This is a genomic window from Amycolatopsis acididurans (genome assembly GCF_012328925.1).
GTDB classification, from domain to species: Bacteria; Actinomycetota; Actinomycetes; order Mycobacteriales; family Pseudonocardiaceae; genus Amycolatopsis_E; species Amycolatopsis_E acididurans.
Genome location: NZ_JAAXLS010000007.1, coordinates 167534 through 254873 on the forward strand (window position 1 = coordinate 167534; position 87340 = coordinate 254873).

The 87340-nt window shown below is 70.6% G+C and carries 80 protein-coding genes and 1 riboswitch (1 of these 81 only partly in view); of the genes, 38 read left to right on the forward strand and 42 right to left on the reverse strand.

Features of this window, described 5'->3' with window-relative positions; all coding sequences use genetic code 11:
• The 3 genes in view from HFP15_RS13920 to HFP15_RS13930 are tightly spaced (each overlapping or abutting the next) and all read left to right on the forward strand, a layout consistent with a single transcriptional unit that may run on beyond the window.
• A protein-coding gene (locus HFP15_RS13920; protein WP_168515428.1) for a molybdopterin-dependent oxidoreductase crosses the window boundary here: on the forward strand, positions 1-1139 show its 3' portion. It extends 82 nt beyond the left edge of the window; only the last 1139 of its 1221 coding nucleotides appear in the window; the start codon falls outside the window, past its left edge; the stop codon is at positions 1137-1139.
• Positions 1139-1594 carry a hypothetical protein gene (locus HFP15_RS13925; RefSeq protein WP_168515430.1) on the forward strand — a complete coding sequence of 152 codons (456 nt, stop codon included), beginning with the start codon at positions 1139-1141 and terminating at the stop codon, positions 1592-1594. The genes HFP15_RS13920 and HFP15_RS13925 overlap by 1 nt, the downstream gene beginning before the upstream one ends.
• Positions 1558-2100, forward strand: coding sequence for a molybdenum cofactor biosysynthesis protein (locus tag HFP15_RS13930; RefSeq protein WP_168515432.1), 543 nt, complete (start codon positions 1558-1560; stop codon positions 2098-2100). Before HFP15_RS13925 ends, HFP15_RS13930 begins: the two co-directional genes overlap by 37 nt.
• On the opposite strand, the gene HFP15_RS13935 is transcribed toward HFP15_RS13930, so the two are convergent.
• On the reverse strand, positions 2060-3496 hold the full coding sequence (locus HFP15_RS13935) for an amino acid permease (RefSeq protein ID WP_168515434.1): 1437 nt from the start codon (positions 3494-3496) through the stop codon (positions 2060-2062). The genes HFP15_RS13930 and HFP15_RS13935 overlap by 41 nt on opposite strands.
• A gap of 584 nt (positions 3497-4080) precedes the next feature.
• Here HFP15_RS13935 and HFP15_RS13940 point away from each other — a divergent pair.
• Entirely contained in the window at positions 4081-4635 is a 555-nt protein-coding gene (locus tag HFP15_RS13940) for a hypothetical protein (protein ID WP_168515436.1), read from the forward strand.
• 14 nt (positions 4636-4649) lie between these two features.
• Here the strand turns inward: HFP15_RS13940 and metH are convergent, their stop codons facing one another.
• On the reverse strand, positions 4650-8258 hold the full coding sequence (gene metH, locus HFP15_RS13945; protein ID WP_312871583.1) for a methionine synthase: 3609 nt from the start codon (positions 8256-8258) through the stop codon (positions 4650-4652).
• Between the two features lie 16 nt (positions 8259-8274).
• A riboswitch (S-adenosyl-L-homocysteine riboswitch) is annotated at positions 8275-8346 on the reverse strand.
• Between the two features lie 127 nt (positions 8347-8473).
• On the opposite strand from metH, the gene HFP15_RS13950 reads away from it, so the two are divergent.
• Entirely contained in the window at positions 8474-9358 is an 885-nt protein-coding gene (locus HFP15_RS13950; protein ID WP_168515438.1) for a DUF8832 domain-containing protein, read from the forward strand.
• Positions 9355-11604, forward strand: a complete 2250-nt coding sequence (locus tag HFP15_RS13955) for a heavy metal translocating P-type ATPase (protein ID WP_168515440.1) — start codon at positions 9355-9357, stop codon at positions 11602-11604. Before HFP15_RS13950 ends, HFP15_RS13955 begins: the two co-directional genes overlap by 4 nt.
• 198 nt (positions 11605-11802) lie before the next feature.
• Here the strand turns inward: HFP15_RS13955 and HFP15_RS13960 are convergent, their stop codons facing one another.
• Together HFP15_RS13960 and HFP15_RS13965 are read right to left on the reverse strand one after the other, a co-directional pair.
• Positions 11803-12438: a TetR/AcrR family transcriptional regulator gene (locus tag HFP15_RS13960; RefSeq protein ID WP_210717206.1), complete on the reverse strand. Its 636-nt coding sequence runs from the start codon at positions 12436-12438 to the stop codon at positions 11803-11805.
• Positions 12439-12462: 24 nt separating this feature from the next.
• Entirely contained in the window at positions 12463-13911 is a 1449-nt protein-coding gene (locus HFP15_RS13965) for a class I adenylate-forming enzyme family protein (RefSeq protein ID WP_168515442.1), read from the reverse strand.
• A 155-nt stretch (positions 13912-14066) separates the two neighbouring features.
• On the opposite strand from HFP15_RS13965, the gene HFP15_RS13970 reads away from it, so the two are divergent.
• From HFP15_RS13970 to HFP15_RS14020, 11 genes are read left to right on the forward strand one after another with little or no spacing between them, the layout of a single operon-like run.
• Positions 14067-15275, forward strand: a complete 1209-nt coding sequence (locus tag HFP15_RS13970) for a CaiB/BaiF CoA transferase family protein (protein WP_168515443.1) — start codon at positions 14067-14069, stop codon at positions 15273-15275.
• A complete protein-coding gene (locus HFP15_RS13975) occupies positions 15272-15685 on the forward strand; it encodes a Zn-ribbon domain-containing OB-fold protein (RefSeq protein ID WP_210717207.1) in 414 nt (137 codons plus the stop codon). Before HFP15_RS13970 ends, HFP15_RS13975 begins: the two co-directional genes overlap by 4 nt.
• A complete protein-coding gene (locus tag HFP15_RS13980; protein ID WP_168515445.1) occupies positions 15682-16878 on the forward strand; it encodes a thiolase family protein in 1197 nt (398 codons plus the stop codon). Before HFP15_RS13975 ends, HFP15_RS13980 begins: the two co-directional genes overlap by 4 nt.
• Before the next feature lie 14 nt (positions 16879-16892).
• Positions 16893-18362, forward strand: coding sequence for an aldehyde dehydrogenase family protein (locus HFP15_RS13985; protein ID WP_168515447.1), 1470 nt, complete (start codon positions 16893-16895; stop codon positions 18360-18362).
• A gap of 24 nt (positions 18363-18386) precedes the next feature.
• Positions 18387-19589 carry an amidohydrolase family protein gene (locus HFP15_RS13990; RefSeq protein ID WP_168515463.1) on the forward strand — a complete coding sequence of 401 codons (1203 nt, stop codon included), beginning with the start codon at positions 18387-18389 and terminating at the stop codon, positions 19587-19589.
• Position 19590: 1 nt separating this feature from the next.
• Positions 19591-19797: a ferredoxin gene (locus HFP15_RS13995; RefSeq protein ID WP_168515465.1), complete on the forward strand. Its 207-nt coding sequence runs from the start codon at positions 19591-19593 to the stop codon at positions 19795-19797.
• 3 nt (positions 19798-19800) lie between these two features.
• Entirely contained in the window at positions 19801-20580 is a 780-nt protein-coding gene (locus HFP15_RS14000) for an SDR family NAD(P)-dependent oxidoreductase (protein WP_168515467.1), read from the forward strand.
• 7 nt (positions 20581-20587) lie between these two features.
• Complete coding sequence (locus HFP15_RS14005; protein WP_168515469.1) at positions 20588-21835, forward strand: cytochrome P450; 1248 nt, start codon at positions 20588-20590, stop codon at positions 21833-21835.
• A gap of 10 nt (positions 21836-21845) precedes the next feature.
• The gene (locus tag HFP15_RS14010; RefSeq protein ID WP_168515471.1) at positions 21846-22280 is read left to right on the forward strand and encodes a nitroreductase family deazaflavin-dependent oxidoreductase; all 435 of its coding nucleotides are present in this window, start codon (positions 21846-21848) and stop codon (positions 22278-22280) included.
• Positions 22281-22310: 30 nt separating this feature from the next.
• A complete protein-coding gene (locus HFP15_RS14015; protein WP_168515473.1) occupies positions 22311-23921 on the forward strand; it encodes an MFS transporter in 1611 nt (536 codons plus the stop codon).
• A gap of 28 nt (positions 23922-23949) precedes the next feature.
• On the forward strand, positions 23950-25008 hold the full coding sequence (locus tag HFP15_RS14020; protein ID WP_168515475.1) for a phosphotransferase: 1059 nt from the start codon (positions 23950-23952) through the stop codon (positions 25006-25008).
• 6 nt (positions 25009-25014) lie between these two features.
• Here HFP15_RS14020 and HFP15_RS14025 read toward each other — a convergent pair whose 3' ends face one another.
• Entirely contained in the window at positions 25015-25740 is a 726-nt protein-coding gene (locus HFP15_RS14025) for a TSUP family transporter (protein ID WP_168515477.1), read from the reverse strand.
• Positions 25741-25803: 63 nt separating this feature from the next.
• The gene (locus HFP15_RS14030) at positions 25804-26847 is read right to left on the reverse strand and encodes a YeiH family protein (RefSeq protein ID WP_312871584.1); all 1044 of its coding nucleotides are present in this window, start codon (positions 26845-26847) and stop codon (positions 25804-25806) included.
• A gap of 89 nt (positions 26848-26936) precedes the next feature.
• On the opposite strand from HFP15_RS14030, the gene HFP15_RS14035 reads away from it, so the two are divergent.
• On the forward strand, positions 26937-27752 hold the full coding sequence (locus HFP15_RS14035; RefSeq protein WP_168515481.1) for a GntR family transcriptional regulator: 816 nt from the start codon (positions 26937-26939) through the stop codon (positions 27750-27752).
• Between the two features lie 23 nt (positions 27753-27775).
• Here the strand turns inward: HFP15_RS14035 and HFP15_RS14040 are convergent, their stop codons facing one another.
• The 6 genes from HFP15_RS14040 to HFP15_RS14065 all read right to left on the reverse strand — a co-directional run bounded on the left by HFP15_RS14040 (position 27776) and on the right by HFP15_RS14065 (position 35076).
• Positions 27776-28960 carry a hypothetical protein gene (locus tag HFP15_RS14040; RefSeq protein WP_210717208.1) on the reverse strand — a complete coding sequence of 395 codons (1185 nt, stop codon included), beginning with the start codon at positions 28958-28960 and terminating at the stop codon, positions 27776-27778.
• A 39-nt stretch (positions 28961-28999) separates the two neighbouring features.
• Positions 29000-29743 carry a PIG-L family deacetylase gene (locus tag HFP15_RS14045; RefSeq protein ID WP_168515483.1) on the reverse strand — a complete coding sequence of 248 codons (744 nt, stop codon included), beginning with the start codon at positions 29741-29743 and terminating at the stop codon, positions 29000-29002.
• Positions 29740-30708, reverse strand: a complete 969-nt coding sequence (locus HFP15_RS14050; RefSeq protein WP_168515485.1) for a galactose-1-phosphate uridylyltransferase — start codon at positions 30706-30708, stop codon at positions 29740-29742. Before HFP15_RS14050 ends, HFP15_RS14045 begins: the two co-directional genes overlap by 4 nt.
• Positions 30705-32135, reverse strand: a complete 1431-nt coding sequence (locus HFP15_RS14055; RefSeq protein ID WP_168515487.1) for a glycosyltransferase — start codon at positions 32133-32135, stop codon at positions 30705-30707. The genes HFP15_RS14050 and HFP15_RS14055 overlap by 4 nt, the downstream gene beginning before the upstream one ends.
• A gap of 84 nt (positions 32136-32219) precedes the next feature.
• Positions 32220-33446: an acetyl-CoA hydrolase/transferase family protein gene (locus tag HFP15_RS14060; protein ID WP_246271689.1), complete on the reverse strand. Its 1227-nt coding sequence runs from the start codon at positions 33444-33446 to the stop codon at positions 32220-32222.
• A 31-nt stretch (positions 33447-33477) separates the two neighbouring features.
• The gene (locus HFP15_RS14065; RefSeq protein ID WP_168515491.1) at positions 33478-35076 is read right to left on the reverse strand and encodes a sensor histidine kinase; all 1599 of its coding nucleotides are present in this window, start codon (positions 35074-35076) and stop codon (positions 33478-33480) included.
• A gap of 209 nt (positions 35077-35285) precedes the next feature.
• On the opposite strand from HFP15_RS14065, the gene HFP15_RS14070 reads away from it, so the two are divergent.
• Both HFP15_RS14070 and HFP15_RS14075 read left to right on the forward strand, forming a co-directional pair.
• Positions 35286-36254, forward strand: a complete 969-nt coding sequence (locus tag HFP15_RS14070; RefSeq protein ID WP_168515493.1) for an NADPH:quinone oxidoreductase family protein — start codon at positions 35286-35288, stop codon at positions 36252-36254.
• Between the two features lie 143 nt (positions 36255-36397).
• On the forward strand, positions 36398-37717 hold the full coding sequence (locus HFP15_RS14075; protein ID WP_168515495.1) for an MFS transporter: 1320 nt from the start codon (positions 36398-36400) through the stop codon (positions 37715-37717).
• Positions 37718-37720: 3 nt separating this feature from the next.
• Here the strand turns inward: HFP15_RS14075 and HFP15_RS14080 are convergent, their stop codons facing one another.
• The 4 genes from HFP15_RS14080 to HFP15_RS14095 form a co-directional block, all read right to left on the reverse strand.
• On the reverse strand, positions 37721-38560 hold the full coding sequence (locus tag HFP15_RS14080) for an ABC transporter permease (RefSeq protein WP_210717210.1): 840 nt from the start codon (positions 38558-38560) through the stop codon (positions 37721-37723).
• Between the two features lie 7 nt (positions 38561-38567).
• Positions 38568-40991: an MFS transporter gene (locus HFP15_RS43870; RefSeq protein WP_312871586.1), complete on the reverse strand. Its 2424-nt coding sequence runs from the start codon at positions 40989-40991 to the stop codon at positions 38568-38570.
• 75 nt (positions 40992-41066) lie between these two features.
• A complete protein-coding gene (locus HFP15_RS14090; RefSeq protein WP_168515497.1) occupies positions 41067-41804 on the reverse strand; it encodes a GAF and ANTAR domain-containing protein in 738 nt (245 codons plus the stop codon).
• Entirely contained in the window at positions 41801-42556 is a 756-nt protein-coding gene (locus HFP15_RS14095) for a GAF and ANTAR domain-containing protein (RefSeq protein WP_168515499.1), read from the reverse strand. The genes HFP15_RS14090 and HFP15_RS14095 overlap by 4 nt, the downstream gene beginning before the upstream one ends.
• Before the next feature lie 209 nt (positions 42557-42765).
• Between HFP15_RS14095 and HFP15_RS14100 the strand changes: the two genes are divergently transcribed.
• Together HFP15_RS14100 and HFP15_RS14105 are read left to right on the forward strand one after the other, a co-directional pair.
• Positions 42766-43671, forward strand: a complete 906-nt coding sequence (locus tag HFP15_RS14100; protein WP_168515501.1) for an ABC transporter ATP-binding protein — start codon at positions 42766-42768, stop codon at positions 43669-43671.
• Entirely contained in the window at positions 43668-45302 is a 1635-nt protein-coding gene (locus HFP15_RS14105) for an efflux permease Rv1217c-related protein (protein ID WP_168515503.1), read from the forward strand. The genes HFP15_RS14100 and HFP15_RS14105 overlap by 4 nt, the downstream gene beginning before the upstream one ends.
• A 24-nt stretch (positions 45303-45326) precedes the next feature.
• Here HFP15_RS14105 and HFP15_RS14110 read toward each other — a convergent pair whose 3' ends face one another.
• The 10 genes from HFP15_RS14110 to srlA all read right to left on the reverse strand — a co-directional run bounded on the left by HFP15_RS14110 (position 45327) and on the right by srlA (position 53375).
• Positions 45327-45653, reverse strand: a complete 327-nt coding sequence (locus HFP15_RS14110) for a hypothetical protein (protein WP_168515505.1) — start codon at positions 45651-45653, stop codon at positions 45327-45329.
• A 10-nt stretch (positions 45654-45663) separates the two neighbouring features.
• A complete protein-coding gene (ispD, locus tag HFP15_RS14115) occupies positions 45664-46398 on the reverse strand; it encodes a 2-C-methyl-D-erythritol 4-phosphate cytidylyltransferase (protein ID WP_168515507.1) in 735 nt (244 codons plus the stop codon).
• A complete protein-coding gene (locus HFP15_RS14120) occupies positions 46395-47465 on the reverse strand; it encodes a dihydrolipoamide acetyltransferase family protein (RefSeq protein ID WP_168515509.1) in 1071 nt (356 codons plus the stop codon). The genes ispD and HFP15_RS14120 overlap by 4 nt, the downstream gene beginning before the upstream one ends.
• Complete coding sequence (locus HFP15_RS14125; protein ID WP_168515511.1) at positions 47465-48469, reverse strand: alpha-ketoacid dehydrogenase subunit beta; 1005 nt, start codon at positions 48467-48469, stop codon at positions 47465-47467. The genes HFP15_RS14120 and HFP15_RS14125 overlap by 1 nt, the downstream gene beginning before the upstream one ends.
• The gene (locus HFP15_RS14130; protein WP_168515513.1) at positions 48466-49428 is read right to left on the reverse strand and encodes a thiamine pyrophosphate-dependent dehydrogenase E1 component subunit alpha; all 963 of its coding nucleotides are present in this window, start codon (positions 49426-49428) and stop codon (positions 48466-48468) included. The genes HFP15_RS14125 and HFP15_RS14130 overlap by 4 nt, the downstream gene beginning before the upstream one ends.
• A 14-nt stretch (positions 49429-49442) precedes the next feature.
• Complete coding sequence (locus HFP15_RS14135) at positions 49443-50747, reverse strand: NAD(P)H-dependent oxidoreductase (protein ID WP_168515514.1); 1305 nt, start codon at positions 50745-50747, stop codon at positions 49443-49445.
• Between the two features lie 184 nt (positions 50748-50931).
• Positions 50932-51321 (reverse strand): transcriptional regulator GutM, encoded by a 390-nt coding sequence (locus HFP15_RS14140; RefSeq protein ID WP_168515516.1) that lies wholly within the window; start codon positions 51319-51321, stop codon positions 50932-50934.
• Complete coding sequence (locus HFP15_RS14145) at positions 51318-51695, reverse strand: PTS glucitol/sorbitol transporter subunit IIA (protein WP_168515518.1); 378 nt, start codon at positions 51693-51695, stop codon at positions 51318-51320. Before HFP15_RS14145 ends, HFP15_RS14140 begins: the two co-directional genes overlap by 4 nt.
• Before the next feature lie 13 nt (positions 51696-51708).
• On the reverse strand, positions 51709-52743 hold the full coding sequence (srlE, locus tag HFP15_RS14150; RefSeq protein WP_168515520.1) for a PTS glucitol/sorbitol transporter subunit IIB: 1035 nt from the start codon (positions 52741-52743) through the stop codon (positions 51709-51711).
• Positions 52740-53375, reverse strand: a complete 636-nt coding sequence (gene srlA, locus HFP15_RS14155; protein ID WP_246271664.1) for a PTS glucitol/sorbitol transporter subunit IIC — start codon at positions 53373-53375, stop codon at positions 52740-52742. Before srlA ends, srlE begins: the two co-directional genes overlap by 4 nt.
• A 127-nt stretch (positions 53376-53502) precedes the next feature.
• Here srlA and HFP15_RS14160 point away from each other — a divergent pair, with 127 nt between their 5' ends.
• From HFP15_RS14160 to HFP15_RS14175, 4 genes are all read left to right on the forward strand, one after another.
• Positions 53503-53766, forward strand: coding sequence for an HPr family phosphocarrier protein (locus tag HFP15_RS14160; protein WP_168515522.1), 264 nt, complete (start codon positions 53503-53505; stop codon positions 53764-53766).
• Positions 53766-54719: a sugar-binding transcriptional regulator gene (locus HFP15_RS14165; protein WP_168515524.1), complete on the forward strand. Its 954-nt coding sequence runs from the start codon at positions 53766-53768 to the stop codon at positions 54717-54719. The genes HFP15_RS14160 and HFP15_RS14165 overlap by 1 nt, the downstream gene beginning before the upstream one ends.
• Positions 54720-54739: 20 nt before the next feature.
• On the forward strand, positions 54740-56347 hold the full coding sequence (gene ptsP, locus HFP15_RS14170) for a phosphoenolpyruvate--protein phosphotransferase (RefSeq protein WP_168515526.1): 1608 nt from the start codon (positions 54740-54742) through the stop codon (positions 56345-56347).
• 114 nt (positions 56348-56461) lie between these two features.
• A complete protein-coding gene (locus HFP15_RS14175; RefSeq protein ID WP_168515528.1) occupies positions 56462-57256 on the forward strand; it encodes an IclR family transcriptional regulator in 795 nt (264 codons plus the stop codon).
• Here the strand turns inward: HFP15_RS14175 and HFP15_RS14180 are convergent.
• Entirely contained in the window at positions 57229-58245 is a 1017-nt protein-coding gene (locus HFP15_RS14180) for a dihydroorotate dehydrogenase (RefSeq protein ID WP_168515530.1), read from the reverse strand. The genes HFP15_RS14175 and HFP15_RS14180 overlap by 28 nt on opposite strands.
• Entirely contained in the window at positions 58246-59625 is a 1380-nt protein-coding gene (locus HFP15_RS14185; protein WP_168515532.1) for an MFS transporter, read from the reverse strand. It lies immediately after the preceding gene.
• 177 nt (positions 59626-59802) lie between these two features.
• On the opposite strand from HFP15_RS14185, the gene HFP15_RS14190 reads away from it, so the two are divergent.
• From HFP15_RS14190 to HFP15_RS14215, 6 genes are all read left to right on the forward strand, one after another.
• Positions 59803-60693 (forward strand): DUF6282 family protein, encoded by an 891-nt coding sequence (locus HFP15_RS14190; protein WP_168515534.1) that lies wholly within the window; start codon positions 59803-59805, stop codon positions 60691-60693.
• A 93-nt stretch (positions 60694-60786) separates the two neighbouring features.
• Complete coding sequence (locus HFP15_RS14195) at positions 60787-61659, forward strand: cupin domain-containing protein (protein ID WP_168515536.1); 873 nt, start codon at positions 60787-60789, stop codon at positions 61657-61659.
• Positions 61656-62426: an HpcH/HpaI aldolase family protein gene (locus tag HFP15_RS14200; RefSeq protein WP_168515538.1), complete on the forward strand. Its 771-nt coding sequence runs from the start codon at positions 61656-61658 to the stop codon at positions 62424-62426. Before HFP15_RS14195 ends, HFP15_RS14200 begins: the two co-directional genes overlap by 4 nt.
• Complete coding sequence (locus HFP15_RS14205; RefSeq protein WP_168515540.1) at positions 62423-63280, forward strand: LLM class flavin-dependent oxidoreductase; 858 nt, start codon at positions 62423-62425, stop codon at positions 63278-63280. Before HFP15_RS14200 ends, HFP15_RS14205 begins: the two co-directional genes overlap by 4 nt.
• Positions 63280-64200, forward strand: coding sequence for a 3,5-dioxohexanoate:acetyl-CoA acetone transferase (gene kce / locus HFP15_RS14210; protein WP_168515542.1), 921 nt, complete (start codon positions 63280-63282; stop codon positions 64198-64200). Before HFP15_RS14205 ends, kce begins: the two co-directional genes overlap by 1 nt.
• Positions 64200-64946, forward strand: coding sequence for an SDR family NAD(P)-dependent oxidoreductase (locus HFP15_RS14215; RefSeq protein WP_168515544.1), 747 nt, complete (start codon positions 64200-64202; stop codon positions 64944-64946). Before kce ends, HFP15_RS14215 begins: the two co-directional genes overlap by 1 nt.
• An 18-nt stretch (positions 64947-64964) precedes the next feature.
• On the opposite strand, the gene HFP15_RS14220 is transcribed toward HFP15_RS14215, so the two are convergent.
• The 11 genes from HFP15_RS14220 to HFP15_RS14265 form a co-directional block, all read right to left on the reverse strand.
• The gene (locus HFP15_RS14220; RefSeq protein WP_312871587.1) at positions 64965-66524 is read right to left on the reverse strand and encodes an FAD-dependent monooxygenase; all 1560 of its coding nucleotides are present in this window, start codon (positions 66522-66524) and stop codon (positions 64965-64967) included.
• Positions 66497-67084 (reverse strand): hypothetical protein, encoded by a 588-nt coding sequence (locus HFP15_RS42750; protein ID WP_246271665.1) that lies wholly within the window; start codon positions 67082-67084, stop codon positions 66497-66499. Before HFP15_RS42750 ends, HFP15_RS14220 begins: the two co-directional genes overlap by 28 nt.
• Positions 67085-67195: 111 nt before the next feature.
• The gene (locus HFP15_RS14225) at positions 67196-68650 is read right to left on the reverse strand and encodes an aldehyde dehydrogenase (RefSeq protein ID WP_168515548.1); all 1455 of its coding nucleotides are present in this window, start codon (positions 68648-68650) and stop codon (positions 67196-67198) included.
• Positions 68647-69759, reverse strand: coding sequence for an NAD(P)-dependent alcohol dehydrogenase (locus HFP15_RS14230; RefSeq protein WP_168515550.1), 1113 nt, complete (start codon positions 69757-69759; stop codon positions 68647-68649). The genes HFP15_RS14225 and HFP15_RS14230 overlap by 4 nt, the downstream gene beginning before the upstream one ends.
• Before the next feature lie 11 nt (positions 69760-69770).
• Positions 69771-70088 carry a 2Fe-2S iron-sulfur cluster-binding protein gene (locus HFP15_RS14235; protein ID WP_168515552.1) on the reverse strand — a complete coding sequence of 106 codons (318 nt, stop codon included), beginning with the start codon at positions 70086-70088 and terminating at the stop codon, positions 69771-69773.
• 17 nt (positions 70089-70105) lie between these two features.
• Positions 70106-71314, reverse strand: coding sequence for an NAD(P)/FAD-dependent oxidoreductase (locus tag HFP15_RS14240; protein ID WP_168515554.1), 1209 nt, complete (start codon positions 71312-71314; stop codon positions 70106-70108).
• Positions 71311-72636 carry a cytochrome P450 gene (locus HFP15_RS14245; RefSeq protein WP_168515556.1) on the reverse strand — a complete coding sequence of 442 codons (1326 nt, stop codon included), beginning with the start codon at positions 72634-72636 and terminating at the stop codon, positions 71311-71313. The genes HFP15_RS14240 and HFP15_RS14245 overlap by 4 nt, the downstream gene beginning before the upstream one ends.
• A 170-nt stretch (positions 72637-72806) precedes the next feature.
• Positions 72807-73937, reverse strand: a complete 1131-nt coding sequence (locus HFP15_RS43875) for a helix-turn-helix transcriptional regulator (protein WP_168515558.1) — start codon at positions 73935-73937, stop codon at positions 72807-72809.
• Between the two features lie 165 nt (positions 73938-74102).
• Positions 74103-74882 (reverse strand): enoyl-CoA hydratase-related protein, encoded by a 780-nt coding sequence (locus tag HFP15_RS14255; protein ID WP_168515560.1) that lies wholly within the window; start codon positions 74880-74882, stop codon positions 74103-74105.
• Positions 74879-75724, reverse strand: coding sequence for an SDR family oxidoreductase (locus HFP15_RS14260; protein WP_168515562.1), 846 nt, complete (start codon positions 75722-75724; stop codon positions 74879-74881). The genes HFP15_RS14255 and HFP15_RS14260 overlap by 4 nt, the downstream gene beginning before the upstream one ends.
• A gap of 35 nt (positions 75725-75759) precedes the next feature.
• On the reverse strand, positions 75760-76782 hold the full coding sequence (locus tag HFP15_RS14265; RefSeq protein ID WP_168515564.1) for a phosphotransferase family protein: 1023 nt from the start codon (positions 76780-76782) through the stop codon (positions 75760-75762).
• 109 nt (positions 76783-76891) lie between these two features.
• Here HFP15_RS14265 and HFP15_RS14270 point away from each other — a divergent pair, with 109 nt between their 5' ends.
• From HFP15_RS14270 to HFP15_RS14280, 3 genes are all read left to right on the forward strand, one after another.
• Positions 76892-77731 carry a TetR-type transcription factor C-terminal domain-containing protein gene (locus tag HFP15_RS14270; protein WP_312871588.1) on the forward strand — a complete coding sequence of 280 codons (840 nt, stop codon included), beginning with the start codon at positions 76892-76894 and terminating at the stop codon, positions 77729-77731.
• A 37-nt stretch (positions 77732-77768) separates the two neighbouring features.
• Positions 77769-79022, forward strand: coding sequence for an acyl-CoA dehydrogenase family protein (locus tag HFP15_RS14275; RefSeq protein WP_168515566.1), 1254 nt, complete (start codon positions 77769-77771; stop codon positions 79020-79022).
• A gap of 131 nt (positions 79023-79153) precedes the next feature.
• The gene (locus HFP15_RS14280) at positions 79154-79990 is read left to right on the forward strand and encodes a mycofactocin-coupled SDR family oxidoreductase (protein WP_168515568.1); all 837 of its coding nucleotides are present in this window, start codon (positions 79154-79156) and stop codon (positions 79988-79990) included.
• A gap of 53 nt (positions 79991-80043) precedes the next feature.
• Here HFP15_RS14280 and HFP15_RS14285 read toward each other — a convergent pair whose 3' ends face one another.
• Genes HFP15_RS14285 through HFP15_RS14295 form a run of 3 tightly spaced genes read right to left on the reverse strand, consistent with a single transcriptional unit; the run spans position 80044 to position 81514 of the window.
• Positions 80044-80526 (reverse strand): flavin reductase family protein, encoded by a 483-nt coding sequence (locus tag HFP15_RS14285; RefSeq protein WP_312871590.1) that lies wholly within the window; start codon positions 80524-80526, stop codon positions 80044-80046.
• On the reverse strand, positions 80523-81137 hold the full coding sequence (locus tag HFP15_RS14290; protein WP_168515570.1) for a 3,4-dihydroxy-2-butanone-4-phosphate synthase: 615 nt from the start codon (positions 81135-81137) through the stop codon (positions 80523-80525). Before HFP15_RS14290 ends, HFP15_RS14285 begins: the two co-directional genes overlap by 4 nt.
• Positions 81137-81514 carry a nuclear transport factor 2 family protein gene (locus tag HFP15_RS14295; RefSeq protein ID WP_168515572.1) on the reverse strand — a complete coding sequence of 126 codons (378 nt, stop codon included), beginning with the start codon at positions 81512-81514 and terminating at the stop codon, positions 81137-81139. The genes HFP15_RS14290 and HFP15_RS14295 overlap by 1 nt, the downstream gene beginning before the upstream one ends.
• Positions 81515-81754: 240 nt before the next feature.
• Between HFP15_RS14295 and HFP15_RS14300 the strand changes: the two genes are divergently transcribed.
• The 3 genes from HFP15_RS14300 (at position 81755) to HFP15_RS14310 (ending at position 87216) form a co-directional block, all read left to right on the forward strand.
• Complete coding sequence (locus HFP15_RS14300; protein ID WP_168515574.1) at positions 81755-84334, forward strand: ATP-binding protein; 2580 nt, start codon at positions 81755-81757, stop codon at positions 84332-84334.
• 83 nt (positions 84335-84417) lie between these two features.
• Entirely contained in the window at positions 84418-85596 is a 1179-nt protein-coding gene (locus HFP15_RS14305) for an acyl-CoA dehydrogenase family protein (RefSeq protein WP_168515576.1), read from the forward strand.
• Positions 85597-85665: 69 nt separating this feature from the next.
• The gene (locus tag HFP15_RS14310) at positions 85666-87216 is read left to right on the forward strand and encodes a fatty acyl-CoA synthetase (RefSeq protein WP_168515577.1); all 1551 of its coding nucleotides are present in this window, start codon (positions 85666-85668) and stop codon (positions 87214-87216) included.
• Positions 87217-87340: the final 124 nt, after the last annotated feature.

Below are 87340 nucleotides of genomic sequence, written 5' to 3' on the forward strand. Positions count from 1 at the left end.
TCGCCAGCCTGCCGATCGTGATCATCACCGGCCTGCTCGACTACGTCGCCTACGGCCAGGGGCAAGGCATTCCCGGCGACGTCGGCCTGCTGCGCCTGCCCGGGTTCGACTGGCCCGCCCGCCCGGCCTGGCTGTTCCGGCTCACGCAGGGGCTGCACGTCGGGCTCGGCCTGGTGCTGGTGCCGGTCGTGCTGGCCAAACTGTGGTCGGTCATCCCGAAGCTGTTCGACTGGCCGCCGGTGCGCTCGCTCGCGCACGCGGCCGAACGGCTCTCGCTGCTGTTGCTGGTCGGCGGCGTCCTGTTCGAGATCGCGACCGGGCTGCTCAACATCCAGTACGACTACGCGTTCGGCTTCAGCTTCTACACCGCGCACTACATCGGCGCGTGGGTGTTCATCGCCGCCTTCGTCGCGCACGTCGCGCTGAAGCTGCCCACCATGATCCGGGCGCTGCGGTCACGGTCGCTGCGTGCCGAACTCGCGACACCCCGGGAGCGGACCGAATCCGAGCCGCCCGACGAAACCGGGCTCGTGGCCGAGGATCCCGCGCCGCCGACGATGAGCAGGCGCGGTGCGCTCGGACTGGTCGGCGGCGGGGTGCTGCTGGTCGGGGTGCTCACAGCGGGACAGACGATCGGCGGGCCGTTGCGGGGCGCGGCGTTGCTGTTGCCGCGCGGACGCGAACCCGAGGGCGATTTTCCCGTCAACCGCACAGCCGTCGCCGCGAGGATCTCCGCGGCGGACACCGGCGCGGCGTGGCGGTTGACGCTCGGCGGGTTGAGCCTGAGCCGGCCGGACCTGCTCGCGCTGCCGCAGCACACCGCGCGGCTGCCGATCGCGTGTGTCGAAGGCTGGTCGACCGAGCAGACCTGGACCGGTGTGCGGCTGCGTGACCTGGCCGCGCTGGCCGGCGTGCCCGAGCCCGCTTCGGCGTTCGTCACCTCGCTCGAACAGGGACCGTTCGCGCAGGCCACCCTCAACGCCGCGCAGGTACGGGATCCGGACGCCCTGCTCGCGTTGCGCGTCAACGGCCGCGAACTGAGCCTGGACCATGGCTTCCCGGCCCGCGTCATCGTGCCCGCGCTGCCCGGTGTGCACTGCACGAAATGGGTGCGCTCGATCGAGTTCCGGAGCGTGTGATGCGGCGGCTGTACGGTGCCGGCTGGAGACATCTGGTGGTGACGCCGGCGTGCCTGGCACTCGCCGCGTACGCGGGCTCGTTCCTGCTGGGCGATCCGGCGCTGCCGGCGATGCTGATCTGGTTCATCGGCGCGGCCCTCGTGCACGATCTCGTGCTCTACCCGCTGTACACGCTGGCCGATCGCGGGCTTTCGCGGCTGCCGGTGCCGGTGCTCAACCACGTCCGGATTCCGTTGCTGGGTGCGGGGCTGACGTTGCTGATGTTCCTGCCCGGGATCATCCGGCAGGGCGAGGCGACGCATCTGGCCGCGACCTCGCTGGACCAGCAGCCCTATCTCGGCCGGTGGCTGTGGCTGGTGCTCGCGATGTTCGTCGCGTCCGGCCTGGTCTACGCGATCCGGCTGGGTACGGTGAAGGTATGGCGACGCACGAGGTCGAGATCGTCGCGCTCGTAGTCTCGGCGGTCCACGCCTACGAGGGGCGGCCGGCCGACGGACCGCGCCCGGACCCGGAACCGTTGCTGCGTCAGGAGATCACAGTCCGCGCCGGGCGCGGACTGGTCGGCGACCGCTACTTCAACCGCCCGGCGCACCGGCAGGCCGCGGTCACCGTGTTCGACGCCGCCGCGGTGGACGAATGGGGCGCCGATCCTGTGCTGACGCGGCGGAACATCATCCTCCGCGGGTTCACTGTGGACAGTCTGGCCCGCACCCGTGGCGCCAAGGCGGGCGCGGTGTTCGCGCTCGACTCGGGCAGCGGGCCGGTCCGGTTCCAGGCGAACCGGCCCGCGAATCCGTGCGCGTGGATGGACGTGGTGGTCGCGCCGGGTGCCTTCCGCGGGCTGCGTGGCCGGGGCGGTGTGCGGTGCACGCCGCTGGACGACGGTGTGCTGCGAACCGGTGCCGCGACGCTGACCGTGCTCAGCGCTGTGCGAGCCGGGAGTGATGGCGGCCGTAGGTGAAGTAGATCAGCAGGCCCACCACGAGCCAGGCGGCGAAGCGGAGCCAGGTCATCACGTCCAGGTTCAGCATCAGGTAGAAGCACGCGATCGCGGCGACGACCGGCAGGACGGGGGAGAAGGGCACCATGAACGGGCGCTTGAGATTCGGGCGCCTGCGCCGCAGTACCGGCACCGCGACCGCGACGATCACCATGGCCGACAGCGCGCCGATGCTGACCATGTCGGACAGTTCGCTGATCGGCACGAACGCCGCCAGCGCGGCGATGACCACGGCGCCGCCGATCGTCATCAGGTGCGGGGTGCCCCAGCGCGGGTGCGTGGTGCCGATCGCCTTGGGCAGCAGGCCGTCGCGGCCCATCGCGAACCCGATCCGGCCGATCGTGACCAGTTCGACCATCATCACCGAGGTCAGGCCGGTGACCGCGCCCAGCGAGATCAGCGCGCCGACCCAGTGCATGCCGACCGAATCGAACGCGGCGGCGAGCGGCGCGCTCTCGTCGATACCGGTGAAGGGCACCATACCGGTCAGCACGAGCGAGACGCCGATGTAGAGCAGCGCGCACACGGCGAGCGCGCCGAGGATGCCGACGCGCAGATCCTTACGCGGGTTGTGGGTCTCCTCGCCGAGGTTGGCCAGCGCCTCGAAACCGGTGTAGGCGAAGAACACGATCGCGGCGGCGGAGAGCACGCCGCCGATGCCGTAGACCGACTGGCCGAGCCCGAGCGCGGCCTGCACGACGGGCTGGTGCAGCACGCTGCCGGTGCCCGCGCTGGGCTGGGCCGGCGGGATGAACGGGCTGAGGTTGGCGCCTTTGACGAAGAACACGCCCACCGCGAGGATCAGCACGCACACGGCGACCTTGACCAGCACCAGCAGGTTGGTCACACGCGCCGATTCGCGGATGCCGACCACCGCGATGACGGTGAGCACGGCGATGATCAGGACCGCGCCGATGTTGACGGTCGCGTCCTCGCCGAACCAGGACTGCGGCAGGCCGATCAGGTTCGCGAGGTAGCCGGACCAGCCGCGGGAGACGACGGCCGCGCCGAGGGCGAACTCGAGCAGCAGGTCCCAGCCGATGATCCAGGCGAACACCTCGCCCAGCGTCGCGAAAGCGTAGGTGTAGGCGCTGCCCGCGGTGGGCACGCTGGAGGCCAGTTCGGCATAGCAGAGCGCCGCGAGGCCCGCGACGACCGCCCCGATGACGAAGGACAGCGTGACGGCGGGTCCGGCGTGGGTCTTGGCCTCGACGCCGGCGAGGGTGAAGATGCCGGTGCCGATGATGATCCCGACGCCGAAACCGACCAGGTCACGCGCCCGCAGCCGGCGCTTCAGCTCACCGGAGTCCTGCCGCGCGAGGACTTCGTCGACGTCCAGTTTGCGCATGATGCCCATTGCGCAAACGTTAGAAGATCACGGCGGTGTGCGCTGGATCGGGTGGAAGTAACGGATGCGAGGTGATCACTTTAAGTAACGGGGCCGTCACCTTGGTGGCGGTCGATAGCTCATTCCGGTTTCTCGCATGATCGAGGGAACTGATTTTCTGGGGGGGGACCGGAATGGGGTCGCGGCGAGGTAATCACAACGCGAACTGTGCGACGGCCAAGGGGCGTGACTGCGCGTGTTCCGGATGCGGCGGTTCACAGCATGGCTGGCAGGGCTGGCTTGGGCTTGCGAAAGCCCCGGAAGCCGAGCGACAACACAGACGCGGCAGCCTTGAAACCGAATGGGCCGAGCACTACCGGCCGGAGCGGTTCCGGCCCAATGCTCATCTTCGGCGCGTTGCCGTCGATTCCGCACGCCTCGACGTCGCGTGCCGACTGGCGTCCGGAGCTTCTCGTGAACCTTGTGAAAGCCCTTTCGTCCCATGGGCCCGGAGTTCGGACCAACCCGGGAGCGCAGCCCTCGGCGAAACCGATCCCGGCGGCGCGGGGGTTGCTGAGCAAGCCGCGCATGCCGCCGCGGTCGGTGAGCCTTCGATGACGGTCCCGGTGCCGGCGCCGGTGGACCAAGTCGAGATCCTCGCCGGTGCGATGACGGACAGAGCCCTGTGGGACGACATTTACGCCGCGCTGACCGAGCTGACCGCCGATCCGGCCGAAGCCGCACGTCAGCTCGCGAACCATGGCTGGTGTGACTTGTTCGTCGGGTTGGTCCGGGTGGTCGAGGAATGTCGGTCCGTGATGGACAAGATCCCGGAATGGGGTAAGCGTGTCGTCAAGAAATCCATCGCTGATTCCTCGCTGCAGCCGAAACGGCCGCAGATCACCGGCGCGGTGGTGGATGTCGTCGTGGACAAGGTGTGGGCCGCGTTCAAGAGCGTGCTCGTGGCGAAGGTGCCGTTGCTGAGCCTGATCACCCACGAGGAAACATTGCGCAGTCTCCGATTTCTGGCGCTGTTCAGCTGCCCTGCGCCCGAACGCCACCGAGAAGTGCGTGAGCACGCGGTGAAACCGCTCGGCGATGACGCCGTCGGCATCCTCACCGAGCGGACCAGGAAACGCCTGGCCCAGTTGTTCCAGGAGTGGGAGTAACGGATGCGGGGTGCTCAGCGGTCCGGGTCGTAGTCCAGGTTCGGGCGCAGCCACTTCTCCACCTCGGCCCGGGCCACGCCGCGCCGGGCCGCGTAGTCCTCGATCTGGTCGCGGCCGAGGCGGCCGACGGTGAAGTAGCGGGACTCCGGGTGCGCGAAGATCAGCCCGCTGACACTGGCCGCCGGGGTCATCGCGTACGACTCCGTCAGGTCCAGGCCCAGCGAGCGGGCGCCGAGCAGGTCGAACAGCTCCCGCTTCTGGCTGTGGTCCGGGCTGGCCGGATAGCCCAGCGCCGGCCGGATCCCGCGGAAACGTTCCGCGTGCAGGTCCGCCAGCGACGGCTGCGCGTCCGGCTCGAACCACTCGCGCCGGGCCTGCAGGTGCACGTACTCCGCGAACGACTCCGCCAGCCGGTCGGCCAGTGCCTTCACCATGATCGCCCGGTAGTCGTCGTGCTCGCTCTCGTAGTGCCGCGCCAGCTCGTCCGCGCCGTGCACGGTCACCGCGAAACCGCCGAGGTGATCCCCGGCCGGTGCGATGTAGTCCGCGAGGCACCGGTTCGCCCGTCCGTCCGGTTTGGACGTCTGCTGCCGCAGCATCGGGAACCGCACGCCGTTGCCGAGCACGATGTCGTCGCCCTCGCTGTGCGCCTCCCAGAACCCGTAGGCGCCCCGCGCGTGCAGGCTGCCGTCGGCGATGATCTCGTCCAGCAACGTGTTCGCGTCGTCGAACAGTTCCCGCGCGACCGGCTGGTCGAGGATCGCCGGGTACTTGCCCTTCAGTTCCCAGGCCAGGAACAGGAACTGCCAGTCGATCATCTCGCGCAGCGCGGGCAGCCCGGGCTCGACCTCGCGCACCCCGGTGAACGACGGCACCGGAAGCTCCTTGAAAGACACCCGCTCCGCGTTGGCCCGCGCCCGCTCCAGCGTCAGCATCGGACGGCGCTGCTTGCTCTCGTGCTGTTCGCGCAGCCGTGCCTGCTCGGCCCGGTTCGAGACGTCCAGCGCGCCGGCCCGCACGGGATCGAGCAGATCCGAGACCACGCCGACGACCCTGGAGGCGTCGAGCACGTGCACCGTGGTGTGGTCGTAGGCGGGAGCGACGCGCACCGCGGTGTGCTGCCGTGACGTGGTCGCGCCACCGATCAGCAACGGCAGCTTCAGTCCGCGCCGCTGCATCTCGGCCGCGACCGAGACCATCTCGTCCAGCGACGGCGTGATCAGCCCGGACAGCCCGACCGCGTCGGCGTTCTCGGCGATCGCGGTGTCCAGGATCGTGGCTGCGGGCACCATCACGCCGAGGTCGATCACCTCGTAGTTGTTGCAGCCCAGCACGACCCCGACGATGTTCTTGCCGATGTCGTGCACGTCGCCCTTCACCGTGGCGAGCACGATCTTGCCCTGGCCGCGCTCGTTCTCCAGCTGCCCGGAGGCCCGCAGCTGCTCCTTTTCCGCCTCCATGAACGGCTCGAGGTAGGCCACCGAACGCTTCATCACGCGTGCGCTCTTGACCACCTGCGGCAGGAACATCTTGCCGGAGCCGAACAGATCCCCGACGGTCTTCATTCCGTCCATCAGCGGGCCTTCGATGACCTCCAGCGGCTTCGCCCGGCTGGCGCGCGCCTCTTCGGTGTCGGCCTCGATGTAGTCGACGATCCCGTGCACCAGCGCGTGCCGCAGCCGCTCCTCGACCGGCGCCTCGCGCCAGGACAGGTCGACCTCGCGCTTGCGGCCCTTGCCGCGCACGGTCTCGGCGAACTCGACGAGCCGGTCGGTGGCGTCCTCGCGCCGGTCGAACAGCACGTCCTCGACCAGTTCGAGCAGCTCGGCCGGGATGTCCTCGTACACGGCCAGCTGACCGGCGTTGACGATGCCCATGTCCAGCCCCGCGCGCACGGCGTGGAACAGAAACGCCGAATGCATGGCCTCCCGCACGACCTCGTTGCCGCGGAAGGAGAACGACAGGTTCGAGATGCCGCCGCTGGTGCGTGCGCCGGGACAGCGCTGCTTGATCAGCGGCAGCGCGTCGATGAACGCCTTGGCGTAGCCGTTGTGCTCGCTGATGCCGGTGGCCACGGCGAGCACGTTCGGGTCGAACACGATGTCCTCGGGCGGGAAACCGGCCTCACGGGTGAGCAGGTCGTAGGCCCGGCCGCAGATGTCCACCTTGCGTTCGGTGGTGTCGGCCTGGCCCTTCTCGTCGAAGGCCATGACCACGACCCCGGCGCCGTAGTCGCGGATGCGCCGGGCCTGGCGCAGGAACTGCTCCTCGCCCTCCTTGAGGCTGATCGAGTTGACCACGCCCTTGCCCTGCACGCATTTGAGCCCGGCCTCCAGCACGCTCCAGCGCGAGCTGTCGATCATCACCGGGATGCGGGCGACCTCGGGTTCGGTCGCGATCAGGTTGAGGAACGTGGTCATGGCCTGCTCGCTGTCGAGCAGGTCCGCGTCCATGTTGACGTCGAGCAGGTTGGCCCCGCCACGCACCTGGTCGAGCGCGACGTCCACGGCGGCCTGGAAGTCGCCGGACTCGATCAGCCTGCGGAACTTCGCCGAACCGGTCACGTTGGTGCGCTCGCCGATCATGACGAAGCCGGTGTCCGCGCCGATCTCGAACGGCTCCAGACCGCTGAAGCGGGTGTGCGTGCGCTGCGGCGGGACGGTGCGCGGGGTCGCCGAGCCCACGGCCTCGGCGATCTTGGCGATGTGGCCGGGCCCGGTGCCGCAGCAGCCGCCGACGATGTTGACGATGCCGGTGCCCGCGAACTCGGCGAGCATCTCGGCGGTTTCCTCCGGCGCCTCGTCGTACCCGCCGAACGCGTTGGGCAGCCCGGCGTTGGGGTGGCAGGCGACGTAGGTGCCCGCCAGCCGGGACAGCTGTTCGACGTGCGGGCGCATCTCGGCGGCGCCGAGCGAGCAGTTCACCCCGACGACGAACGGATCGGCGTGCTCGATCGCGTTCCAGAACGCCTCGACGGTCTGCCCGGACAGCGTCCGGCCCGACTTGTCGACAATGGTGACCGAGATCCACAACGGCAGGTCGGGTGCGACGTCGCGGGCGGCGGTGATCGCGGCTTTGGCGTTGAGCGTGTCGAAGATCGTCTCGATGAGCAGCAGGTCGACGCCGCCCTCGGCGAGCGCGGCGATCTGCTCGGCGTAGGCGTCGCGGACCTGTTCGTAGCCGACCGCGCGGTAGGCGGGCTCGTCGACCTTGGGCGAGAGCGAGAGCGTGACGTTGAGCGGCCCGATCGAGCCCGCGACGAACCGGCCACCGGCCTCGTCGGCGGCCTGGCGGGCGATCCGCGCGCCGCGCACGTTCATCTCGCGCACGAGATGGGCCAGTCCGTAGTCGGCCTGGCCGATGCTGGTCGCGGTGAAGGTGTTGGTGGTGGTGATGTCCGCACCCGCCGCGAGGTACTGGCGGTGCACGTCGAGGATGAGGTCCGGCCTGGTGAGGTTGAGCAGGTCCGGGTCGCCGGTGACGTCGTGCGGATGGTCGGCGACCACGTCGCCGCGGTAGTCGGCGGGGGTGAGACCGGCGCCCTGCAGCATCGTGCCCCAGGCGCCGTCGAGGACCGCGACCCGCTGGTCCAGGATCCCGCGCAGCGCGTCGATGGAGTTCACCGGCACCTCCCGTGTTCGTTGGGAGGCGCCCTTGTTGCTGTTCGCCGAGCGTGGCGGACGCGCACGTCCGTTGCAGCGCCTCTCGGCCTCCCCACAAGGTACTCGACTCGTGCCGCGCACACGACGCCGGATTCCACATCGTGAACATCTTACAGTACCCCCCTAGGGTAAAAGGTGCTTCCGATCTATACCGGTGGGGGGTATGGTCAATCGCCATGAACACAGCTGGGAAGCTCTCCGCCTACGGCGTGGCGCTCGCGCTGATCGCCGGTGGCGGCTGGGCCGTGGGCACCGCGGCCGGTCCCGTGGCCGCGGAACCGCCCGCGCACAGTGCCGAGGCGGACACGCACGGGGAAGGTGCCGGTGGCGGGCACGCCGCACCGGCCGACGAACCCGACGGGCTGGCGTCCTCACGCGGTGGCTACACCTTCACGCCCCTGCGCACGACGGTCACCACCGGCGAGTTCGCCTTCTCCATCACCGGTCCCGACGGCCGTCCGGTCACCGCCTTCGACGTCGAGCACGAGAAGCGCATGCACCTCATCGTGGTGCGCCGCGACACGTCGGGCTTCCAGCACGTCCATCCGCGGATGGCGCCGGATGGCACCTGGACCGTCCCGCTCACGCCGGCGCGGGCGGGCAGCTACCGGGCGTTCGCCGATTTCACGCCCACCGGTGGCGAGGCCACCACGCTCGGCGTCGATCTGGCCGTCCCCGGCGATTTCCGGCCGGAGTCCCACGCGCCCTCGCGGGTGGCCGAGGTCGAGGGCTACCAGGTACGCCTCGACGGCGAGCTGGTGCCGGGGCAGGCCTCGAAGGTGACGCTGACCGTGCGCGAGAACGGTGCCGACGTCACCGACCTGCAGCCCTACCTGGGCGCCTACGGGCACCTGGTCGCGCTGCGCGAAGGCGACCTCGCGTACCTGCACGTGCACCCCGACGGAGCGCCGGGGGACGGCAGGACACGGCCCGGACCGGCCGTGACGTTCTATGCCGAAGTGCCCTCGGCCGGTGTCTACCGGCTCTTCCTGGACTTCCAGCACGAGGGCAAGGTCCGGACGGCGGAATTCACCGTGCCCACCGAAGGAGCAGGACGATGACGGCACAGCTGGACGCGCGGCGCGATCTCGAACTCGTCATCGGTGGCATGACCTGCGCCTCGTGCGCGAGCCGGGTCGAACGCAAGCTCAACAAGCTCGACGGCGTCACCGCCACCGTCAACTACGTCACCGAAGCGGCCAAGGTGCGCTTTCCCGCCGGGCTCGACCCGGCCAAGCTGGTCGAGCAGGTCGAAGCCGCGGGCTACACGGCGACACCGAAGACCGCCGAACCGCCGGAAAAGTCCGAAGAGGACGATTCCACCCGGCCGCTGCGGGAGCGGCTGATCGGCTCGGTCGTGCTGTCGGTGCCGGTGATCGTGCTCGCCATGGTCCCGGCGTTCCAGTTCACCTACTGGCAGTGGATCTCCCTGACGCTGGCCGCGCCGGTCGTGGTGTGGGCGGCGTGGCCGTTCCACCGTGCCACGTGGACGAACCTGCGCCACGGGGCGGCCACAATGGACACCCTCATCTCGATGGGCACGCTGGCCGCGTTCGTGTGGTCGGTGTATTCGCTTCTGTTCGGCACGGCGGGCGAACCGGGGATGACGCATCCGTTCGAGCTGACCATCGAGCGGACCGGCGGCGGCGAGATCTACCTGGAGGTCGCCGCCGGGGTCACCACGTTCATCCTGGCGGGCCGCTACTTCGAGGCGCGCTCGAAACGGCGGGCCGGGGCGGCGCTGCGCGCCCTGCTCGAACTGGGCGTCAAGGACGTCGCGGTGCTGCGCGACGGCCGCGAGGAACGTGTGCCGACCGAACGGCTGGCCGTCGGCGACCGGTTCGTGGTGCGGCCGGGGGAGAAGATCGCCACCGACGGTGTGGTCGAGCAGGGCACCTCGGCGGTCGACGCGAGCATGCTCACCGGCGAGCCGGTGCCGGTCGAGGTCGGGCCGGGCGATGCCGTGACCGGTGCGACGGTGAACTCCGGCAGCAGGCTGATCGTGCGCGCCACGCGGGTCGGTGCGGACACCCAGCTCGCGCAGATGGCGCGGCTCGTGGAGGAGGCGCAGACCGGCAAGGCACGCGTGCAGCGGCTGGCCGACCGGATCTCCGGCGTGTTCGTGCCCATCGTGATCGCGCTCGCGATCGGCACCCTCGCGTTCTGGCTCGGCGCCGGTGCCGCCACGTCGGCGGCGTTCACCGCGGCGGTCGCGGTGCTGATCATCGCCTGCCCGTGTGCGCTCGGGCTGGCCACGCCGACCGCGCTGCTCGTCGGCACCGGTCGTGGCGCGCAGCTGGGCATCCTGATCAAGGGACCGGAGGTGCTGGAGTCCACGCGCCGCGTCGACACGATCGTGCTGGACAAGACCGGCACGGTCACCACCGGCGCGATGACGCTGGTCGCGGTCCACGCCGACGGCGCGACCGAGGCCGAGGTGCTGCGCCTGGCGGGGGCGCTGGAGCACGCCTCCGAACATCCCATCGCCCGCGCCATCGCCGACGCCGCGCGGGAACGCACCGGCGACCTGCCCGCGGTCGAGGACTTCGCCGCCGTCGAGGGGCTCGGCGTGCACGGCATGGTCGACGGGCACGCCGTGCTCGCCGGGCGGAGCTCGCTGCTGGCGGACTGGAGCCAGCACCTGACACCCGCGCTCACCGAGGCCAAGGCCGCCGCCGAGGCGGAAGGCAAGACCGCGGTCGCCGTGGGCTGGGACGGCAAGGCGCACGGCGTGCTCGTCGTGGCCGACGTCGTCAAACCCACCTCCGCCGAAGCCGTCGCGCGGCTTCGTGGGCTCGGCCTGACGCCGGTGCTGCTGACCGGTGACAACGAGACCGTGGCCAAGACGGTCGCCGCCGAGGTCGGCATCGAGACGGTGCTCGCCGAGGTGCTGCCACAGGACAAAGTGGACGTGGTGAAACGCTTGCAGGGCGAGGGAAAGGTCGTCGCGATGGTGGGCGACGGCATCAACGACGCCGCGGCGCTCGCCCAGGCCGACCTCGGGCTCGCGATGGGCACCGGCACCGACGTCGCGATCGAGGCCGGGGACCTCACGCTGGTGCGCGGCGACCTGCGCGTGGCGGCGGACGCGATCCGGCTTTCGCGGCGCACCCTGCGCACGATCAAGGGCAACGTGTTCTGGGCGTTCGCCTACAACGTGGCCGCACTGCCCCTGGCCGCGGCGGGCCTGCTGAACCCGATGATCGCCGGCGCGGCGATGGCCGTCAGCTCGGTGTTCGTGGTCAGCAACAGCCTGCGGCTACGCGGGTTCCGCAGCGCCATCGACGTGGGGGCGAAGAGCTCCTGACCGCGTGTAGCCGGGGCGGCAGTCCTGGCTTGGGGAGAGTGGCTGAACTGGCGCTGGTCCCGGGCTCTCGTGGGGAACGGTGGAGACGGTTCCGAGGCCGTGGTCGTACGTGCTCGAGTTCGGCGGCACCGTGTTCCTGGAAGAGCAGAGTGCAACGACGTGGGAGAGGAGTAGCCGCCCGCGCCCTCGACGCGGGGGCTACGCCCGCACACCCAGCGCGCGGCGGCAGAACTCCCACAGCTGATCCCGCGTCGCGGGGGAGCGCACGGGTGCGTAGGCGTAGTGGTGATGCACCGAGCGAACCAGCTCGTTGAGCAGCCACGCGGTGTTCTCCGGGTCGTCGAGCTCGAGCAGGCCCGCCTCGATGCCCGCGTTGATCTCGGTCAGCAGCAGGTCCGCGAACGGGCGCATCGCGGCGGCCATGTCGTTGGGGAACGTGCGTTGCAGGGCCCAGTGCGCGGACACGACGAAACGGGCCGCCGCCTCCTCGTCGCCGCCGGCGTCGATGGAGTCCAAAATGGACGTGATGTAGAAGCGCAGCCGCGCGATCGGGTCGGGCAGATCCTCGGCCTGCCTGGCGAACTCGGCGCAGCCTTCGGCCACCAGATCCCCGAACAGCGTGAGCAGCAGCTCGTCCTTGGTGGCGAAGTACCGGTAGAAGGTCTGCAGCGCGACCCCGGCCTCCTTCACCAGCTCCTGCGTGGTGAACGCGTCGCCCCGGTACCGGATCAGCCGCCGTGCCGCGTCGAGCATCTGGCCCGCCTGCTTCATCCCGCGCTCGCGTGACCGGCTCACCCTGGGCGACCGGTCGGCTGCGCGCTCCGCGGACGACACCGGCAAGATGGTAGTCCGCCCTGCTCAGCCGCCGCGCGCGGCCACGAGCGCGCCCCGGTTGACCTTGGTCGCCGCGCTGCGCGGGATCTCGTCCACGAACTCCACCGTCTTGGGCACCTTGTACGGCGCGAGACGGTCCTTGGCGTAGCGGCGCACCTCCTCGACGGTGAGCGGCCCCGACGCTTCGACGATCGCGTGCACCCGGCGCCCCCACTCCGCATCGCGCAGGCCGACGACCACGACGTCGGCGATCGCGGGATGGTCGATGAGCGCGGCCTCGACCTCGGCGGGGAAGACGTTCGCGCCGCCACTGATGATCATGTCCACCCGCCGGTCCGCCAGGTAGAGATAGCCGTCCGCGTCGAGCCTGCCCATATCGCCCGCGGTGGCGAACCCGTCGGCGGTGGTGCGCAGCCGTGGCGCCTTGCCCAGGTACCGGTAGCCGGTCTGGGCGGGCGTGCGCAGGTAGATCTCGCCGATCTCGCCGACCGGCACGCCGGCTCCGTCGGGGTCGAGGATGCGGACCTCGGTGCCGCGGAAGCCGCGGCCGACGCTGCCCTCGTGCGTCATCCACTCGTCGCCGCGCAACGTGGTGAGCCCGAGTCCCTCGGTCATCCCGTAGGCCATCACGATCCGCTCCGCGCCGACCAGTTTCGCCCACCGGTGCACCAGTGACGGCGGCATCGGGGCTGCGCCCTGCAGCACCCATTCGATGCTGGAGAGGTCCCGGTCGTCGATGCCGGGCAAATCCGCGATGCGCTGGAGCATCGTCGGGGTCGCGGTGAAGGTGGAGATCCGGTAGCGCTCGATCACGTCGACCACCCGCGCCGCGTCGAACTTCTCCATGACGGTCAGGCGGTCGCCGTCGAGCTGGTTGAAGTGCGTGGTGAACCCGTTGGCGTGATACATCGGTGCCAGTACGAGGATTTCCTGCGGTTTCGGGATCGGCATCCACATCTCCGCGAACGCCGCGCCCATGCCGGGGGTGTACAGCGACGGGCGCCGGCTGAGGATGACCTTGGGCGTGCCGGTCGAGCCGCTGCTGCAGATCCCGTTGACCTCGGGGGAGATCGCGTCCGGAAGGTCGGGCACCTCGCGTGCGGCGGTGCCGTCGATCCACGGCAGGTCGGCCGGGCCGAGATAGACCCGTGGTTCGATCACCTCGCGCAGCCTGGCCAGTTCCCACTCCGGCACGTCCCAGCGCACCGGTACCGGCACGGCGCCCAGCTTCCACGCCGCGAACGTGGCGAGCGTGAACTGCGGCAGGTTGCGCAGGCCGAGACCGAGCCGGTCGCCGTGGCCGAGGCCGCGTTCGGCGAGCGCGCCGGCGAGCCGGCTCGAGCGGCGGTGCAGCCAGCTCCAGGTGAACGAAGACTCACTTCCGTCGAGCCCGATGTGGCGCAGCCCGGTCTCGTCCGGGGACTGATCGGCGAGTTGGCGGATCCGGCTGGCCATGCTGATCTCGACACCCACGTCGTTCCCTTTCGCCACAAGGTTTCCCGGCGGAAGCGCGCATCCGATTGGAGTGAACATCTACTTTTCGGAGAAGTCAAGTATTCACAAAACTAGAGTGGTGTTCTACCTTCATAAGGGTTAACGCATCGACCCCAGCTGCAAGGAGGCACTTGGTGGACGAAGGTGCGTTCGACGGCGTACGCGTCGTCGAGTTGGCGCAGTGGGTTTTCGTACCCGTCGCCGGAGCGCTGCTGGCGGACTGGGGCGCGGATGTCGTCCGCATCGAACGCCGCGAGGGCGACCCCTACCGCGGCCTGGCGACACAGGGCATCGGCACCGACGGCGGCGGGATCAACCTCTCGGTGGCGCTGGCCAACCGCGGCAAACGGTGCATCGCACTGGATCTGAGCTGCGAACGCGGCCGCGCGGTGCTGGACGAGTTGCTGGCCACGGCCGATGTCTTCCTCACCAACTTCCGTCCCGGCGCGCTGCACCGGCTCGGGCTCGACGCGGACACGCTGCGCGAGAAGCACCCGCGCCTGGTCTACGCCCGCGGACACGGCTACGGCGTCCGCGGTCCCGACGCCGACCTGCCCGGCTACGACTCCTCGGCGTTCTGGGCGCGCGGCGGGATGGCGCACGTGCTGACCCCGCCCGACCGCGAGGAACCCATCGGCCAGCGGGGCGCGCTGGGCGATCGCAACGGCGCGATGGCACTCGCGTTCGGCATCGCCTCGGCGCTGCTGCACCGCGAGCGCACCGGTCAAGGGTCCACTGTGGACGTTTCGCTGCTGGCGACGGCGATGTGGATGCTGTCCTCGGATCTGCTGGCGGCGCTGCAGGGCGCGCGACCGCGGGCGGCGGCGGGACGGGAGTCCTCGCCCAACCCGCTCGTCGGCAGCTACCGCACCAAGGACGGACGGCACATCCAGCTCGTCTTCCTGCAGGGCGACCGGTACTGGGCCGACTTCTGCGAACTGTTGCAGCGGGCCGACCTCGCCGCCGATCCGCGCTTCACGGACATGGCCGCGCGGCACGAGAACCGGGTGGCCTGCGCCGAAGAACTGTCGGCGGAGTTCGCCAAACGCACGTTCGACGAGTGGAAGGACCTGCTGGCGCGGATCGACGCGCCGTGGGCTCCGGTGCAGGCGGTGGAGGAGCTGCTCGACGATCCGCAGGTGGTGGCCAACGGCTACGTCGGCGAGGTCGACGCCGACGGGCTGTCCTACCGGCTGCCCGCCGTGCCCGTGCAGTTCGACGAGCGGGGGCCGCGGTTGCGCCGCGCGCCCGAACACGGCGAGCACACCGAATCGGTGCTGCTGGAGCTGGGCCATTCCTGGGAACAGATCGCGGAACTGAAGGACGCGGGAGTCGTGCTGTGACGCGCCCGGTGCCGGTGCCCGACGAGCGGTCCCGGCCGTTCTGGGACGCGGCCGCCCGGCACGAGCTCACCGTCGCGCGCTGCTCGGCGTGCCGGCGCTACGCGATCCCGCCGGATCTGAGCTGCCCGCACTGCGGCAGCACCGATCCGGGGTTCGTGTTCGAACCGGTCAGTGGCATCGGCCGGGTGCGCTCCTGGGCGGTGGTGCGCCAGTCGTTCCTGTCCGGTTTCACCGTGCCGTACCTGCTGGTGGACGTCGAACTGCCGGAACAGGCCGAGCTGCGGATGATCGGCAGGTTGCTCGACGGGCCGGACGCGCCCGTGCGGCCGGATTCACCGGTGCGCGTGGCGTTCGAGGACATCGCGCCGGGTATCTCGGTGCCCGCCTTCGCACTGGCGGGTGCGGCATGAGACTGTCCGTCAGCAACAAGGTCGCCATCGCCGGGTACGCGCACAGTCCGGTCCGCAGGCACGCCGACCGGCCGCTGGGCGCGACCACGATCGACACCGCGCGCGCCGCGATCGCCGACGCGGGCCTGGCGCCCGAGCAGGTCGACGGCGTGGTGACGGCGGCGCTGTTCCCGACGGCGGGGGCGCACACCGCCGAGGACGGGGTCAGCACCGTGACCGCGGCCTGGCTGGCCGAGCATCTGGGCACCGAACCGCGTTACGTCGCCGGCTTCCAGGGCATCGGCCAGATTCCCGGCGCGGTCGAGCTGGCGGTCAACGCGATCGCCGCGGGCGCGGCCGATCACGTGCTGCTCTACCGCGCGCTGCACAACCCGCCCGGCCGCTACCACGCCAACCCGATGACCGGGGCCACCGGCGCCCAGCAATGGACCGCGCCTCAGGGGTTCTTCGGCCCGCTGTCGATGATCGCCCTGCCGTACAACGAGTATCTCCAGCGCTACGGTGCCTCGCGCGAGGCGATGGCCGCCGTGCTGGTGGAGGCGCGCAAGAACGGTGCCCGCATCCCGTGGTCGTACTGGTACGGCAAACCCTTGACCGCGCAGCGCTATCTCGCCGAGCCCACGATCGTCGACCCGGTCTGCCGTCTCGACTGCGACATCCCGGTCGAAGGCGTCGCGGCGTTCGTGCTGACCTCGGCGGAACGGGCCAGGGATCTGCCGCACCGCCCGGTGTACGTGTCCGGCTACGCGAAGAGTCTGCCGCACACCAGGCGCCTTCCGCTGCACTGGCCGCTGGAGGACATCATGGGCGCCGGCACCACCATGGCGCAGCGGCTGTGGGCGAGCGCGGGCGTCAAACCGTCCGAAGTGGACCTGCCGCAGCTCTACGACGGTTTCTCGCCGTTCGTGTGGTTCTGGCTGGAAACCCTGGGTTTGTGCCCGGCCGGGGAGGCGCACCGCTTCGTGCAGGACGGCCGGATCGACAGCGACCGGGCCGACGGGCTGCCCGTGCTCTCCGGCGGCGGTGCGCTCGGCAACGGGCGCATGCACGGCATTCCGCAGATGCTCGAATGTTATCTCCAGCTCTCCGGCCGCGCCGGCGAACGGCAGCGGCCGACGGCGGCCATCGGCGTCGCGTGCCAGTCGTCGCCGCACTACGGGGGCGCTGTCGTCTACAGCGCCGAAGCTTTCTGACGAAGGGGTTTCTCGTGACAGCGATCATCTCCCGGCGGTGCTCGTACATCGCGGGCAAATGGGTGGAGGGCGAGCGGACCTTCGCCGTCGAGAACCCGGCCGACGAATCGCACGTGGCCGACGTCTCGGCCGCGCCCGCCGTGGAAATCGAGCGCGCGATCACCGAGGCGCGCCGCACGTTCGACAGCGGCATCTGGTCCGAGCTCACGGCGGGGGAGCGGGCGAGAATCCTGCGTTCCCTGCTCGATCACCTCGAAGCGGGCGGTGACACGCTCGTCGCCACCATGTCCGCCGAGGCGGGCCAGCCCCTGCGGTACGCGCGCGGCACCCAGCTCGTCGGCGGGCTGCGGCTGGCACGCGACACCATCGAGCTGTACCTGTCGATGCCGCACGAGGAACCCAACCCGGTACCCGTCGAGCAACTCGTCGCGAACGGCACCACGCTGAGCGTGCGCCGGTACGAGCCGGTCGGCGTGGTCTCGGCGATCACCCCGTACAACGCGGCGATCATGATGGCGCTGCAGAAGGTGATTCCCGCGCTCATGGCCGGCAACTCGGTGGTACTGCGGCCCAGCCCGCTGACACCACTGTCCTCATTGGCCTTCGGTGAAGCGGCCGAGGCCGCCGGGATCCCGCCGGGTGTGCTCAGCGTCGTGGTCGAGGGCGGCGCCACCGGTGCCGAACTGCTCACCACACACCCGTGCGTGGACATGGTGTCGTTCACCGGATCGACCGCGGTCGGCAGGCGGATCCTCGCGCAGGCGGCGCCGACCGTGAAACACGTGGCACTGGAGCTGGGCGGAAAATCGGCGCAGATCTACCTGCCCGACGCCCTCGACCGGGTCGGCCGGGGCGCGATGGCCGTCGTCGCGATCACGGCCGGGCAGGCGTGCGTGGCCGCCACCCGCGTGCTCGTGCCCGAAGAGCGCAAGGACGAAGCCGTCGCCGCGGTCGCGCAGGCGTATGCCGCGATCAAGGTCGGTGCCCCGGACGACGAATCCGCGCTCATGGGTCCGGTGATCAACGCCGCCGCCCGTGACCGGTGCGAACGCTTTGTGGCACAGGCGAAGGAACACGGCGCGACGGTCGCGTTCGGCGGAAAACGGGCCGAGGGTTTCGACCGCGGCTACTATTTCGAACCGACCGTGCTGGACCTGCCGGACAACGACAACCCGGCGGCCCGGAACGAGATCTTCGGCCCCGTCATCGGGATCCTCGGCTACCGCGACCTCGACGACGCCGTGCGCATCGCCAACGACACCGAGTTCGGCCTGTCCAACCAGGTCTACGGCAACGATGTGGCGGCGGCGACGGCCCTCGCGCGCAGGCTGCGGTCGGGCGCGGTCAACGTCAACACCGGCATGTTCAGCGCCTACGCCCCCGGGGGTGGCTACAAGCAGAGCGGGCTCGGCCGCGAACGCGGCACCGAGGGCATCAGGGCGTTCCAGGAAGTCAAGCATCTGTCCATCGGCGATCCGCGCTGACGCCTGAATCACGAGGAGGAACACATGAATCGCAATCTCGACTGGCTGATCTCGGTGGACGACCACGTCCTGGAACCGCCGAACCTGTGGCTGGACCGCGTTCCGGCCAAGGACCGCGACCGTGCCCCGCACATGGAGGTCGACGACAAGGGCATGGACTTCTGGGTCTATGACGGAAAGCGTTTCCCCAGCTCGGGCCTGTCCGCCGTGGCCGGGAAGTCGAAAGAGGAGTTCAGCCCGGAACCGTTGCCCTACAGTGAAATGCGACCCGGCTGCTACGACGCCCGCGCCCGGGTGGAGGACATGGACCGGGCCGGGATACTGGCGTCACTGTGCTTTCCGACAGTCACCCGTTTCTGCGGCCAGCTGTTCTACGAGGCCAGCGACCGCGAGTTCGGCTTCGTGTGCCTGCAGGCCTACAACGACTGGATGATCGAGGAATGGTGCGGCTCGGCGCCGGGCCGCTACATCCCGCTGATCCTGATTCCGCTGTGGGACCCGCAGCTGGCGGTCAAGGAGATGGAACGCTGCGCGGGCAAGGGCGCGACCACGTTCGCGTTCTCGGAGAACACCGAACCCCTTGGCCTGCCGACGATCCACGACAAGGACCACTACTGGGACCCGGTGCTGGCCGCCGCGAACGACCTGGAGATGGTCGCCTCGATGCACGTCGGCTCGTCCTCGCAGCTGCCGCAGATCGCGAAGGACGCCCCGTTCATGGCGAACCTGACCTGGGGTGCCTCGCGCACGTCCGGCACGATGCTGGCCTGGCTGTTCTCCGGGCTGTTCCAGCGGTTCCCGAAGCTGAAGATCGCGTTGTCGGAGGGCGAGATCGGCTGGATCCCCTACTTCCTGGAGCGCGCCGAGCAGGTGCTGGACAAGCAGCGGCACTGGGTCAAAAAGGGCGCCAGGTTCGCCGACCACGGCGGCAAGGGCGATCTCGACCTGGACACCCTCGACATCCGCGCCACCTTCCGCGAGCACATCTACGGCTGCTTCATCGACGACAAGCACGGCATCGCCAGCATCGGCGAGATCGGTGAGGACAACATCATGTGCGAGACCGACTACCCGCACTCGGACTCGACGTGGCCGAACTGCATCCAGGTCGTCAAGGACCAGATCAGCCGGCTGCCGGAGGAGACCCAGTACAAGATCCTGCGCGGCAACGCCGAGCGGCTCTACCGGTTCACCCCGGCCGAACCTCCCGTGCTCGCCGGGGTCTGACATGGACGGACGGCCCGCCGTGGACAGGGAAGCCTGTCTCGGCACCGGGATGTGCGTGGTCTACGCGCCGAACACCTTCGCACACGATGACGAGAGCAAGGCGGTCGTCGCCGATCCGGCGGGCGATCCGGCCGAGGTGATCAGCACCGCGGTGGAGGCGTGCCCGATGGGCGCGCTCAGCCTTGTGGCGGATGAGACAGGAGCCTGATCGATGCTGCTCGAGAACAAGATCGCCGTGATCACCGGCGCCGGATCGGGCGTGGGCCGGGCGTCCGCGCTGCGCTTCGCCGAGGAGGGCGCGCGTGTGGTGTGCGCCGACATCAGCCTCGACCGGGTGGAGGAAACCGTCGAGCTGATCAAGAAGGCGGCCGGCACCGCCGTCGCGGTCAAGGCGGACGTCTCGGCCGAGGCGGACGTGATCGCGATGCTGGACACGGCGGCCGGCAACTTCGGCAGGCTCGACATCCTCTACAACAACGTGGGCATCCCGACCCCGCGGCTCGGGATGCGGCTGGAGGAGCACACGGTCGAGGACTTCGACCGGCTGACCTCGGTCAACCTGCGCGGCGTGTTCCTCGGCTGCAAGCACGCGGTGCTGCGGTTCAAGCAGCAGGGCGGCGGCGGGGTCATCCTCAACACCGGCTCCGTCGCCGGCCTGGTCGGCTGGGGCGGCACGGTGTACGGCGCCACCAAGGGCGGGGTGCACCAGCTCACCCGCGCGGTCGCGATCGAATGCGCGCCCGAGGGCATCCGCTGCAACGCGATCTGCCCGGCGGGGATGCCCTACACCGGATTCATGGCGGCGGGCGGGATGCCGGCCGCGCCGGAGGTCCTCGAACAGGCGGCCAAGACGACCGGCGAGAACCACCCGCTCGGCCGCCCGATCACGGCCGAGGACTGTGCCGAGGCGGCGGTGTACCTCGTGTCGGACCGCGCCGCGAACGTGACCGGCGTGCTGCTGCCCGTCGACGGCGGATACGTGGCGAGGTGAACCCGCGATGACCGAAGCGCGAGCACTGGACCGCGACCGGATCAAGACGCTGTTCGACCTGCGCAGCAGCTTCAACAGCCGCAGCGGCGGGGACGTCACCGGCGATCCGTATCCGGCGTGGCGGCGGCTGCGGGAGCAGGCGGCCGTGCACGAGGGCACGGTGCACGAGCTGACCGGATATCCCGGCGACTACGTGTTCCAGGGCCTGCCCGAACCGGACCGCCCGCACTTCTCGGCGTTCAGTTACGGGGCGCTGGACACGGTCTACCGCAATCCGCAGGTGTTCTCGTCCTCGTCCGAACCCGTCGATCTGGACGGCGAGCCGGCGGCGACGAACAGCATGCTGTCCATGGGCGGCAGACAGCACCGGCGATATCGCGCGCTGGTGCAGCCGTCGTTCGTGCCCGCCCGCGCCCACTGGTGGATCGACAACTGGATCTCCTCGACGGTGCACGCGCTCATCGACGGCTTCGTCGCGGACGGCCACGCGGAGCTCAACGTGGACTTCTGCGCGGCGATCCCGGTGCTGACCATCACCGGCAGCTTCGGCATCGCCCCGGAACAGGCGCTGGATCTGCGGGCGGCGCTGGACAAACCGCACGAGGTGGTGCGGATGATCCAGCCGATCGTCGCCGCGCGCCGCGAGGAACCGGCCGACGACCTGATCAGCGTGCTGGTGCAGGCGGAACTGACCGACGAGAACGGCGTGACGCACCGGCTGTCCGACGCGGAGGTGAACTCGTTCGCGCTCCTGCTGCTGGCCGCGGGGTCCGGGACCACGTGGAAGCAGATGGGCATCACGCTGACCGCGTTGCTGCAGCGGCCGGAACTGCTGGCGCGGATACGCGAGGACCGCTCGCTGCTCAAACCCGCCACCGAGGAGGCCCTGCGCTGGATGCCGACCGACCCGATGTTCTCCCGCTACGTCACCCGCGACACCGAACTCGAGGGCGTGCCCCTGCCCGAAGGCGCGGTCGTGCACCTGTGTCTGGGCGCGGCGAACCGGGATCCGGCGCGCTGGCAGCGGCCCGACGAGTACGACATCGCGCGCAAGGTGCGGGCGTCGTTCGCGTTCGGCGGCGGGCCGCACATCTGCCTCGGCATGCACGTCGCCCGCGCCGAGATCAGCACCGGCATCGGGGCGCTGCTGGACCGGCTGCCCGGTCTGCGGCTGGATCCCGGCGCCGAACCGCCGCGCTACATCGGCATGTACGAGCGCGGCGTCACGGAGATCCCCGTCCTGTTCGACCGGTGAACGGAGAACCATGAGCGAGCCCGGCTACACCGCGCCCGACCTCGATCTGGTGGGCGAGAAGCACATCCGCCGCTACCGCGAGACCGGTGGCGAGGTGGGCTACGTGTGGAACGGCGTCCCGACGCTGCTGCTGACCACCACCGGCCGCAAGACGGGACAGCGGCGCACGTCCGCCCTGATCTTCGGCACCGACGGGCAGGACCACCTCGTCGTCGCCTCCATGGGCGGTGCGCCGAAACACCCGCAGTGGTACCTCAACCTGACCGCCGATCCCAGCGCCACGATCCAGGTCCGCGACCGTGTCGTCGCCGTCACCGCGCGCACCGCCGAGGGCGCGCAGCGGGAGCGGCTGTGGAAGATCATGACCGCTGTCTGGCCCAACTACGACGTGTACCAGACCCGCACCGACCGGCGGATCCCGCTGGTCGTGCTCTCACCTTCCTGACCCGAGTCCGAGCATCAATGGGGATGCATCATGACCGAGTACACGGCAAAACCCGAACCAAGAACCGTGCCGGAGGAGGACTCCGGCCGGCTCACCGAAGCATCCAGGGGCAGGCTGATCGGCATCCTGGTGACGCTGGTGCTGTTCACCGAAATCGTCCCGCTCCAGATCGCCATGGTCACCATGATCCTGCCGCAGATCGGCCGGTCGTTCCCGGAGTCGGGCAGCAGCACCAGCTGGGCCATCACGATTCTCGGCGTCGCCAGCGGCGCGACCATGGCACTGGTCGGTAAGGCCGCCGACCTCTACGGCAAGAAGCGGCTGCTGCTGGTGTGCAGCGGGCTGTTCGTGCTCGGCTCGCTGACCTGCGCGCTCACCGCGAGCTGGCCGCTGTTCCTGGCCGGCCGCGGCGTCGCGTCGGTCTCGTGGGGGATGGCCGTGGTGAACTACGGCATCATCCGGGATCTGTTCCCGCGCAGGTGGATTCCCATCGCCGTCGGGTTCATCGGAACCGGGCTCGGGGTCGCCTCGATCATCGGCCCGGTGGTGTGCGGCCTGCTGACCGATTCGCTGAGCTGGCGGTCGGTGTTCTGGTTCCTGGTCATCTACATGCTCGTGATGATCCCGGTGCTGGCGTGGGTGGTGCCCGAGTCGGAAGTCCGGGTGCGGCAACGGTTCGACGTGCTCGGCGCGCTGCTGTTCGGCGGCGGCGTCGGCGTCACGCTGATCTACCTCAGCGAGGGCGGCACGTGGGGCTGGACCGCCATGAAATCGCTGGGCTTCCTGCTCGGCGGGCTGTTCCTGCTGGTGCTGTTCGTGCTCTGGGAACGGCGCGTGGACGAGCCGATGATGGAGCTGTCGCTGCTGCGCTCGCCGGTGGTGCTGATCGTGATGGTGGCATCCTTCTTCTTCACCGGCGTGCAGAGCCTGATCGCGGTGCTGACCGCGTATCTGTTCGAGACGCCCAGCGCGAGTGAGCTGCACCACGAGATCGCACAGGGCGTCGCGGCCAAAGCCGGCGCACCGGCGTCCATAATGGAGCGATTCATCACGCTCGACGGCGACGTCGGCTACGCGGCCGGGTATTCGGTGCTCGAACTGGCGCTGCGGATCTCGGTGTGGATCGCCGTGTTCACCATGATCTTCGGCCCGGTCGGCGGATACATCGCCAGGCGGATCGGCGCCCGCATCCCGATGATCGTGGCCGGGGTGTCGGTGTGCGCGGCGTGCGCGCTGTGGATCAACTGGCATTCCACGTGGCAGGAACAGGTTTCGATCGGCCTGCTGCTGGGGCTGGGTTCCGGCTTCTTCTTCGCCGCGTGGCCGAACCTCGTGATGGACGCCGTGCCCGCGAGCAGGCAGGGCGTCAGCACCGGAGTGGTGCAGGTCTTCGGCGGCGTCGGCACGTCGGTGTCCACCGCCCTGCTGGCGTCGGTGCTGGCCTCCTACCCGCTGCGGATGACCATCGCCGCACCGGGCGCGCAGCCGGTGACCACCACGGTGCCGCAGGTCTACACCGACGCCGGGTTCAGCCAGGCCTACCTGCTGCTCGGCGCCCTGCCGTGTGCCGCCGTGATCGTGCTCGCACTGGTCCTGCGCGCGGGCCGGGTGCCGGCGCGCGGCGGCGAACCGCTCGTGTAGCCAACCCGTTTCCCGACAGGAGTCATCGATGCCCGCTGCCAACTGCTTTCCGCCCCGCACGGTCGACGCACTGCTGTCGCCGGAGTGGCTCACCTCGGCGCTCGACCCGGCCTATCCCGGTATCCAGGTCACCGGCGTGACCCCGGGGCCGGTGGTGAGCCGGATGTCCACCAACGCACGGTTCCGCATCGAATGCGCGGGTGGTGTCCCGGAGGGACTGTCGCCGGATCTGTGCGGCAAGGGGTATTTCACCGAACAGGCCTGGCCCGCGCGGCACACCGGACGGTTCGAGGTCTCGTTCTACCGGGATGTCGCCAAACCGACCGGCGTGCGCACTCTGCGCAGCGTCTACGCCGACATCGAACCGGGAACCGGGCACGGTGTGGTGATCACCGAGGACGTCGTCGCGCAGGGTGGCCGGTTTCTCGACGCCACCAGCGAGTACACGCCTTCGCAGGTGGCCGACAGCCTCGGCGAGCTGGCCAAGCTGCACGCCGCGACGTGGGGTGACCCGGGGCTCGCGGCGGCGGACTGGCTCACGCCGAGACTGGAGAAACACGCGGAGTCCCGTGGTTTCAAGGAGATCCACGGCAACTTCACGAGCTGGATCGGTGCGGGCGTGCCCGAGGAGGTCCGCGACGCGGAACGGCTGGTGCGGGCGTACCGGACGTTGTGCGCGCGGATCGCCGAGGATGCCGGGCCGTGGGCGGTGATCCACGGGGACACCCACATCGGGAACCTGTATCTCGACGGCGAGGGGAGGCCGTCGCTGCTGGACTGGCAGCTGGTGCAGCGCGGGCCGTGGTACCTCGACGTCGGGTACCACCTCGCGTCCGCGCTCACCGTCGAGGACCGCCGTGCCTGCGAGAAGGATCTCGTGCGGCACTACCTCGACCGGCTGCGTGCCGCCGGGATCGAGGCACCGCAGGAGAACGAGGCCTGGGAAGGCATCCGCCGCGGTGTCCTGCACGGGTTCTTCCTGTGGGGCATCACCCTGCTGGTCGACCCGAAGATCACCACCGTGCTGCAGACCCGGCTGGGCACCGCCGCCGCCGACCACGACTCCTACGGCGCGGTGGGCGTCTGAGGCGGCTCAGGACACCGCGGTGACCACCCCGGAGGCGATGACGAGCAGCTTCACCGCCAGCGCGAACGCCCGGCGCGGGATGACGGGGGTGAGCCGGACGCCGATCTGGTTGCCCGCGACCGCGGCGACGGCGAGCAGCGGCAGCGCCGGCCACAGCACCGCGCCGGGGACCCGGCCGTTGAGCGCGAGCAGTGCCAGTGAGATGGCGTTGGTGCCGACGAAGTAACCGGCGAAATCGGCGACGAACCGCGCCGGTGTCAGCCCGGCGCGCCCGAGCAGCAACGCCACGGGCGGGCCGTTCAGCGAGATCGACGTCGACAGGTAACCGCCGACGACGCCGACCCCGACGTAGGCCTGCTTGCCGGGGACGGCGGCCCGCTGCTCGCTGCGTAGCAGCAGGTACACGCCGAGTACGGCGATCACGATGCCGGTCACGGTCTTGAGCACGTGCTGGTCCAGATACCCGACGGTGAACGCGCCGGCCGCCGCACCCGGCGCGCTGCCCATCGTCAGCAGCGCGACGGTGCGCCAGTCCACCAGATGCCGGGACAGCAGCAGCACCGCGACCCGGCTGACGAGCGTCGCGACGAGGTTGACGACCACGACCTCGGCGATGCCGAAACCGAGCAGCAGCAAGCACGGCGCAGACAGCAACGAGGTGGCGAAACCGGTGATACCGCCGATGACCGAGGCGAGCAGCACGCCCGCCATCGCGAGAACAAGTGTCGTCATCGGCTGCCGCAGACCTCCGTGGTACCAACGGCCACCGTACCTCCGCGACCGGGCCCGGCCCGGTTACAGGGTGCCGGTGAGCGCCTGCAGGCCGAGGCTGGCCGCCGCCACCGCCACCCACAGCAGCGCGCCGAGCAGCAGCGGCCGGTGCCCGGCCTTGCGCATATCGGAAAAGCGCAGGGACAGACCGATTCCGGCCAGGGCGGTCGTGATCAGGAACGTGCCCGCTGTGGACAGTGGCGCGTGCCAGGAGGCCGGGATCACGCCGAGGGTGTCCAGTGTCGCGGCGGCGAGGAACCCGATCAGGAACAGCGGGACGATCTTGCGCCAGGGCATCGTGCGCAGGTCGAACCGCCCGCCCGCTTCCCGCCGCGCGGCGAGCACGGCGAGCACGATCACGATCGGGATGAGCGTCAGCGTCCGGGTGAGCTTGACGACGATGCCGTAGCTCCCGGCGTCGCCGCCGTAGGCGAAGGACGCCGCCACCACCGACGACGTGTCGTTGATCGCGGTGCCCGACCACAGGCCGAACGAGTGCGGGCTCATCCCCAGCAGATGGCCCAGCGGCGGGAACAGCAGCACCGCGGCGATGTTGAACGTGAAGATCGTGCCGACGGCGTAGGCAATTTCGGCCTGTTTGGGCTTGATGACCGCACTGGTCGCGGCGATCGCGGAGGCGCCGCAGATGCCGGTGCCGACGCCGATCAGCGTCTGCGTGCCACCGCGAACCCCGAGCAGCCGCCCCAGCAGCCACGCCCCGCCGAGTGCGACGGCGAGTGTGCCGAGCATGACCGGCAGCGAACCGCCGCCGACCTCGACGACCTGCCGCAGGGACAGGCCGGTGCCGAGGACCACGATCGACAGCTGCAGCACGGGCTGGGCGGCGATCGCGTAACCGGGACGCCACACCTCGCCGCGCAGGCCCGGGACGAGCGCTCCCGCGACCGCGCCGAGCACGATGCCGAACACCGGCCCGCCGACGACCGGCGCGAACCGGCCCGCGACCGTCGCGACGGCGGCGACCACGACGGCCGCCGCCAGTCCGGGCAGCCGGCGCGCGAGCGCACCGGCGTGGGTGACCTGCGGGCGAATCGCCGTCGCATTCACTACTCGGAACCCCTTCCCCTCAAATGTATGTACCAATAACGTAGGAGATGTACGTACATTTGCCAAGTGATCAACGGGTGAAGGTGGCCATGGGCACATCGGGGCCGGGACCTGGGCTGGGTACTGTCGGTGCCGTGAACGGCCTCGACCGCGAGAGCACGGCGCCACTGTGGCGGCAGCTGCAGGGGCTGCTGCTGCGCCGGATCGAAGGCGGCGAGTTCGCGAACCGGTTTCCCGGTGAGCTCGCGCTGGCCGAGGAGTACGGCGTGAGCAGGCAGACGGTCCGGCAGGCGCTGCGGGAACTGCGGGCCGGGGGCATCCTGGTGGCCGAGCGCGGCAGGCAGCCCCGGGTCGCGCCGCCCGCGGAGATCACCCAGCCGGTCGGCGCGCTCTACAGCCTGTTCGCCGCCGTCGAGGCCGCCGGGCTGAAGCAGTACAGCGTCGTACGTACGCTGGACGTCCGTGCCGACGCCGTGGTCGCCGAGCGGCTGGGGCTGGAGGCGTCCGCGCCGCTGCTGTATCTGGAGCGGCTGCGCCTCGCCGGGGACGAGCCGCTGGCGCTGGACCGCGTCTGGCTGCCGGCCGAACTGGCCGAACCGCTGCTGGACGCGGATTTCCAGCACACCAGCCTTTACGGCGAGCTGTTCCGGCGCGCGGGGCTGCGGCTCGACCACGGCTGCGAGCAGATCCGCGCCGTCATCCCGACCGCGGCCGAACGAGCCCAGCTCCGGTGCGACGAGCAGGCGGCCGCCTTATCCATCAGCAGGCTCGGCACGGCGTCGCGCCGGCCGGTGGAATGGCGCCACACGCTGGTCCGCGGTGACCGGTTCGCGCTCACCGCGGAGTTTTCCGGCCGTGTCGGATACCGCCTGCTCGGTTCGCGCACGGAGTTCGTCACCGCGTAGTCGCGAGAGTCCTCAGTGGACTGTCATTGGCCTTGTGCGCTGCGGAACTGCTGTGCCCACACCGTGTTCTGGCCGGGAAGGCCGTCCGGGCCGGGTTGCACCGTGTGCGGGCAGAACACGCTGTTGAGGATCCACGGTGACGAGTCCGGGCCGAAGTCCTGGCTCATGGCCGCGTCCTGGGTGATCCCGTAGGCGGCCACGGCGCACCGTCCGCTCTGGCGGAAGCGCGTGACCATGTCGGTCAGGAACGTCTGGGTGTCGGCGAACCACGGGCACGAGGTCAAGAAGTCCATCCACTGTGCCTGCGGCACGGGCTTGCGCAGGAAGTCCCGCAGCACCTGCCAGACCGGTGTGGCCGCGGGCAGGTGCCGGCGAGCGGCGTAGGCGGCGGGCACGCGGTCCTTCATGTGCTCGCGGTAGAGCTTGATCAGCGAGAACTCGGTGGCGAGGAACTTCTGGCCGGTGCCGAGCCTCGGCACGACGTAGTCCAGGTAGCGCTGACCGTCCTCCAGCGACGGCACGTGCGGATGGCAGTCGGTGCCCGCCAGCGCCGGCGTGGTCCGGACGAATTCCATCCAGCGCTCGGTCTGCGGCGTACGGCCCTGGGGATCGTTGAGGTCGGTGAGCGCGCCGAGGTAGATCTCCGTGCGGCAGCCGGTACCGCACGTGCGGCCGCGGTAGTCCAGCACGTGCTGCGCGATCTGCTCGTAGAAGGTGTTGATCGCGGCGCTGGTGCGGTCGTCCTTGCCGCATTCGTAGAACGGCTCGTTGCCGACGACCACAATGGACATTGTGCCCATGGTGGCCGCCAGTACGTCGTCCAGCCGCCGCAGCAGCTGGGTCATCGTGTCGCTGCCCGCGCGCGGAAGCCCCTGCGGGTAGTCGAACTTCAGGTTCAGCACGGTGCCGTAACCGGCGTTGGCCGCGGTCAGCAGGCTGGCCAGCTGGGAGGTGTCGTTTCCCTGCCGCAGCGAGTAGAAACCACGCACCCAGCTCGCCCGGACGTACTCCAGTTCGTCGAAACGCAGCGAGTCCAGGTTCTGGTTGAGGTTGGCGGCCAGCACGCCCTCCGGTGGCGGCGCGACGACGTGCGCGGGTGCCGGCGAGGACGAGGACGGGGACGAGGACGAGGAGCCCGTGCCGCACGCCGTGACCGGCGTGGCGGCGAGCATGGCGGACAGCGTGAGCAGGCGTCGGCGCGAGATCATCGGCGCCGACCTTACCCACACGCCTGCCGTCGCCGCACCTCAGCGCACGCGGCCGTAGTCGCGTTGCCCCCACCACGACCATTCCTGCTCGTTCGGGCCGCCGGTCTCCCAGCCGTACGCGGCGAAGAGAAACCGTTTGGCCTCCAGATCGAATCCGCCGAGATTGGCCGGGCGGTGCTGGGTGTCGTAGCTGACCCAGTACCAGGCGTTCATGTTGTCCGTACCAGCGATACTGTCGACGGCCGCCGCGGTGGCGTAGTGGTCGGGATGGTCGCCGGGATTGCTCGTGGAACTCGGGTCGGCGGTGTTGGCCCACGGGACCTCGCCGCTGTCGCGATGGGCGGCCATGATCGCGCGCAGGATGGACACGAACGCCGACCAGCCCCGGTAGGGCGCGCTGCCGTCGAGCGGTGTCAGCGAGCTGATCTGACCGTTGCGCAACTGGGTGAGCGAACCGTGCCCGAAGCCGTTGCCGTCGAGCCCGCCGTCGGGCAGGCGCAACGGGTAGAGGAACCAGTTCGCGGCGCGGTAGCGGGTGAGCTGGCGGCCGCCCATGGCGATTCTCTCCGAGACCACCGGCGGATCGCCCATGCTGGCGTTGAGCGCGGCGACATTGCCTTGCTCGCGTGCCTGCCACCAGCCGTCGGTGCGCCCGGCGTCGCCCGCCGTGGTGGTGATGTGCACGACCTGGGCGCCCTGGGTGTGCTGGTCGATGTAGAGTTGCTGGCCGCGGAACAGTAGTGCGTCGTCGGAGTGACCGGCGATGTAGTAACTGTGGATCATCCAGCGTCCTCTCGTTGCCGTGCCGGGACTTCCTGCGAGCCTGGGTCCTGGACCCGGTCGCGCAGCCGTTTGGCGGCCTCCTCGGGAAGGACGGTGCTGACGGGGATCCCGGTCGCCAGCTCCAGCCCGGCGGGAATGGTCAGCCGCGGCAGGATCCGCAGCCACCACGACAGGTAGGGCACGTGCTCGAGGCCGACGGGCGCGGTGTGCAGCACGAGATTGTAGGCGGGTTCGTGCAGTTCCGTGTGCAGCGCCGCGAGCACGGTGCGCAGGGCGCGTGCGATGCCGTCGAGCTCCCCGTGCGGCACGGCGGCGAAGTCCGCGCGGTTGCGGGTCGGCGAGATCCGGACCTCGAACTCGGCCGCCGGGGAGAACGGGACGAACGCGGCCGTGTCCCCGTCGGCCAGCACGATGCGTTCCCCGCTGGACAGTTCGCCCGCCAGGATCTCCGCGGCGAACGAGCGGCCGTTGCGGTCGTAGTGTTCGCGCATCACGGTCAGCTCGCGCCGCGTCGCCGAGGACAGCACGGGCAACCCGACCGCCTGGGAATGCGGATGCGACAACGAGGTGCCGGCCGCGGCCCCGTGGTTGCGGAACAGCACGACCTGCGCGGCGTGGCTGCGCAGCGCGCGATGCCGCGCCTGCCAGGCGAGCAGCACGTTGCCGACCTCGGCGGTGGTCGCGGTCGCGGGATTCCAGTCGTGGTCCGGGGACTCGACGATGACCTCGTGGTGGTCGGACAGCGCGTACCGGTTCGGTACGGCCCGCACCTGCCAGCTTCCCGGGCGCTCGCCGGGAAGCCGCCACGTCTCCGGCGGGGTGTCCTCCCCGGGACCGGGACAGAAGGGGCAGGGGGCGGCGGCGCCCTGGGGCCGCGCGGCGCGCCCTGGCGCCAGTACCGTCCATTCGCCGTCGAGGTGGTCCCAGCGCAGTTCGCCACCGTGCCAGGCCTTGGTCGCGGTCATGAGGCAGCCTCCCCGTCCGCCGGACCGCGGTCGAACGTGGCCAGGCAGTGCCGCGAGCAGAAATGGTGGACCATACCGTCGCGCTCGAGGGTGAGTTGTGGGTCGAAGGTGGTGAGGACCATGCCGCACACCGGGTCGCGTGGTGTGCCGGTGCCCGGCAGGTCGCCTGCCGGCTCACCGGCGGCGAGCCCGGCCAGCAGGGTGAGTTCGTTGAGCAGCAGCCGCGGCAACAGGAAATGCTTGCGTACCCGCTCGCGGCCGGCCGCGGCGAGGGTCGCGGCGTGGCCCGGGTCGGTGAGCAGGTCGATCAGCGCCTTGGCGCAGGCCTCGACCGAATCGACGAGGACGCCGCCGCACTCGTCGGCGATCTGCAACGGAATGCCGCCCGCGCGGCCCGCGACCACCGGGGTCTGCTTCCACAGCGCCTCGGACACGACGAGCCCGAATCCTTCCCGGATCGACTTCTGCACGATCACCTGGGACAGCTGCTGGAAGGCGTTGACCTCGATGTTGCCGACGCCGGTCAGGTTGGTGAACAGGTGGACGAGCGGATCGCCGTCGGTGGCGTCGCTGATCGTGCGATACACGTCCCAGCCCTCCGGATCGTCGAGTGCCATCGAGCCGACCAAGGCGAGCTGGAGGTCCGGCACGGTCTCGCGCGCGATGCGGTAGGCCTCGATCACACCGAGCGGGTCCTTCCACTTGTCGAACCGGGACACCTGGGTGATCAGCGGGTGGCCGGGCTCGATGCCGATCCAGTTGAGTACCGCGTGCGCGGTCCGGTCGTCCAGCGACATGTTCTTCGGGCTCAGCGGGTCGATGGCGGGCGGGATGACGTCGATCAGATCCAGGGGCAGGTCCGGCGGCACGAATTGGGCCATGGTGAACACCGTGGCCGCGTACCCGTCGAGGAAACCACGCAGGTAGTGCCAGGTGGCCGGGTCCGGTTCGGAGGTGTCGATGTGGCAGCGCCAGATCCAGCTTCCCTTTCCATCGTCCACATAGGACCTCAGGGCCGTGGGCTGTGGATCGTGCACGAACACGAAATCGACGTCGCGGAATTCCGGATCCGAGCACAGTGCCGCCGCGTTGCGTTCCGCGGTCCGCTCGAACAGCGTCCGGTCGGTGTCGGTGAGGACCGCGGGGGCGCCTTGCAGCGCGTTGTGCATCTTCTTGGTCACCGCGAAGAACGGCTCGGGGCCGCTGATGATCTTCCAGGTCGCGTGGATGCCCAGATCTCGGTACAGCGGGACGGCCGAGCGCAGCAGCTCCGCGACGCCGCCGCCGTACGGGGTCGCGCTCAGATGCAGGACACGCGCGCCGCGGAGGCGTTTCGCCGTGTCCAGCAAGGGATCCATGATCTGCTCGGGCACCGCCGTCCGGTAGGAGGCGATCGACAGCTGCCCGATGTCCACGGTCTGGAGCATGTCTCCACCGCAGCACATCCCCGCGCCTCGCACCGAGGTCCATCGGCAACGGACCTCGGGGACCTATGGCCCTTCGAGGAGCGTTCAGCGCAGCGGGAAGCCGAGTTCGCGTCCGGCCGCGCGGAGTTCGTCGCGGACGCCGGGATGGGCGACGTGGTCGACGATCTGCTGTGCCTGCCCGGCGGCGTCGTGGCCCCAGATGTGCGCGGTGCCCTGCTCGCTGACGATGAAGCTGTGCTGGAACGAGGTGACCGGCCCGGTGAGGCGGGGCACCACGGTCGAGGTGTCCGCCTTGGGGTGCCAGGACGGCAGTGCGATGATCGCGCGCCCGCCGGGGGAGTGCAGCGCGCCGACCACGAAGTCGGTCTGCCCGCCGAATCCGGAGTAGATCGCGCCGTGCACCCGGCTGGCGTTGGCCTGGGCGAACAGGTCGACCTGCAGCGCGCTGTTGACCGAGACCAGGCTCGGGCGGCGGGCGATGAGGCCGGGGTCGTTGGTCTTCTCGGTTCGCAGCATCCGCACCCGGGGATTGCCGTCGACCCACGCGTACAGCTCCGGACCGCCGAACAGGAAGGACGCCGTGACGGGCACGTCCGGGTCGAGCGCGCCGGCCTTGTCCAGCGCCAGCACGCCGTCGCTGAACATCTCCGACCAGATCGCCAGGCCGCGGCGCGCGGTCAGCTCGGCCAGGGTGGCATCCGGCACCGCCCCGATGCCCAGCTGCAGCGTCGCCCCGTCCGGCACCAACTCGGCCACCCGCGCCCCGATCGCCCGCGACACCTCGTCGGGCGGGCGGGGGAGCGGGCTGGGCAGCGGCTCGTCGGTCTCCAGGGCGAGGTCGATCTCGTCCTCGGCGATCAGCGCGTCGCCGTAGGTGAACGGCATCCGCGGGTTGACCTGCGCCACGACCAGGCCGCCGCGGGCCCGTGCCGCCTCGATCGCCGCGGGCAGGATGTTGACCTCGGTGCCCAGCGAGACGGCGCCGGCACGCGGCGCCGAGGTGTGCACGACCACGATGTCGGGTGGCAGGACGTCCCGCAGCAGGTTCGGCACCAGCGACAACCGGGACGGGAAGTACCGCAGGCCGTCGCGGCCGCGCATGCCCGCGCCCACGAAGGGCGTCTCCAGGGTGACCCCGGCCCGGTCCGGCACGCCCTGCTGCGCGTTGAGCATGAACAGCCGGTATCGGGCGAGCGCGCCGTCCACCACGGCCAGCGCCCGGTGCGGGGCGGCGAAGTTGCCGCCGGCAACCACCCTGGGCACCCCCGGCACACCGGCGAGCACGGCGGACAACTGCGATTCGGAGATCATGCGCACGGCGCCCATTGTCGCCGGACGGGGCTCAGCCCAGTGGCGCGGTCCAGCGGATCCGGGTGCCGCCGGTGCCGGGGCGGCCCACGTCCAGCCTGCCGCCCGCCTCGGTGGCGCGGTCGGCGAGGTTGTGCAGGCCGCTGGTGGCCACCTTCTCGGGGATGCCGATGCCGTCGTCGGCGACGTCGATGACCAGCTCGTCGGTGACGCCGACGATGACGGTGATCGTGGAGGCGCGGGCGTGGCGGACGGCGTTGGAGACTGCTTCGCGAACGACGGCCTCGGCGTGCTCGGCGAGGCACCCGGGAAGCCCGGCGAGGTCGCCCGAAATGCGGATGGTGGTGCGCAGTTCGTTGTTGCCGGTCGCTTCGGCGACGATCTCGTGCAGCCGGGCACGCAACCGGGTGGGGCCCCCGGAGTCGGTGTGCAGATCGAAGATGGCGGTGCGGATGTCGCCGATGATGCTGTGCGCGTCGTCCACGAGATCGGCGAGTTCGCGGCGCACCTCGGGGTTGCGTGCGCGCGGGTAGGTGCTCTGCAGGTTGAGGCTGTGCAGGAACAGGCGCTGGATGACCTGGTCGTGCAGCTCGTGGGCGGTGCGGTCGCGTTCGCTCAGGACGGTGAGGTCGGCAAGGCGGCGCCGGTCCTGGGTCACGCGGATGGCGATGGCGGCCTGGTCGGCGAACCCGGCGGCCAGCGGCAGTTCACCGGGCCGAAACGGCGCGGCACCCGGGGCACGAAGCGCGACGAGCACACCGGTGACGGTGTCGGCGGCGGCGCGCAGCGGGAGCACGAGCGCGGGCCCGGACACGTCGCGGAGCGGCTCGTGTCCCAGCGTGGGCAGCTCGGCCGGGCGCGCCTCACGAAAGGCGCTGCCCTGCCCGGAACCCCCGATGGGAACTCGCCGGCCGAGCACGGTCGTGGCGTGCTGCCCGCTGCCGTGGGTGACGGTCAGCGTGGTGACGTCGCGAACCGGGAGCTCGGGATCCTCGGGTTCGGCGACGAAGGCGGTATCGGCCCCGGTCAGCTCGCGGGCGCGATCGGCGGCCAGCTGCAGCACGTCGCCGATGTCCGTGCCCGCCAGCAGTGCGGCGCGCACATCGCTGGTGGCCTCGTGCCACGCTTCGCGATGGCGGGATTCCTCGTAGAGGCGAGCGTTGTCCACGGCGACGCCCGCGGCGGCGGCGAGCGCCTGCAGGATGATCTCGTCGTCCTCGGTGAAGGATTGCCCGTCGTGTTTCTCGGTGAGGTGGAGATTGCCGTAGACGGTGTCGCGGATGCGGACCGGGACGCTGAGGGAGGAATGCTCCGGCACGTCGCCGATCGCCGAGGTGAGGCCCTCGTACACGAACTGGGCCGGCTTCTGGTGTGCCTGGTCCAGGACGCTGAGCGCGCCGTAGCGGCAGCCCACGAGTTCGGTCGCGGCCCGCACGATGCGGCGCAGCGTGTCCTCCAGTTCCAGGCCCGCGGTGACGACGAGTATCGCTTCGAGCAGCCGGTCCAGCTGTTCCCGCGACCCGGACAGCCTTTCGATGCGGTCCCGCACCTCGCCCAGCAGCTCGCGCAGCCGCAAGCGCGGCAACGTGACCTTGAGCGCGGTGGCCGCCGTGTCCCGGTCGCCGCTCGGCATCTTCTTCCTCTGGCGTCAGCGTGTTTCGCGGATCCGCCGAGGTCCGGAGCGGAGGTGGACCTGCACGAGAGATCTCGTGATCGCAATGATCTCACCATACGGCCCTCTTCTTGATCAAAGCCATACTCCGCACGGGTCATGCCGCCGCGGCGGCCGGGGCGCGCCGCCTACTGTGGACCGAGCTGCCCGCCCGATCGAAAGGAGCATCGATGCTCGCCATGCGGTTGACCGAGTTCGCCGGACCGGACGGGCTGCGGCTGGAGGAGGTCGGTGAGCCTGCCGCGGCCGGCCGCGTGCTGGTCGAGCTGGACGCGGCGGGTGTGTCGTTCCCGGATCTGCTGCAGTCCCAGGGGCTCTACCAGGTCAAGCGGGAGCTTCCCTGCGTGCTGGGGATGGAGGCCGCGGGCGTTGTCCGGGAGGCCCCGGCGGGCAGTGGCTTCACCCCCGGCCGGCGGGTCGTCGTGATCGCGATGGACGGGGCCTGGCAGCAGGTGGTGGCGGTGGACCCGGCGCAGGTGCTGCCGTTGCCGGAGCACGTGCCGGCGACGACGGCGGCCGGGCTGCCGGTGAACTATCTGACCGGGCATTTCGCGTTGCGGCGGCGGGCGAAGGTGGAGCCGGGGGAGACGGTGCTGGTGCATGGCGCGGCGGGTGGGGTCGGGGTGGCGGCGTTGAACCTGTGTCGTGCGTGGGGGTTGCGGGCGATCGGGGTGGTCAGTGACGAGCGCAAGGCGAAGGTCGCCGCTGCCGAGGGTGCGGATCATGTGGTGCTGGTGGAGGGCTGGTTGGAGGCGGTGCGGGAGTTCACCGGCGGGCGTGGGGTGGATGTGGTGCTCGATCCGGTCGGCGGGGACCGGTTCACCGACAGCCTGCGCAGCCTGGCTCCGGAGGGCAGGGTGGTGGTGCTGGGGTTCACCGGGGGCGGTATTCCGACGGTGAAGGTCAACCGGTTGCTGCTGAACAACACCTCGGTGCTGGGTGCGGGCTGGGGCGAGGTGCTCCGCCAGGAACCCGACTACCTGCGGCGCCAGTGGAACCAGCTCTACCCGTTCCTCGACGACGGCCGGCTGCGGGTCACCGAGCCGCAGGTGCGCCCGCTGGCCGAGGCGGCCGGCGCGCTGCGTGCGCTCGCTGACCGCTCGGCCGCCGGCAAGATGGTGCTCTCCCTGCGGGACTGAGTCCGCGGGGCGCGGCTGACGGCCTCGACGCCCACACGCTGTCTCACCTCGGCCCGAGCTCGAACCGGGGCTGGACATTCATGGTCATGATTGCAATGATCATCACCAACGTGTGATCGTGTCGCGAGGTCGAGGAGGACCGCATGAGCGCACCTGCCGTCCGGCAGCGCAGTGGCACCGTGGTGGCCGCGATCTGCTGCCTCGCCGTGATCTTCGACGGGTACGACCTGTCGGTCTTCGCGACGACGATCCCGTCGCTGCTGGACTACAAGGCATGGCACCTGGACGCCGCCGGGGCGGGCGTGATCGCCAGCTACGCGTTCATGGGGATGCTCGTCGGTACGCTGATCTGCGGTTTCGCGACCGACCTTCTGGGGCGGCGCAAGATGCTGATGGCCAGCATGAGCTGGTTCTCGGTCTTCATGGTCGCCTGTGCCGTCGCGCCGAACGTGGAGTTGTTCGGGCTGTTCCGTTTCCTTTCCGGCGTCGGGCTGGGCGGGTTGCTGCCGACGGCGCTGGCGCTGTCGGTCGAGTTCGCGCCGCGCGACCACCGGAACCTGGTCAACGCGCTGGTCAGTTCCGGCTTCTCGGTCGGCACGATCGGGGCGTCGTTGCTGGGCCTGGTGGTGCTGGAGTCGTTCGGGTTCCGGCCGATGTTCGCCTTCGGCGTGCTGCCGCTGGTCGTGCTGGTGCCCCTGGCCTACTTCCTGCTCCCGGAGTCGGTCGCCTTCCTCGCCGCGAAGGGCAGGCTGGAGGAAGCCAAGCGGGTCGCGCGGCAGTACGGGCTGGACGAGCCGGTGGCGCGTGAACGTTCCGTCGAGCAGCGGGCGGGCCTGCGGGACTTGTTCCGGCCGCCGCTGCTCACGATGGCGATCGTCTTCGCGGTCACCACCTTCATCGGCCAGCTGTTCATCTACGGGCTGTCCACCTGGCTGCCCCAGATCATGCGGTCGGCGGGCTACCCGCTCGGCTCGGCGCTGAGCTTCCTGGCGACGATGAGCCTGGGTGCGATCGCCGGGGCGGCCGCGATGTCGTGGTTCGCCGACCGGGCAGGTCCCCGGCCGGTGGCGATGTGGGGCTTCGCGATCGGCGTCGTCTCGCTGGTCACGATGAGCGCGGGCCCGCCGACGTTCGTGCTGTACATCGCGGTGGCGCTCGCCGGGGTCGGCGCGAACGGCACGTCGGTGATCCTCAACGGGTTCATCGCCACCTGGTTCCCCGCGGCGAACCGGGCGACGGCACTCGGCACGATCATGACCGTGGCGCGGCTCGGTGGTATCACCGGCCCGATCGTCGGAGGGCTCATCGTGTCCGCCGACGTGGGGGTGCGGTGGAGCTTCTACGTGTTCGTCATTCCCGCGGCGATCGGGATCGCGCTCGTGCTGCTGTTGCCGCGCAGGCATCTCGACGGCCGTCCGATCGGCGTGCTCAGGCAGCGGCAGAAGGAGCCCGCACGGGTGTGAGGGCTATTCCGCGCGGCCGAACGAGCGGATCGCGGCGGTGATGAAGACGACGGCGAACACCACGACGATGCCGATTTCCGCGCCGATCGGGAGCGTGTAGCCGAACAGGTCGACTCCGGTGGGGAAGCGGGCTTTCGCGGCGGCCGGCATGTCCTGCGCGGCGAACACGACCCGGCGCAGCGGGTCGACGGCGTAGGTCAGCGGGTTGATCCGCGTGACGACGGTGAGCCAGGCGGGCAACCCGGACACCGGGAACAACGCACCGGAAAGGAACAGCATCGGCAGCAGCACCAGTTGCATGACGACCTGGAAGCTCTCCATCTTCGCGATGCGGCTGGCCACGAACACGCCGAACGAGGTCAGCGCGACCGCCATCAGCAGTTCGAGTCCGATCACCTCCACGACGAGCCAGGGCGTCATGCGCACCCCGATCAGCGGGGCCAGTACCAGCATGATCGTGCCCTGGACGGTGGCCACCGTGGCGCCGCCCGCGGTCTTGCCCAGCACCAGCGCGGTGCGGCTGACCGGCGCGACGAGCATCTCCCGCAGGAAGCCGAATTCCCGGTCCCACACGATGGAAATCGCGCTGAAGATCGCGGTCGTGACCACGCTCATCGCCACCACGCCGGGGAAGACGAACTTCTTGAAGTCGAAGCCGCCGGTGGTGCCCACCAGTGACGACATTCCGTAGCCCAGCACGAAAAGGAAGAGCAAGGGCTGGATCAGCCCGGTCACGATCCGGATCCTGGTCCGGGTGTAGCGGATCAGCTCGCGCTGCCAGACCATGCCCGCGGTGCGGGCCTCGGCGGCCAGGTCGTGTTCTCCTGCCGTGGTGACCATCATGCGCGTCCTATCGGCGAGCGGCCCGCGCCCGCACCATCATCGAGCGTGTTTCGCCCGGCTCGTCGCGGATTTCGCGGCCGGTGAAGTACAGGAAGACGTCGTCCAATGTGGGGCGGTGCACGTGGACGTACCGGACCGGCACTCCGGCCGCGCCCACCAGCGTGCCCACGGCAGCCTCGCCGTCGGGCACGGGGATCATCATCCCGTCCGAGGTGCGGTGCACGTCGAAACCGGCGAGCCGCAGCGCGGAAAGCGCCGTCTCGTCATCGGCCGTACGCAGCTCCACCGTGTCGGCGCCGACGACGGCCTTCAGCTTGTCCGGGGTGTCCAGCGCCACGATCCGGCCGTGGTCGATGATCGCGATGCGGTCGGCGTACTCGGCTTCGTCCATGTAGTGCGTGGTCAGGAAAACGGTGATGCCTGCCTCGTCGCGCAGCCGCAGGATGTCCGTCCACAGTAGAGAGCGGGTCTGCGGGTCGAGTCCGATCGTCGGCTCGTCGAGGAACAACACCCGCGGCGCGTGCAGCAGTGCCCTCGCCACCTCCAGCCGCCGGACCATGCCACCGGAAAAGGCCGACACCAGGTCCCGTTTGCGGTCGGCGAGCCCGACGAGCGCGAGCACCCGGTCGATGCGCGCGTCCCGCTCGGCGCGCGGCACGCGGTAGAGCACGGCGTGGAACCGCAGGTTCTCCTCGGCGGTGAGCTGCTCGTCCAGCGTGTTCTCCTGGAACACCAGTCCGATGTGGCCGCGGACCGCCTTCGGGTCCTCGAGGATGTCGAACCCCGCGACCCTGGCCGTGCCGGAGGTGGGCCGGGCCAGCGTGCAGAGCATGTTGATCGTGGTCGACTTTCCAGCGCCGTTGGGCCCGAGGAAGGCGAAGACCTCGCCTTCGGGCACCGCGAAGCTCACGTCGTCCACCGCGAGCACCTGGCCGAACCCTTTGCTCAACTGCTCCGCCTCGACTGCCATCGCCATGCCGGGGACGCTATCGGCGGCCTCAGGCGGCGCGAAGTGCCGAGCGGCCCGGGCGCGCGGGACCTTGGGCCCGCGCAGTGAGCGCAGGAGGTCGGGCATCACCGGCACGCCGGGCCGGTCGTCGATCTGGCGCAAATCCGCGATGCCCGCGGCGACCACGAGAACGCCGGTGACCCCGAGCAGCAACCGGGTCGCCGACAACGAAATCGCCATCCCTCCGATGTGGACCCACCACGAGCCGCCGACGCCGACGAGGACACTCGACAACGAGATCGACAGCAGCAGCACGACGCGGCTTCCGGTTTGCACGAACGAGAACACCCGGCCGCGGACCCGGTCGCCGACCTCGGTGCCGAGCAGCGTCACGCCGGAGAGGAAGGCCATGCCCGCACCGGTGCCGGTGCCGAGCGCGCCGGCCAGCGCGACCACCAGTCCCGGCGCCAGCGCCAGCACCACGACGGTGCATCCGGCGAACACGATCGACAACGCGAACCAACGCCGTCGGGACAACGAGCCGACCAGCAGCGGACCGCCGGCTATGCCGGCGGCGAGCCCGATGAACAGGACGGCGAACAGCAGGGAGAACGTGCCGTCGCCGCGGCCGAGTGAGCGGGCGTAGAACTGCGCGGTCCCGATCACCGCGCCCGCCCCGGCGAACGCGATCAGCACGCCGAGCACCAAGCCACGGACGAGGCGGTCGTGCGCGACGTAGGTCCAGCCGTCGGCCAGTGCGCGCAGCAGGTGCGGCTGTTCGGCCGCCGGCCGGGTCGTCGCGCTGATCTGTTTGATGCCGAAGAACACCACGGCCGCGTTGGCCAGAAAGGTCACGGCGTTGAAGAACAACGCGATCTTGGGCGGCCCCGCCCAGGCCGGGACGTGCCCGCCGAACAGGAAGGGGATGACGCCGTTCATACCGGCCATCGCCAGTGCGGCCAGCACCGGTGCCACGCCGTAGGTGGTGATGAGGGTGAGCTGGTTGGCCGCTTCGAGGCGCTCCGGGGGCAGCAGGTTGGGCACCGCGGCCTCTTTCGCGGGCCCCCACACCAGACCGAGCGCTTCGATCACGAACGTGGCCAGCGCGGCCCAGCCGAGGACCAGCGGCGCCGAAGCCGACAGCAGGCCGACCGCGGGGATCGAGGCGAACAGCACGAACCGGGCCAGATCGCACAGGGCCATGGTGTGCCTGCGGTCGAGCCGGTCGGCGAGCACCCCGGCGAGCGGGCCGAGCACCAGTGCGGGCAGCAGCCGCACCGCGATCACGCCGCCGAACGCCGCGCCCTTGGCGGCCGACCCGCTGACCTGCCCGGCCGCGAAGGTGGAGGTGGCCAGCACGCCGAGCCAGTCACCGAGCGAGGAGAAGGCCAGCACCGTCCACATGCGCCGGAACGGGCCGACGCGCAGCGCGGCCCGGATGCGCTCCCATTGTCCCGGGGCCGGGGTGGTGGCAAGGCTCACGAGCCCACATCACCACGCCGCGGTGGTGCCGGATGAGAGGACAACGGACACCGAGCAGGAGCCGATCGTCCCTCCTCAGGTGTCGTCGCCGTCGGTGTAGAGGTCGGCGATCGCGGGATAGTGGTTCACCACGGCCCAGGCGAGGTCGTGGAGTTTCCAGTGGCGGCTGCGGGCGTAGGTGTGCAGCCGCTCGAAGGCGTCGCTCACGCTGATGTCCGCGCGTTCGGCGACGATGCCCTTGGCCTGTTCCACGGCGAGGCGGCTGTTGATGGCGTTCTGCAGCTGTTCGGCGATCAGGTCCCGCGTCCGCATGGCGCGTTCGTGCAGCAGGCCGATCGTGGCCACGTCCGCCAGCGCCTGCGCCACCGAAAGCAGGGTGGGATCAAGGGGCCCCGCCTCGGTGGTGAACAGGTTCAGCCCGCCCAGGACCTCGTCGCGCAGGCGCATCGGCAGGGCGTGCACCGCGGCGAAACCGGCGCCGAGTGCTTCGGCGGTGAAACGCGGCCAGCGGGTCGTCTCAGCGGTCAGATCGGGGCAGCTGAGCGGGGCGCCCGTGTGGTAGCAGTCCAGGCAAGGACCCTCCTCGTGCTGGAGCTGGAACAGTTCCAGCAGCTGCGCCTGTTCGCTGGAGGCGGCCAGCAGGTTGAGCCCGCCGCGGTTGTCGGCGAGCAACAGTCCGACCGCGTCGACACCGAGCGTCTGCTGGCACCGCACGGTGAGCAGGTGCAGGAAGTCGACGAGGTCGAAATCCGCGACGAGGGTGTCGGCCAGTTCGACGAACGCCGTGGTGACGGCATGCTGCGGGCCGGTCATGCATCTCTCCCGGGAGCGTGGTCGGTTACGATATCTGCGTCTCCGGGGGCGAAACGCAGCCGTCGTTCCACCACCGCGCGTGCGACGGCGGTGAGTTGCAGCTCGTGGCTGTAGGCGTGGGCGCGCAGCCGCACGAGTGCGTCCAGTACGGAGATCCCCATCTGGACCGACACCATTCCCGCCGCCTGGTGCACCTCGGCACGCCACAGGGGTGGCCTGCTCGCCGCGGCCGTACCGTTGACCGACGTGGTGATCCCGGTGCGGGCGTCGAGCACCAGCAGGAGCGCGGTGTCGGCGTAGACGAGGGCGTCGAGCAGCTGATCCTGGCTGAGCTGACCCGGGGTGTCCCGGTAGAGGTCCAGCACGCCGACCCGGAGGGCGCCGAGCGCGAGCGGGAGACTGTGCAGGGCGTGCACGCCGATCCGTGCGGCAGCCGGTGCGAAGGCGGGCCAGCGGCGTCCGCTCAGTGGCGAGGCCAGATCGTCCACGAGGGTGGGCGAGCCCGATTCGACGGCGTCGATTCCCGGTCCCTGCCCGAGACTCGCCTGCAACTCCTCCATCTTGCCGGCGCGGGAATCGGTGAAACACACCGCTTCCAGTAACGTGCTGTCGCTGGCCAGCATCAGGCTGGCGCCGGTCATCTCGGTGGCCTGCACGCAGGCAACGCACGCGTGTTCGGGCGCCGGCGCCGCACCATCGGTCCCGTGCGAGGTGATGTTCGCCCAGGCCCGCGTGACCCGCTCGGTCTTCATCACGAGAACCTGCTGCTGCCACACCGTGGTTTTCCCATTGACCGATCTTTTCTCAGCTCGCCGGTACCCGGAAGGGCCATTGGTCCTTGCGCGATGGGGTGGTGCGAAAGGTCCTCGCAGGTGGTGTCCAACGGCCATCGCCGGGCGCGGCGCCGCGGCGCGAGGATCGCCGCACCGGCCCATCCGGGGCACGCAGTCGGGAGATCGTCATGGGCGCCATCGAGGCACGCGGACTGAGCAAGCGCTACGGCGCCACGCTCGCGCTGGACCGGTTGGACCTGGATCTCGCGCGGGGTGAGGTGTACGGCTTCCTCGGCCCGAACGGCGCGGGCAAGACGACCACGATCCGGTTGCTGCTGGGCATCCACCGGCCCACCGCCGGGCACGCGATGGTCGCCGGTTTCGACGCCTGGGCGGGCGCGGTCGCGGCGCACCGGCACGTCGCCTACGTCGCGTCGGAGCCGACCCTGTGGCCGGGCCTGACCGGGGCGGAGACGCACGATTACCTGGCCAATCTGCGCGGCGGCTGCGACCGCGCCTACCGCGAGATCCTGATGCGGCGCTTCGACTTCGACCCGGTCAAGAAGATCCGCGCGCTGTCCAAGGGAAACCGGCAGAAGGTGCAGCTGGTCGCGGCGTTCGCCACGCGCGCCGAGATTCTCGTGCTCGACGAGCCGACCGCGGGGCTGGACCCGTTGATGGAGGCGGCGTTCCGGGAAACCGTCGGCGAGGCGCGCGAACGCGGCCAGACCATCTTCCTGTCCTCGCACGTGCTCAGCGAGGTCGAGCTGCTGTGCGACCGCATCGGCATCCTGCGCGCGGGGCGGCTGATCGACGAGGGCACGCTGGCGCAGTTGCGGCACCTGTCCGCGCGCACCGTGGAAGTGTCCTTCAGCCGTACCGGCGTGGACCTCGAACCGTTGCGGCGGCTGGCGGGAGTGGAGGTGGCCGGCGCTGCCGACCACCACGTGATGTTGCAGGTGCGCGGCGAGATGGGTCCGCTGCTGGACACGCTGGCCCACCTTCCGGTGACCACAATGGACAGTCGCGAGCCGAGCCTGGAGGAGATCTTCCTGGTGCACTACCGCGACCAGGCTCCGGTGCCGGCGTCATGACCGCCCTCGCCCCCGCACCCGTGGTCGCCGCCGGTTCCGCCGGGCAGGGCCTGCGCACGATGGTGCGCCGTCAGCTACGCGCCAACCGGACGTCGACGATCGTGATGGCGGTACTGGTCGCGATCGCCAACGCCGTGCAGATCCAGGCCTACACCTCGGTGTTTCCCAGCGCGGCGAGCCGGGACGCGCTGCTGCTGCCCTTCGCGAGCAACGCCGGGCTGCGCGTGCTGTACGGCTACCCGTTCGACATCGGCGACGTCACCGGCTGGGTGTCCTGGCGGTCGGTGTCGTTCGTCGGCCTCGTACTGGCCGTGTGGGCCATCATGATCACCTGTGGCGCGCTGCGCGGCGAGGAGGACGCCGGGCGCGGAGAGATCACGCTGAGCCAGCCGCAGCCCCGTGCCCGCTGGTTCGCCGCCGCGGTGTGCGCCGTCGCGATCGAAACGGCGGTCATCGGCGTCGTCAGCACGGCGGCGATGGCCGTGGTCGGCGTCGGCAACCACCTGATGTCCGTCGCGAACAGCGTCGAACTCGGGCTTCAGGTCAGCCTGCCGGCGATCCTGTTCGGTGCGATCGCGGCGCTGGCCTGCCAGCTGTGGGGCACCGTGCGGGCCGCGCGGCTGTGGGCCGGGGCGGTGCTCGCCGTCGCGTTCGGCATCCGCGCCGTCGCCGACACCGGCACCGGGCTCGGCTGGCTGCGGTGGGTCTCCCCGCTGGGCTGGTTCGAGGAACTGCGCCCGCCGCAGCCGCCCGGAGTGGTGCCGCTGGTGGTCATCCTCGGCACCAGCGCCGTGGTGGTCGCGGCCGCCCTGCCGCTGCTGGCGCGTCGCGACATCGGGCTCGGTGTGCTCGCCCAGTCCGACAGCCGCCCGCCGCGCCGCTTCCTGCTCCGCACGCCGTGGCAGGCGGCGTTGCGCGACGAGTTGCCGCAGCTGGCGACCTGGCTGGTGGTCACCATGGCGATGACCGCGCTGATGGGCGGGCTGATCAAAACCGTGCTCGACCTGGTCAACCAGAACCCGGTCATGGCGAGGGTGACCGGCGCCGAGGTCGGGGTGAACGCCTTCGTGGCCGCCATGTTCTCGCTCATCCAGGTCATCGCGGCACTGCTGGTGGTCACACTGGTCGCCGGGGCGCGCGGCGAGGAGGCCACCGGGCGGCTGGAGCTGCTGCTGGCGATGCCGCGCGCGCGGCTGGGCTGGCTGGCCGGGCGGGTGGTGCTGGCCGCGGGACTGGCCGCGCTGCTGTGCCTGCTGGCCGCGCTGGCGATGTGGGCGGGCGCGGCGGCGACCGGTCAGCACGTCGCCCTCGGCGCGCTGCTGGCCGCGACCGGCAACAGCCTGCCGGTCGTGGTGGTCACGGCGGGGTTCGCCACGGCCGTGCTGGGGCTGGCACCGCGCGCGGTGTCGGCCGGATACGCGGTGGTCGCCGTCGCCTACCTGTGGGACGCGCTGGGCACGGCGTTGCGCGCGCCGCACTGGACACTCGAACTCAGCCCGTTCCACGCGCTGGCCCAGGTGCCGCTCCAGCACGTCGCCGTCACCCCCGTGCTCGTGCTGTGCGCTCTCGGGCTGGCGCTGTTCGGTGCCGGGGCGGCCGCTTTCCGCAGGCGGGACCTGGCCGCGGGGTGACCAACCGGTCCGTGGCGCTCGCGTTCAGTCGTCGTGCGACGGGGTGCGCGCCGCGCTCCAGACGAGTTTGAGGTCGGACAGCAGTTCCATCGGCTTGGCCGACACCGACTTGGGCAGTGTGCCGGCGAACGTGAGCGGGTGGCGGCTCAGCCGCCGGAGCATCCGCCTGGGCTTGGTGGCCACGCGGTGGCTCAGATCGGCCAGGTACTCGCTCCGCAGGTCTCTTTCGATGGTCTTGCCGCATCGCGTGCACGTGATCTTCACCAGCAGCCGGCCGGCGTAGGCGAGCTCATGAGGCGTCTCGTCGCCGCACCGGGAACAGACCAGGTCCGCGTTCTCGATCTTGCTCATGCTCATTTCCTCACCTGCGGTAGTCCACCGACGCCAGGACATGCTCGGCGACGACGAGGTCGGAGGGATAGGTGACCTTGAAGTTCTCCTGCTCGCCCCGGATCCAGCGCACGGGCACGGAGGAGAACTGCTCCATCACCGACGAGGTGTCCGTGCCGTCGAAGCCCTGGCGCGCCGCCGCCTCGTAGGCCTCCAGCAGGGGCGCGGCCCGGAAGGCCTGCGGTGTCTGGGCGAGAACCATGGTCGCCGGGGGCAGCGCGCCCAGCGACTCGCCGCCGGGATCGACGGCGAGCACGTCCTCGGCGGGGAGCGCCGGGATGGCCCCGCCGTACTCACGCGCTTCGTGCAGGACACCGGCGATCAGCGCCGCGCTGACGAGCGGCCGCGCGCCGTCGTGGATCAGCACCGTGTCCACGACGCCGCGGTCGATGCGGCCGGCGAGATGCCGCAGGGCCCGCAGTTCCGACTCCTGCCTGCTGCGCCCGCCGTAGACCACCTCGACCTCGGCGCCGTTGACCTCGCGGTCGAGCACCCACTCGACCACTTCGCCGTCCTCGGGCCGCGCGACCAGAACCAGCGGCCCGATCCCGGAAACCGCCGCGAAGGCGGTCAAGGACCACGACACGAGACGGCGGCCGGCCAGCGGCAGGTAGACCTTGTTCACGCCCGCGCCGACCCGCGTCCCGGCGCCGCTGGCGAGCACGACCGCCGCCGCGCGGGCCCCTTCCTGCGGATGCGGGGTCATTCCGACAGCACCTCGCTCAGGGTGGCGAGTAACCGCGCCGCGTCGGCGCCGTCCCCGACGCGGTGGTCGGTGGTCAGGCCCACCCGGCAGCGCAGGGCCGTGCCGATGCCGCCGGGCACCGGGACGACCTGCTGCCGCACCGCGCCGACCGACAGCGCGGTCGCTTGTGGGGGACTGAGCAGCACCTGAAAAGCGTCCACTCCGAACCCGCCCAGGTTCGACACCGTCGTGGTGCCGCCCGTCATCTCGCCGAGTGCGAGCTTCCCGGTGCGGGCACGGCGGACCACGTCGGCGATTCGTTCCTCCAAAGTCGACATCTCGTCGAGGTCGGGATCGGTCAGTACGGGCGCGAGCAGACCCCGCCGGGTGTCGACCGCGAGCGCGACGCCCACGTGATCGTGCGAGCGGACGTCTTCGCCCGCCCATTCCGCGTTGAGCTCCGGATGGCGGCGCAGGGCCGTGGCGAAGGCCCGGACGAACACCGTCGTCCACCCGTGCCGCGACGGAGTGAGCGTCAGATCCCGGTACACCACGAACTGGGGGACGTCCGCGCTGGCAGACATCCGCCGTGCGATCGCCGCGCGCGGGCTGCGCGAGCGCGTTGCGACGGGCGGCAGATCGGACAGGCGGATCGTGCCGCCGGGCCCGGACGGAGTGACCGTGGCGAGATCGAGTCCTCGCTCGGCAGCGGCCGCCCGTGCCGCCGGTACCGCGGGAATCCATGCGGGCGGGCCGGGGACGGCGACGGGCGGGGCGGGGACGGCGACGGGTGCGGCCTGCGGCTGCGGCTCGGGTGTGTCGAACAGGCCGCCCAGCAGGTCGTCGGCCTCGGTGGCGATGTAGGCGATGGGCTCGCCGACCGGGACCTCGTCCTCGGGGCGCGCCACGATGCGCGTGAGCGTGCCGTCGACGTTGCCCTCGACCTCCATGTCGACCTTGTCGGTCATCACCTCGCAGATGACCTCACCCGCGCGCACCTCGTCACCCTCGGCTTTGCGCCAGGTGACCAGCGTGCCCTCGGTCATCGTCATCGACAGCTTCGGCATCACCAGCGGCGTTTCCTTCATCACCACCTCCGCACCAGCTCCGCCGCCTCCCGCACGATGTCGTCCACCTGCGGGACGGCGGCACGTTCCAGTTGCGGCGCATAGGGAATCGGCACGTCGAGACCGCACAGGCGGGTGATCGGCGCGCGCAGATGCCCGAACGCGCTCGACTCGCCGATCGCCGCGGCGACCTCGGCCATGAACCCCGACGTCTTCGGTGCCTCCTGCACGAGCAACGCCCGGCCGGTCGCGGTTACGCTGTCCACAATGGACTCGGTGTCGAGCGGTTTGAGGGTGCGCGGGTCGAGGACGCCGGCCTCGATGCCCTGCTCGGCGAGCCGGTCGGCCGCCTCCAGGCAGCGGGACACCATCACGCCGGTCGCCACGATGGTGAGATCGGTGCCGGTGCGGCGCACCGCGGCCTCGCCGAGCCTGGCCGGGGTCGCGGCCTCCGGGACCGGGCCGCTGTGCTTGTAGAGCAGCTTGTGCTCCAGCACGATGACCGGGTTCGGGTCGGCGATGGCCGCCAGCAACAGCGATTTGGCGTCGGCCGGGGTCGCCGGCATCACGACTTTCAGCCCGGGCACGTGGGTGAACCACGCTTCCAGGCTCTGCGAATGCTGCGCCGCCGCGCCGGTGCCCGACCCGCCGGGGGCGCGCAGCACCATCGGCACGGTCGCCGCACCGCCGAGCATGAAGTGGATTTTCGCGGCCTGGTTGGCGATCTGGTCCATGGCCTGCGCGGTGAAATCCGAGAACTGGATCTCCACCACGGGCCGCATACCGGCCAGTGCCGCCCCCACCGCGGCACCGACGATACCCAGCTCGCTGATCGGCGTGTCCCGGACTCGCTCCTCACCGAAGCGGTGCACGAGATCGCCGGAGACACCGAACGCGCCACCGTAGGTCCCCACGTCCTCGCCGAGCAGGAAGACCCGGTCGTCGGCCGCCATCGCCTGGGCCAGTGCCTCTCGCACCGCCTCGGCGTAGGTCAGGGTCCTGGTCGCCGGCAGGGTCGCGGTCATCGTGCGTACACCGCCTCGGTGAGCGAGTCGGCCGTGGCGTCGGGTGCGGTGCCGGCGGCCCGCACCGCGCCGCGGACGAGATCACGGGCCTCGTCCCGGCACGCCTGGATCTCCTGGTCGCCGAGGGTGGCGCCCACGCGCCGTTCGAAGCGCGCGATCGGGTCGCGTTCGCGCCACTGCTCGATTTCCTCGCGCGTCCGGTAGAGATTCTTGTCGCTTTTGGAGTGTCCTTTCCAGCGGTAGGTCGTCGCCTCCACGAGCGTCGGTCCCTCGCCCGCGCGGGCACGGGTCACCGCCGCGGCGACCGCGTCGTGCACAGCCTGCGGATCGTTGCCGTCCACCGTCGTGCCCGGAATGCCGTACGCGGCGGCACGTTCGGACAGTTCCTTCACCCGGAACGCGCGCCCGACCGGCATCGACATGCCGTAGTGGTTGTTCTCGCATACGAACACCACCGGCAGATCCCAGATCGCGGCCAGGTTGACCCCCTCGTGCCACGCGCCCTCGTTGACCGCGCCGTCGCCGAAGAAGCTGACGACGACCTCGCTTCCCCCTCGCATTTTCACCGCGAGCCCCGCTCCGGCGGCGATCGGCACCCCGCCGGCGACGATTCCGTTCGCACCGAGGTTGCCGGTCGCGACGTCGGCGATGTGCATGGACCCGCCGCGGCCGCGGCAGTAGCCGGTCTCCTTGGCGAGCAGTTCGGCCATCATCTCGTCCAGTCGCGCGCCCTTGGCGATGCAGTGACCGTGCCCGCGGTGGGTGGAGGTGATGTAGTCGCCCTCGGCCAGTGCGAGGCACGCGCCGACCGGGACCGCTTCCTGGCCGATCGAAAGGTGCATCGTGCCGTGCATCAGGCCACGGGCGAACAGGTCGTCCACGGCTTCCTCGAACCGGCGGATCGTCCACATCGTGACCAGGGTCCTCCGGGCCAGTGCCGGATCGTTGAGGAGGTTCATCGCACCGTCCCCCGTCACGCCGCGACCAGGTCGCGCACCGGCTCGCCCGCCAGGAGCCGCTCCTGCAGCCTGCGCAGCGACGCGATGGTCGTCGTCTCGTCGATGGCCACGTCCGCCGAAGTCAGCACGGTTCCGGCGGGCACGTCGCGAAGCACGCGGGCTCCGCCGGCCAGACCGAGCGGAATGTGCCCGCCCGTTCGCGCGGCCTCGGCGGAATCGGTGATGCCGTACACGGTCTCGCCGCCGATACCGTCGAGCAGTTCGCCCGCCACGAGGTCGCGTTTCGCGACGGCGAGGACCTCCGCGTTCCACGCGACCGGTGCGAGGCTGGGCTTGCGGTCGAGCACCGCTTCGGCGACCGACAGTGGCGCCTCGATGCTGGCGAGGTGGTAAGGCCGGTAGAAGGTGTAGTACGGGCCGGGGCCCATGCCGAGGTAGGCCATCTCGTCGACCACGACGGGATCGTCGGTGTGGCCGATCACGAAGACGCCCGGGGCGACCGGGCCGGTGCAGTAGTCCACGACACCGGTCTCGCTCAGCTGCCCGCCGTCCGGGGCGGGCCGGAAGACCGTGGACAGGCCCTCCACTGTGGAGTGCGGGCCGGTCATGCCGCGCCGGGCGACCTTCAGGCCGGTACCGTTGGCGAGCGCGGCCATTTCGATCATCGTCTTCGAGCCGTCCACGAAACTCGCCAGCATGTGCGGGTTCATGCCCTTGGCCGCGGCCTGCTCGGTCAGCGACGCCGGGGTGGCCGACGGATCGAGCGGATTGTTCTTGCCCTTGCCCGCGCACACGATCGAGAAGCCGATGTCGCGCGCGTAGTCCACGAGAGCCTTGCACTCCACGGGTTCGTCGCCCCGGCACACGGTGTAGACCCTGCCGAGCCCGGTGGCCATCGTGGACAGCAGCAGACCGATGGTCACGTCGCATTCGACGTTGAGCATGCCGATGTCCTTGCCCGCCAGCAGACCGGCGAAGGCGACCTGCGCGCCGACCTCGGGGACCCCGCTCGCGTCGACGATCACGTCGACCGGCAGGCCGGTCAGGGCGAGGGCGTCGTCGACGACCACCGGCCTGCCCTGTGCCACCGCTGAAGCCAGCCCGTCCGCGCCGACGAGGACGTCACCGCGCCCGGCGCGCTCGAACGCCCGCACCCCGCGCTCCGGCGCGATATCGGCAATGGCGGCGACCTCCATCCCGTCGATCCGGCCGGCCTGCGCGACGAACCCCAGCCCCATCTGGCCCGCGCCCACCAGCCCGACCCGGACCGGGCGGCCCCTCTCCTGTTCGCGTGCCCGCAGCCGATCGACGTAGCTCATCACGACACCTTTCATTTGCACAAATGTGCATATCATTCGCACTTCGGTGATTATTTGGTACCACGCCGCATTTGGTCCGCACAACCCTTGGGATTATTTGCACATTTGTGCACGCCGGCGATAACTGAAAAGCCGGCTTTCCCCTGCAGGGCGGGGAAAGCCGGCTTTGTGTGTGCCGATGGCCTCAGGCGGCCGCGCGCTGTCCCGCCGTCAGCCGGGAGACCATTTTCAGTGCTTCCGCCACCGCCTTGGCCGTGGCTCGTGATGGTGCCCGGTCTTCGACGGTGCGGACCGGGCCGGTGAATTCGGGTCGTTCCCGGAACCGGCCGAACACCGAGGCCCCTTCCATGACCAGCGCCCTGGTGACGACGTCCTCGCGGCGGTCGATGACGAGCAGCACCACCGCGCCACGGAGCTTGCCCTTGGCGCGGCCGGTCACGAGCAGCGCCCCGCGGCGGTTCTCCTCGGTGGCGATCGTGTTCACCACCCGTGCGTAGTGCATGTGCTGGCGGTAGCTCAGTACGCCCGCGACTGCGAAGCAGGCCACCAGCAAGGACGCGATCTGCCAGTTCATGGTTGTTCCCGTCCGCTCAACGACAGCTTCGCCCCCGACTCCGGCAGCGACACCGAACCGCGGCCGTGCACCGCTCCCGGCAGCAGGGTCGTGCTCTCGTCGGGATTGAGGTAGACGACGATGTGCCCGAGCGTGCGCAGGTTCTCGTCCGCGCGCTCGCCGACCGCGATCAACTCGATCTCCGCTTCGCCGAGGCGGAAGATGTCGCCGATGCGCACCTCCCGCTCCGGTGTGGCGGCCGGGGCGTGCACGACGCTGACGTCTTCGAGGGCGTCGGGAATCGGGTCCGCGTACAGGATGACCACGCCACCGTCGACCATGTCCTGTGCCTCGGTGCCGAACCGCAGGATCGTGCTTTCGTAGTAAACAGTCATGTTCGCCACCTCACTACAGTCCGAAGCTCGCGGCCCAGGCGATGATCACGGCCAGCGGTGCCGTCAGCAGACGGCTGATCAGCACCGCGGGGGTGCCGACCGCGACCGTTTCCGGTTTTGCCTCACCCAGCGCCAGTCCCACCGGGACGAAGTCGCAGCCGACCTGACCGTTGATCGCGAACAGGGTGGGCAGGGCGTACTGCACGGGAAGCGCGCCGATCGCGATCTGGCTGCCCATCAGGGTGCCGACGACCTGCGCGATCGCCGCGCCCGGCCCGAGGATCGGGGACAGGAACGGCAGCGACACGACAAGGGAGATCACGATCAGGCCGAGTGGGTTGCCGGCGATGGGCGAGAGCACGTTGGCGATGCCCCGCGCGATCCCGGTGTAATTCACGATGCCGAGCAACAGGCTGACGTAGGCCATGAACGGCAGGATCGTGGTCAGCGTCAGCTCGACCGTCTGGCGCCCGGCGGAAAGCATCGTGTTGACGAAGGAGCCCACGCCCGAGCCGAACTTCACGAACACCCCGGACACGGCGTTGAACGTCCTGCCGAATCCGGTCGATTCGCCGCCGGTCACGGTCGCCGCGACCTCGCGTGCCGACGGGCGCTGCGAGCGCGGCGGCACTTCCGGTGGCGCGGTGCCGGCCGCCGGACTGTCGCTTTCGGACTCGGTCACCTCCGCGACGCCGACGGCCGAGACGAACAGTTCCTCGGTGATGAACTTCGCCAGCGGGCCACCGGGCGCGCCCGGGTACACGTCCACGGTGGCGATTCCCTTGCGCGGGTAGACGCCGATCCGGGCGGTGCCACCGCAGTTGATCACCGCTGCCACGACCTCGTCGTCGGGCACGGTGGTGTGGAAGCCGTCGACCGCTTCCGCTCCGGTCAGTTCGGCGATGCGGGCGGCCACCGGATGGATGCCGCCGCCGGTCACCGAGAGGACCTTGCTGCGCTTGCCGTCCGCTCGCAGCAGCAGTCCCTTGCCCCAGCCGCCGTTGCCGGGACGCACGAAAACCGCACGGGAGACATGGGTTTCGGTCATTGCGCACCCGCCTTCGCCGACTCGAACTGCCGGTCGAAGTCCGCGAAGACCTCGGTGCGGCCGGTACGTTTGATCATGAACGCGGTGATCCGCTCGGTGACCACGCCGCGGATGAAGATGACCACGATGCCGACGAGCAGGTACCGCACCGCCAGCGGAATGGTCGAAATTCCCAGCTGTGCCACGCCGTTCGCGACGCCGAGCCAGACGAACAGCTCACCGGCGTTGGCGTAGGGGAAGAACGTGGTCACCGGATGCACGAACGACACGGCCGAGTCGTAGAACGCGGGCTTGTGCCGTTCGGGCAGGAACCGCCCGAAGGAATAGGCCATCGGGTTGGTCAGCATGAGCACGGCCAGGATGGGCATGATCGTGTAGCGCGTGATCCACCACCGGGCCGACCATCGCACGGCTCTCGTCACGCGTTGTTCGCCGATCATCGTGGTCAGTGCGTACATCGCGGTCAGCAGGACGACCAGGGTGGGCAGGATGCCGGTCACCAGGCTCACGAACTGTTTGCCCGAGGCGTTGAACAGTCCGATGAAGTGCGTGCCGATCCACTCGAGGACACCGAGGGGACCGGAACTGGACCCGGTGTCCGCCTGCTGCGCCATTACAGCAAGCTCCTCCATATTTTCCTCCTTCGCGGCCCCCACGGAACGTGATTTGCACATCTGTGCAGTCGCTCTTCACGTTTGACAGTGACGTGTGTAACATGCGGCTCCAGCGGATCACAAGACCCAAATGCCAAGGAGCGACATGCCTGAGATCAAAGTGAAGATCGCCTCGCCGGTTGGTCTGCATGCCCGCCCCGCCGGGCAGTTCGTCAAGGCCGCCGCCAAGCACGGCGGGCCGGTGTCGATCGCGCGGCCCGGTGCCGACCCGGTGGACGCGCGCAGCATGCTTTCCGTGCTGGGCCTGGCGATCGGGCACGGGGAGGAGGTGGTGATCAGCGCCGAGGGCGAAGGAGCGGACGCCACACTTGCCGAGCTGTCCCGGCTAGTGTCCACAGTGGAGGATTAATGCCGCCCGCCCGGGAACAGCAGCTGCTGGTGAAGGCGGCACGGCTGTACTACGAGGAAGGGCGGTCCCAGCACCAGATCGCCGAGATACTCGACGTGAGCCGGTCGAGCGTGTCGCGGATGCTGACCGCGGCACGGGAACGGGGCATCGTCGAGATCCGCATCAACGATCCCGCCGGCCGCGATCTCGACCTCGAAGGCGAGTTGGTGGACAGGTTCGGGCTGCGGGACTGCCGGGTCGCCGAAAGCCCGGCCGGTGACCAACCGCTGCCGAGAGTGGGCGATCTCGGCGCCCGCTGGCTGCTGGAGAACCTCCATTCCGGACAGCGGGTGGGGGTCTCGTGGGGGCGGACCGTGCAGGCCGTCGTGCGGCACATCCCGGAAGACAGCGCGCTCGATGTCGAGGTCCTGCCCTTGGTGGGCGGCCTGTCGGCCGTGGACTCCGCGATCTCCGGGGAGGAACTCGTGCGCGATCTCGCGGGCAGGCTCGGTGGCCGGTTCCAGCGGCTGCACGCGCCCGCCCTGCTGACCTCCAAGAAGGGCCGGGACGTCCTGCTCGCCGAACCGTCGATCGGGCACACGTTGGAGCAGGCGCGCCACGTGCACGTCGCGGTGGTCGGCATCGGCAGCTTCGGGGTCGGCTCGTCGGCCGCGCTCGTGCGGGCGCTCGAACTCGCGCGGGCCGAGCAGACCCAGTTCGAGAACAAACATCCCGTCGGGGACTTCTGTGCCCGGTTCTTCGACGCCAAGGGCAAACCGGTCCCCGGGCCGGTGGACGACCGGGTGCTCAGCGTGACCCTCGCCGACCTCGCCGGCATTCCGCTGGTCGCCGGTGTCGCGGCGGGTATCGAGAAGACACGGGGCACGCTCGGCGCCCTGCGCACCGGGGTCCTGGATGTCCTGATCTGCGACCGGGCCCTGGCCAGGGCGCTGCTGGACGAGGCCGCGAACTGAGGGAAGGTGTGAAGCGAGGTATGCCGAAGGCAAGGCTCACCGGAGTCGCCGTCAGCCCCGGCCGCGCGAGCGGCCCGCTGGTCCGGGTCGCCGAACCGCTCGGCGAGCCCGACCGCGGGCCTGCACCGGCGGACCGGGGCGAGGAAGCTGCCCGCATCGCGCCGGCCACCCGCACGGTCGCCGCCCGGCTCGAAGCGCTCGCGGCGGACGCCGGCGCGGAAGCGGCCGACATCCTGACGACGACGGCGGCGATGGCGACCGACCCCGCGCTGGTCGGCGAAGCGGAGCGGCTGGTCGTGACCGAAGCACTGCCGGCGGCGCGCGCGGTCTATGAGTCCGCGAACGGCTTCACCCGTAACCTGGCCGCCGCGGGCGGCTACCTCGCCGAGCGGGTCCGCGACGTCGAGGACGTCCGGGACCGCGTCGTGGCCGAACTGCTCGGGCTCGCCCCGCCGGGCGTGCCGGAGCTGACCACGCCGAGCGTGCTCGTCGCCCGCGATCTAGCGCCCGCCGACACCGCGGGTCTCGATCCGGCGAAGGTGCTCGCGCTGGTCACCGAAGAGGGCGGACCGACCAGTCACACCGCGATTCTCGCGCGGGCGCTGGGAATTCCTGCGGTCGTGGCCGTACGCGGCCTGCTGGCGCTCGACGCCGCAGCGCTGCTGGTCGACGGCGATGCGGGAACGGTCGAGGCCGCCGATCCGCGCGCGGCGATCGTGGCCGCGCAGCGCCGCCCCGTCGCGGAGTGGGACGGAACCGGTGCCACCGCGGACGGGCACCGGGTGAAGGTGCTCGGCAACGTCGGCTCCGCCGCCGACGCAAGGGCCGCCGCGGTGGCAGGCGCCGAGGGGATCGGGTTGTTCCGCACCGAGTTCTGTTATCTCGCCGCGCACACCGAGCCGACCGTCGCGGAACAGTACGACGCCTACCTTCCCGTGCTCGAGCCGTTCGCGGGTAAACCCGTTGTCGTTCGCACGCTCGACGCCGGCGCCGACAAACCACTGGCGTTCCTCGCTCCCGGAGCCGAGCCGAACCCCGCGCTCGGAGTGCGGGGACTGCGCGTCGCCTTCGACCGGCCGGACGTCCTGGACCGGCAGCTCGAAGCGATCGCCAAGGCCGCGTCGGTCTCCGGGGCGGAGGTGTCGGTGATGGCGCCGATGGTCGCCACCGCGGCGGAAGCGGCCTGGTTCGCCGAACGTGCGCGTGCCGCCGGCCTCCCGAGGGCCGGGGTGATGATCGAGATTCCCGCCGCGGCACTGGCCGCCCGCGAAATCATGGCCGTGGCCGATTTCGTGTCGGTGGGCACCAATGACCTGGCGCAGTACACGTTCGCGGCCGACCGCCAGCTCGGCGCGGTGGCCGTACTCAACGATCCCTGGCAGCCGGCGCTGCTGCGGCTGCTGGAACTCGTCGGCGCGGCGGCCGGTGCGAGCGGCAAGCCTGCCGGCGTCTGCGGTGAAGCCGCCGCCGATCCATGGCTTGCCAGGGTGCTGGCCGGGTTCGGGATGACGAGCCTGTCGATGAACGCACCCGCGGTGCGGGCCGTCGGGGCGAGCCTCGCGACCGCCACCTTCGCCGACTGCCAGGAGGCCGCGAAGAAGGCACTGGCCGGGCAACCGCGGCACTGACCCGATCGGCGGGGTGAGCGACACCTCCAGCCTCGCGGAACGCCAGGAGGTAGCCTGACGGGCATGTTCACGAAGTGAACACCTGATTCGACCACCACCCGGCGGAGGCTTGCCTTGACCAAATCGGCCCGGTCGCCGGACGGTTCGCGCGTCGAGCGTGGCGACCAGGCCGACATCCAGGCCGTGAGCCGGGTGAGCCAGATCCTCTCGCTGTTCGATCCGGCCACGCCCGAGGTCACGCCCGCCGAGGTCGCCGAGCGGCTCGACCTCAACCGCACCACGGCCTACCGCTACTGCACCTCGCTCGTCGCGGCCGGGCTGCTCGAACGCAGCGCCGAGGGCCGTTACGTGCCCGGCAGGCTGCTGTTGCAGCTGGGCGCGTTCGCCATCGGGCATCGCCGCGTCATCAATCTCGCGCCCCGGCACATGCGGGCGCTCGCCCGCGCGACGCAGAGCAGCGTGGTGCTCAGTCTGTGGGGCCTGACCGGTCCGGTGGTCTCGCGGGTCGAGGAGAATCCCTCGACGATCGTCATCGTGTCCGTGCGCGTCGGCAGCCACCTGCCGATGGACACCGCGCAGGCCAAGGTCTTCCTCGCCTACCACACCGACCAGCTCGCCATGGACCGGCTGATGGCGAACCTTCCCGATGTGACGCGTGCGGAGCTGCGCGGCGAGGTCGAGCGCGTGCGCGCGGCCGGCCACTGCTCCGCGATGAGCACGCCCGGGGTGGTCGCGGTCGCCGCGCCGGTGTTCGACGAGTACGGCATCTGCGCCACGATCGCGATCGTCGGCCCGGACAACTCGCTGTCGATGTCCGACGACGCGCCCGAGCTGCGGGTGGTGCTGGACACCGCGCGCCAGCTCACGCACGAGCTGGGTGGTCAATTCCTGCCGGACGAGGCCAGGTAGGGCAGCCACGCGGGCGAGGGGTTCGGCGGTATGCCGGCGTAGTCCCGCGCCCCGGCGAGCGCGCTGCCGACGAAGTCGTCGCGGCCGGACAGATACGCCTCGACCCCGGCCACCAGTTCCGCGAGCACCCCGGGTCCCTCGATCCACAGTGCGGTGACGACCTCGACGGCGGACGCGCCGGATGCGAGGAACCGCAACACATCCGCCGCGGTGCGGGCGCCGTTGGTACCGATCAACGGCACGTCCGGGCCGAGCGCGAGGCGTGTCTTGCTCACCCAGTACAGGCTCATCGGCAGGCAGCCCGGCGAACCCCACGCGCCCCACGAGGAGAGCACCGCGCCGCCGTCGAGATCGGGCAGGAATCCCGGATAGCGGCCGACCAGCCCGACCGCGTCCGCGCCGGCCGTGCGGGCGGCCCGGGCGAGCGCGACGACGTCGGAGGCCTGCCCCGGCAGTTTCACGAACAGCGGCACGCCGACCGCGGCCCGCACCGTGCGCACCGCGTCGTGCACCGCGTCCGCCTCGGTCAGCCGGCGCACCGCGCGCGCCTCCCGCCCGTGCGGTGCGCCGACGTTGAGTTCGACCGCGGGGACGACGCCGCTCATGGCGCGGCCGATCCGCGCCGCCGCGGCCGCGTCGCCGAGGGTGATGCTGCCGATCACCGGGCATCCGCGCGCCGCACCGTGTTCCGCGGCCCCGGCCAGGATGTCCAGCCAGTCGTCCAGCTCGGCCTGCGCGAGCCCGGACCGGTTCAGCAGGCCGTCGCCCCGCTTGGCCGCACCTGGTGCCCGGACCCGCCGGTCGTCACCGACGAACGCGTAGGCCGCGATGTCCAGTTGCCGCCGGGCCGCGGCACTTTCGTTGACCGACTTCGCGACCACCGCGCCGGCGCCCGCGTCCACGCACGCGAGCAGTCCTTCGCGGGTCATGGTCAGCTCGGACGAGCCCACCCACACAGGGTTGGCCGTGGCGAGCCCGCCGAGGTCCACTTAGGACAGCTTCGGGATCGTGCGGTCGTCGGACATGTCGACGTCCTTGGTCTCCGGGCCGAGGAAACCGCCGAGGCTGATCAGCGCGCCGGCGAGCACGATCAGCACGGCCGGCGCGAGGTGCGCGGGCAGCACGCCGTCGAGCCGCTGAAGGTAGAACTGGTAGAACGCGGGCGCGATCAGGGCGAGGCTGTAGCCGACGCCGTAGCCGGTGGAGCGGATGCTGGCCGGGAACCGCTCGGTGAGGTAGGCGGCGATCGGGCCGAAGGTGCCGACGGTGAACACACCGATCAGCACCGCCCACCCCAGCGCCGCGCCGAAACCGCCGCGCGAGACCATCAGCAGACTGTAGGAACCCGCGCCGATCACCACGACCGACAGCCCGTAGCCGATGTAGAACCGGCGCCGCCCGATCCGCTGTGACAGCAGGCCGAACACCGGATACGACAGCGCCGCGGCGGCGTTGATGACCAGCATCGTCAGCGTGACCTGCTTGCTGGACAGGTGCAGGTGCGAGGCCAGTTGCGCGGGGGTGACCGCGGCCTCCATGTTGGTGGCCAGCCAGGTGCCGGTCATCAGCACGAACACCTGCCCCAGCGCCTTCGGGTACTTCGCGAGCAGCCGCACGAACGGGACCTTGTGCCGCTCACCGGTCAGCTCCGACGGCGGTTCGTGCACCTGCTTGAGGTAGTAGCGGAACAGCACGGCCGCCAGCAGCGCGCCGACCACGAACGGAACCCGCCAGCCCCACTGCACGTACGCGCTGTGCAGGCCCTGCGCGGGCAGCAACTGCAACAACAGCAGGGTGAGCGCGGCGATCATGACGTAGGCGCCGGGCGAGGTCGAGGTGATGATCGAGGCGTACAGCCCGCGTTTGTGCCGTGGACTCCACTCCATCGCCAGCGGCACTGCCGTGGTGTATTCGCCGCCGAGGAAGATCCCGTCGACGAACCGCAGCGCGATCAGCAGCCCCACCGACCACACCCCGATCGTTTCGTGGCCGGGCAGGCAGGCGGTGGCCAGCGTGATGGTGCCGAACCCCCCGACCGCCACGAGCGTGGTGCGCTTGCGGCCGACGGTGTCGGCGAAGTGGCCGAAGATGACCGCGCCGAGCGGGCGCCCGATCAGCGTCGAGGCGAACACCAGCGACGAGAGCAGCGCCGTCGTGCTCGCGCTCAGGTTCGCGGCCTGGAAGTAGATCGTCGCCGGGGCCAGCACGACGATCGGCAGGTAGATGTCGAACTGGTCGACGAAGTAGGCGAGCGTCCCGCCGCGGACCGCGGCGCGCACCTTGGCGGCGTCGGGACCGCGCGAGGCGGCGGGGCGAGAGGCGTCCAGCGCCGCCGGCTGGGGTTCCGCGGCGGGGTGCGGAGTGGACATCGTCGTCCTCCCGGTTCGGGGTCAGCTACCGCGGTCCGGCAGATTCGAACCGCGAGTTCACGAAGTGAACGAGATGTACCGTAATCCGCAGCCCTCGCGCGCACAAGAGTAGCGAAGGGGTTGACACGTGCTCTTATAGTGAACTCTGACTTCACAATATGAACGAAAGGCGTCCCCATGAGCCAACGCCCCGCCGTCGCCGCCGTCCTGGACGGTCTGGTCGACATGCACGTCCACTCCGGCCCCAGCCCGTTCCCGCGCCGCTTCGACCACGTCGAGGCGGCGCAGGACGGCGCCCGCATCGGAATGCGCGCGATGGTCGCGAAATCGCATCACCACAACACCCAGATGGACATCCTGGCGATGAAGGGCCGCTTCGCCGATGTCACCGCGAAGGCCTTCGGCGGCATCGCGCTCAACAGCACCGTCGGCGGGCTCAACGTGCACGCCGTGCGGATGTGCCTGCGCATGGGCGGCAAGGTCGTGTGGTTCCCGACGATCTCCTCCGGGCGGCACATCGAGTGTCATCCCGAGGACGGCGCGTTCCCGACCACGACCGTGCCGCTGACGCTGGAACGCATCGACATCGTCGACGACGCCGGGAAACTCAAGCCCGAGGCCGGCGAGATCCTCGACGAGATCAAGGACCAAGAGGCCGTCGTCAACGGCGGGCACATGTACCCCGAGTACATCCGCACGTTGTTCGAGGCCGCGAAGGACCGTGGCATCACGCGGATGGTGGTCAGTCACCCCGACTTCGTGATCGGCGCCGACCCGGACATGTGCCGTGAGCTCATCGCGCTGGGCGCGTTCGTCGAGCACGAGGTCGGCATGTACGACCCTGAGGGCACGCAGAAGTGGGACCCGAAGCAGTTGCTGAACTGGATCGAAAAGCTCGGTCCCGAGCACATCGTGCTGGCCTCGGACTTCGGGCAGAAGGCCAACCCCAAGCCGGTGGACGCGTGGCTGCGCGTGGCCGGGGCGCTGCTGGATCTCGGCCTGCCGGAGAAGGACCTGCGCCGCATGGTCCGGGACAACCCGACTTATCTGCTGAACTTGGACGACTGAGAGGACCGCACCAAGCGACCGCGACGAAGGAGCGGCCGCGCCGGAGGACCGGTTGGGTGCGGAACCCCGCAGGAACACTGAAGGGAATCCGTGGTGTACGAAAAGGACGATCCCCGCTCATCGCTGGCAACCGCGACCGCGCCGCGGCCGGACAGCGGTGCGGCCATCGCGGCCGCGCAATACCTCGATCTGCGCGAGAACCCGGTGGTGCGCGCGCAGAACGTCATCCTGGCGCACACCGAGGCCCGCGCCGGGGACGATCTCGACAACGGCACCCTCGAGGGCGAACTCGCCATCATCGTCACCGGCGCTTCGCCCGCCTTCACGGTGCTCACCGACGACGGTGCGACGAAGGTGGACGAGCCCGGGCTCGTCGTCGTCCCGCCCGGCGCCTCGCGGATCAGCGTGCACGGCGACGGCCCGCTGATCCGGCTCGTCGAGGCGACCGAACCGGACTGGCGCGACCGTCCGGCCAATGCCGGCGCCTACGCGAAGGACCATCCGCGCGTCGCGTTGCTGCGGCGCTGGCCCGAACCCGCCGGGAAACCGGGTGTGCGGGTCTACCCGCTCTCCGCGGTGCCGCAGGATCCGAAGCGGTTCGGCCGCATCTTCCGCACCCGCTCGTTCATGGTCAACTTCCTGCCCGAGCAGCACGGGCCTCGCGACCCGCGTAAGCTCTCGCCGCATTCGCACGACGACTTCGAGCAGCTTTCCCTTGCCGTGCAAGGCGAATACGTGCACCACATCCGCACGCCATGGCTGACCGACAGCACCGTGTGGCGTGAGGACGAGCACGTGCGGATCGGCAGCCCGTCGGTCACGATCATCCCGCCGCCGACCGTGCACACCTCCGCGGCGAGCGATTCGGGGGTGAACCAGCTGATCGACATCTTCAGCCCGCCGCGTGTGGACTTCTCGGAGAAACCGGGCTGGGTCCTCAACGCCGACGACTATCCGATGCCGTGAGCGCGCGCACGGGCGGGGGACTGTTCACCCGCGAAAGGACACCCGTGGGCACCTGGCTGAAGATCGCCTCGGGCGAGCCGGCCGAGATCATGGCCTACGCCGGGTTCGACTTCGTCGTGATCGACCTCGAACACGCGCCGCTGGACCTGCAGACCGCCTACCGGCTGATCAATTCGGCCGCCGCGCTCGGCATGACACCGCTGGTGCGGGTGCCGGACAAGACACCGTCGACGATCCAGAAGATCCTCGACGCCGGCGCGATGGGCATCCTGGTGCCGCATGTCGACACGGTCGAGCAGGCCGAGGCCGTCGGCAGGGCGTGCCGGTTCCCGCCGCACGGCGTGCGCGGCGCCGGCGGAACGAGCCGGGCCGGCGCGTGGGGACTGCGGCCGAACGCCGAATACATCGCCACCGGCAACGACGACGTCCTGTGCATCCCGCAGCTGGAGAGTGTGGAGGCGATCAAGGCGGCGCCGGAGATGCTGGCACTGGACACAGTGGACGCGGTGTTCGTCGGCGCGGCCGATTTGTCGATGTCGATGGGGACCACCCCGGCCGCGCCCGAGGTGGCCGAGCTGATCGGCTCGGCCACCGAAGCCGCGCACGCCGCAGGGAAAAGGCTCGGCCTCGCGTTCGGCGGGGTGCCCGAGCGGGCCGCGCGGGCGGTGCGCGACGGCTGCGATTTCGTCCTGCTGTCCAACGACACGTCGATGCTGGCCGATGCCGCGCGCGGACTGGTCACGGCGTTCCGGGACGCGACCGCATGACGCTTCGCCTGCCCCGCACCGCGTTGTCGATCGCTGAGCTGGACGAGCTCGACCACGACGGCGTGGTGCGGTTCGTGCGCGCGCTGGAGGACAGCGGGCACCGCATGGTCTGGATTCCCGAGGTCGCCGGGCGCGAGGCGTTCACCACCGCCGCGCTCGTGCTGGGCGCGACCAAGCGGATGATCGTCGGCAACGGCGTGGCGCGGGCTTTGGAACGCGTGCCGAAATCGGCCGGATCGGCCGCGTTCGACCTCGCCGCCGCCTACCCCGGGCGTTACGTGCTCGGCCTCGGGGTCAGCGGCGCGGTGCGGGAGCGCGGTGTCGGCCCGTTGCCGTTCCTGCGCGACTATCTCGACGGGGTGGACGAGACCCTCGCGCGCCGGGGCGGGGGACGGGTGCCGAGGGTGCTCGGCGCGTATTCGGCCGGGATCACCCGGCTGGCCGCGGAACGCGCCGACGGGTTGATCACGTTCCTCGTCACGCCGGAGCACACCCGGTGGGCGCGCGAGACGATCGGGCCGGAGACGTTCCTGTCGGTGGTGCACTGGGCGGTGGTGGGCCGCGACCGCGCGACGGCCCGCGACATCGCGCGCGAGCGCCTTGCCTACTACCTGACGCTGCCGCACCAGATCGCCAAGCTCACCCGGCTCGGTTTCACCGACGCCGATCTCGCCCCGCCGGGGTCGGACCGGCTACTCGACGCGCTGGTCGCCTGCGGTACCCCGGACCAGGTACGCGAAGCGCTGCGGCAGCAGTACGACGCCGGCGCCACCCAGGTCGCGGTCAGCCTGGTCGGCCCCCTGGACGACGCGAAACTCGACGCCTACCGGGCACTCACCGAGGAGGAGAACTGATGCGGGCGGCCGAAAAGGTCATCATCACCACCGCGATCACGGGTTCGGTCAACGTCCCGTCCCAGAGCCCCTATCTGCCGCTGTCCGCCGACGCGGTGGCCGAAGCCGCGCTCGACGCGATCGAGGCGGGCTCGGCGATCGTGCACCTGCACGCCAGGGAACCGGACGGGCGCCCCACCCCCGACCCCGACGTGTTCGCCAAGATCGTCGGGCGCATCACGGCGGAAACCGACGCCGTCATCAACATCACCACCGGCGGCGCGTCCTCGATGACCATGGAGCAGCGGCTCGCGGCGGCGATGCGGCTGCGGCCCGAGCTGGCGTCGATGAACATGGGCTCGATGAACTTCGTCTATTCGGGCATCGCCGAGAAGGTGACCGAATGGAAGTACGACTGGGAAAAGCCGTATGTGCTCAACACGTACTCGCGTCCGTTCGTCAACACCTTCGACTCCATCGAGCAGACGTTGCGGACGCTGGGGGAGTCGGGCACGCGGTTCGAGTACGAGTGCTACGACATCGGCCACCTGTACTCGCTGGCCCACTTCGTCGACAAAGGACTGGCGAAACCGCCGTTGCTGATCCAGGGTGTGTTCGGCATTCTCGGTGGCATCGGCGCCGACCACGCCAACCTGGAGCACATGGTGCGCATCGCGGACAAGCTCTTCGGCGAGGACTACCTGTTCTCCGCGTTCGCCGGCGGACGCGACCAGATGGCCTTCGGCACGCACAGCGCCTGGCTCGGCGGGCATGTGCGGGTCGGGCTGGAGGACAGCCTGTGGATCGGCAAGGGACGGCTCGCGGAGAGCAACGCCCAGCAGGTCCGCAAGATCCGCGCCGTGGTCGAAGATCTCGGCAAACCTGTCGCCACACCGGCCGAAGCGCGCGCGATGCTGGCGCTTCGCGGAAAGGAGTCGTGATGCTCGGCGGGAAGGTCGTCCTCGTCGTCGGCGCGAGCACGGGGATCGGCGCGGAGGCGGCGCGCGTGTTCGCCGCCGGCGGTGCCTCGCTGATGCTCGTCGCGCGCAGCGAGGAACCGCTGGCGGCACTGGCGAAAGACCTGGCCTCGGCCGGGCACGACGTGGCGTACACGACGGGCGATGTCTCCGACGCGGCCAGCGTCGCGTCCTTCGTCGATGCGACGGTCACGCGGTTCGGGCGGCTGGACGGGGCGTTCAACTGCGCCGCGATGGGCGGCAGCGGGCGCCTGGACGCGGTGCCGGAAGCGGATTTCGACCGGATCATGGCGGTGAACGTCAAGGGCACCTGGCTCTGCGTCCGCGAGGAGGTGCGGGTCATGCAGCCGCGGGGGGCGGGTTCGATCGTCAACGTGAGCAGCATCGGCGGCCTGCGCGGCAGCTCCGGGATGGGCGCCTACCAGGCGACGAAGCACGCGGTGATCGGCCTGACCCGCACCGCCGCGCACGACTTCGGCCCGCTGGGCATCCGCGTCAACGTGCTCGCGCCGGGCCCCACGGAGAGCCCGATGCTCGACGAACTGCGCCGCACCATCCCCGGCGGTGTCGAGGCGCGCATCGCCGCCACACCGCTGCGGAAAGCAGGTACGGGCGCCGAAGTCGGTGCCACGGCGGCGTTCCTGCTCAGCGACGGCGCAAGCCACCTCAGCGGTGTCGTGCTTCCCGTGGACGGCGGGTACACGGCCTGAGCGCACGGCGCGGTCGGTTCAGCGGGCGGCGACGAGGTCCAGCCATCCGGAGAGCGCGCGGATGTCACCCGCGCCGCAGCGGAACCCGGCATGACCGTCGGGCCGCGCGGCGAGCAGTCCCGTCCCGGCCCAGCTGCTGATCCGGTGCACGGTGACGTGCTCGCCGAGCGGTGTGCCGTCGAGGGCGGGCCCGTCGCGCGCCACCAGCAGGTGGATGCCGGGCGATGCGGTCAGCTCGTGTAGCCGCACCGCTTGCCCTTCGCACACGACATCCTCGTCGGGCAGCCGGTCACCGGGCCGGGGGCCGGGGCCGCCCGGTCTGCCTTGCACCGACAGCGGACTGGTGCGGTAGCGCACCCACCGCTGCGAGAGGAGCCGGACGACCTGTGCCATCAGGTGCGGTTCCTTCAGCAGCACCGGGAACAGCGGGGCCAGCAGCGGGATCACTGTCCCGCGCAGAAGCGCGGGCAGCCGGCTGGTCGACGCCTCGGCGAAGAACACCAGATGAGTGAGCGCGAGTACCTGCCACGCCGCGGGCCGCCGCTCCTGTTCGTAGGAGTCCAGCAGTGTCGCGTGGGGACCCGGGCGGCGGGCGAAGGCCAGTTTCCAGCCCAGGTTCAGCCCGTCCAGTATCCCGGTGTTCATTCCCTGGGCGGCGGCGGGCGAATGCGAGTGCGCGGCGTCGCCGGCGAGGAACAGCCGTCCACGCCGGAAGGCGTGCGCGAGCCGGTGCTGAAGCCCGACCTGGGCGGACCAGGCGAGCCTGCGGACGGTGACGCCCAATCCCGCGGTGTCCAGGATCCGTTGCACCTCGGCGAGCGGAACCGGTCCTCCCGGCTGTCCGAACGGCGCGCCGTCGCGGCGCCACGGCCGGGTGGCCAGCAGCCGCCAGGTCGCGCCCTCCCCGAGAGCGAACAGGAACACCAGGCCGGGCCGGGCCGCGACGACGTGCATGACGCCCGGTGTCAGGTCGCCGTCGAGTTCCGCGTCGGCGAGCACGACCTGCTCGCGATAGGGCCCGCCAGCCCAGCCGATGCCGGCGAGACGGCGGCCTGTGCTGTCGGGCCCGTCGCAGGCGGCGACGAACCGGCACGGCGTCTCCTCGGACCCGTTCTCGGCGCGCAGCGTCGCGTACACGGCCGTGGCGTCCTCGCGCAGGGCGGCGAACTCGGTCCCGCGTTCGACCTCGACGCCGCGGGTTCTCAGTGCCTCGGTCAGCACGTCCTCGACGTCCATCTGCCGCAGCATCGTCAAGTGCGGAAACGCCGTGTCCCGTAACGCGGTCTCCGCCAGCTGGGCGGACACCCGCCTGGTGCCCAGGTGCAGCTCGGCTCGCGGGGTCCGGTCGCCCCGGTCGAGCAGGCCGGCGGTCACGCCCAGCGGCCGGAGGCTTTCCAGCGTGCGCGAGTGCATGACCATCGCCCGTGACGGCCGGAACGGATCCGGTCTGCGCTCCACGATCCGTACCGTCGCGCCGTGCTCGTGCGCCTGGAGCGCCGTGGCCAGCCCGGTCGGGCCCGCGCCGACGACGAGGACATCCACCTGGGCGTTCACCGCGCCCCGACCACCCGCCACCACGCCCGTTCCTCCGGTCGTGCCCGTCGCGCCAGAACGGCAGGGTCGGCGAGGATCTCGTCGCGCCGCAGGCCAGGGAAGACCCGGTAGTCGATCGAACCGCGAACGCTGACGAGGGCCAGTACGCGCCACAGCGACCGCGCGTACCACTCGGCGGCGTCGGCACCGTCCCACTCGTACAGGCCGCGGTAGACGCCGTTGCCGTCGTGGCTCAGCCACAGCTTCGACACGAACCCCGGGAAACCGACGAACAACGGCGTGTTGAGCAGGCTCTCCCAGCGGAACAGGGTGTGCCCCCGGCCCCGCACCGCGCGAAGCCGGAACGAGACGGCCAGAAAGCACGGGTCGCGGGGGACGCGGTCCGACACCGTCTCCCGGTAGACCCGGCCCTCGGTGCCGTCGGCGAACCGGAGCACCGTACCGAGGCTGCCGCGCGGCAGGTGGACCCGCCGGCGCAGCAGCATCGCGAAACTGGTGACGACACAGCGCAGCACCGACGACCATGCCGTGCCGGCGGGCAGCGGCCCTCTGATCGCCAGGCGGCTTACCGGCGCGTTGTCCATCGCGGTCTCCCTCCCGTGGGACGGTTCGACCGTCTCAGGGCTCCGTCCGGGCGGCCAGGGACGTAACGTCCCCTACCGGACGGACCTTGGTAACCAACGCGCCGGCCGCCGCTACCCGCGGGTGGTGTCCAGGTAGATCGTCTTGAAGACCTGGTAGGAGTGCAGACCCTCCGGCCCCAGCTCGCGGCCGATGCCGCTGGACTTGACGCCGCCGAACGGGGCGGTGGGGTCGTTGGCGTAGGCGTTGATGCCGATCGTGCCGGAGGCGACCCGGCGGGCGACCGCCTCGCCGCGGCCCGGGTCGGACGTCCACACCGTGCCGCCGAGGCCGTAGTCGCTGGCGTTGGCGATCGCGATCGCCTCGTCCTCGCCGGAGTAGGGGATGACCGAGAGCACCGGCCCGAAGATCTCCTCCCGCGCGATGGTGTGCCCGTTGTCCACGTCGGCGAACACCGTCGGCTCGACGAACCAGCCGCGGTCCAGGCCCGCGGGCCTGCCGCCGCCTGCCGTCAGGCGCGCGCCTTCCCCGCGCCCCTTGGCGATGTAGGACTCGACCCGGTCACGCTGGCGGGACGAGACGAGCGGGCCCACCTGTGTCGTGTCCGCGAGCGGGTCGCCGACCTTCAGCGAGCGGGCGAGGTCGGTGATGGTGTCCACGACCTCGCCGTAGCGGGCCCGCGGCGCGAGGACCCGGGTGCCCAGCCAGCAGATCTGGCCGTTGTTGAGCAGCGTCGCGGCGAAGAAGCTCTCGATCGTGGACGCCAGGTCCGCGTCGTCGAGCACGATCGCGGCCGATTTCCCGCCCAGCTCCAAGGTGACCGGCCGCAGCAGGCGCCCGCACGTCTCGGCGATGGCGCGGCCGGCCGCGGTGGAACCGGTGAACGACACCTTGTCCACACCGGGATGCGCGACGAGGTAGGCGCCCAGCTCACGGCCTCCGGGCACGACGCCGAGCACGCCTTCGGGCAGTCCGGCCTCGGCGGCGGCCTCGCTCATCAGCATCGCGTCGAGCACGGTCTCCGGCGCGGGTTTGAGCACCACCGTGCAGCCCGCGGCCAGCGCCGGTGCGAGCTTGAGGAAGGAGATGGCCTGCGGCACGTTCCACGGCACGATCGCCCCGACGACGCCGACGGGTTCGCGGATCACCCGTGAGCTGCCGCCCAGCATCCCGGGCCGGGTCTCTTCCTGCTCGCGACCGGTGACCAGCCCGGTGAAATACCGCAGCAGCACCGGCGGGAACCCGCCCTCGAACTGGTGCGCGAGCGTGATCGGCATGCCGTTCTGGATGGTCACGCGGCGCGCGGTCTCCTCGGCACGCTTTTCCAGCGCCACGGCGAAGCGTTCGAGCGCCTCGGCTCGCTTGGCGGGCTGCCAGCGGGACCAGCCCGCCGGATCGTCGAGCGCCCGGCGCGCGGCGGCGACGGCCTCGTCGACATCGGCCTCGGCGGCTTCCGGCACGCTGCCCAGCAGTTCCTCGGTCGCGGCGGAACGCACCTCGATCCGCTCGCGGCCCGCGGGCGATTTCCAGTGCCCGCCAAGGTAAAGCTTGTCGTAGTCGATGGTCATGACTGGTCTCCGGGGATGAGGACGATCTTGACGGCCTCGCCGCGGTGCTGCGCGGCGACGGCTTCGTTGATCCGGGTGAACGGCATGGTCGTGATGAGCTTGTCGAAGGGGAACCGGCCACCGCGGTGCAGTTCGAGAAGTTCGGGAATGAACACGTCGGGGTCGCTGTCGCCCTCGACGATGCCCATGACCCGCACGCCGAGCACCTGGGCCTGGATGAGGTTCAGCGCGAGCGCGGCCTCGGGATCGGCGGGCACACCGATGATGCCGACCTTCGCGCGGTGCGCCAGTGCCAGCATCGCCTGGCCCAGCACGTCGGCGATGCCGGTGGTGTCGATGACGTAGTCGGCTCCCTCCGCGGTGATCGCCCGGACCTGTTCGGGCAGCGGGCCTGCCGCGGGGTCGAGCACGTCGGTCGCGCCGAGGGACAACGCGAGGTCGCGCCGTGCGGCGTGCGGCTCGACGACGATGATCCGCCCGAGTTCCCGCACGACCCCGGCCAGCACGGCGGACAGCCCGACCGAACCGCCGCCGAGGACGAGCAAGGTGCTGCCGGCACGGCAGTCCAGGGAGTTCAGCACCGCGCCGGCACCGGTCTGCACCCCGCAGCCGAGCGGGCCGACCAGTTCGAGCGGCGCGTCGTCGGGCACCTTCACGACATTGCGTTCGTGGGCGAGGGCGTGTGTCGCGAACGAGGACTGGCCGAAGAACTCCGAGCCGAGTGCCTGCCCGTCGCGGTGCAGCGTGGCCGACCCGTCCGGGCGGGCACCCGCGAAGTTGCGGGCCATGAATTCCTGGCAGTAGGCGGGTTCGTTCGCCGTGCACTGCGTGCACCGGCCACAGCTGTTGAAGCTGAGCGCCACCTTGTCGCCGGGCCTGACCTTGCCGACACCTTCGCCGACCGCGGTCACGACGCCGCTGCCTTCGTGGCCGAACACACCGGGCAGCGGGAAGGGGAGATGGCCGTCCTTCGCGGCGAGGTCGGTGTGGCACAGCCCGACTCCGGCGATCTCGACGAGCACCTCGCCGGGGCCGGGATCGTCGAGCGTCACGCGTTCGAGGGTGAAGGTGCCGCCGGTTTCGGCGGCCACGGCCGCGGTGATCTGCATGAGGATTCCTTTCAGCCGTTGGTGTCCGGGACGGTGACCCGGACACCCTGGCAGTCGTCGGTGAGGATCAGCTGGCACGACAGGCGCGAATCGGGCCGGACGCCGTCGGCGAATTCGAGCAGCTCGCGCTCCTCGTCGGTGGGCTCGTCGAAAAAGGACTGTCCGTCCTCGACGAACACGTGGCACGTGGCGCACGAGCAGCTGCCGCCGCATTCGGCGACGATGCCGGGGAGGTTGTTGCGGACGGAGCCGTCCATGACGCTTTGTCCACACGGGACATCGACGTCGTGCACGGTTCCGTCGGGCAGGGAGTAGCTGACCTTGGGCATGGTGGTGCTCCGTTGTTTCAGGTGAGGACGGCGTCGCGGAGCGGGACCTGATCGTCGGCCAGCCTGGCCGGGTCGATCCGCGCCGCGGACGCGATGAACTTCTTGCCCGCCATGAACTCGGCGGGGCAGTTGGCCGATTCGACCGCGGTGACGGTGCCGCCGTCGTGGTGGAACAGGGCGAAGCGGCCGGTGGCGGGATCGCCGCGTAGCACGGTGTCGGGCCGGGGCGGGACCAGCCCGGCGATCTTGAGCTTCAGGCCGAACTGATCCGACCAGAACCACGGCACCTCGGCGGTGACCGGGGCGCACCCGAGGATCGTGGCCGTGGCCTGCTTCGCCTGTTCCGTCGCGCTCGGAATGCTCTCCAGGCGGACGTGGCGCTCGCCCAGCGGGCGCCGCGTCACGTCGCCGATCGCGAGGACGCGCGGATCGCTCGTCCGCGCCCGCGCGTCGACGACGATGCCCTGATCGCAGTGCAGACCCGCCGCGATCGCCAGCTCGTCACGGGGTACCGCGCCGACGCCGACCAGGACCGCCTCGCAAGGGATCTCGGAACCGTCGGCGAGCACGACCGCCCGCACCCGTCCGCCGTGACCGTCCACATGGGACACGGCGGCGCCGGTGCGGATGCTCGTGCCCTGCTCGCGGTGGTGTGCGGCCAGGATCTGCGACAACCGCGGGCTCGCCACGCGCGCCAGCACGCGGTCTTCGCGCTCCAGCACGGTGACGTCCACCCCGTTGGCCCTGGCGACCGCCGCGACCTCCAGGCCGATGTAGCCGCCGCCGATGATCGCGAGCGGGCCCCGCCGCGCCAGGCACGCGCGCAGCACCCTGGCGTCGGCCAGCGTCCGCAGCGACACCACCCCGTCGAGATCCGCGCCGGGCACCGTAAGCCGCCGCGGCCGCGCACCCGTGGCCAGCACGAGATGGTCGTAGGGGTGCGAACCGCCGGACGCGGTGCACAGCGTGCGGCGGCTGCGGTCGATCGCCACGACGTGCTCGCCGACGTGCACGCCGATGTCCTGTTCGCGGTAGAACTCCGCCGGCCGCAGCCACTGCGCCGGCTCGCCGTCGGCGAACTTCTTCGACAGCGGCGGCCGGTGGTACGGCAGGTCCGGTTCGTCGCCGAAGACGTGCAGCGGGCCCGCGTGGCCGGCCTGCCGCAGCAGACCGGCCAGCGTGGCGCCGGCGTGCCCGGCACCGACGATCAGGACCCGGTCGTTCACCGCAGTTCCAGCCGGACCGGCAGGCTGCGCAGCCCGCCCACGAAGTTGGTCACCACCGACTTGCGCTCGCCCGTCACCGCGACGCTCTCGATCAGCGGCAGCAGCTCCTCGAACATGATCCGCAGTTCGAGCTTGGCCAGGTGCTGCCCGATGCACATGTGCGGGCCGTAGCCGAACGCGATGTGCTTGTTGGGCTTGCGGTCCAGGCGGAAGGTGTCCGGCTCGTCGAACACGTCGGCGTCGCGGTTGGCCGACTGGTACAGCAACATGAACCGGTCGCCCTTGTGGATCTGCTGGCCGCGCAGCACGTAGTCCTGCGTGGCCTGCCGGGTGAACTGCTTGACCGGGGAGACCCACCGCAGGCACTCGTTGACCAGGTCCGGGATCAGGGCGGGGTTGTCCTGTACCTTCGCGAGCTGGTCGGGGAACTGCGCGAGCGCCTCGATGGCGCCGGCCATCGTGCTCGACGTCGTGTCGTGCCCGGCGGTGGCGATCGCGATGAACCAGCCGTAGGCGAATTCCTTGCGGTAGTACTCACCGCCGGAGTCCTTCGCCCGCGCGATGATCGTGGCCAGGTCGTCGCGCGGGTTCGCCCGCCGGTCCTCGACCAGCTTGTCGAAGTAGGCGTAGAAGTCCTGGATCGCGGCCGACCACTGCTGCGCCGCGGCCTCCGGGGTCAGCGGCTCGATGTCCTCGCGCTGCGCGTCCGGGTCGGCGGTGCCGAAGAACTCCTGCGTCAGCGTCATCATGCGCGGCTCGTCGGATTCGGGCACACCGAACAGGCTCATGATCACGTGCAGCGGGTAGTAGAGCGCGAACTCCTGGACGAAGTCGATGTCGTTGGCGCCGCCGTGGAGGTATGTGGCGATCGCCTCCTTCGCCAGGGTCCGGATCCGCTCCTCCCACTTCTTCAGGTTCGCGGGCCGGAACCAGTCGTTGGCGATGTCCTTGATCTCGGTGTGCTCGGGCGGGTCCAGGTAGGTCAGTGTGTCCAGGATGCGCAGGCTGCCACCGGTCAGCTGCTTGGTGAACGCGTCACCGGCCTGGTTCTGCAGGATCGGGTTGTGCGAACCGGGCTCGTCCCCGCCGCCGCTGGTGAACACGTGCGGCTGCCGCTCGATCTCCATGATGTCGGCGTGCTTGGTCACCAGCCAGACCGGGTCGTAGCCCTCGACCTCGGCCTGGCCCAGCGGGTTGTTCTCGCGCAGCCACCGGTAGGCCTCGAAGAGCGGGCCGTCGTGCCGGTGCCCTTCCGGCAGCACGACCTGCCTGGCGATCTCGTCCGGGATCGGGCGGGTGGACAGCTCGGGCGTGGTGGTCATGAAATCCCCTCCAGGGTGGACGGCGTCGTTGCGCGTTGTGGTCCAATCTTTGGGCCAACTCGGCGTGTCGTGCATCACCCCGCGGGAAGAGATTTCTCCCCCGCGTTTTCACCCCCGGGCATGGCGAAGGCGGCCGTCGCGGGACGGCCGCCTTCGCGGGTGGTGCCGAGTTAGCGGTTGTGCCGGGTCAGCGCGTGGTAGCGGGCCGAGGCCTCCGCGCGGTTGGCGACGCCGAGCTTGCGGAACACGTTCTTCACGTGCGTTTTCACGGTCCCGGGGGAGACGAACAGTTCGGCCGCGATCTGGCTGTTCGTGCGGCCCTTGACCAGATGCCGCAACACGTCGAGCTCGCGGCGCGTCAGTTCCGCGAACGGCCCGTCGAGGCGTCCCAGCGGATCCGGCCCGGGAGTGGGTCCGGGCTCGCCGAGACCGCCGAAACCGTCGATCAGCTCGTCCACCGATCGCGCCTGCTCGGTCAGCTGGTCGCGCAGCCGCCGCAGCTGTTCGGCGAACACGACCCGTTCGAGCACACAGCCCAGCCCCTCGGCGAACAGCCCCATCAGGCGCACGTCGAAGGCGGTCATCCCGCCGGCTTCGGCGTGCCGGTCGGCGTGCACCAGCCCGATGACCTCGCCGCGCCCGATCAACGGCGCGACCACGTAGTCACGGGTCCTGGCGAGGTTGATCAGCCGGTGGTGCACGCGCGGATTGTGCTGCGCGTCCTCGACGAGCACCGGCGTGCGGGTGCGGACCACCTCGGTTTCGGGCAGCTCGCGGCCCAGCTGCCCGGGCACGGCGGTGCCGATCTCGACGAGATCGTGCGCCAGCTGCGGATCGGCGTGGGCGAACGCCGAGCGGGGGCTCCAGTTCGGGCCGGACAGGCGGCAGAACAACGAACGCTGGTAGCCGAGGCGGTTGAGCTCGATGGGCGCCTGGTCCACGAGGTCGGCCACCGAACCGGCGGCGCGCAGCCGGGCCAGGCTCCGGTGCAGGTCCTCGATCGCCGCCGACCGCGCTTCCAGCCGGGCCTCCCGTAGCCGCGAGAGCAGCACGGTGACCTGCGACAACGCCGCCGCGAGCTGCGCGCGGACCGTCCGCTCACCGGACCGCGTCAGCGCCTGGACGATCGCGCTCTCCGCCCTCGCGAGCGCGGCCCGCGGATCCCGCAGCACGGCCTGGCCCGCGAGGTCGGAATCGCCGGTCAGCGTCGCGACGGCGCGCAACAGCTCGCGTGCGCGCCGCAGCGACTCGTCCACGGGGTCGAGACCGCCGTGCCGGCTCGCCTGAACGTCGTCGTTCACAGCCGCCTCCTCGCCGATGTGCACTGCGCTGTCCGGCCGATTGTCGGCCCACCTCCGGCGAGGAGCACCCCCGGCCCGGGCGAATGCCTCCCTAAGGGAGAGAAAAACCTCCCGGAAGGGGGTGGCCCGCACGCGGTGGCGCGGCCGGGCTTTCGAACGCCGCGGCTACCCCTGGCCCTGCCCGAACTTCGGCGCGCGCTTGCCGAGGAAGGCCGCCACGCCTTCGCGGCCGTCGGCGGAGGCGGCGCGGGCCCTGATCGACAGGGTTTCGCGGCGTAGGGCGGCTTCGGTGGCGGGGGTGGCGGTCTCGCGGAGCAGACGCTTCGTGGCGACCTGCGCGGCCCGCGAGCCCGCGCGCAGTTGCCGCGCGACGGCGTCGGTGGCGGCCTCGAGCTCATCGTCGGGATGGATCTCCGCGACGAGGCCGAGTTCGCGGGCTTCCTCGGCGGTGACGACGGGGTTGAGCAGCGCGAGCCGCAGCGCGCGGTGCAGGCCCAGCGACGCCGTGAGCAGGGAGCTTCCGCCGTCGGGGGAGAAGCCGAGCTTCGTGTAGGCGAGGGTGAACCGGGCCGACGCGCCCGCGAGCACGAGGTCGGCGGCCGCGGCGAGAGCCAGCCCGGCGCCGGCCGCGGCGCCCTGGACGGCCGCGACGACGACGGCGTCCATGCGGTGCAGTTCGCTGATCGCGCGGTGCAGGCTGTCGGCGAGATCGTCGATCATGTGCTCGACATCGCCGGCCGAGGCGAAGGCGGAGACATCACCGCCCACGCTGAACGCGCGGCCCTCGGCGGAGAGGACCACGACGTGCGCGTCGTCGGTCCTGGCCTGCCGTACGGCCGCCGCCAATGCGTCCACTGTGGACTGATTGATGGGATTTCCGCGATCCCCTCGAGCCAGGCGGATGCGGGCGCTCCCGTCCTGGCAGGCGTACGAGATCGGGCTCATCGGGACGTCTCCACCGGGTCGAGGAACAGATCGGGATCCAGCGGCTGATCATCCTCGCCGGCGCGGTAGCGGGCGAAATCGGTGATGCCTTCTTCGGCGAGGACTTCTTCGTCGAGATAGAAGTTGCCGGTGCAGGCGCGGCTGTCGCGCACGAGGATGGCGTGCGCGGCGTCGGCGACGATGTCGGGGGTCCTGGAGCGGGCGACGCTGTCCTCGCCGCCGAGCAGGTTCGCCACCGCGGCGGTGGCGATCGTCGTGCGTGGCCACAGCGAGTTGGCCGCGATGCCGAGTTCGCGCAGTTCTTCGGCCAGGCCGAGGGTCACCAGGCTCATCCCGTACTTGGCCATGGTGTAGGCCAGATAGCCGCCCGCCCACTGGGGACGGAGGTCCAGGGGAGGCGACAGGGTCAGGATGTGCGCGCGGTCGCTGCCGGCCAGGTGCGGAATGGCGAGCTTGCTGAGCAGGAACGTGCCGCGCGCGTTGATGTTCTGCATCAGGTCGTAGCTCTTCATCGGGATGTCGGTGGTGCCACGCAGGTCGAGCGCGCTGGCGTTGTTCACGACGACGTCGATGCCACCGAAGCGGTCGACCGCGGTCTGCACGGCGCGTTCGGCGTCCTCGTCCCGCCGCACGTCACCCACCACGGCGACGGCCTGCCCGCCGGCCTGCTCGATCTCGGCGACGGCGGTGTGCACGGTGCCGGGCAGGCGCGGGTGGGGCTGGTCGGTCTTGGCCAGGATCACGACGTTGGCGCCGTCGCGTGCCGCGCGAACCGCGATCGCGAGGCCGATTCCCCGGCTCCCGCCGGACATGAGCAGGGTGCGGCCCTTCAACGTGGTCATGCTGAGTCTTCCTCGTCTTCCTCGCTGTTCGATGTTCAGGAGCCGAGTGCGGCGTGGCCGCGTTCGATGAGAGCGGGGACCATGGCGCCGAGGCGGTCGAACCCGTCGCCGACGGTGAGCCCCTGCTGGGTCCGGTAATGGATGCCTTCGAAGATGGCGGCCATCTTGTAGAAGGCGAAACCGAGGTACCACGGCAAGGTGGTCAGATCGCGCTCGCCGCGCCGGGCGTAGGCCTCGATCAGGAACCGCCCGGACGGGAAGCCGGGCACCTCGCCGGGCGCGGCGGCGACCGGGTTGTCCAGGCCGTTCATGCCGTCCCACCAGATGACGGTGGAGGCCAGATCGGTGAGCGGGTCGCCCAGGGTGGCCATCTCCCAGTCGAGCACGCCGGCCACCCCGCCGGTCGCGGAGTCGACGACGATGTTGTCCAGGCGGTAGTCGCCGTGCACGATCGCGGCCGCGCCGGCGTCCGGGACGCGCTGCCCCAGACGCTCGCCCAGCGCGGTGAGCTCGGGCAGATCCCGGCTGTGCGAGGCTTCGAGCTGCCGGGCCCAGCGCCGCAGCTGGCGTTCGAGATATCCGTTGGGGCGCCCCAGATCACCCAGTCCCACCGCGGCGGGGTCGGTGTCGTGCAGCCGGACGAGCACCTCGACCAGAGCGTCGGCCAGGCGGGTCGCTCCCGCGCTGTCGAAGGCATCGAGCTGCTTGCGCTCGCGCAGCACGTCGCCCTCGGTGAAGGCCATCACGTAGAACGGCGCGCCGAGCACCTCGGAGCCGGCGTTGACGATCGGCTCGGGAACGGGGACCTCGCTGGGGTGCAGGGCGGAGAGAACCCGGTATTCGCGGTCCATGTCGTGCGCGGTCGCCAGCACGTGTCCCAGCGGCGGCCTGCGCAGCACCCAGCGGCCGGTGCCGTCGGTGAGCAGGTAGGTCAGGTTCGACCGGCCGCCGGAGAGCAGTTCGACCCGCAACGGCCCGGTCAGTAGCCCGGGTACCGAGTCCCGGAGGAACTTCTCGAGCGCGGGCACGGACACCCCAGGAGGACTTGCTTCCGTCATCAGTGGCCAAACCTCTCGCGACCGATCGATCGCACGGTAAAACTGAACAAGACTTCGAGTACGATCCACGAGGCGGTCGGAACTGTCAAGTGCCGAGAGGACGAAGCTGGTGGCAGGACGTGGGATAGCGCCGGAGGATCGCGACGCCAGGAAGGAAGTCGGCCTGCGGCTGCGTGCGGCCCGGCGCGCGGCGGGGATGACGCTGCGCGAGATCGCCGGTGCGCTCGAGGTCAGTGCCGGAACCTGGAGCGCCGTCGAGAACGGCCGCACGAAGATCGACGGCACCCGTCTGGGCAAGGCCGCGGACCTGCTCGGGATCGACCCGTCGCTGCTGCGTGATGCGCCGCTGCCGGGGCGGGGCAGCTGGCGCGACTTCCCGCCGCTGCGGCTGGAGCCGCCGCTGGCCGGTGCGCTGGAGGCGTTCGTGGAGCTCGGCTATCACGGCGCGACCATCCGCGACATCGCGCAGCGTGCCGGGCTGTCCGTGCCGGGGGTCTACCACCACTGGCCCACGAAACAGGATCTGCTCGTGGCGTTGCTGGATCTGACGATGCACGATCTGCTCGCCAGGGCACGGGCGGCACGGGCCGAAGTGGACGGTCCGGTCGATCGCTTCACCCGCCTCGTGGAGTGCCTGGCGCTGTTTCACACCCACCGTCGCGAGCTCGGGTTCATCGGGGCGAGCGAGATGCGCAGCCTGGAGGAGTCCAGCCGGCTGCGGATCGCCGCCTCCCGGCAGGAGATGCAGCACATGGTGGACGACGAGGTGGTGGAGGGCTGCCGGCGCGGCGTGATGCGCACGCCGATGCCGAAGGAGGCCGCGCGCGCCGTGGTCACGATGTGCACCGCGCTGCCGCAGTGGTGGTCGCCGTCGGGGCCGTCGTCGCCGGAAACGGTCGCCCGCCAGTACGTCGAGTTCGCGCTGGACGTCGTCCGGGCCGCGCGTTGACAGGCCCCAGGCCGCGCCGTACGGTCGAACCGACCAAATGATCGGCCTTGTTCAGGAGTTGTTCGTGTTCGACTACGATCTTCCCGCGCCCTCCGCTCGTGCCCGCGAACTCCAGGAGCGGATGGTGGCGTTCATGCGGGAACGAGTGCTCCCGGCCGAAGCGGAGTACCTCGCTCACCGCCGTGCCGCGGGCCCCGAGGACCACGTGGTCCCGCCGATCGTGCAGGAACTGAAGAAGCAGGCGAAAGCCGAAGGGCTGTGGAACCTGTTCCTGCCCGCCGAGTCCGGGCTCACGCAGCTGGAGTACGCGCCGATCGCCGAACTGTCCGGCTGGAGCCTGGACCTCGCGCCCGAGGCGATCAACGGACAGGCACCCGACACCGGGAACATGGAGCTGCTGCACCTGCTGGGCACCGAACGGCAGAAGCAGGAATGGCTGGCGCCGCTGCTGGCCGGGGAGATCCGCTCGGCGTTCGCGATGACCGAGCCGGAGGTCGCCAGCAGCGACGCGACCAACATCGCCACCCGCATCGAACGTGATGGCGACTCGTACGTGATCACCGGCCGCAAGTGGTGGACCAGCGGGGCGATGGACCCGCGCTGCGCGGTGTTCATCGTGATGGGCAAGACCGATCCGGCCGCGCCCGCGCACCGGCAGCAGACGATGGTGCTCGTCCCGCGCGAGACCCCCGGCGTCGAGGTCGTGCGCGACCTGCCCGTGTTCGGCCACCACGACCAGCACGGCCACGCCGAGGTGCGGTTCGACGGCGTCCGGGTGCCCGTCGACAATGTGATCGGCGAGGAAGGCGGCGGGTTCGCCGCCGCGCAGGCCCGGCTCGGCCCCGGCCGGATCCACCACTGCATGCGTGCCCTCGGCGCCGCCGAACGCGCCCTCGCGCTGATGGTCGAGCGCGCCAAGGACCGGGTCGCCTTCGGTGGCCCACTGGCCGACCAGGGCGTGGTGCAGCACCAGATCGCCGAGTCCCGGCTGGAGATCGAACAGGCACGCGTGATGTGTCACCGCGCCAGCCACGTCATCGACGTCGAGGGCAACAAGGCCGCCCGCAACCTCGTGGCGATGGCCAAGGTCGCCGTCCCCCGTGCCGCCACCCGTGTCATCGACCGCGCCATCCAGGTCCACGGCGGCGCCGGCGTCACCGACGTCACCCCGCTGGCCGCCATGTACGCCTGGCACCGCGCGATGCGCCTGTTCGACGGACCCGACGAGGTGCACCTGCGTTCCATCGCCAAGGCCGAACTCAAGCAGGCCCCGGTGCTGCCCCCGGCCTGAGCGCGATCGGGGGGTCAGCGGCCGCCACCCCGGACGCGGGTGCGAGACCACGTGGTCACCCGGTGCCATCCCGTCGCCCCGGCGAGCAGGCTCGGCACGAAATCCGTTAACGACGACGGGAGTCTGCGAAAATGGGAAATCTTGACGGGAAGGTCGCGCTGGTCACCGGTGCCGCCAGGGGACAGGGCCGTTCCCACGCGGTGCGGCTCGCTGCCGAGGGCGCCGACCTGATCATCGTCGACATCTGCGGCCAGGTGCCGACCACCGAGTACGCGGGGGCGACGTCGGCCGATCTGGCCGAAACCGCCGCGTACATCGAGAAGGCCGGTCGCAAGGTGGTGGCGCACGAGGCCGATGTGCGGGATCTCGGCGCGCTGTCCGAGGCGGTCGCCGACGGGGTGAGCCGCCTGGGCCGGCTCGACGTCGTGGTGGCCAACGCGGGTGTGTTCTCCTCGGCGCCGGTGCACGAGCTGACCGAGCAGCAGTGGGACACGATGATCGACGTCAACCTCTCCGGTGTGTGGAAGACGGTCCGCGCGACCGTCCCGACGCTGATCGAGCAGGGGACCGGCGGGTCGATCGTGCTCATCAGCTCCACGGGCGGCACGCAGGGCTTCCCGAACTTCGCGCACTACGTGGCCGCCAAGCACGGGGTCATCGGCCTGTGCCGTTCCATCGCCAACGAGCTCGGCGGGCAGGGGATCCGGTGCAACGCGATCCAGCCGACGTCGGTGCTTACCGACATGATCGACCACGAGGCGATGTACCGGTTGTTCCGGCCGGACCTGCAGTCCCCGACGCACGAGGACTTCCGCGAGGCGTGCCAGGCCGCGATGAACGTGCTGCCGATCCCGTGGGTCGAGCCGCGTGACATCAGCGCGGCTGTGGCGTGGCTGGCCTCCGACGAGTCGCGTTACGTCACGGGGATCGCGCTGCCGGTCGACGCGGGCGCGCTCGTGAAGATGTAGGCACCACAAGGAAAAGCCCGGCCGCGCGCACGGCCGGGCTTTCTCTTGTGTGTTCAGCAGACCGCGTTGAGGCCCGCGCCGTCGTGGAACCTGCTGTGGTGGAACACCAGCGGGCCGGTGCCCTGCCCGGTGTCCAGCTCCAGCACGCGGCCCACGACGATGGTGTGGTCGCCGCCGGGGTACTCCTCGGCGATCTCACAGTCCACATAGGCGTGTACGCCGTCGAGGATCGGGCTGCCGTGCCGCCCGGTGAGATGGCGGATCCCGTCGTAGCGGTCGCCGGGACCGGCGAAGCGCCGCGCGACCGATTCCTGTCCCGCGGCGAGCACGTTCGCGCAGAACCGTCCGGTTTCCCGGATCCGCGGCCAGGTCGTGGACTCGTTGCCCGCGCAGAAAAGCACCAGCGGCGGCTCCAGCGACACCGACGTGAACGAACTGACCACCATGCCGACCGGCCCGGGTGCGGTCACCACGACCACCCCGGTCGTGAACCGGCTCATCGCGGTGCGGAACGCGGCCGCGTCGAATCCGTTCACCCAGCTCTCCTTTCCTCTGCCGCCACCGCGAACAGCTCCGCGACGCTCGTCACGCACAGCCCGTGTTCGCCGGCGAAGGCCCGGGCTTCGGCGTGCCCGGCCATCGCGCACGGATCGCTCCGGGAGACAAGTCCACAAAGGACCGAAGCCGGTTCCAGGCCGGCCAGGCGGGCCAGCTCGACCCCGGCTTCGGCGACGCCGGGTTCGTCGAAGACGCCGCCCGTCGGCCATGCCCGCAGCGGCACGGTGTGCCCGGGCCGCCGCAGCTGTCCCGGCTCCGTGGCCGGATCGGCCAGCAACCGGACGGCGCGGCAGCGGTCGGCGGCCGAGATACCGGTGCTCACGTCCTCGGCCGCGTCGACCGCGATCGCCTGCGCGCAGCGGTACGGGCCGCGCGCGGTGACGGGTGGCAGGCCGAGCCGGTCGCAGGCCTGGCCGGTGAGCGCGACGCGCACGAACCCGGACCCGTGCCGGATCAGAAACGCCAGCGAGCTCGTGCTCGCCACTGCCGCGGCGACCACGAGCTCGGCGGTGCCGTGCTCGTCGAGAACGATGACCGGGTGACCGCCGGCGAGCGCGGCGGTCACCCGTGTCCCGGGTGCCGTGCTCATCAGCCGTAGTCGTGGTACTCGACGACGAGGCCGTCGCGGATGGTGTACCGGCTGCACAGGTCGATCCGGGCCACGTCACCGGCGCTCGCGAACCCCGGGACGTCGGCCTGCGCCGTGCCCACCCAGGTGTGCTCGACGACCACGGTGTCGCCGTCGGCGTGCCGGGCGCGGCGGTTTTCGAAGTGCTTGTCCGGGAACGCCGCCTCGAAGCCCTTGATGATGTCGCCGAAGGCGTTGCGGTCGTTGAGCTCCACGCCCCGGTTGTGGTGCACGACGTGGATGTCCTCGGCGCACAGCGCGAGAAGCGCGTCGCGATCGCCCGAGTTGTACGCCTCGACGAAGCGCTCCGCGACCTCCACCGGCTGCTGATTGCTCATGCTCTCTCCCTTCGGATCGTGTTGCTCCGCCGAGGTTGGCCGAGTGCGGTCCGGGCCGGTACCGGGATCACCCGTGATCCGCCACGTGTTCGGGCCGGCCCGCTGACCTGCGTGATCTCTGGCGGCGACACGACCGAGGGGGTCAATCACGGCCGTCCTTGACACGTGGTTCGCCGCCCCCGCATAGTTGCTCCCGCACCCAGCGTCACCGAACTGACGCCTCAACGAGGAGGCATCGCCATGAATGCGCAGGACTGGCGGGAAATCCGGCAGTTGCACGCGGACGGGATGCCGATCAAGGCCATCGCCCGGCACCGGGGCATCTCGCGCAACACGGTGCGGCGCGCCCTGCAGCTCGACGAACCGCCGGAGCCGGCCCAGGCCAGGGGGTCCGTCGCCGACGCCCGCGAACCCGAGATCCGCGCGCTGCTCGAAGCGGACCCGGCGATCACGGTCACCGCGATCGCCGAGCACATCGGCTGGGACCACTCCATGACGGTGCTCAAGGACCGGGTGCGGACGCTGCGCGCCCAGGCGCGGCCGCCCGCCGCCGCGTCCCCGCTGAGCCCGAGCGCCGAACTGCCCGCGCAGCTGACCGAATTCGTCGGCAGGGAGAGCGAACTGGCCACGATCCGGCAGGTGCTGGGTTCGGCGAGGCTGGTGACGTTGCTGGGACCGGGCGGGGTCGGCAAGACCCGGCTCGCGATCCGGGCCGCGGACAAGGTCCGCCGCGCCTTCGCCGACGGGGTGCGCTGGGTCGAGCTCGGCGCGCTGCGGGACCCGGCGCTGCTGGCGCAGACCCTCGTCGACGCGCTGGGCATCCGGGACCGCTCCGCGCGCCCGCAGCAGCTGCTCACCGACTACCTGCGCAACCGGCAGCTGCTGCTGGTGCTCGACAACTGCGAGCACCTGCTCGCCGCGTGCGCCGAGCTGGCCAGCTTCCTGCTGCACGGCGCCAGGGAACTACGGATCATCGCCACCAGCCGGGAAGCGCTGGCGATCCCCGGCGAGCACGCCGTCACCGTCGCACCGCTGCCGGTGCCGGAAACCGGCGAACACGGGGACAGCGCGGTCACCCTGTTCACCGCCCGCGCCCGCGACATCCTGCCGGAGTTCTGCCTGGACGAGGGCAATCTCGCGCTGGTGCGGCGGATCTGTGCCCAGCTGGACGGGCTGCCGCTGGCGATCGAGCTGGCCTGCGCGCGGCTGCGCGTACTGTCACCGGCCGAGCTGGCCGACCGGCTCGGGCACCGGCTGCGGCTGCTGACCGGCGGGAACCGGGCGGCCCCCGAACGGCATCGCAGCCTGCAGGCCACAGTGGACTGGAGCTTCGAGCTGTGCGATCCGGTCGAGCGCAGGCTGTGGATCCGCACCTCGGTCTTCGCCGGGAGTTTCGCGCTCAAGGCCGCCGAGGAGGTCTGCCAGGACAGCAGGCTCTCCGCGGACGACATCGTCGACGGGATCGACGGCCTGGTCGGGAAATCCTTGCTGCTGCGGGAGGAACACCAAGGCCAGGTCCGGTTCCGGATGCTGGAGACGCTGCGCGAGTACGGCCAGGCGAAGCTGAACGACATGCAGGTCGCCGAACTGCGCATCCGGCACCACGCGTACTACGCGCGGATGATCGGCGAGGTCACCCGGCAGTGGTTCGGCGAACGGCAGCGTCAGTGGTGCGTGGACCTGCGGCTGGAACACGCCAACCTGCGCACGGCGTTCGAGACGGCGCTGGCCCGGGGCGAGGAGGGGACGCGGCTGATCGGCGAGCCCTGGTTCCTGTGGGCCGCCGGTTTCTCCTTCACCGAACACCGGTACTGGCTGGAACGGGCGCTCGACGCCGAGCGTGATCCGTCGCCGGACCGGGCGCGTGCGCTCGCGACGCTCGGGCTGGTCGCCGCGCTGCAGGGGGATCGCGAGGCCGCGATCCGCGCGCTGGCCGAAGGCATGGCGGAGGCCGAGGCGGCGGGGGACGCGTTCGGGCTGGCCTACAACCGGCACGAACAAGGGCTCGTGGCGTTCTTCGGCGGCGATTTCGAAAACTCGGAACGGATCCTGCTGGAGGCGCTCGGGCGCTACGAGGGCACCGGCGCGCCGCCGGACCTGGTGGGCTCGCTGCGGGTCCACCTCGGACTGCTCTACATCTTCGCCGGCAACACCCACGAAGCACTGCGGCACTTCGAAGCGTTGCGCCCGCAGTGCGAGGAACACGGCGAGCGCTGGATGCTGTCCTACGCCGTGTACGGGCTGGGCCTGACCTCGCTCATGTGCGGTGACCACGACCAGGCCGTCCGGCACGCGCTGGAAAGCCTGCGCATGAAGCAGCCCTTCGACGACACGATCGGCCTGTCGCTGACCACGGATCTGCTCGCGTGGAGCGAGGCCGCGCGCGGCGAAGCCGAACGGGCCGCGGTGCTGCTCGGCGCGGCCGAGACGCTGTGGGCCTCGGTCGGCATGCAGCTCTACGGCTCCGCGCACTGGCTCGAACAGCGCACCCGGTTCGAACGCCAGGCCAGGAAAGGACTGGGGGACAAGGGGTACGAGTCGGCGTTCCGGCGCGGCCAGCGGTTCTCCCGGGGTGAGGCGCTCGAGTTCGCGCTCGGCGAGCGGACGGGGGTCAACCGGGTCCGCCCCGGCGGACCGCAGCTGTCGCGGCGGGAGTCCGAGGTGGCCGAACTCGTCGCGGACGGGCTGACCAACCGGGAAATCGCGCAGAAACTGGTCATCTCCCACCGCACGGTCGAGGGCCACGTCGAGCACATCCTGGACAAGCTCGGGCTGTCCCGGCGCGCGCAGGTCGCGCAGTGGCGGAAAGCGGGTGGCTGACCACGTGGTGGCCCGGGTGTGGCGCCCGGGTTCCGGCGGCACTGTGAACGGTGCCAAGAGTGCAGTCAGAGAGGACCAAGCACATGACCGGAACCCTCGCCCGCCCGGCCACGGACGCCCTGGCCCGGGCGAAGGCCGTCGCGCCGCTCATCGAAAGCGAAGCCGACACCATCGAGCGCGAGACCACGATCACCCGTCCCGTCGTCGACGCGCTCATCGAAGCGCGGCTGTTCTGGCTGATGGTGCCCGAGGAGTACGGCGGCCTGGGACTGGGCATGGTCGATTCGCTCAAGGTCATCGAGGAGATCTCGCGGGCGGACGGGTCGACCGGGTGGGCGCTGATGGCCAACGCGTTCAGCACCGGCATCGCCGTGGGTTTCTTCAGCGAGGAAGGCGCGCGGGAGCTGTTCGACCAGCCCACGCCGGGGATCACGGCCGGCATGATCCTGCCGACCGGCAAGGCCGTGCGCGTCGACGGCGGCTATCTCGTCAACGGCCGCTACCAGTTCGCCAGCGGTTCGGCGCACGCCAGCTGGATCGGCGCCGGCTTCGTGGTGCACGGTGACGACGGCCAGCCGCTGCTGAGCGAGACCGGGGACCCCGTGTGCCGCGTGGCGTTCATCCCGCGCGAGAAGATCGAGTTCCTGGGCAACTGGAACGTGATGGGCATGGTCGGCACCGGCAGCTACGACTACGCGGTCACCGACGTGTTCGTGCCCGAGAAGCACACCATGGACACCTTCTCCACCACGCCGGTGCGGCCGGAGCCGCTGTACAAGCTCGGCCTGCTCGGCATCGGCGTCGGCGGGCACTCCGCGGTCGCGCTCGGGCTGGCCACCCGTGCGCTGCAGGAGATCGTGACGATCTCCTCGGGCAAGGCCCGCCCCGGCTACGACACGTTCGTCGGCGACTCGGCGCTGTTCCGGCGTGAGTTCGCCAAGTACGAGGCGCTGCTGCAGGCCGCGCGGGCCTACGTCTACGACATCCACGGCGAGGCGGAGCAGACCGCCGCCGCGGGTGAGGAGATCACCGCCGAACAGCGGGCCCGGATGCGCCAGGTGACCACGTGGGTCCAGGAGGTGGCCGGCGAGGTCGTCGGGTTCGCGCACCGCTGGGGCGGCAGCCAGTCGATCCGCAACCCCAGCGCGCTCGGCCGCTGCACCCGGGACGCCGTCGTGGCGACCCAGCACCTGCTGGTCGATCCGATGACGCTGGTCGACGCCGCGCAGGACATCCTGCCCGGCTACCTGCGCACCGCCTGAGCACCCGCGCGGGCAGCCCGGCCGCCGGGCTGCCCGCGCGGTTTCCACTTCAACGACAGGGAGTTCCGCGTGACCGTCGAACGAGCGCGGGCGCACAGCCTCGCCGATATCCCGCGCCGCTCGGCCGCCCGTTTCCCGCACAAGACGGCGCTGGTGCATCGCGATGTCCGGCTCACCTTCGCCGACTTCGACGCCGCGGTGGACCGGGTCGCCGCGGCGCTGCAGGCGGCGGGCCTTCGCCGTGGGGACAAGCTGGCGGTGCTCTCGCGCAACTGCTGGCAGTTCCCCGTGCTCGGCTTCGCCACCGCGCGCATCGGGGTGGTGTTCGTGCCGGTCAACTTCATGCTCACCGGCGGCGAGGTCGCCTACATCCTGCGCGACTGCGCTGCCGACGCCTTCGTCGTGGAGGACGCGCTCCTGCCGGTGGCCGAGAAAGCACTGGCGGAGCAGGAAGTCCGGATCCGGGCGGTCATCGCACTGGCCGGTGAGCCGGTTCCGCCCGGCTGGGCGGACTTCGCCGAATGGTCCGAAAAGGACGCTCGCCCGGAGCCGGCCGACGTCGGCGACGACGAGGTCATCCGCATCATGTACACCTCCGGCACGGAGTCGCGGCCCAAAGGCGCGATGCTCACGAGCCGGTCGCTGATGTGGCAGTACACCAGCTGCATCGTCACCGGCGGGATGGAGACCGCCGACGTCGAACTGCACGCCATGCCGCTCTACCACTGCGCGCAGCTGGACAACTTCCTGTCCACCGACCTGTATCTGGGCGCCACCAGCATCATCCTCGACCGGCCCGATCCCGCCGCGATGCTGCGCGCGATCGAGGCGGAGCGGGTGACGAACCTGTTCGTCCCGCCGACGGTGTGGATCTCCCTGCTGCGGGAACTCGGCCCCACCGACATCAGCTCGCTGCGCAAGGGTTATTACGGCGCCTCGGCGCTGCCCGTGGAGGTGCTGCGGGAGATGAAGCGGCGCCTGCCGGACATGCGGTTCTGGAACTTCTACGGACAGACCGAAATGGCCTCCCTGGCCACCGCGCTGGGCCCGGAGGACCAGGAACTACGGCCCGGTTCGGCCGGGCGCGCCGCGCTGAACGTCGAGACGCGGGTGGTGGACGATCAGGACCGGCCGCTGCCGGCGGGGCAGGTGGGCGAGATCGTGCACCGCAGCCCGCACGCCACCGTGGGCTACCTCGGCAAACCCGAGCAGACGGCGGAAGCGTTCCGGGGTGGCTGGTTCCACTCCGGCGACCTCGGCTACTTCGACGACGAGGGCTACCTGTGGGTCGTGGACCGGAAGAAGGACATGATCAAGACGGGCGGGGAGAACGTCGCCACCCGCGAGGTCGAGGAAGCGCTGTACACAGTGGACGGTGTGGCCGAGGCCGCCGTGATCGGTGTGGCGCATCCCCGCTGGATCGAGGCGGTGACCGCGGTGGTCGTCGCGAAACCGGGCAGCGGGCTGACTGAACGTGACGTGATCGACGGGTGCCGCCGGAGGCTGGCGGGGTTCAAGGTGCCGAAATCCGTCGTCTTCACCGACGCGCTGCCGAAGAACCCCAGCGGGAAGATCCTCAAACGCGCGCTGCGGGACCAACTGTCCCCCAAAGCGGACTAGGGCGTGTCTGACAAAGATCTTGGTTGTCGGCTGGGATGCTGCTGTCGTGTCGCGGTTTCGGTTGTTGTCGGATGAGCAGTGGGCGTTGATCGAGGATTTGTTGCCGGTGCGGACGGGTAGACCG

What these genes read in the sequence shown, in the direction of transcription:
- HFP15_RS13925 (WP_168515430.1), top strand. Translation starts at nt 1,139, where the DNA reads ATGCGGCGGCTGTACGGTGCCGGCTGGAGACATCTGGTGGTGACGCCG.
- HFP15_RS13930 (WP_168515432.1), top strand. Translation starts at nt 1,558, where the DNA reads ATGGCGACGCACGAGGTCGAGATCGTCGCGCTCGTAGTCTCGGCGGTC.
- HFP15_RS13935 (WP_168515434.1), bottom strand. Translation starts at nt 3,496, where the DNA reads ATGGGCATCATGCGCAAACTGGACGTCGACGAAGTCCTCGCGCGGCAG.
- HFP15_RS13940 (WP_168515436.1), top strand. Translation starts at nt 4,081, where the DNA reads ATGACGGTCCCGGTGCCGGCGCCGGTGGACCAAGTCGAGATCCTCGCC.
- HFP15_RS13950 (WP_168515438.1), top strand. Translation starts at nt 8,474, where the DNA reads ATGAACACAGCTGGGAAGCTCTCCGCCTACGGCGTGGCGCTCGCGCTG.
- HFP15_RS13955 (WP_168515440.1), top strand. Translation starts at nt 9,355, where the DNA reads ATGACGGCACAGCTGGACGCGCGGCGCGATCTCGAACTCGTCATCGGT.
- HFP15_RS13980 (WP_168515445.1), top strand. Translation starts at nt 15,682, where the DNA reads ATGAGACTGTCCGTCAGCAACAAGGTCGCCATCGCCGGGTACGCGCAC.
- HFP15_RS13990 (WP_168515463.1), top strand. Translation starts at nt 18,387, where the DNA reads ATGAATCGCAATCTCGACTGGCTGATCTCGGTGGACGACCACGTCCTG.
- HFP15_RS13995 (WP_168515465.1), top strand. Translation starts at nt 19,591, where the DNA reads ATGGACGGACGGCCCGCCGTGGACAGGGAAGCCTGTCTCGGCACCGGG.
- HFP15_RS14000 (WP_168515467.1), top strand. Translation starts at nt 19,801, where the DNA reads ATGCTGCTCGAGAACAAGATCGCCGTGATCACCGGCGCCGGATCGGGC.
- HFP15_RS14005 (WP_168515469.1), top strand. Translation starts at nt 20,588, where the DNA reads ATGACCGAAGCGCGAGCACTGGACCGCGACCGGATCAAGACGCTGTTC.
- HFP15_RS14010 (WP_168515471.1), top strand. Translation starts at nt 21,846, where the DNA reads ATGAGCGAGCCCGGCTACACCGCGCCCGACCTCGATCTGGTGGGCGAG.
- HFP15_RS14015 (WP_168515473.1), top strand. Translation starts at nt 22,311, where the DNA reads ATGACCGAGTACACGGCAAAACCCGAACCAAGAACCGTGCCGGAGGAG.
- HFP15_RS14020 (WP_168515475.1), top strand. Translation starts at nt 23,950, where the DNA reads ATGCCCGCTGCCAACTGCTTTCCGCCCCGCACGGTCGACGCACTGCTG.
- HFP15_RS14025 (WP_168515477.1), bottom strand. Translation starts at nt 25,740, where the DNA reads ATGACGACACTTGTTCTCGCGATGGCGGGCGTGCTGCTCGCCTCGGTC.
- HFP15_RS14035 (WP_168515481.1), top strand. Translation starts at nt 26,937, where the DNA reads ATGGGCACATCGGGGCCGGGACCTGGGCTGGGTACTGTCGGTGCCGTG.
- HFP15_RS14040 (WP_210717208.1), bottom strand. Translation starts at nt 28,960, where the DNA reads ATGATCTCGCGCCGACGCCTGCTCACGCTGTCCGCCATGCTCGCCGCC.
- HFP15_RS14045 (WP_168515483.1), bottom strand. Translation starts at nt 29,743, where the DNA reads ATGATCCACAGTTACTACATCGCCGGTCACTCCGACGACGCACTACTG.
- HFP15_RS14050 (WP_168515485.1), bottom strand. Translation starts at nt 30,708, where the DNA reads ATGACCGCGACCAAGGCCTGGCACGGTGGCGAACTGCGCTGGGACCAC.
- HFP15_RS14055 (WP_168515487.1), bottom strand. Translation starts at nt 32,135, where the DNA reads ATGCTCCAGACCGTGGACATCGGGCAGCTGTCGATCGCCTCCTACCGG.
- HFP15_RS14060 (WP_246271689.1), bottom strand. Translation starts at nt 33,446, where the DNA reads ATGATCTCCGAATCGCAGTTGTCCGCCGTGCTCGCCGGTGTGCCGGGG.
- HFP15_RS14065 (WP_168515491.1), bottom strand. Translation starts at nt 35,076, where the DNA reads ATGCCGAGCGGCGACCGGGACACGGCGGCCACCGCGCTCAAGGTCACG.
- HFP15_RS14070 (WP_168515493.1), top strand. Translation starts at nt 35,286, where the DNA reads ATGCTCGCCATGCGGTTGACCGAGTTCGCCGGACCGGACGGGCTGCGG.
- HFP15_RS14075 (WP_168515495.1), top strand. Translation starts at nt 36,398, where the DNA reads ATGAGCGCACCTGCCGTCCGGCAGCGCAGTGGCACCGTGGTGGCCGCG.
- HFP15_RS14080 (WP_210717210.1), bottom strand. Translation starts at nt 38,560, where the DNA reads ATGATGGTCACCACGGCAGGAGAACACGACCTGGCCGCCGAGGCCCGC.
- HFP15_RS14090 (WP_168515497.1), bottom strand. Translation starts at nt 41,804, where the DNA reads ATGACCGGCCCGCAGCATGCCGTCACCACGGCGTTCGTCGAACTGGCC.
- HFP15_RS14095 (WP_168515499.1), bottom strand. Translation starts at nt 42,556, where the DNA reads ATGAAGACCGAGCGGGTCACGCGGGCCTGGGCGAACATCACCTCGCAC.
- HFP15_RS14100 (WP_168515501.1), top strand. Translation starts at nt 42,766, where the DNA reads ATGGGCGCCATCGAGGCACGCGGACTGAGCAAGCGCTACGGCGCCACG.
- HFP15_RS14105 (WP_168515503.1), top strand. Translation starts at nt 43,668, where the DNA reads ATGACCGCCCTCGCCCCCGCACCCGTGGTCGCCGCCGGTTCCGCCGGG.
- HFP15_RS14110 (WP_168515505.1), bottom strand. Translation starts at nt 45,653, where the DNA reads ATGAGCAAGATCGAGAACGCGGACCTGGTCTGTTCCCGGTGCGGCGAC.
- ispD (WP_168515507.1), bottom strand. Translation starts at nt 46,398, where the DNA reads ATGACCCCGCATCCGCAGGAAGGGGCCCGCGCGGCGGCGGTCGTGCTC.
- HFP15_RS14120 (WP_168515509.1), bottom strand. Translation starts at nt 47,465, where the DNA reads ATGAAGGAAACGCCGCTGGTGATGCCGAAGCTGTCGATGACGATGACC.
- HFP15_RS14125 (WP_168515511.1), bottom strand. Translation starts at nt 48,469, where the DNA reads ATGACCGCGACCCTGCCGGCGACCAGGACCCTGACCTACGCCGAGGCG.
- HFP15_RS14130 (WP_168515513.1), bottom strand. Translation starts at nt 49,428, where the DNA reads ATGAACCTCCTCAACGATCCGGCACTGGCCCGGAGGACCCTGGTCACG.
- HFP15_RS14135 (WP_168515514.1), bottom strand. Translation starts at nt 50,747, where the DNA reads ATGAGCTACGTCGATCGGCTGCGGGCACGCGAACAGGAGAGGGGCCGC.
- HFP15_RS14140 (WP_168515516.1), bottom strand. Translation starts at nt 51,321, where the DNA reads ATGAACTGGCAGATCGCGTCCTTGCTGGTGGCCTGCTTCGCAGTCGCG.
- HFP15_RS14145 (WP_168515518.1), bottom strand. Translation starts at nt 51,695, where the DNA reads ATGACTGTTTACTACGAAAGCACGATCCTGCGGTTCGGCACCGAGGCA.
- srlE (WP_168515520.1), bottom strand. Translation starts at nt 52,743, where the DNA reads ATGACCGAAACCCATGTCTCCCGTGCGGTTTTCGTGCGTCCCGGCAAC.
- srlA (WP_246271664.1), bottom strand. Translation starts at nt 53,375, where the DNA reads ATGGAGGAGCTTGCTGTAATGGCGCAGCAGGCGGACACCGGGTCCAGT.
- HFP15_RS14160 (WP_168515522.1), top strand. Translation starts at nt 53,503, where the DNA reads ATGCCTGAGATCAAAGTGAAGATCGCCTCGCCGGTTGGTCTGCATGCC.
- HFP15_RS14165 (WP_168515524.1), top strand. Translation starts at nt 53,766, where the DNA reads ATGCCGCCCGCCCGGGAACAGCAGCTGCTGGTGAAGGCGGCACGGCTG.
- ptsP (WP_168515526.1), top strand. Translation starts at nt 54,740, where the DNA reads ATGCCGAAGGCAAGGCTCACCGGAGTCGCCGTCAGCCCCGGCCGCGCG.
- HFP15_RS14185 (WP_168515532.1), bottom strand. Translation starts at nt 59,625, where the DNA reads ATGTCCACTCCGCACCCCGCCGCGGAACCCCAGCCGGCGGCGCTGGAC.
- HFP15_RS14190 (WP_168515534.1), top strand. Translation starts at nt 59,803, where the DNA reads ATGAGCCAACGCCCCGCCGTCGCCGCCGTCCTGGACGGTCTGGTCGAC.
- HFP15_RS14205 (WP_168515540.1), top strand. Translation starts at nt 62,423, where the DNA reads ATGACGCTTCGCCTGCCCCGCACCGCGTTGTCGATCGCTGAGCTGGAC.
- kce (WP_168515542.1), top strand. Translation starts at nt 63,280, where the DNA reads ATGCGGGCGGCCGAAAAGGTCATCATCACCACCGCGATCACGGGTTCG.
- HFP15_RS14215 (WP_168515544.1), top strand. Translation starts at nt 64,200, where the DNA reads ATGCTCGGCGGGAAGGTCGTCCTCGTCGTCGGCGCGAGCACGGGGATC.
- HFP15_RS42750 (WP_246271665.1), bottom strand. Translation starts at nt 67,084, where the DNA reads ATGGACAACGCGCCGGTAAGCCGCCTGGCGATCAGAGGGCCGCTGCCC.
- HFP15_RS14225 (WP_168515548.1), bottom strand. Translation starts at nt 68,650, where the DNA reads ATGACCATCGACTACGACAAGCTTTACCTTGGCGGGCACTGGAAATCG.
- HFP15_RS14230 (WP_168515550.1), bottom strand. Translation starts at nt 69,759, where the DNA reads ATGCAGATCACCGCGGCCGTGGCCGCCGAAACCGGCGGCACCTTCACC.
- HFP15_RS14235 (WP_168515552.1), bottom strand. Translation starts at nt 70,088, where the DNA reads ATGCCCAAGGTCAGCTACTCCCTGCCCGACGGAACCGTGCACGACGTC.
- HFP15_RS14245 (WP_168515556.1), bottom strand. Translation starts at nt 72,636, where the DNA reads ATGACCACCACGCCCGAGCTGTCCACCCGCCCGATCCCGGACGAGATC.
- HFP15_RS14255 (WP_168515560.1), bottom strand. Translation starts at nt 74,882, where the DNA reads ATGAGCCCGATCTCGTACGCCTGCCAGGACGGGAGCGCCCGCATCCGC.
- HFP15_RS14260 (WP_168515562.1), bottom strand. Translation starts at nt 75,724, where the DNA reads ATGACCACGTTGAAGGGCCGCACCCTGCTCATGTCCGGCGGGAGCCGG.
- HFP15_RS14265 (WP_168515564.1), bottom strand. Translation starts at nt 76,782, where the DNA reads ATGACGGAAGCAAGTCCTCCTGGGGTGTCCGTGCCCGCGCTCGAGAAG.
- HFP15_RS14275 (WP_168515566.1), top strand. Translation starts at nt 77,769, where the DNA reads ATGATCGGCCTTGTTCAGGAGTTGTTCGTGTTCGACTACGATCTTCCC.
- HFP15_RS14280 (WP_168515568.1), top strand. Translation starts at nt 79,154, where the DNA reads ATGGGAAATCTTGACGGGAAGGTCGCGCTGGTCACCGGTGCCGCCAGG.
- HFP15_RS14290 (WP_168515570.1), bottom strand. Translation starts at nt 81,137, where the DNA reads ATGAGCACGGCACCCGGGACACGGGTGACCGCCGCGCTCGCCGGCGGT.
- HFP15_RS14295 (WP_168515572.1), bottom strand. Translation starts at nt 81,514, where the DNA reads ATGAGCAATCAGCAGCCGGTGGAGGTCGCGGAGCGCTTCGTCGAGGCG.
- HFP15_RS14300 (WP_168515574.1), top strand. Translation starts at nt 81,755, where the DNA reads ATGAATGCGCAGGACTGGCGGGAAATCCGGCAGTTGCACGCGGACGGG.
- HFP15_RS14305 (WP_168515576.1), top strand. Translation starts at nt 84,418, where the DNA reads ATGACCGGAACCCTCGCCCGCCCGGCCACGGACGCCCTGGCCCGGGCG.